The organism is Pseudomonas sp. B392_1p (genome assembly GCF_052245235.1).
GTDB classification, from domain to species: domain Bacteria; phylum Pseudomonadota; class Gammaproteobacteria; order Pseudomonadales; family Pseudomonadaceae; genus Serpens; species Serpens gallinarum.
The window spans coordinates 1-86,141 of sequence record NZ_JBQPXM010000016.1 but is presented as its reverse complement, the minus strand read 5'-3'; the positions used below and the strand labels follow the sequence as shown (position 1 = coordinate 86,141).

Genomic DNA, 86,141 nt, shown 5'->3' with positions numbered 1-86,141 from the left:
CCAAGGCGCTACGCCTGCCGGTGCTGGCGCGCATTGCCGGCTACGCCAGTGCGGGGGTTGACCCGGCGATCATGGGCGTCGGCCCGGTGGACGCCACCCGCCGCGCGCTGTTCAAGGCCGGCTGGGACCTGGAGCAACTCGACCTGATCGAGGCCAACGAAGCCTTTGCTGCCCAGGCGCTGTCGGTGGGCCGTGAACTGCGCTGGGACGCCGCCAAGGTCAACGTCAACGGCGGCGCGATTGCCCTCGGCCACCCGATCGGCGCCTCCGGCTGTCGGATTCTGGTCACCCTGCTGCATGAACTGATTCGCCGCGACGCCAGCAAGGGGCTGGCCACGCTGTGCATTGGCGGCGGTCAGGGCGTGGCGCTGGCTATCGAGCGCTGAAGGCTTTGGTAGGGTGGACAACGTTTCCCCCATTGTTCACCGTGCAGGCTTGTGGTGGATGAAATGACGCCCACCCTATAAGCTCCAGCGCATGGCTGGGCAACCGGAAGACTCATGCAGGGTGAACAGCGCGTTGTCTGTCCGCTGCAGCGGGCCTTTGTGGATAAAAAAACATTCCAATAACAAGAGAAACAACAATGCGAATCTTGACCACACTTCTCGGCAACAGCCAGAAACTCGACGGCGGCGCCATGTTCGGCAATGCGCCGAAAGCCCTGTGGCAACGTTGGATGCAGCCGGACGACGAGAACCGTATCGACCTCGGTTGTCGCACCCTGCTGGTCCAGGAAGATGGCCGTAACATTCTGGTGGAAACCGGCATCGGCGCGTTCTTCTCGCCACAAATGAAGGACCGGTTCGGCGTACAGGAACAACGCCACGTGCTGCTCGACAACCTGCAATCCGTGGGTCTGGGCCACGCCGATATCGACGTGGTGGTTCTCACCCACCTGCACTTCGACCATGCCGGCGGCTTGCTCGCGGCCTGGCAAGACGACCAGCCCGCCAAGCTGCTGTTCCCCAAGGCCCGTTTCATCGTCGGCGAGTGCCAGTGGCAACGCGCCTGCAATCCGCATTCTCGCGACCGCGCCTCGTATATCCCCGAGCTGATTGATCTTATGGAAACCAGCGGCCGGCTGGAGCTGGTCCCGGCGGGCGCCAGCAGTTCGCCGACTCTCGGCACCGGCTGGCGCTTTCATTGGAGCGATGGTCACACCCCCGGCCTGATGCTGCCGGAAGTAGCCATGCCCGACGGCCCTGTACTGTTCCCCAGCGACCTGATTCCCGGTGCGCCCTGGGTGCACTTGCCGATCACCATGGGCTATGACCGTTTCCCGGAAGGCCTGATTGAAGAAAAGGAAGCCCTGCTTGCCGATCTGTTGGCCCGCAATGGTCGCCTGGTATTCACCCATGATCCGCGGACCGCCTGTGGTCGCGTGGTGCGCGATGCCAAGGGCCGCTATGGGCTGGCAGAAACCAGCACCAACCTGCTGCGGTTGACGGCGTAAGCCGCTTTCTACGCGCAATCTCGATACGGCGGCTGCATCCTTGCGGTCCGCCTGCTCACCTGCCCTACGCTTGACACCCCAACGCATGCTTGCCGAGCATTGCCGTTTTTTTAATGCGGGAGAGTCTTGTGAGCCTGGAGTCAGTACGCACCTTCTTTGCCGAGAAGGCGCCGGATATCGCCATCATCGAACTGGATACCAGCACCGCCACCGTAGCGCTGGCAGCCGAGGCCCATGGGGTGGAGCCGGGGCAGATCGCCAAAACCCTGGCCTTGCGCGCCGGCGAGCGCAACCTGCTGATCGTCGCGCGGGGCGATGCGCGGATCGACAACAAGAAGATCAAGGCAGCGTTTGGCGGCAAGGCGCGGATGCTCGACGCCGAAACCGTACTGACGCTGACCAGCCACCCGGTCGGCGGTGTGTGCCCGTTCGGCCTGGCCACCGACCTGCCGGTATATTGCGACATCTCCCTGCGCGCCTATGACGAAGTCGTGCCGGCCGCCGGCGATGTTCACAGTGCGGTACGTATCACCCCGCAACGCATGGCCGAACTGACCTGCGCCGAGTGGGTGGACGTATGCCAGGACATTGCGGTCGAAGCCTGCTCCTGAGCGGCCGCCGCTAAAAGCCGCCGGTCACGCCTAGGCCGATGCCTAGCACACGCGCCAGGGCAAAGGGCAACAGCACGGTGTCCAGCAGCGCACTGGCCGGCAGATCCAGAGCCGGGTATTTCGGCGCCTTGGCACCGAAACGGTCGAGCGGACAGCAGCCACCGTTGAGGCTGTACCAGTCCAGGCGCAGGCCGGAATAAACAATCGGCGCGCCGGGTTTGGCGGCATCCAGGGTGCGCACGCTGGCGCAACCCGAGATCAATACCAGCGCCAGCAAGATCGAACCCAGCCGCGCGCTGCGTCGTTTCACTGATACCTCCGCTAATTGCCCGTCCTAGTCGTCGCTGACGAGATGGTGTTCGCCCCAGCGCGGCAGCATGTCCTGGGGAATATTCAGGCAGTTGAGAATGCGCGCGACGACGAAATCGACCAGGTCATCCAGCGTCTGCGGCTGATGATAAAAACCCGGCGAGGCCGGCAGTATGGTCACGCCCAGGTTGGACAGCTTGAGCATATTCTCAAGATGGATACTGGAGTACGGCGCCTCGCGCGGCACCAGGATCAGCTGACGACGCTCCTTGAGGGCGACGTCGGCGGCCCGCTCGATCAGGTTGTTGCAGGCGCCGCCGGCAATCGCCGACAGCGTACCGGTGGAACAGGGCACCACCACCATCGCGCTCGGCGCGCCGGAGCCGGAGGCCACCGGCGCCATCCAGTCTTCCCGGCCATAAACACGAATTTGCCCCGGCGCGGCGCCGGTGTACTCGGTCAGAAACGCCTGCATGGCCTGCGGCTTGGCCGGCAGCACCACGTCGGTCTCGGTGGCCAGCACCAATTGCGCGGCCTTGGAGATCAGGAAGTGCACTTCGCGTTCTTCCTGCACCAGGCAGTCCAGCAGGCGCAGGCCATATTGCGCGCCGGAGGCGCCGGTCATGGCCAGGGTAATGCGTTGCGGGCCGGTCATGTTCACTTCCTCGTTATGGTTGCGGCGGGCTACGCCAGTGAACGGGGTTCAGCAGCCGTAGGGTGGAAAACCGCGAAGCGTTTTCCACCCTGACGACCACACGCGTGGCAATGCCTTCGGACTACGCCAGCGCTTCCGCCAGCTTGCCATGCAGGCCGCCAAAGCCGCCGTTGCTCATGATCACCACCTGGGTGCCCGGCGCCACCTGGGATTGCACCCGCGCGATGATCGCGTCCAGCGAGTCGCAGACCACCGCCGGCACCGGACAGGCCGCCGCAGTGGCGGCCAGGTCCCAGCCGAGGTTCGGCGGCGCGTACCAGATCACCTGGTCGGCTTGCGCCACAGACTCCGGCAGGCCGTCGCGGTGGGCGCCCAGCTTCATCGAGTTGGAGCGCGGCTCGATCACCGCGACGATGGAAGCCTCGCCAACATGCTTGCGCAGGCCGTCGAGGGTGGTGGCGATGGCGGTCGGGTGGTGGGCGAAGTCGTCATAGATCGTCACGCCATTCACCTCGGCGACCTTCTCCATGCGCCGCTTGACGTTCTTGAACGCGCTCAGCGCCTCGGCGCCCAGCTGCCCCACCACGCCGACATGCCGCGCCGCCGCCAGAGCGGCCAGAGCATTGGCTACGTTGTGGCGACCGGTCAGCTCCCACTCCACCGTGCCCTGAACGGCGCCACCAAACAGCACCTCGAAACGCGAGCCATCCTCGGCCAGCAGGCGTGCCTGCCAGTCGCCGCCTTCGCCAGTGGTCTGCACCGGCGTCCAGCAGCCCATGCCCAGCACGTGCTCGATGGCCTGTTCGGTGGTGGGGTGAATGATCAGCCCGTCACCCGGAATGGTGCGCACCAGATGATGAAACTGCCGCTCGATGGCCGCCAAATCCGGGAAGATGTCGGCGTGGTCGAACTCCAGGTTATTCAGGATGGCGGTGCGTGGGCGGTAGTGAACGAACTTGCTGCGCTTGTCGAAGAAGGCGCTGTCGTACTCGTCGGCCTCGACCACGAAGAACGGCGTGTCGCCCAGGCGCGCGGAAATGCCGAAGTTGTGCGGCACGCCACCAATTAGGAAGCCCGGCGCCATTCCGGCGTGCTCCAGAATCCACGCCAGCATGCTGCTGGTGGTGGTCTTGCCGTGAGTGCCTGCGGCGGCCAACACCCAGCGGCCCTGCAGCACATGGTCGGCCAGCCACTGTGGGCCGCTGACGTAGGGTAGCCCCTGGTTCAGCACATATTCCACCGCCGGATTGCCGCGCGACAGCGCGTTGCCAATCACCACCAGGTCCGGTGCCGGCTGCAGGTGCTCGGGCAGATAGCCCTGCTGCAGCTCAATGCCCTGGGCTTCGAGCTGGGTACTCATCGGTGGATAAACGTTGGCATCAGAACCTGTGACGCGGTGGCCAAGCTCCTTGGCCAGCACTGCCAGCGAGCCCATGAAGGTGCCGCAGATGCCGAGGATATGAATATGCATGAAGAGGTCTCGAACCCGGGAAAACAATGGGCGGCAGGTTAGCACAGCCGCCCCCGACAATCGTCTTACTCCGGCGGCAGGTCCAGACGCCTGGACTAGGCTTTCAGCACCGTCTTTTTCCGACCGCTGCACACACAGGAGAGCCCGCTCATGCGTTATGCACATCCCGGCACCGAAGGCGCCATCATCAGTTTCAAATCCCGCTACGGCAACTACATTGGTGGCGAGTTCGTCGCCCCGGTGAACGGCCAGTACTTCACCAACACCTCGCCGGTCAACGGCCAACCGATCGCCGAGTTCCCCCGCTCCGACGCCGCCGACATCGACAAGGCGTTGGACGCCGCCCATGCCGCTGCCGACGCTTGGGGCAAGACCAGCGCCCAGGCCCGCGCCTTGGTGCTGTTGAAGATTGCCGACCGCATCGAGCAGAACCTGGAGCTGCTCGCTGTCACCGAAACCTGGGACAACGGCAAGGCCGTTCGAGAAACGCTCAATGCCGACATTCCCCTGGCCGCCGACCACTTCCGTTACTTCGCCGGCTGCATCCGCGCTCAGGAAGGCAGCGCCGCGGAGATCGACCAGCACACCGCCGCCTACCACTTCCACGAACCGCTGGGGGTGGTCGGGCAAATCATTCCGTGGAACTTCCCGATCCTCATGGCCTGCTGGAAGCTCGCCCCGGCGCTGGCGGCCGGCAACTGTGTGGTGCTCAAGCCCGCCGAACAAACACCGCTGGGCATCACCGTGCTGATGGAGCTGATCGGCGACCTGCTGCCGCCGGGCGTACTGAACATCGTGCAGGGCTTCGGCAAGGAGGCCGGCGAGGCGCTGGCCAGCAGCAAGCGCATCGCCAAGATCGCCTTCACCGGCTCGACCCCGGTCGGCTCGCACATCATGAAAATGGCCGCCGAAAACATCATTCCCAGCACCGTCGAACTGGGCGGCAAGAGTCCAAACATCTACTTCGAAGACATCATGCCGGCTGAGCCGGCCTTCATCGATAAAGCCGCCGAAGGTCTGGTGCTGGGCTTCTTCAACCAGGGCGAGGTGTGCACCTGTCCGTCGCGGGCACTGGTGCAGGAGTCCATCTATGCGCCCTTTATGGAGGCGGTGATGAACAAGGTCGCGCAGATCAAGCGCGGCGACCCGCTGGACACCGACACCATGGTCGGCGCCCAGGCCAGCCAGCAGCAGTTCGACAAGATCGTCTCTTACCTGAAGATCGCCCGCGACGAAGGTGCTGAGGTGCTCACCGGCGGTGAGGTGGAAAAACTCGAAGGCAGCCTGGCCACCGGCTATTACATCCAGCCGACCCTGCTCAAGGGTCATAACCGAATGCGCGTGTTCCAGGAAGAAATCTTCGGCCCGGTGATTGGCGTAACCACCTTCAAGGACGAAGCCGAAGCGCTGGCGATTGCCAACGACACCGAGTTCGGCTTGGGCGCGGGCGTGTGGACCCGCGACATCAACCGCGCCTACCGCATGGGCCGTGGCATCAAGGCCGGGCGGGTATGGACCAACTGCTACCACCTGTACCCGGCCCACGCGGCGTTCGGCGGTTACAAGAAATCAGGCGTTGGCCGCGAGACCCACAAGATGATCCTCGACCACTATCAGCAGACCAAGAACCTGTTAATCAGCTACGACATCAATCCGCTGGGCTTTTTCTAAGCCGCGCCTTACCTGTGGGGTCGGGTTTATCCCGGCTGACGAGGCGGGGACGGCTCAACTCCGCTGGCCGGTGTAAAACCGGCTCCACAGGGTTAGGAGCCCTGTTCCACTATGGGGTTCGTCATGGCCACCTCAACCGCTGTTCATCTCGCCGCCCTGCATGAGCAGGGTTTTGCCCTGCTTCCCGGCGTGTTGAGCAGCGTGCAAATCACCGAAGTGCGTACCGCCATCGACTGCCTGAAACCCATACATTGGGATTACCTGGGCCTGGTCGATGATCACTTCAAATGCGTGTTCAACCGTGATCCATTCTGGCTACCCTATCTCGACCTGCCCGGCATAATCGAGCTGGCCGAGGCAGCGTTGGACGAGGAGTGTCACGTGATCGGCCAGACTGCCTGGCGCAGCCATCCGGGTTTTGTGGGCGCCGAGCTGCATGTGGATTACCTGGTCATGGAACTGCCTGAAAGCCTGTTGATCGATGCGGCTTTTGAATTGCCGATACAGATCTGCACCGCAATGATCTACCTCGACGACATCGACGAAGACCTGTGCCCGACCTGGGTGATTCCCGGCAGCCACCGCGCCGGTCGCAGACCCCGGCCAGGCGAAAGCCACTGGCATGGCCGACAGGCCAAACCGGTGCTGTGCCAGGCGGGCGACGTGCTGATGCTGCGCAGCGAGCTGTGGCACGCCGGCAGCCCAAATCGCAGCGAACGCACGCGCTATCTGCTGCAGGTGCATTACGGACGGCGCATGGTGGCCCAGAAGTTTTCGCCCTATCTGACGTGGCAGTTCAATTCGGCGGTGCTGGCCGCCGCTACGCCACGCCAGCGACGCCTGCTCGGCGAGCACGCGCCGGCCGAATACGACTGATCAAGACACATAGACGGCCTTGGCTTACCGAGCAGGGAATGTTGCCGACTTTTTCGCCACAAACAAAAAACCCGCCGAGGCGGGTTCTTTTCTGGCCATCAATGACATCCTGTCAGCCAACATCCTGTCGGCGTTCATCCTTGAAATGGCCCGTCATCCTTGACCCTGAGCGCGTCCTGCGCTGCAGTTGCTGTGTATATTGCCCAAGCCAGCCCTGCCACAACAGAGCCAATCACAGCAGCCCGTGTAAGCCTTTTGCCATAGTGCGACGCGGTTGCTGACCTGCCAGGCTGCGGTTAGCGAAACAGGGGGCCGGAACGGGTGTTGTTACCCTTGGCGAGTCGATCGTAGAGCACCACATTGACGGTGGCGGCGAGGTTCATGCAGCCGTTGGTGGGGATATAGATGACATCCTCGCACCAGTCGCGGATCTGCTGGTTCAGCGAGCCGTCTTCCGGCCCGAAGATATACAGGGCGCGGTCCGGATGGGTGTAGTCCGGCAATGAACGAGCGCCATCGACCAGCTCCACCGCGACGGGCGTGCAACCCAGCGGCAGGATTTTGCGCAAGTCGTCGATATTGATCAGCGGAATGTCCTGATGGACCTTCTTGGTATCGGTGATGAAGTCGCGTGCCCGGTCATAGCGGGTGCCGGTATAAAACACCGAGCTGACGTCGTAGCAGCCAGCCGCTCGCATGATCGAGCCGACATTCTCCGGCGACTTGGGATTGCTCAGACCGATGCAGCTGTATCTCTTGTTGGCCACGGAAAAGCTCGCAAAGACGCCGATTATACTGGCCAGGCGGCTAGCAAGCGAACAACTGCGCGCGTGGCCATGCCATGCGCAGGCACGCAGGCATGGCCGTTGCGTTAAGCCGACTCCCTTACTCTTCGTCCATCCCCACGGCTATCCAATCGCCATTTTCATCCTCGACCACCTCGATCAGGTCGGCGAACTGCTGTTCACGCGATTTGAACTTCCCTTGGTCGAGGGTACGCTCTTGCCAGGTGGGCATTTCTTCCAGCCACTTTTCTTCTGCCTGGATAGCACCGGACACAGGATGTTTCAGGTATCGGGCCATGACGCTTCTCCTGACGGAACTTGAGGAACAAATTACGTTCAGAGAACGCTGCTCCTAACTGAATATAGCCACACAGGCACGCTGCGGACCCGCCATTTCTCGCCCTGCCGAGTGGGTGGCCGCACACCTAAGTAGTAGTAGAAACACATTTTCCAGCGCTGCAGTTGCTGGGCGAAGCTTGTTAGACTACGGCCAATTGCCATGCAGCCTGCCCCTGTCGGGCCTACCTTTTCTTTTCATGTGAAGCCGTCATGTTCAAGTCTCCTGCCGTATCTTCTTCTATTTTCCCTCTTGCCAGCCGTGGCCTGCCGCGCCACACGCTAGGTGCTGCCCTGCTTGGCGCTTTGCTAGCTTTCGGTAGCGGCCAAGCCCAGGCGGCCACCACTGATCGCTGGGTCAGCGACAACCTGAACACCTATGTGCGCAGCGGCCCAACCGACGGCTATCGCATCGTCGGAACCCTCAAGTCCGGGCAAAAAGTGGAGCTGCTCAACTCCCAGGGCGATTACAGCCAGGTACGTGCCGAGTCCAGCTCTGCCGTCTGGATCCACAACCGTGACCTGCAGGACACACCCAGCCAGTTTGAGCGCATGCCCGAACTGGAACAGCAGGTGGCCGAACTCAGCGCGCAGCTCAACACCATTGAAGACAGCTGGAAAACTCGCGTGCAGGGCATGCAGGAAACCCTGGATTCTCGCAAGGCGCTGATCGATGAACTGGAAGCGCGCCGCAAGACGCTGGATGCCGAACTCACCCAGGCGCAATCCGAGCTGCGCTCGACCCAGGCTCGCCTGGGTGACGAAAACAAGGACGAGCTGATGCGTTACATGGTGTATGGCGGGAGCATTGCTGGTGCCGGTCTGCTGCTCGGCCTGATCCTGCCGAGCCTGACCCGGAGCCGCAAGCGCAACGATGGCTGGGTCTGAGTGCCCGACCACTGCGCCGCAGACCGGCCTTTATCCACATTGGCAGCAGCTGGGAGCCTCGCCGTGCGGTTCACGTGCGATGATTCGGCGTTCGCTCAATGAAGGAACTCACGACAGACATGTTCGAGATCAAGCAGGTGGACCCCGAAGCCTATCGGCGCGAAACCCGGCGCAGCACGCTCATCGTCGTGCTGATCTTCGCAGTGCTCGCCATGGGGCTGGCGAGCCTTTTCGTGAAACTGTTCGGCGAACCCGGTGGCGATAACTTCCGCTGGAACCTGGGCGGCGTGATTGCCGGCCTGCTTCTGGCTGTTCTGCTGGTGCGATTGAAGTTATGGTACCAGCCTTGGATGGCCTCGGCGGCGTACGGCTGGCAACTCAAGCGCAGCCTGATGAGCGTCACCAACGTCATGCACCAAGTGACTACAGGCGTAGCGGCGGGTGATCCCAGCGCAATGAAACTGCTGCGCTTTTATCATCTGGGCCTGATGCAGATGCACCAACTGGATGGCAATTCCAGCTCGCTGAACCAGATGCGGCAGGACGTCGAAGAGCATCAGGAACGCATGCGCGCCCAGCAGTTGGACACCGATCAGACGCGCCTGGACCCCAGTTGGTTTGCAGCTTTGAAGAATGTCAGCCCGTAAACGCTGCGGTGTCAGCCCCGTGCACGCTTTGCGTGGCAAGGCGCCCTGTGTCCATGCCCACGCTCGCTGCCGGCTGTGCTGAAGAACGCGATTGTTCCAAACCAATGGACCAAAACGTCTGGCGCGACAAACCCACCGCCATCGCCGGCACTACGCCGGGCGCTCGGCATTGGGCGCTACCGTACTTGCGGCGAAGCCTAGATTCAATCAAGCCTGTCCTCATCAATGCCGAAGGTGAACTGAGCAAAACCTGACACTCGAGCATGCAGGCCGACCTAGACCGTTTCGTCGGCCTGCTGGAAAGCTGCAACCGCGCTAACCCCAAGCAGCTTCAGTTCCCAAGACCCGCTTAGGCGGGTCTTCTTCTGTCTGGATGACAGCTAAAGACAGTCATCATCGGCTTCGCAGAGCCGCCACATCGAAGAATACTTCTTTAAATTCAAATGCTTATACAACTAAAATGAGCGATGGCGTTTTTCCGACCAAGTGTTGCTACAGATCAGTCTTTGCAGGCCGATATACACTTACCCGTAATATCGTTTGGCCATAGACTGATTCTAGTTCCACGGAAATGGATCAATACAATGCGCAGCGTCTTGCTCATTATTTTCCTCTGCATGTCCCTGCACGGCTGCAGTGACGAAGCAGACCCCTTGCGCATCGGCAGTAACCGCTGGCTCGGTTATGCCCCGCTGTATATCGCCGACGACCTGAGATGGCTTGCGCCATCGGGATTCCGCCTGCTCGAATATCCAAATACCGGGGGTGTGCTGCGTGCCTTTCGCAATGGCTTGCTGGACGTGGCCCTTCTGACCCTCGACGAAACCCTGCGCCTGCAAGCCAACGGCTACGACCTGGAAATCCTCCTGGTGACCAATATTTCATCCGGCGCCGACGTGCTCTATGCCCTGCCGCCCGTAGAAGGACTGGACGATCTGCAAGGCCGGCGTATCGGTGTCGAAGACAGCGCGCTGGGCGCCTTCTTCCTCGCACGCTTGCTGGATCAAGCGGGACTCAAGCTCGGCGATGTCGATATCTTCAGCCTGGCGGTCCATCAACACCTGGACGCCATGCGCACCCAACAGGTGGACGCCGTCGTTACCTTTGCTTCCCAAGGCCCGGAGCTGGCCGCGCTGGGCGCTCTCCCCCTGATTGACAGCCGCACCTTTCCCAACGAAATCATCGATGTGATTGTGGCGGATCGCCAACGCGTGTCGCCTGAAGCTCGCCGTCGCCTGCAAGCGCTCTGGTATGAAAGTCTGCAATTCTGGTCACAGAGACCGGAATACGCGGATCGCGTCCTGCACAGACGCCTGGCGCTGAGCCCCGCCGAGCTGGAGACCACCCGCACCGGCCTGCTCATGGGTGACCCTTCACTCAACCGGCAGTTGCGTGAAAGCGGTCAGCTGCTGACCAGCCTCAGATGGGCACATGATTACCAATTGGATCGCAACTTGTTGCCCCGCGCCGTGAATTACGCAAACCTGCTGAGCCACTGTGAGGGCCATCCATGCTGACTCGCCTGTCATTGCGCACCTCGCTGCCGTTACTGCTCGCCATGTTCGCGCTGCTGTTTATCTTGCTGTTGACCAGCATGCATCTGCCTCGGCAGGCCAAGGCCTCCAAGGACAGCCTGCACAGCTACACCCAGCAAATCCTGATCCTCATGCAAAGCAGCCTGAGCGACCATTTGCGCCAGCGGCGCTCACAGGAACTGCAAGTCACCCTCGCTGACTTGGCCAGCCTGCAAGGCGTCCTTTGGGCCATGGTGATCGACCAGCATCAGCACATAGCCGCCGCGACGCGCCTGGGGCTGCACCCCGGACGTCTTACCTTGCCCGACGGCCATAAGCTCGAAGAAATGCTTGCCGGGGATCGCCCCCGCTGGCTGGACTTGGGCAACCACCGCTATCTGGTCAGCTATCCGCTGATCGCGACGCTGGACCAAGACAAGTTGCGGCAATACAGCCTGCTGGTCAGCCTCGACTATCAGCAAAGCACGCGCCGTAACACCTCGAATGACTGGCTTTATCTAGGGCAGATCCTGGTTCTCTTGCTGTTGCTGGGCCTGTTCCTCAATTTTCTTTATGCGCGACTGGTGACCCGCCGCCTGGCCAGAATCGGCGAGGCCGTACAACGCTTCGCCGCGGGGGACCCGCAGGCCAAGGCCGAGGTTGGCGGTGAGGATGAAATTGGCCAGCTGGCCTTTAATTTCAACCGCATGATCGAGCAACTGACCCAGAATCAGGCCGCCCTGCGCGACAGTGAACAACTGCTGCGCAACGTCGTCGGCGCAGCACCGGTGGCCATGCTGATCGTCAACGCGCAGGGTCGCATTGAAGACGCCAACCCCGCTGCAGGACGCCTGTTCAACCGACGCCGGCGCGACATGCTGGATACCACGCCGGATCGCCTGCTGGGCAGCAGCGAGCCTTGGCCACGCATGCAAGCTCAGCTGCAGACACCGCTGGAATTCGATGCACGCAGCAATAATCACAGCTTTATGCTGGAAGGCACCTGCACGCCGTTTGAGCGCGCCGGACAGCGTTGCCATTTGTTGCTGCTACGCGACATCAGTGACCGCAAGCGCGCTGAACAGCGCCTGCGCTTCCTGGCCAACTTCGACCAATTGACCAATGTCGCCAGCCGCAACCATTTGCTCATCCAGCTTGACGAGGCCCTCGCCAAGGGCCAGCCGCTGGCCCTACTGTTCATCAACCTGGACCACTTCAAACGCATCAACGACAGCCTCGGCCACGACATCGGCGACACGCTGCTGCGCACCGTGGCCGACCGGTTGCGCCCATTCGCGGCTAGCGGTGATCTGCTTGCCCGTCTGGGGAGCGACGAGTTCCTACTGCTACTTGATCATGATGATCTCGACGCGGCCATGACCTTGGGCGGCCGCATCCTGGACGCCTTCAAGACACCGTTCCAGGCGCGTCAGTACCAGCTGTACATCAGCCCCAGCATCGGCATTACCCACCACCGCGGCAGCGGTGGCAGTGCCAGCGAATTGCTCAAGCAGGCGGATCTGGCATTGATGCGCGCCAAAGGCGCCGGGCGCAACCGGCTGGCCTGTTTCGACAGCCAACTGGCCGCCGAAGCCGAAGAGCGCCAGCGCCTGGAAGGAGAATTGCGCCTGGCCCTGGAGCGCGGCGAGTTCGAACTGTTCTACCAGCCGCAAGTGGACACCGACAACCAGGCCCAGGTCATGGAGGCGCTGCTGCGCTGGCGCTCGCCCAGTCGGGGCCTGGTCTCGCCGGCGGTTTTTATCCCGGTACTGGAAGACACCCGGCTGATTCTCGAAGCATCCCGCTGGGTATTTCGCCAGGCCTGTCGCCAAGCCCTGAGCTGGAGGCGCCAGGGTTACAACTGGCGCATCGCGATCAACCTGTCGCCGCTGGATTTTCACCAGCCCGACCTGGCCGATACACTGATCGGCATTCTCGACGAGGAAGGCACGCCCGCCGAGCTGCTCGAACTGGAGCTCACCGAAAGCGCCCTGCTGGAAGCCGACGATATGGTTCAGGAGACGCTCAGGCGCCTCAAAGACGCCGGTCTGCCCTTGTTCCTCGATGACTTCGGCACCGGCTACGCCTCGCTGACCTATCTGCAACAGTTCCGCTTCGACGGCATAAAGATCGATCGCCAGTTTGTCGCCGAACTCCCGGACAATCCGCGCTCCGTGGCCCTGGTGCGCGGTATTCTGACCATGGCTGTGCAACTGGGCCTGGAAGTGGTGGCCGAAGGTGTGGAAAACGAGCGCCAGGCCGCTTTCCTGCGCCTCAACGGCTGCCATCGCCTGCAGGGCTTCCACTTCGCCCGTCCTCAACGGGCCGCCGACTGTGTTCGGCTGGCTGTCCATGCCTGAGCCAAGCCCGCGCCTCACGCCATCAGTGGCGCCTGAGCCGAAGCGACAGGCTGTCGCCAGACGGCCCGTGCCGCCACGCTTTGTGGCAATCTGAAGCGCCTCGGAGTTTGCTGCCCCCGCACCGCTCTGCTAGTGTCGCGCCCGTTTTATCGCCTGAGAGTCCATCGCCATGGCCCGCAAAAAAGCCCCCTTAGATTTCGAGCAGTCTCTTGCTGACTTGCAGCAACTGGTCGAGCGCCTGGAAAGTGGCGAACTGTCACTGGAAGACTCCTTGAGTGCGTTCGAGCAAGGCATCCGCCTGACCCGGGATTGCCAGTCGGCCCTGGGCCAAGCCGAGCAGAAGGTGCAGGTGCTCCTTGAGCGTGACGGCGAAACTCAGAGCGTGCCCTTCGATGCGGATGAAGACGCATGATCGCGTATCAGAAAACCTGTCAGCACCGCGTCGACACTGCCCTGGAAGTGCTTTTCACGCCTCCGCGTCCCGAGCTCGAACGGCTTTATCAAGCGATGCGCTACAGCGTGATGAATGGCGGCAAGCGTGTGCGGCCCTTGTTGGTGTATGCCACCTGCGAAGCCCTGGGCGGTAACCTGGAACAGGCCGATGGCGCGGCTTGTGCTGTCGAATTGATTCATGCCTATTCACTGGTGCATGACGATTTGCCGGCCATGGACGACGATGACCTGCGCCGTGGCCAGCCCACCACCCACAAGGCATTCGATGAGGCCTGCGCAATCCTGGCCGGCGATGCCTTGCAAAGCCTGGCGTTCGAGGCGCTCAGCGATACCCGTGGCAATCCTGCAGACCCCGCCTTGCGCCTGGACATGCTCCGCCATCTGGCCCGCGCTGCCGGTTCCGCCGGCATGGTCGGCGGCCAGGCCATCGATCTCGGCTCAGTGGGCCGTCAGCTCGACCAGGCCGCGCTGGAAGTCATGCACCGCCACAAGACCGGCGCCCTTATCAGCGTCAGCGTGCTGTTAGGCGCCTTGGCCAGCGGTCGCGCCACGTCCGCCGCCTTGACTGCCTTGCAGCAGTATGCCGAAGCCATCGGCCTGGCCTTCCAGGTGCAGGACGACATTCTCGACGTGGAAAGCGACACCGCCACGCTGGGCAAGACCCAGGGCAAGGACCAGGCCCATGACAAGCCCACCTACCCCGCCCTGCTCGGTCTGGACGGTGCCAAAGTCTACGCACGCCAACTGCACGACCAGGCCCAGACAGCGCTCACTGGCTTCGACCTGGCGGCTGAGCCGCTGCGTCAATTGGCTCGCTTTATCGTCGAAAGACGCAGCTAAGCAGTTAGGCCTAATCCGCAACAAGAACGGCGCCGTGTGATGGGAATGCCAGCGGTGTCGCCAACAGGCGCAACTCAGATCGCCAGCGTTTCCAGATACGCGGCCAGCGCGTCGATATCCTGCGAGGACAGTTGCGCCGCGATCGGACGCATCACCGAACTGGCCCGGCGCGGGTCGCCGTCGTGGAAACGGGTCAGCGCCCGGCGAATGTACTCCCCCGGCTGCCCCGCCAGACGGGGCATGGTTTCCCGGCCTTCGGCCTGAGCACCGTGACAGCCGGTGCAAGTCTTCTGGAACAAGGTCTCGCCGTGCTGGCGCAACGCAGGCTCCGGGCTGGCGGTAGTTGGCAGCACCTGTTGCTGGCTGAAATACACGGCGATATTCACCTGTTCTTCCCGGCTTAGGGTCTGCGCCAACTTGCTCATGACGAAATCGGTCCGCTCGCCGTTGGCAAAGGTTTCAAAGGCCTTGAACAGATAAACCGGGCTTTGACCGGCCAGATTGGGAATGTGGTCGCGCTTGCTGTTGCCGTTCTCGCCATGGCAATAGCTGCAAAAACGCACGCGCTCCTGGGCTTCCGCATAGGCTTGCTGGCGAAGCTGTTCATCGGCCATCAGCTGATTGAAGCGGGCCATGGCCGCATCGCTCGACCAGGCAAACGTGGCAAAGCAGCTGAGTAAGGTAAACATCAGTAGTCGCATGTGAATCTTCCTGAACTGCGAGGTGATGGGCAGTGAGTCAATTTCCGGCCGCGACTATAGAATCAAACCTGTGCATTGACCCGACGCAAATCAATGAACCCACGCGCGCCCGTGGTGGCCTGTGCTGCAAGCGGCGAGAAACGTGACAGACACCCCATGGCAGCCGGCGTGGCAAGCCAGCCAAGGCGCACGCACAACGGGTGAAGAGGCGCACCCGCCCGCTGGTCGCGTAAAACCTTATATAATCTCCGGTTTTTAGCACTATCGAATATGAGGGTTCATTTATGAGCACGTTGCCGCCCTGCCCCAAATGCAGTTCCGAATACACTTACGAAGACGGCCCGCTGCTGATCTGCCCGGAATGCGCCCATGAGTGGTCCCCCACGGAAGCCGCCGAGGCTGACGAAGGGGACAAGGTGATCAAGGATTCGGTCGGCAACGTCCTACAGGACGGCGACACGGTCACCGTCATCAAGGACCTCAAGGTCAAAGGCTCCTCATCGGTGGTCAAGGTGGGCACCAAGGTCAAGGGCATCCGCCTGTGCGAGGGCGACCACGACATCGATTGCAAGATCGATGGCATTGGCGCGATGAAACTCAAGTCTGAGTTTGTCAGAAAAGTCCTCTGAGCGACCCGGCAACCGAGCGGATGAAACCTGCTTGCGCCGCTCGGTCAACCGCTCTGCGACAACGTGAAGCCACCTAAAAACATATCGACCTAACTACTCATTTAGGCGTATGTCCTTTGTTTTTGTAAGTCTATAGAATGCACTGCGTCGTCCTGTCGCAGAGCGTTTTTTAAATGCTGTATAACGCTACCAACAGCGAGCCCGAGGTTCCCCCCCTAGCCGTGCCCTCCGTTTGCAGCGTCTATCAATATTGCGAGATAGAGCGCTCCAATCAGCTCGGCGAGACCGCCCTTGCCATAGAAACGGCCCTCGCCATCAGCTACAACGGCATCAACCACAGCGTCATGATGGTCACCCCGCATGCTCTTGAAGATTTCCTCATGGGCTTCAGCTTGGGAACGGGAGTCATCGATAAAGTTGATGATATGTTCGACCTGCACATCAGTCAGGCGGCTGATGCCTGGTATGCCGAGGTGCAGATTTCCAGTCGCGCGTTCTGGAATCTCAAGCAACAGCGCCGACAGCTGACAGGCACCAGCGGTTGTGGTTTGTGCGGAGTCGCCGCCCTCGAGCAGGCCTTGCCCCGCCTCGAACCCCTGCCGGCCAGCCCACTGCCCCCCCTTGCTCATCTGCGCAACCTGCGCCCTCGGATCGCCGAGGCACAGGTGCTGGCGCGCCAAAGTGGCGCCCTGCATGCCGCGTTGTTTGTCGATGATCAAGGCGCGATTCGGGTATGCCGCGAAGATATCGGCCGCCACAACGCCCTGGACAAACTGATTGGCGCACTCAACCGCGAACGCATCGACAGCCACAGCGGTTTTGCCGTGGTGACCAGCCGGTGCGGCCTAGAGTTGTTGCACAAGGCGGTGCGTGCCGGCATCGGCACACTGGTCAGCCTCTCGGCCCCGACCTCGCTGACCGTGTCCTGGGCGCGCGAGCATCGCCTCAATCTGATTCATCTGCCTCATCAGAGCGAACCCCGGGTATATAGCCCGGCGCCCGCCCTGCCGTAACACCCCAAAAAGAGAAAAATTAACCCAAGGCCTGAACAGCCCGGCCCACAACGCCGGCGTTACGTTCACCCAAGCGCCAGACCCGGCGCCTGACGAGGAGATCACCCATGGAACTCGGCAGAAGGCAGTTCTTCAAGCTTTGTACTGTCGGAGTCGCCACCGCGACCGCCACCACCCTCGGCTTCGCCCCCAGCGTCGCCCAGGCCACCCAGCCGCGTCAGTACAAGCTGCTGCGTGCCAAGGAAACCCGCAATAACTGCACCTACTGCTCGGTGGGCTGCGGGATCCTGATGTACAGCCTGGGCGACGGCGCCAAGAACGCCAAGGAGAGCATTTTCCACATCGAGGGCGATCCGGATCACCCGGTCAGCCGTGGCTCGCTGTGCCCGAAGGGTGCCGGTCTGATCGACTACATCCACAGCGACCAACGCCTGAAGTATCCCGAAGTGCGCGAAGCGGGCAGCAATGAATGGAAGCGCATTTCCTGGGACGAGGCGCTCGAGCGCATCGCCCGCCTTATGAAAGATGACCGCGACGCTAACTTCATCGAGAAGAACGACAAGGGCCAGGTGGTCAACCGCTGGACCACCACCGGCTTCCTCGGCTCGTCGGCGGCCAGCAACGAGACCGGCATCCTGGACGTCAAGTTCGCCCGCAGCCTGGGCATGGTGCACCTGGAGAACCAGGCGCGCCTCTGCCACGGTCCGTCGGTGGCCGGTCTGGCGCCGTCGTTCGGGCGTGGCGCGATGACCAACAACTGGGTCGACATCAAGAACGCCAACGTCATCCTGGTCATGGGCGGCAACCCGGCCGAGGCCCACCCGGTGGGTTTCAAGTGGGCCGTGGAAGCCAAGACCCGCAACAACGCCTACATGATGGTGGTGGACCCGCGCTTCAACCGCACCGCCGCGGTCGCCGACTTCTATTCGCCGATCCGCGCCGGCGCCGACTCGGCCTTCCTGCTCGGTGTCGCCCACTACCTGCTGAGCAATGACAAGATCCAGCATGCGTACGTCAAGGCCTACACCAACGCGCCGTTGATTGTGCGCGAGGACTACGGCTTCGAGGACGGGCTGTTCAGCGGCTACGACGCCGAGACGCGCAGCTACGATCGCTCTTCCTGGGCCTATGAACTGGGCGCCGACGGCTACGCCCTGCGCGACGACACGCTGCAGCATCCGCGCTGTGTCTTCAACCTGCTCAAGAAGCACGTCGAGCGCTACACGCCCGAGATGGTCAGCAGCATCTGCGGCACGCCCAAGGAAGATTTCCTCCACGTCTGCGAAAAGCTGGCCGCCACCAGCGTCCCGGACAAGACGACGACCATCCTCTACGCGCTGGGCTGGACCCAGCACGTCGGCGGCTCGCAGATGATCCGTGCCTCGGCCATCGTGCAACTGCTGCTGGGCAACATCGGCATGCCCGGCGGCGGCATCAACGCCCTGCGCGGTCATTCCAACGTCCAGGGCTTCACCGACCTCGGCGTGTTGACCACGATGCTGCCCGGCTACCTGACGCTGCCCCATGAGAATCAGCAAAGCCTGCGCGATTACCTGGAACAGCGCACCCCGAAGACCCTGGTGGACAAGCAGGTGAACTTCTGGAAGAACACGCCCAAGTTCATGGTCAGCTTCCTCAAGGGCATGTGGGGTGTGAACGCCACCGCCGAGAACCAATGGGGTTACCACTGGCTGCCGAAGTGGGATCGCAGCTATGACGTGATGGCCTTCGTCGAGCAGATGACCAAGGGCAAGGCCAACGGCTATATCGTCCAGGGCTTCAACCTGATCGCCGCCGCCGCCTCCTCGGGCAAGGTGCGTGAAGGCCTGGCCAAGCTGAAATATCTGGTGGTGATCGATCCGCTGCAGACCGAAACCTCGTCGTTCTGGCAGAACCATGGCGAATTCAACGACACGAATCCGGCCGAGATTCAGACCACCGTGTTCCGCCTGCCCTCGTCCTGCTTCGCCGAGGAGAATGGCTCGATCGCCAACTCCGGCCGCTGGCTGCAATGGCATTGGGCGGGCCAGACGCCCCCCCACGAATCCTGGCACGACGGCAAAACTCTCGGCACGCTGCTGATGAAGTTGCGTGAACTCTATGCCCGGGAAGGCGGGGTCTGTCCCGAGCCGCTGATGAACGTTGACTGGAACTACCGCGATCCGAAGGACCCGCAACCGGAAGAAGTCGCCAAGCAGCTCAACGGCTATGCGCTGGCGGACCTGCTGGACGACAAGGGCAACCTGATCGCCAGAAAGGGCGAACTGCTGTCCAGCTTCGCCCACATGCGCGACGATGGCTCGACCAGCGGCCTGTGCTGGATCTTCACCGGTCAGTGGACGGAAGCCGGCAACATGATGGCCCGCCGCGACAACACCGACACCGGCCTGGGCAACACCCCGGGCTGGGGCTTCGCTTGGCCGGCCAACCGCCGCCTGCTCTACAACCGCGCCTCGGCCGATCCGTCCGGCAAACCCTGGGATCCGAAGCGCAAATTCCTGCACTGGGACGGCGCCCAGTGGGTCGGCGCCGATGTGCCCGACTACCCGCTGACGTCGGCGCCGAACAGCGGCGTCAGTCCGTTCATCATGCTTCAGGACGGCGTCGGCCACCTATTCTCCCTTGGTGCGATGACCGACGGTCCGTTCCCCGAGCACTACGAACCGCAGGAGAGTCCGATCGAGGCCAACCCGCTGCACAGCGGCAGCGGCAAGAGCCCGGTGGCGCGCATCTTCGAGGACGACAAACCGAGCTTCGGTTCCCGCGAAGAGTTCCCCTTCGTGGCGACCACCTACTCGATCACCGAAATGTTCCGCCACTGGACCAAGCACTCGCACCTGAACGCCGTGGTCCAGCCCGAGCAGTTTGTCGAGATCAGCGAGAAGCTGGCCGCCGCCAAGGGCATCAAGGGCGGCGACGTGGTCAAGGTATCGAGCAAACGCGGCTTCATCCGCGGCAAGGCAGTGGTCACCAAGCGGGTAATGACGCTGCAGGTGGCCGGTCAGGAGGTGGAACAGGTCGGTATTCCCTGCCACTGGGGCTTCGAGGGAAGCACCCGCAAGGGCTTCCTGGCCAACACCCTGAGTCCGCGTATCGGCGATGCCAACACTCATACCCCCGAATACAAGGCCTTCCTCGTCAACGTGGAAAAGGTGTAACGGAGCCCGCTCATGTCCATGCAATCTCAAGACATCATCAAACGCTCCGCCACCAGCGGGCTGACGCCCACGCCCAGCGCGCGTGACAAGAAAGCCGAAGTGGCCAAGCTGATCGACGTGACCACCTGCATCGGCTGCAAGGCCTGCCAGGTGGCCTGCTCGGAGTGGAACGACATCCGCGACGAGGTCGGCCACAACGTCGGCATGTACGACAACCCGATCGACCTGACCGCCGACTCCTGGACCGTTATGCGCTTCGACGAGTACCAGAACGACGAGACCGGTCGCCTGGAGTGGCTGATTCGCAAGGACGGCTGCATGCATTGCGCCGATCCGGGCTGCCTGACCGCCTGCCCGCAGCCGGGCGCCATCGTGCAGTACGCCAACGGCATCGTCGACTTCCAGTCCGAGCACTGCATCGGCTGCGGCTACTGCATCGCCGGCTGCCCGTTCGACGTGCCGCGCATCAGCCAGAAGGACAACAAGGCCTACAAGTGCACCCTGTGCTCGGACCGCGTCGCGGTCGGCCAGGAGCCGGCCTGCGTGAAGACTTGCCCGACCGGGGCGATCCGCTTCGGCAGCAAGGACGACATGCTGCATTACGGCGCGGAACGCGTTGAGGAACTCAAGGGCCGCGGCTTCGCAGGCGCAGGGATCTATGACCCGCAAGGCGTGGGCGGCACCCATGTGATGTATGTGTTGCAGCACGCCGACAAACCTCAGCTGTACCGCAAGCTGCCGACCGATCCGCGCATCAGCACGGCGATTCGTGGCTGGAAGGGCTGGATGAAACCGGTGGCCGCAGCGGCCTTCTTCGCCACCCTGGCTGGCACCCTGTTCCACTACGTGGGCGTGGGACCGCAGACCGTGGATGAAGACAATCACGCAGACACTGACGGAAATGCCGGCAACGTAGAGGAGAACCAGGCATGAGCACGCGCAACACTGTCCAGCGTACCCCCTATGCGGTGCGCATTTGTCACTGGCTGATGGTCATCTGTTTCTTCCTGGTGGCGATGTCCGGGCTGTCCTGGTTCTTCCCCTCGTTGAACTGGCTGAACAACCTCCTCGGCGGCCCACAACTGGCACGGATTCTTCATCCCTTCCTGGGCGTGGCGATCTTCGTGTTCCTGGCGTTCATGTGCATTCGCCTGGCCAGGTACAACCTGCCGGAAGCCAGCGACAAGGCGTGGTTCGCCAACGTCGGTTCGGTGATGAAGGGTGAACACAACGATGCGATCGACACCGGCAAGTACAACGCCGGCCAGAAAGTGCTGTTCTGGAGCATTATGGGGTTGATCAGCGTACTGCTGCTCAGCGGCGTGATCATCTGGCGCCCTTACTTCGCCCCGCTGTTCGGTATTCCCATCATCCGCATCGGCCTGCTTCTGCATGCGCTGGCCGGCGTGCTGCTGATGTTGCTGATCATCGGTCACATTTACCTGGCCTTCTGGGTCAAGGGTACGATCAGCAGCATGAGCACCGGCCGCGTCTCGCGTGCCTGGGCACGCAGCCATCATCCGCGTTGGTATCGCTCGATTCAACAGGACGCCCCATGAGCAGCATCAAGCTCACCGCGTTAGAGCCCAGCGGCGGCGTCGAGCATGTCGACCCGCTGCTGTTGCCCACCCTGGCGCAGCACTATTCACGGCGCGCCGAACGGCTGCGCCAACTGGCGGATGGCCATCCGATGGCCGATTACCTGCGCTTTGCCGCCAGCGTCGCCGACGCGCAGCAGCTGGCCCTGGATCAGCTGCCGCTGCCCGCCACGGCCAATGCCCAGCTGGATCTGGTGTCCGGCGAGGCGCCGTTGCATTACGCCAGCCTGCCGCGCGATACGTACTGGCGCGCGGTGCTGGGTCACCTCATCAAGCACCTGCAGCCAGAGGCTTCGGCCCAGGTGCGCGGGGTACTCGTCGAACTGCGCGACTGCACCATGGAACAATTGGAAGCCTGGGCCGACGCCCTACTGGCCGGCGACTTCGCCAGCGTCGGCAGCGCACGCGCACTGTTTCTATGGAGCGCCTTGTCGCTGTACTGGACCCAGTTGGCTGCCAACCTCGCGCTGCGCGCCACTGCCGAACTGGGTGAGAAGCGTCAGCTCTGCCCGGTGTGCGCCAGCACGCCGAGCACCAGTGTGATCCTCGGCAATGGCCTGCGTTATCTGCACTGCGGCCTGTGCGAAAGCCGTTGGCACATGGTGCGACTCAAATGCAGCAATTGCGAGGAAACGGGCAAGCTCGACTATTGGTCGCTAGAGAGCAAGGATGCGGCCCTTAAAGCGGAAAGTTGCGGGGATTGCGACAGCTACCTCAAAATCGTCCACTTCAGTCGCGACCGTGATCTGGACGTCTTCGCCGACGACTTGGCCACGCTGGCGCTGGACGCGGAAATGGAGCGCGAGGGTTTTGCCCGCAGCGGGCTGAATCCTTTTCTGTTTCCCGGCTAACCTTGTCAGCAGGAGCGACTGTGAAAAGTCGCTCCTTGGCCAAGACGACCTCCGTCAACGTTTTAATTGTGAGACTGCCATGACCAGCGCCCTGCACGACGGCTTCGGTCGCACCATCGATTACCTGCGTCTGTCGGTGACCGACCGCTGTGACTTTCGCTGTGTGTACTGCATGGCCGAGGACATGACCTTCTTGCCGCGCCAGCAGGTTCTCAGTCTCGAAGAGCTGTACCGCCTGGCCCAGCTTTTCGTCGGCCAAGGTGTGAAAAAAATCCGCATCACCGGTGGTGAGCCTCTGGTGCGCAAGGGCATCGTCGAACTCTGCAAGCACATTGCGGCCCTTCCAGGGCTGCGCGAACTGGTCATGACCAGCAACGGCTCGCAGTTGCCCAAGCTGGCACGACCGCTGGCCGAAGCCGGGGTCAAACGCATCAATATCAGTCTGGACACGCTCGATCCAACACGCTTCCACGCGATCACCCGCACCGGCCAGTTGGCTCAGGTGTTGAACGGTATCGAAGCAGCGCGCGAGGCAGGCTTTCAGCGCATCAAACTGAACACGGTTGTGATGAAAGGCCGCAACGCCGATGAAGTGCTCGATTTGGTCGACTTCGCCGTGACACGCAGGCTGGACATTACTTTCATCGAGGAGATGCCACTGGGCGACGTCGGTCGCGACCGTGGCGAAAGCTACTGCTCCAGCGATGAAGTGCGCGCGCAGATCGCCGCTCGCTACCGCCTGCTCGATTCCACTGAACAAAGCGGTGGTCCCGCCCGCTACGTGCGCCTCGAGGATCATCCCGACAGTCGCATCGGCTTCATCTCCCCCCACAGCCACAATTTCTGCGCCACCTGCAACCGCGTGCGACTGACCGTTGAGGGACGCCTGCTGCTGTGCCTGGGCCATGAACACTCACTGGACCTGCGCGACCTGGTACGGCGTCATCCCACTGATGACCAGCCGATCCTCGCCGCTCTCGACCAGGCTCTGTTGCGCAAACCGCAGCACCATGACTTCAGTGTCGGCGGCGACATACAGGTGCTGCGCTTCATGAATGCCAGCGGCGGGTAGCGCAGCCTCAGGGCGGTACCGCACAACACCCTCTGGTAACCGCAAGCTCACACGCGCTACTCCGCAAACAGATCCGGCCCGAATACTTCATAGTGGATTCGCGATTCGGGAATGCCCAGATTCTGCAACGCATCGTGCTGCATGCGCATAAAGGGAATCGGCCCACAAATATAATAATCGGCGTCGGGTAGCAGAAGCTTGTCCTTGATCAGTTTAACGTCGACCAACCCAGGATAATCATAATCCTCGCCCGCTATGTCCTCGGGCAACGGCTCGTTGTAGAACACAAACAGTGAGAGGTTGGGATGCTCCCGGGCCGCCATGCGCAGCCGGTTGCGCATGGCCTGCACTGTGCTGTTGCGGGCGCCGTGCACGAACACCACCTGCCGCTGTCCACCCTGCAGGGCTTGCTTGAGCATGCTGATCATAGGTGTCAGTCCGACGCCTCCACTGATCAACACAATAGGCGTGGCGGCCTGCACGTCGATATGGAAATTACCATAGGGCGCCGCCAACTGAACCTCATCGCCCACGTTGATATGCTCATGCAGCAGGCAGGACACATAACCAGCACGCTGCGTATCGAGGCCGCTTTCGCGCTTCACGGAAATGCGATAACTGCGCCCATTAGGCATGTCAGACAGGCTGTATTGACGGATTTGCTGCAGGTTCAGTTGAGGGACGTGCAGAGCCAGACTGGTGTATTGACCCGGGGCGAAATCCATCACCGGTCCACCATCGGCCGGCTCGAGCACGAACGAGGTGATGATGTCGCTTTCCGGGTTTTTCTCACGCACCACGAAGGTGCGCCAGCCTGTCCAGCCGCCCGGTTTTGCTTCAGATTGCTCGCGCAGGCGGTCCTCCATGCCGATAAGAATCTCCGCCAGGCTGTTATAGGCTTGCGCCCAGGCATCGATGATCGCGGGGCTGGCTTCTTCGCCCAAAATATCCTTGAGAGCGCCGAGCAGATGCTCACCGACTATCGGATACTGATCGGGCTTTACACCCAGGCTGGCATGTTTATGGGCGATGTTTTCCAGTACCGCCGCCAGGCTTTCGGGATTTTCGATATTCGCTGCATAGGCATACACAGCCCGCGCCAGGGCCTCTTGCTGCTGCCCTCTGTCCTGATGGGCCATGTTGAAGACGTTCTTCAGTTCGGGATGAGCCTCGAACAGGCGCTGATAAAAGCGTCGGACAATGGTGTAGCCATGCTCGGCCAATACGGGAGCGGTGGATTTGACGATGTCTTTGGTCTGCTGACTCAGCATGAAGGCTCTCCTTGAGAAGCTGCACGCCCAACGTGCTTCGCTCTTCTAAGGAAAGTGCGGATAGGCAGTTTTGACCAAGATGATCCGACAGGGGGACGAAGATCGCCCACGAATACTGCGGTCTCAACGATGCGGCAATCCGGCTGCCCGCCTTAAAATTTAGGGCTTCTCATTGAAGGTATCGCCTACCTCTTCGCCATTGGCGTCGAGAACCTTGGTTGACGGAAACTTATTCGAGGCAATTCGCACAGCCAGAACCGAAAGCGACAGGAGAAAAATGCCGCCACACAAGTACAGCAGGCCAATATCTGGAACTCGATGATGAGACACATCACCAATCAAATACCGCGTCAACGCGGTAATGGCTATATAGAGCAAAAAGCGTATCGGCAAGTGGTTGGTTTTGAAATAGATGCCCACCATGGCGCCTAATTCAAGGTAGATAAAAAGCAGCAAGATATCGTCAATGCTGGCATGTCCCTTATTAACCATGCCCATGAATGCAACGACTGACGCCCAAACGGTCGCCGCGCCAATCACAAACAAACCGAGATAATGGAAGCTTTCAACGACCAGATTCCCCAGTGAATTTGCCAGGTCATGCATGCGTTTACGGCTGAACTCTGCCCACTTCATTACTTACTTCTACCTTAATAATTTCGGCTACGTTTGTTGCCGGGCATGCCTTTGTAGGCTTGCTTACCCAGCGATTCATCAGCCCAGGCACGGGGTTGCAGCCCCAACCAGGCCGCTTGGGTCACAGGCGTTCAAATAAAGCACGCCGCGTGCCTGCCCGGGTGAGAAGACGCTGCTACCGATTGACGCAGCGGCTGATCTTCCAAAGCTGGCCACTCGCCCCTATACTGTACAAACAAACAGTATCCAATCAACTTGAACAGAATGAAGGCAACGGGGTGATGAATGGCCGTCGAAGTGGTATACCGCAGCAGTCGCGATCTGGAGCGCTTGTTCATGGATAAGGCCGAAGCTGATCGTTACGACAAGATGCTCGAACTGGCCGAGGCGCTTTCCGAAGCGCTGCATAAGGCCGTGCCCTCCATCAGCGAGGAACAACTGGAAGAAATTGGCATCTTCATGGCCAAGAATCGTGACCTGTTCGCCAAGGCCTTCAGGGGCCCGGTGGATGTGCTCAGTGAGCTGAACTTCGACAAGGGCTAGCCCACCCCCGCTACGCATACGGAGCGATGCCGCCTCGGTGGGGCGGCATCGTTCGTTGCGGGCCGTCGGGCGGGGCCGACTACTCCGGCACATGACCTTGCGACAGGTGAGGCGCCACCCTACTCTACTTGGCGTTTTCTCTGCGTCAGGCTTCCAGCGTCTCTACCAGCGCTTTCAGAAACCGCGCCGCCTCGCCTCCGGTTACCACACGATGATCGAAGGTCAGCGATAACGGCAGGATCGGGTGGATCTCCACCCTGCCCTCCACCGCCACCGGTTGCTGGCGAATCCCGCCGGCCCCCAGAATCGCCACTTGCGGCGGTACCACTATCGGATTGGCATATCGGCCGAACAAGGTGCCGAAATTCGACAATGTGAAGGTGGCGCCCATCATTTCCTGGGGCGGAATCGAGCGTGCCTGCACATCGGCGCGCAGTCGCGCCATGCCCGCTTTCAGATCTTCCGCTTCGCGCGCACCGACGTTGCGCAGCACTGGCACAAACAAGCCGTCCGGCGTATCGACGGCAATCCCCAAGTCGAGCGTGTCGTTGTGCTTCAAGGTCAGGCTTTGCCCGTCGAACCAGGCATTGAGTCCCGGCTCTACGGTAATTGCTCTGGCAATCGCCTGGCTCAGGCGAATCAAGGGATCGCGCGCTTCGGGCCAGCGATGCAGGTCGGCATCGCCATAGATCGTTACCGGCACCACTTCGGCATGAGCACGGGCCATGTTCAGCGCCATGCTGCGCCGTACCCCGCGCAGCTTCTCGCCGCCGAAGCCGGCAGGCGCGCTGCTGGCGGCGGCCTGTACATCGGCGCGGGTAATCAATCCGTCCGGCCCGCTGCCTTTTACCTCATCCAGGTTGATGCGCAGCTGCCGGGCCAGTTGCCGTACCGCCGGTGTGGCGCGCGGCGCCAAATGCTCACGGGTCGACGGCGCGGCACCGACAAAAAAACTGTCCGCCTGCGCCGCGTTACCGCCTTCCAGGCGCCCGACCACAGTCCCGGCATCGTCCTCGCCTTCGTAGGCCAGCAACGGCTCGCCGACATGCAGGATATCGCCAGCGGCGCCGAAGGTTTTCACCACCACGCCGTCATAGGGCGCAGGAATATCGACGATGGCCTTGGCGGTTTCCACCGAAACCAGCAACTGATCGGCCTTGACCGTATCGCCAGTTTTGACATGCCACTCGACAATTTCCGCTTCCTGCAAGCCTTCGCCGAGATCAGGCAGTTTGAAGTGCTTCATTGTTGTTCTCCGTTGCACATGGAGAGCCCTGTTCCAGGCCCTCCACAGGATCTGTTCAAGCGTATTCCAGCACTGTCTCGCAGGCCGCCAGGATGTCCTCGACGCCGGGGATATACAGCTGCTCCAGTCGGTACAACGGTGGCGGGATGTCCGGGGCCGTGACGCGCTGGATCGGCGCCTGCAGATCCAACCAGGCACGCTCATACAGGCTCGCGGCGATTTCCGCGCCCACTGCGCAACTTTTCGGCGCTTCATGGATGATCACGCAGCGCCCCGTCTTGCGCACCGATGCTTCCAGGGTGTCCAGATCCAGCGGCTTGACGCAGGCCACATCGATTACCTCCGCCTCGACCCCACGTTCGGCCAGCCGCGTGGCGGCCTGCAGGGTCTCGTGCACGCTGGCGCCCCAGCTGATCAGCGTTAAGTCATGGCCTTCGCGCAAGGTGAAACAGCTGTCCAGCGGTAGGCGCCGGCCATCGTCGGGCAATGCCTGCGGGTTCATTCGATACAACCGCGTGGGCTCGAGGAAAATCACCGGATCAGGGTCGTCGATGGCCGCTAACAACAGGCCATACGCCCGCGCCGGCGAGGACGGAATGACCACACGCACACCGGGAATCTGCGCGAACATCGCCTCGGTGCTTTCGCTGTGATGCTCCGGTGCCCGAATCCCCGCACCCATGGGCGTACGCAGCACCATGGGGCAGCTCAGCCGGCCACGGGTGCGGTTACGCAGCCGCGCGGCATGGGACACCAAGTGATCCATGGCCGCATAGATAAAGCCCATGAACTGGATTTCCACCACCGGCTTGAGACCCTGGGCCGCCATTCCGACTGCCAGGCCGCCCAGTGCGGTTTCCGCCAGCGGTGTGTCGATCACCCGCTTCAGGCCGAATTGTTCGCGCAACCCCAAGGTCGCGCGAAACACCCCGCCGTTGACACCGACATCCTCGCCGAGCACCACGACGTTGTCGTCTTCCTGCATGGCCCGGTGCAGAGCCAGGTTGACCGCCTCGACCAGGCTGAGTTTTTTCTCATTCATGGCCCTGCCCTCCGGTTGCCTGGCGTCGTGCGACGCGCTCGCGCAGCATCTCGCGCTGCTCGGCCAGCACAGCCGGCCAACGCGCGTAGAGATAGTCGAGAATCGCCTCGGGCGCTTGCTCGCCGGCTTTCTCGAAACGCTCCACCGCTTGCTGCACCTGGGCCTGGCAGGTGGCGATCAGGTCTTGCTCGCGGGCCTCGTCCCAATTGCCGCGCGCGGCGAGAAAGGCCTGCAGGCGCTTGACCGGCTCGCGCTGCCAGGCCTGCTTGACCTCTTCGGCTGGCCGGTAGCGGGTCGCGTCATCGGCAGTGGTGTGATCGCCGAGACGATAGCTGAGGCATTCCACCAGCGTCGGTCCCTTGCCTTGACGGGCACGATCCAGGGCCGCCTGCAAGCGTGCATGCACGGCCAGAATGTCATTGCCGTCGACCTGTTCGCCGGTGAAACCGGCGCCGATGGCTTTTTGCGCCAGGGTTGGCGCGCCGCACTGGATGCTGCGCGGCACCGAGATCGCCCATTGGTTGTTATTGACCACAAACACCACGGGCAACTGCCAGGCGCCGGCAACGTTGAGTGCTTCGAGGAAATCCCCCTTGCTGGTGGCGCCATCGCCGCAGGTGGTCACCGCCACCCGCGCCTGGCCGCGCATCTTGAACGCGCTGGCCACGCCACAGGCATGCAGCGCCTGGGTAGCAATGGGTACGCACAGCGGAAAATCCTCCTTGGCGGCCGGATCGACGAAGTCGCTGCCGCGTTCGTCGCCGCCCCAATACAGCAGGATTTCCTCCATGCGTACCCCGCGCATCAGCTGCACGGCGGTGTCGCGGTAATAGGGCACCAGGATGTCTTCGGCGTGCATCAGGGCGCCGAGGGCCACACCAATGGCTTCCTGGCCGAGCGTCGGCGCGTAGGTGCCGATGCGCCCGGTGCGCTGCAGGGCCACGGCTTTCTGATCGAAAAGGCGGGTCAACACCATTTGCCGGTAAAGCCGCTCCAGCAATTCGGCGTCTTCGGCACAAGCCGGAAGCTCCGCACAAGGTTGACCGTCTGGGTCAAGATAACGGGTATACGCAATAGCGGGGTCGTGCATGCCAATCTCCAGAGCACCTTGTGGGTGCGTTTGCGGGTGCGGCTTGTGGCCGCGGGCCCAGTGGAAAAAGCTTGTATCAACCGTAGAGCAAATGTTCGGCCAGTGCATCGGCCACTCGTGCCGGCGAGCGCTTGTCGGCCTGAGCATGAGCATAGATCTCGGTCAGGCGTACGCCGATCCGCGAGAGGTGCGCCGTGATCGCCGGCAACGTCTCGCCGCGATGTTGCAGTGCAACATAGATCAGCCCGCCCGAGTTGATCACATAATCCGGCGCATAGAGAATGCCGCGCGCCTCCAGCTCGTCGGCGACATGCGCTTGTGCCAGCTGGTTGTTAGCCGCGCCGGCCACTGCAGCGCAGCGCAGGCGCGCGACGCTCTGGCTGTCCAACACCCCGCCCAACCCGCAGGGCGCGAGGATGTCGCAGGGTGTGCTGAGCAACGCATCACTGGCCACCGGATGGGCACCGAATTGCTCCACCGCCAGCTGCACGCGACCACTGTCCAGATCGCTGACCAGTACTTCGGCGCCCGCGGCCGCCAATTGCTCTGCCAATGCGTACCCGACATGACCGAGCCCCTGCACCGCCACGCGCAGGCTTTCCAGATCGTCGCTGCCCAGACGGGCCAGCGCAGTGGCGCGAATACCATTGAATACGCCCATCGCGGTGTGTGGCGAGGGATCACCGCCCGCGCTGGTGCTGGTCACATGTTGGGTGTGCTGGGCGACGCAGTCCATGTCGGCGCTCGACGTACCGCTGTCCACCGCGGTGATGTAACGGCCAGCCAACGACTCGATCATGCGCCCGAAAGCCTCGAACAGCGCCGCGCGGTTGGCGATATGTCCCGGCCGGATGATCACCGCCTTGCCACCGCCCTGGGGCAAGCCGGCCAGGGCGGCCTTGTAGCTCATGCCCTGAGCCAGGCGAATCGCATCGAGAATGGCACTTTCAGGGTCCGCATACGGTAAAAAACGGCAACCGCCCAATGCCGCACCGAGTGTGGTGTTGTGAATGGCGATGATTGCTTGCAGCCCGGTGGGCGGGTCCTGGGCCAGGTGTAAAGCTTCGAGCCGGGCGGCTTCCATTGCGGCGAACATGACATGATCTCCGTCTCTACATTTCTCGCAGTATAGGCTCGCGACTGGACGAAACTCCGCCTGCCGACTACAAGAAAAAGGTCACCAGGAGGCACGACGAATGGATCTTCGCGAAGCCTGCCTCGCCTGCCTGCGGCGAGGCCCCACAGCCATGTTCGAGGCCGCGCTTTGGATTGCCGCCGAACATGATCCGCTCTTGCGTCCCCGCCAGGTTCTGGCCGAACTGGAGCACCTGCGTCATCGCGTGGCCGTCAATCTACCCAGCCTTCCGCCTCGTGAGCTGGCCCAGCCGTTGCTGCGCCAGCTGTGCGCGCTGGATTTCCAGGAAGATGAAGACATTCCGCTCTCACCCCACGCGGCGCTTATCCATCAGGTCCTGCGCCGCCGGCGCGGCCAGCCACTGAGCCTGGCCTTGCTCGCCCTGGAAATCGCCCGCCGCCTGGACATTCCACTGCACGGCGTCAACTTTCCGGGACGCGTTCTACTGCGCGTACCCGGCGCCGATCACCTGCTCGACCCCTGTACTGGCCGACGCCTGTATGCCGGCGATTGCCGAGAGCTGTTGCGCCGCCAGTTTGGCAAGGCCATCCCCTTGCACGCCGACCATCTGCGCCCCTGCGATGCCCACACGCTGCTGCAACGTTTGTCGCGCAACCTGCGCGAACTGCATTTGCTGAACAATGCCCCGCTGGCTGCGCTCAAGGATGCCGAGCGCGTGCTGCTGCTCGGCCCACCCAGCCTCGCCGATCACTTGGCGCGCGCCGACATCTACCAACTGCTCGATTGTCCCGAAGGTGCGCGCTACGACCTGCAACATGCTCTGTTGCTGTGCGATGACCCAGGCGAACACTTGCGGTTGAACATGCGTCTGCGCCAGATAAAGAGCGTTTCGGCGGTGCACTGAAGCGCGAGTTGGGCTTGGCCCGGAGTCCACCCGCTACGGCACACTCTTTTTGCCTGCGCTAAGATGGCAGTCCGATTCGTTCAGGCGCTGCCAGCCATGTCCCCATCCATGATCATTGCAAGGTCGCAGCCATGCTGATTGGCGTGCTGCTCGCCATCACCTGGCTGGTTCTGCTGGTTCGCTATCCAGCCCGGGCGTTACCGGTCTCTGCAGTTGCCTTGCTGAGTCTCGGCCTGGTGGCGGCCTGGGTGCTGTGGCAGGAACACCGCGAGGAACAACGTCTAGCACACCTTGAGCTGCGCCTCGAATACGCTCCCGGCCACTGCCCGAGCCATCGACCGCTGCACCTGGTGCTCACCAATGGCAGCGACAGGCCGCTGCAATCCCTGCGCTGGCAAATTGCAGCCTATCGTCCGGACAGTGATTTGAACCTTGCACAAAACCGTGGCGAAACACCGCGCTATCACGCCGCCGACCACTTGCAGCCCGGCGCCAGCTGGGAAGACTGCCTGCCCGTGCCGCCGCTGCGCCCGGGTTATCGTCCCGAAAGTCTGGATTTTCAGGCGCAACGCTTACGCGGCCAGTTCGCCGACTAGGGCCGACCAAGACCAATACCGCGCGCCATTGGCGCATAAGGCCGCGGATCGACGATCGGCTCACGGCCCAGCATCAAATCGGCCAGCAAGCGACAGGACGCCGGCGCCAGCACCAGACCGTTGCGAAAATGTCCGCAGTTCAGCCACAACCCTGGATGGCTCTCCAGCTCACCAATATAGGGAATGCCATCCGGCGACCCCGGCCTGAGCCCCGCCCAATGGCCTACCGCTTCCGCCTTGGCCAGCGCCGGCAGTAATTCGGCAGCTGAAGCTCTAAGGCTGGCCAGCGCTTCCTCGGTGGTGGACTTGTCGAAGCCCGTGTATTCCAGCGTGCTGCCCACCAGTACATGTCCGTCGCGACGCGGAATCGCATAGCGCCCCTTGGCCAGCACCATGCTCGGCAGAAAATCCTCGGCACACTTGAAGAGAATCATCTGCCCCCGCACCGGCTCTACCGGCAGCTCAAGACCAAGGGTTTTCAGCAACTCGCCACTCCAGGCGCCGGCGGCCACGACTACCCGCTCGGCATGCAGCTCGCCCAGAACGGTCTGCACACCAACCACACGCCCGTGATTGCGGATAAAGCCTTGCACCGAACAATGCTCGTGAATTTCCACGTTGGGCAATCGCAGCAAAGCGGCACGCAACGACTTCATCAAACGCGGATTGCGCACATTGGCCACCTCAGCCATGTACAGCGCACGCTGGTAACCATTCGCCAATGCCGGCACCGCCGCTTGCACGTCTACCACCGGCACCTGCACCAACGGCCGTCCGTGACGCGCGGCCCACGCTAACGCCTCGGCCTCATCATCCAGGTCCAACCAATACAGCCCGGTGACCTGCACTTGTGGATCCACCCCAGTCTCGGCCAGCAACTGCTCGCCCAGTTGGGGATAGAAGTCCTGCGACCAATGCGCCAAAGCTGACACCGCCTCAGCGTAGCGCCAGGGGTACAACGGCGAAACGATCCCGCCACCGGCCCAGGACGCCTCCCGACCCAACGCCTGGCGCTCCAGCAACACCACCTCAACACCCGCCCGCGCCAATTGGTAAGCGCAGAGCAAGCCGATGATGCCGCCGCCGATGATTAGTGTTCGCTGTGCCACAGTTCGCCCCTCTATAGGCAGGATTACCACGCGATTGCTTGACTCCCAAACGGTCTGGACTAAGAAGGATGGGCGACCAGGAGGATCGCCATGATACGCGGACTGGTAAAAGGACTTGCACATGAACTTTCATCCACAGCGGGCGTTTACGCTCGTGGAGTTGATGATCACGCTGGCGCTGCTGGCCATTCTCGCCAGCGTTGCCGTTCCGGCTTTCGCAGAGCTTATTGCGCGCAATCGGCAATTGGCGCTGCAAGATGAAATGCTCGCTGCGTTGAATTACACCCGGGCGCAGGCTGTTCTCAGCAACTCAGTCGTCGAACTATGCGCCTCAGGCAACGGGACCAGCTGCCAAACCGACTGGAGCCAGGGCTGGATCATCCGACAGGCATCCGATGGCAAAGTCCTTCGCTTCAGCCAGCAAGCGTCCGGCAGCAGCTTGCGCTGGCGCGGGTTTAGGCAACACGTCGATTTCGCCGGCAACGGCATCGGTTTTGCGAGCAATGGGTCCTTCTTTGAATGCGATCAACAGAAGCTCGCCTGGCTGATTGTACTCAACCGCCAGGGAAGGGCGCGCATTGGTAATGCTGCGGATAAACATGAGCGGCTTCATTTATGCGGGGCTCAAGACGAAGTAACAGACGACGACATCGAAACGGTCGAAAGTTAAGCAGCTCACAACTTTACAAACCCGACGACCGGATGTCCCCCGTTTCGCCCCGGTCGTCTTCGCAAACACGACATACTCCAGGCCTGCTCGCATGATCTCAACGTCAACACCCTGGAGCTCATCATGTCACGTCGTTCTGGCATGCACGGATTCACCCTGATCGAATTAATGATCACGCTGGCCTTGTTAGCCATTGTGGCGAATATCGCCTTGCCCAACTTCGCCACGTTGATTCGCGACAATCAGCTTCAGGGGAAGGCCGAGGAGTTGGTGGCTTTCTTGCAATATGCCCGCAGCACAGCCGTCGCAAATCGACAAACCATTTTGATTGAGCCGGGTGCTAACAACGCCGCTTGGGTGGCCTCAATCAAAGTTCAACAGCCGGCCAATGCTGAAGCCGAGGGTGAAGATGAAGACTCACCACCCGAACCTTTGCCGAATATTCCCTTACGCCATTTCATTCCCGACTCAAGCCAGGCTGCCGTTCTATCCTCCCGAGCCAGTTTCGAATACGCACCCAACGGCACCGCCTCAGCCACGGCCCGTATCACCCTGTGCCGTGCTTCGGATGCTGCTTCGGGCTACCTGATCAACGTGGGCGCCAGCGGTGCAACCCGGCTTCTTCCCCGTGGCAAAGACATCAACGGCACCTTGGCGAGCTGCACTCCATGAAAAAACCTTTCCACAAATCCCATGGCTTCAGTTTGATTGAAGTGCTCGTCACGCTATTGCTGGTCAGCATAGGCATCATCGGCCTGGTCGCCATGCAGGCTCGCGCCATCCAGTACACCCAGGACTCCGTGCAGCGTAACCACGCGGCCATGCTGGCCAGTGACCTGTTTGAACTGATCAAGGCCAACCCCACCCAGATCGATACATACAGCTTTTCCAGCCTGCCAGCCGCTGCCAGCTCAGCGACTGAATGTATTGGCCTCGCCAATACCGCTGCCAGCAAACAACTTGAATGCTGGTCTCGTGACGTCCGTGCCCTCTTACCCGGCGCAGCCGATCTCGTAAATAACTTCCACACCTGTCTTTCTAAAACGCCTGGTTCATGCAATGCAGGCTCGGTCCTGGAGATCCAGCTCGCCTGGCGAGCCCAAGGAGAAGGCTGCCTGGACGATACCGTCGTAGCGGAGGAAACACCCAGTGCAGATGACGAGAGCACAAGTGAAGAAAGTAGTGACGATGAAAGCGGAGAGGGTAGCGAAGACGAGGAGTCGGCGGACGAAAACGCACCGCCAGGCGATACATCAATTTGTCACTACCGCATTCGCGCTGAAGTGTAAGGAACACTCGTCATGAACAAGCAAAGCGGATTGTCCATGGTCGAACTGCTGGTCGCTTTGGCCATTAGCAGTTTCCTGATCCTCGGCATTACTCAGATTTATCTCGACAACAAACGCAACTATCTCTTTCAGCAAGGCCAATCCAGCAATATCGAGAATGGCCGCTACACCCTGCTGATCCTCGATCAGGAGCTGGCTAAAGCCGGTTATCGACGCGAGCCCGATAGCCTTGCCGAATTTGTTTTTCCTGCTCAAGACACTGAAAGCTGCGCATTCAACCCCGGGCAGGTCGTCAAATTTCTTAGCGCCACCAGCTTCTGTATCCGCTACGAACCCGCCTTCAATGGCACCAGGGATTGCGAGGGGAACAACGTCGTAGACATTCCAGATAGCCCATACACCAGGTATTCAGGCGTTCCCATTGTTGCCAAATTCGAGTTCGACGCCAGTTCGGGCGAACTTCGCTGCAACAACGCAGCGATTGCCGACGGCCTTGCCGATTTACGCTTCGAATTTGGCGTGAATACCACGAACGAAAAAACCGTCGCTACTTACAAAGGCACCCCGGCCAGCGGGGACGAAATTCGCTCTGTTCGATATTTCGCTCTGGCAGCCAGTGCAGCCCAACTGAGCGATAACCGAGACAGCCCTGCTTTCAAACATTGGGCCGCCAAATATCCGGCTGCTAGCGAGGCGGCAGATGAATCGCCTGACTCGGAAGAAACTCCAGGAGGATCACAAGTCGATATCGAAGCGCCGGACAGAAAGCTCTATTCCCTCGTCGGCAGCACTACAAGCATGAGGAATCGTCTGCCATGAATATCAACCTCCTCCCCACATTTCCACCGACGCAGCGGGGCGCCAGCTTATTGATCGCCCTGGTGTTCCTGCTGATTCTTACCGTGCTGGCCATTTCCAGCATGCGTGAAGTCGCCCTAGAGGCACGCATTACCGGCAACGTCGCCGAGCAGAAAAAACTCGTAAGTTCAGCCGAATCGGGCCTGCGCGACGGCGAGCGCCGCGCAACCCTGCGCGGCCCACAAGAGCCGACCAGCGACTGCGCAGAGATCGCCACCAAGAAGCTCTGCCTGCTGACTCGCCAACCCAGCTACGCCCAAGACTTCACTGACCATCAAGTGTATTCACCAAACGATGACACAACCTTGGAGCGTGATACTCGCTGGTATGCGCAGATCGCTCCCTCTGGCGAAAACCAGGGCGAAAGCGAAAACCCGGAGTACGGCAATATGATGCTGGGCATTGGCATCTTCCGATATGAAATTAACAGCCAGTCGAAAAGCACCACCCTAGATGCAGCGTTGCGCTCAACCGTGGCACTGAACTCCAAAGGCCGGATTGAAAGCGAATAACAACTCGACCCCTACCCTGCTAATAATAACGTCCTCATGGAGTCCCTATGAGCACCCTGAGCTTTTATAAAAAAGCATGCATGAGCCTGCTCGGCTGTGCCTTTTTTTTAAGTGGAACTCAATCCGCCGTAGCCGCTGCGCTGAACATTAGCAATATCCCATTGATACTTAGCGAGACAGTGGCGCCTAACCTAATTCTGACTTTGGACGACTCGGGTAGCATGCGAGCGTCCTATGTACCTGACAGCATCGAGAGCGATCGCACCTCGCGCCGAATCAAATCATCAACCTACAACTCGATGTATTACAACCCCGAAATTACATACCTGATACCCGTAAAATTCGACTCAAACGGAAATGAAAGCGGCGCATATAGCACCTCATTTAGCGAGGCTTATTACAATGGATTCAACCCCAGCCTTGGCGGATTGAACCTTAACAACAACTACAAAGTCTCATGGTGGTATAAACCTACTGTCGCGCACGGCACTAACTTTGATGCCAACGTCCCTGATTACAGCTATCGTCAGTTTGCTGAAAACCCGGCACAGGACTTTAAATTTCTTGTAACCCTAAGCCTTACCGGAACCCAGAGCACCTCAATAAAAAACGAAAACTTCGGATCAATTACAGTTAGAAGATCGAACACTGGCTGCACCGCCAGCTCATCATTATATTCCAATATACAATGCAGCCGAAGCAACTCCAACTACACTATATCTTTGGAGAAATCCGGAGTACCTGCTTATTACTATGTCTATGATCCGACACTGGATTCATGCTCCCAGAGCATCAGCAGTGACAACTGCTACCGAAAAGTAGATGTCACTGGTGACGCCCAAAAACAAAATTTCGCCATCTGGTATTCCTTTTATCGAAACCGGGCACTAGCGACCCTATCCGCTGCTCGCCTAGCATTCTCGGATCTGTCACCCAGTGCCCGCCTGACGTGGCAAAGTCTGAACGCGTGTACATCCCTAAACGGCACGAGTGCTGGCTGCGGTGGAGATAACCGATTTCGCGAATTCACTGCATCACAGCGAGGACGGCTGTTTTCTTGGTTCGACACGCTGAACTTCAATAGCGGAACACCGCTTCGCGGCGCGCTAGATCGCGCCGGGAAGTTTCTAACGACTGAAACCGCCTGGCATAAGTACCCTAACGATACCAGCCAGAACAACGTAACCGGCAATATTTATGCTTGCCGACCTAGCTATCACATCAGCATGACCGATGGCATCTGGAACGGTGACACTGTTACTTCGGGAAGAACAACAACAGACTCTGATGCAGTAAGAGGCAACGCTGACAATACGACCCAAACTTTACCGGACGGCAGTACCTATACGGTGGCTGCCCCCTTTAAAGATGGTACGGCCAATACCCTGGCTGACCTCGCCTTCAAATACTGGGCAACCGATGCCAAGCCTGGGTTGGACAACAAGCTCAAGCCCTTTATTCCCTTCGCCAATACCAATCGAGAGACCCAGTACTGGGACCCTCGAAACAATCCCGCCACATGGCAAAATCTAGTCAATTTCACCATGGGGCTTGGCCTAACTCGCGCCCTAAATAATCCAAGCCTGCCCTGGGCAGGAAATACCTTCAGCGGGACAGGTTATGAAAACCTAAAAACTGGTACGCCTTGGCCGCCAGCCGCTGCTGACAGTGATAACAATGTCTATGACCTCTGGCACGCAGCAATTAACTCCCGTGGCGAGTTTTTCAGCGTGGACAGCCCGGATACCATGGTTGAGGCATTCCAAGACATCCTCAAGAGAATCTCCGCGCGCACCACTGCTGCTGCACGTCCAGCCGTTTCCGCTTCTTTCGTTTCCGACTCGGACGGCAGCGCCCTGCAAAGCAATGTCTATGCGACTGAGTTTTCCAGTGAAGACTGGAGCGGCCAGATCACCAAGACCTCCATCGATGGCAGCGGTACCCAAACCGTTGCCTGGGATGCCAAGGCGAATAACCAAAGCGCGCTAAGCAATGTGAAAATGAAATCTGCCACTGACACCAGCTCAGGCCTCCAGGACTTCACATGGAACAACCTGACTGAAGTTCAGCAGGCTATGTTTAACAAAAACCCAGAAGAATTGACTCATCCTGTCGACGCTCGCGGAGTGGAAAGGCTCGCCTACATCAAGGGCTCCCGCGGTAACGAAGGCAGCGCCGAGACACACTTTCGTCAGCGCAGCACAGTCATCGGCGACATTATCAACTCCAGCCCGGTGATCGTCGGTACACCCAGCTATCTCGCCTATCTGGCAGACAAGATTGAAAACCCCGCCACCGCTGAATCCCCCAACGGCCGCGACAGCTATAGAAGCTATTCGACCTTCCGCGCAGAACATCGCAAGCGTACTGCAGCGACGCCGGTGGACGAAGGGCGTCAAGAAATGATCTATGTCGGCGCCAATGACGGCATGTTGCATGGCATCAATGCCAACACGGGCAACATCCAGTTTTCCTTCGTGCCCAGCGCGGTCATGCCAGACCTTTATCGACTGACCGGAAAAAACTACAAGGGAGGCGAGCATCGCTTCTTCGTAGATGGCACGCCCGTGGTTCGCGATGTGTATTTTGACGATACCCTCGGCTGGCGCACCGTCCTGGTTGGCACCCTGCGCGCAGGTGGCAAGGCGTTGTTTGCTCTGGATGTCACCGACCCGGCGAATATCAAGCTGCTCTGGGAATTCGACGCCACTGAAGCAGGCGGCGATGTGGATCTGGGCTACACCTTTGCCCAACCAGAGATTGCTCGCCTGCATACCGGGAAATGGGCGGTGCTGATGGGCAACGGTTATAACAGCACGAATGACAAGGCCGCGCTGATGATCATCGATATTCAGACCGGTGCACTGCTGAAGAAGCTGGTGGTACCCGAGATCACGCAGGGCTCCGGGGCCAGTGCTACGACCCTACCTAATGGGCTATCCAGCGTCCGTGCCGCCGACAATAACAGCGACGGCCTGGCCGACTACGCCTATGCGGGCGACCTACAGGGCAACCTGTGGCGCTTTGACCTGGTCAAGTCCGTTAGCTCGACACCCGAGAATCCCATCAGCGATCCTTTCTCACGAACCGTACAGACCAACGTTACAACCGACCACTTCACCATTGCCTACGGTGGGAAACCTCTCTTCACCGCGCGAGATTCGGGTGGAACGGACGCCAATCCCAGCGCACGCCAAGCCATCACCATTCAACCGTCGCTGGTCCGTCATCCAACTCGCCTGGGTTACCTGGTGCTCTTCGGTACCGGCAAGTATTTCGAAACCAGTGATGCGAATGTGGATACCAGTCGGGTGATGACGCTGTACGGCATATGGGATCGCAAGACCAAAGCGCAGGACACCACTGAAAGTACCGCCACTGCGGAAAAACGCAGCACCTTGGCTACCCAGCGATTCACCAATCAGCATGACGGTGCAACCGTGGGCGTAGAAGGTAACCAGGCGGTCAACGATATTCGCATTCTCAGCCAGGAGCCGATCAGTTGGTATAACGCCCCGGCTGCAGGTGAAACCTTGGACTACGAAGATGACAGCAACGTTGCCAAATGGGGCTGGGCGCTTGATCTCAAAGTCGGCAATACGCAGCTGGGCGAGATGATCGTCAACAACATGTCCGCGAGCGGCGGGACGTTGTTCTACAGCAGCCTGACACCCAACATTGATCCGTGCGCGGATGGAGCGGACACCTGGTTCTATGCCGTGGACGCCTATACCGGCGGACGCACCAAGTACAACGTCCTCGACCTCAGCAAAGACGGCATCGTCAACGCAACCGATGCCTTTAGCTCGAACGTTGTGTCCGGCGTGCGTTTCCCGGCCCTCGGAGGCTTCAACCTGGCTCCAGGTAATAAAGTGTTCGGTAGCGACGGCGCCAATAACCCCGCCACGGTAGGCGACGACCCGAACTCTAACGGACGCCAGAGCTGGCACATCATCCCCGAGGAATTCAAATGATTGACCAACGCACATCCGCCGGCTTTACCCTGATCGAAGTCATGATCGTGGTCGCGATCATCGGCATCCTTGCGGCCATTGCCTACCCCAGCTACGACGAGCACATAAAGCGCGGCAACCGCACCGAGGGGCAGGCCTTGCTTAGCGAGGCCGCTGCACGCCAAGAGCGATTTTTCGCCCAAAACAACCGCTACATCACCACTGCAGCGGATATTGGAAAGCTGCAATTGCCGAGAACGAGCGGTACGACCGTCACTTCGAGCACAGGCAAATACACACTCAATGTCGGGGCAGTCAACGGCGACGGCGGTTATACGCTGACCGCCACTCAGCAGTTCTCAGATACCGCCTGCGGCAACCTGACCCTGACAGCCTTGGGCACCAAAGGCCGCTCGGGGAGCGGCAAAACCATTCAGGATTGTTGGCGTTGAACCACCCTTAAAAAAAGAAGCCCGGGTTAAACCCGGGCTTCTTTTTTTCATAACAACAAAACGCTAATTACAAATTCTTCACCCGCAACTCCTTAGGCATCGAAAACGTAATGTTCTCCGGCCGTCCGATCAGCTCTTCTGCGCCGGTGGCACCCCAGGCGTGCAGTTGTTCGATCACACCACGCACCAAAACTTCCGGGGCGGAGGCGCCAGCAGTGATGCCGACCTTGGTGACGTTGTCGAACCACTCTCGCTGGAGGTCTTCGGCGCCGTCGATCAGGTAAGCCGGGGTACCGATGCGTTCGGCCAGTTCGCGCAGGCGGTTGGAGTTGGAGCTGTTCGGGCTGCCGACCACCAGCACCAGGTCGCTTTCCACGGCCAGTTGCTTGACGGCGTCTTGGCGGTTCTGGGTGGCGTAGCAGATATCGTCCTTACGCGGCCCGCCGACGTTGGGGAAGCGTTGGCGCAGGGCGTCGATAACCTTGCTGGTGTCGTCCATCGACAACGTGGTCTGGGTCACGAAGGCCAATGAGTCAGGATTACGCACCTGCAACCTGGCCACGTCGTCCTCGTTTTCCACCAGATAAATGCTGCCGCCCTTGCTGTCGTCGTACTGGCCCATGGTGCCTTCGACTTCCGGGTGGCCTGCATGGCCGATCAACACGCACTCACGGCCTTCACGGCTGTAGCGCACCACTTCCATGTGCACCTTGGTGACCAGCGGGCAGGTGGCGTCAAACACCTTCAGACCGCGCCGCTCGGCTTCCTGGCAGACCGCCTTGGACACGCCGTGGGCGCTGAAGATGACGATGAAGTCATCCGGCACCTGATCCAGCTCTTCGACAAACACCGCACCGCGGGCGCGCAAGTCCTCGACCACGAACTTGTTGTGCACGACTTCATGGCGCACATAAATGGGCGGACCGAATACTTCCAGAGCGCGGTTGACGATCTCGATGGCGCGATCGACGCCGGCGCAGAAGCCTCGGGGGTTGGCGAGTTTGATTTGCATGGGCTCTCTCGGCACGCGGTTTAACCAGAAGTGAAGTCTACTGCGGGACTGTCTGTCCTGCGTGATGGGTATCGCTGCGCTCAACCCATTCGGCGGTTGCGACCTGTGTCAGGCCGCCTTCACGTCAAGTATTTCCACGTCGAAGGTCAGCGTCTTGCCGGCCAGCGGGTGGTTGAAATCAATGGTCACCTGATGGTCGTCGAAGGTGCTGACCACGCCGGGCAGTTCGGCTTTGGCAGCATCCTGGAAGATCACCATCAGGCCTTCGGCGAGCTCCATGCCCGCAAACTGGCTGCGCGGCATCACCTGCAGGTTCTGCGGGTTGGACGGGCCAAAGCCGCGCTCCGGCTCGATGCGCAAGCTGCGCTTGTCACCGGCCTTGAGACCTTGCAGGGCCAATTCGAAGCCGGGCAGCAGGTTACCGTCGCCGAATTTAAAGGTGGCCGGCTTTTTGTCGAAGGTGCTGTCCACTACATCGCCGCTTTCCAGCTTGATGGCGAAGTGCAGGGTGACTTCCTTGTCCGGGCCGATACGTACGTCAGTCATGGGAGTCTCCGGACTGCTTGGAATTGAACATGTCCAGCGCCAGCATGATGGCGCCAACGGTAATGGCACTGTCGGCCAGGTTGAAGGCTGGGAAATACCAGCGGTTCTGCCAGTGAACGAGGATGAAGTCGATCACGTGGCCGAACAGGATACGGTCCAGCAGGTTGCCCAACGCACCGCCCAGCACCAGGGCCAGCGCGACCGCCAGCCAGGTTTCGTTGGGTTTCAGGCGTTTGAGCCAGATCACCAGCACGATGCTGACCACAATGGCGATCAGCGCGAACAGCCAGCGCTGCCAGCCGGATTCACCGGCCAGGAAGCTGAAGGCTGCACCGGTGTTGTAGGCCAGCGTCCAGCTGAAGTAATCGGGAATGATCACGATTTGTTGGTACAGGTTCAGGCTGCCTTCGAAGTAGTACTTGGTCGCCTGATCGAGGACGAACACCAGTGCACTGAGCCACAACCAGGTCAGCTTGCCGAAGCGCGCGGTCATCGGTCGTCCTCTACCAGCACACCAACAGCCGGCAGGCCGAAGCCTCGCAGGGGCAGGATCGACGGCTTATGCATAGTGTCGGGTCTCGCCAGCGCCTTCGATATTTTCCACGCAGCGGTCGCACAGCTCCGGATGCTCGGCATGGTTGCCGACGTCCTCGCGGTGGTGCCAGCAGCGCGCACACTTGGCGTGGGCCGACTTAACGATCTTCAGCTCCAGGCCCGGCACCTCGGTCGCCACGGCATCGGCCGGGGCATCCGCCAGCGGCGCCAGCGAGGCGGTAGAGGTAATCAGGGCGAAACGCAGTTCGTTGCCCAGCTTGCCCAGCGCCGCTTGCAGAGACTCCTCGCCATACAGGGTCACTTCGGCCTGCAGGCTACCGCCGATGGCCTTGGCCGCGCGCATGCCTTCCAGTTCCTTGTTGACTGCGCCTTTGACCGCCTGGATCTGTTCCCAATAGGCGCGGTCCAGGGCAAAGCCTTCCGGCAGCAATGGCAGTTGGTCGTACCACGTGTTGAGCATCACCGACTCGTTGCGCTCGCCCGGCAGGAACTGCCAGATCTCGTCGGCGGTGAAGGCCAGGATCGGCGCAATCCAGCGCACCAGCGCCTCGGCGATGTGGAACAGCGCCGTCTGACAGGAGCGACGCGCGATGCTGTCGGCCTGAGTGGTGTACTGGCGGTCCTTGATGATGTCCAGGTAGAAGCCGCCCAGCTCCTGCACGCAGAAGTTGTGTACCTTGTGGTAGACGTTCCAGAAGCGGTACTCATCGTAGGCTTCGGTGATTTCAGTCTGCAGGCGCGCCGCGGCGTCCAAGGCCCAGCGATCCAGGTCGAGCATCTGCTCGACCGGCAGCAGGTCCTTGGACGGGTCGAAACCGTTCAGGTTGGAAAGCAGGAAGCGCGTGGTATTACGGATGCGCCGGTAGGCATCGGCGGTGCGCTGCAGGATGACCTTGGAGACGGCCATCTCGCCCGAATAATCCGTCGACGATACCCACAGGCGCAGGATGTCGGCGCCCAGGCTGTCGTTGACTTCCTGCGGGGCCACCACGTTGCCCATCGACTTGGACATCTTGCGGCCGTTCTCATCCACCACGAAGCCGTGGGTCAGCAGACCACGGTACGGCGCGTGGCCATCAATGGCGCAGGCGGTCAGCAAGGAGGAATGGAACCAGCCACGGTGCTGGTCGGAGCCTTCCAGGTACAAGTCGGCGCGTGGGCCTTCTTCGTGGCCCATGGGGTGCGAGCCGCGCATCACGTGCCAGTGGGTGGTGCCGGAGTCGAACCACACGTCGAGGGTGTCGTTGATCTTCTCATACTGCTCGGCTTCGTCTCCCAGCAGCTCGGTGGGCTCCAGTTTGAACCAGGCTTCGATACCTTCCTGCTCGACGCGCTGGGCGACCTGCTCCATCAGCTCGACGGTGCGCGGGTGCAACTCGCCGCTTTCCTTGTGCAGGAAGAACGGGATCGGCACGCCCCAGTTGCGTTGGCGCGAGATGCACCAGTCCGGACGGCCGGCGATCATGCCGTGCAGGCGCGCCTGGCCCCAAGCCGGGACGAACTGGGTGTTTTCGATGGCGTCCAGGGCGCGGGCGCGCAGGGAGCTGCCATCAGCCACAACCTTATCCATGCCGACGAACCACTGCGCGGTGGCGCGGTAGATCAGCGGGGTCTTGTGGCGCCAACAGTGCATGTAGCTGTGGCTGATGCTCTCATGTTTGAGCAGCGCGCCGACTTCACGCAGCTTCTCGACAATGGCCGGGTTGGCCTTCCAGATGAACTGGCCGCCGAAGAACGGCAGGTCCGCAACGTAGACGCCGTTGCTCTGCACCGGACTGAGAATGTCGTCGTTCTCCATGCCGTAGTGCTTGCAGGTGCGGAAGTCGTCCTCACCATAGGCTGGGGACGAGTGAACGATGCCGGTACCGGCGCCGGTCTCCACGTACTCGGCCAGGTAGACCGGCGAGAAACGCTCGTAGAACGGGTGGCGGAAGCGGATATTTTCCAGCGCGCGGCCTTCGCAACGGGCAATGATTTCGCCCTGCAGGCCATAGCGTTGCAGGCTGGACTCGACCAGCTCTTCGGCCAGCACCAGCAACGTGTCGCCGGTATCGACCAGCGCGTAGATGAAGTCAGGGTGAACGTTCAGCGCCTGGTTGGCCGGAATGGTCCAGGGCGTGGTGGTCCAGATGACAATGCTGGCCGGCTTGGCCAGGTGCGCCTGACCAAAAGCAGCGGCCAACTGATCGGCATCTTCTACGGCGAAGGCGACGTCGATGGCGTCGGACTTCTTGTCCTGGTATTCGACTTCCGCCTCGGCCAGCGCCGAACCGCAATCAAAACACCAGTTCACCGGCTTGAGGCCCTTGAACACGAAACCGCCTTCGACCATTTTCGCCAGGGCGCGGATTTCACCGGCCTCGTTGGAGAATTCCATGGTCTTGTACGGGTTGTCCCAGTCGCCCAGCACGCCGAGGCGCACGAAGTCGGCCTTCTGCCCTTCGATCTGCTGGGTCGCGTAATCGCGGCAACGCTCGCGGGTCTGGTCGGCCGGCTGATTCTTGCCGAAGGTGGTCTCGACCTTGTGCTCGATCGGCAGACCATGGCAGTCCCAGCCCGGCACGTAGGGCGCATCGAAGCCGGCCAGGGTGCGCGAGCGCACGATCATGTCCTTGATGACCTTGTTCACCGCATGGCCGATGTGAATGCTGCCGTTGGCATACGGCGGGCCATCGTGAAGAATGAACTGCGGACGCCCTTTACCCTGCTCGCGCAGCTTCTGATAGAGGTCCATGCTCTGCCAGCGTGCCAGGGTTTCCGGCTCGCGCTGCGGCAGGCCGGCCTTCATCGGAAACGCCGTTTCCGGCAGGTTCAGGGTCGCTTTGTAGTCGGTCATCGTCATTCAGGCTCGTTAGGGATGCGGTTGACCCAGCCAATAGGCTCGGGCGGCGGCGATATCGGCGTCGATCGCCATTTTCAAATCTTCCAGCGAGGAAAAGCGCAGCTCCTCGCGCAACTTATGGTGAAAGGCCACGCTGATGCGCTGGCCATACAGGTCGCCAGCGTAATCAAGCAGATGGACTTCCAGATGGGCGCGGCCATCGCCCTGCACGGTGGGGCGCATGCCAATGTTGGCCACCCCCGGCACGCGCTGCCCCTGGATCAGCGCACTGACCAGGTACACGCCCTGCAGCGGTATGCGGCTGCGCTTGAGCTGCACATTGGCGGTTGGTGCGCCCAATTGGCGACCGAGCTTCTGGCCATGCATGACCCGCCCGGCGATGCTGTACGGCCGGCCCAGCAACCGTTCGGCCAAAGCGAAATCGCCGCTGGCCAGCGCTTCGCGCACGCGGGTACTACTGATGCGTTCGCCATCCAGCTCGATGGTCTCGGCGGACTCGACGCTGAAGCCATCGCGCTGCCCCGCCCGCTGCAGGAAGGCGAAGTCGCCGGCGCGGTCGCAGCCGAAGCGAAAATCGTCGCCCACTTCCAGGTGCTTGACGCCAAGCCCGTCGACCAGCACCTGCTGGACGAAATCGCTGGCACTGAGCTCACGCAGGCGCCGGTTGAAGGCCAGGCACAGCACCCGGTCCACACCTTCGGCGGCCAGCAGCTCGAGCTTGTCGCGCAAGCGCGCCAAGCGTGCCGGCGCCTTGTCCGGGGTGAAGAACTCGCGCGGCTGTGGCTCGAAGATCACCACGCAGGTGGGCAGGCACAGCTCAGCCGCGCGCTCGCGCAGCCGCTTCAGGATTGCCTGATGGCCACGGTGCACACCGTCGAAATTGCCAATAGTGGCGACACAGCCCCGATGCTGGGGCCGCAGATTGTGTAGGCCTCGAACCAGCTGCATAGCGGACGTCTTGATTGAAAAGTGGCCGATTATACGCACAGCGGCGGATGGCGGGTAGGCCACGGGATAGCGGCAAGGCACACACGTCAAACGACACTTGGCAGCGAGGCGGCCAGCCTACCCCTGTAAATGCAGACAGCGCCGTCAAATCGCCCGGCGCGCGAAGTCCCGCACACGAAAGCCCAGCACCGCCAGCATGCCGAAATAGGCCATCACCCCAGCGCCCACCAACACCCCCAAACGGGCGAAGCGCAACAGCATGCCGCCCTGCTCCCACGCCGGCATGACCTGCATCACACCGACCAGCACGGCGACCATGGCCAGCACCGCCACGACCAGCTTGGCGAGGAAGCGCCCCCAGCCGGGCTGCGGCTGGAACAGATTATGAGCGCGCAGTTTCCAGTACAGCAGGCCGGCATTCAGGCAGGCCGCCAGTCCAATGGCCAGGGCCAGGCCGGCATGGGCCAGCGGGATGACGAACACGAACAGCACGTTCATCACCTGGGTCATAGCCAAGGTAAACATGGCGATGCGCACCGGCGTTCTGATGTTCTGCCGGGCATAGAAACCGGGGGCCAGCACCTTGATCAGGATCAGCCCCAGCAAGCCGACCGAATACGCCATCAAGGCCCGCTGGGTCATCTGCGCATCGTGGGCGCTGAACTGGCCGTACTGGAACAACGACACGGTGAGTGGCTCGGCCAGCAGCGCCAGCGCCAAGGCACAGGGCAGTACCAACAGGAAGCACAGGCGCAATCCCCAATCCAGCAGACGGGAATATTCCTCGGGATTCTGGCTGGCGACGCTTTTCGACAGTGAAGGCAGCAGAATCGTCCCCAGCGCGACGCCTAGTACCCCGGAAGGCAGCTCCATCAGGCGATCGGCGTAATACATCCAGGACACCGAGCCAGCCACTAGGAAGGAGGCGAAAACGGTGTTAATGATCAGCGAAATCTGCGCCACGGAGACGCCGAGGATGGCCGGCCCCATCAGCTTCATCACCCGCCACACACCGCTGTCGCGCAGGTTCAGTCGCGGCAGCACCAGCATGCCGATTTTTTTCAAATGCGGCAGTTGATAGAGCAACTGCGCCAGGCCGCCCGCCAATACCGCCCAGCCCAGTACCATGATCGGCGGATCGAAGTACGGGGTCAGGAACAAGGCGAAACCGATCATGCACAAATTGAGCAGGGTCGGCACGAAGGCCGGCACGGCAAAACGGTTCCAGGTATTGAGGATCGCCCCGGCCAGAGACGACAGGGAAATCAGCAGGATGTAGGGAAAGGTGATCCGTAACAGGTCGCTGGTCAGCTCGAAGCGGTCGGCCTCATCGGCAAAACCCGGCGCGGTGACCCAGACGATCCAAGGCGCGGCCAGTACACCCAGCAAGCTGACCACCGCCAGCACCAGGGTGAGCATCCCCGAGACATAGGCCACGAAGGTACGTGCGGCTTCCTCACCCTGCTGTTGCTTGTACTCGGCGAGAATCGGCACGAAAGCTTGGGAAAAGGCCCCTTCAGCGAAAATACGGCGCAGCAGGTTGGGCAGCTTGAAGGCCACAAAAAAGGCATCGGAAGCCACCCCGGCACCAAAGATGCGCGCAATGATGGTGTCGCGCACAAAACCCAACACGCGGGAGATCATGGTGATCGAGCTGACCGCTGCCAGGGATTTGAGTAGATTCATGAAAAATTGCGATCCGGACTGCACAAGCGGCCAGCGGCCTGTTATCGTGCCGGCCTTGGCCCTTAGGGTTGGAAAGCCGCCGAGTTTAGCGGCAAACCCGGGCCTTGGGATAACTTCCCTGCATCGCTTTTGACACCCGTCCTCCCATCGGCCGCTGCCGTGGGTGTGCTTGACAAGCAGACAACCCGACGGCATCATTCGCGGCCTTATTTATTTGCATCCCCCAGTTTTCGAGGAGTTCGACGGTGGCCAACAGCCCTTCCGCCAAAAAACGCGCCAAACAGGCTGAGAAGCGTCGCAGCCACAATGCCAGCCTGCGTTCGATGGTGCGTACCTACATCAAGAACGTGGTCAAGGCTCTCGAGGCCAAGGACCTGGAAAAAGCCCAAGCAGCCTACACTGCTGCCGTACCGGTCATCGACCGCATGGCCGACAAGGGCATCATCCACAAGAACAAGGCCGCTCGTCACAAGAGCCGCCTGAACGGTCACATCAAGGCACTGGCTCAGCCCGCCGCCTAAGTGATACGTTCCACAAAAAACCGGCCAATGGCCGGTTTTTTGTTGTCTGCAAAAAAAGGTAGCGCCAGGGCGAATCAGAACGCATCGATTACCCACCATCAGCCTTACCACGCCCTAATCGGGATCGCCGTCACCGCATTCTGCGGACTGCCCTCGATAATCCGATCGCTGTAAACCAAGTACACCAGCGTGTTGCGCTTCTTATCTAAAAACCGCACCACCTGCATGGTCTTGAACACCAAGGACGTGCGCTCTTTGAACACTTCTTCGCCATCCTTGAGCTCACCCTTCAAGCGGATCTCGCCCACTTGCCGGCAGGCGATGGAGGCCTCGGCGCGATCCTCCGCCAACCCCAACCCACCACTGACGCCACCGGTCTTGGCCCGCGACAGGTAGCAGGTCACGCCCTCCACCTTGGGGTCGTCGAACGCCTCGACCACAATCCGGTCATTTGGGCCGAACCACTTGAACACCGTGGAGACCTCGCCAATCTCTTCAGCCAGCGCCAAGGGCGCAGCCAGCATGAGCAGGAACAGTGCACGCGCGCGCATCGGCAGGGCCCTCAAACCACAATCATGTTGTCACGATGGATCAATTCCGGGCCGTCGACATAGCCCAGCAGTTTCTCAATATCGTCGGTAGGATGGCCGCAAATCTTTTGCGTCTCCACCGCACTGTAGTTGGCCAGCCCGCGCGCGACCTCTTCACCTTCAGGAGAGACGCACACCACCATCTCGCCGCGACGAAAGCTGCCAGCTACCGCCTTTACGCCCACCGGCAACAGACTTCTATGGCCTTCGCGCAGAGCCTTCACCGCCCCAGCATCCAGCACCAGCGTGCCGCGCATCTGCAGATGCCCAGCCAGCCATTGCTTGCGAGCGGCGCGGCGACTTTGCTCTGGGGACAGCAATGTGCCCAGGCGCTCGCCCACCTTGAGTCGATCTAGCACGCGCTCGATGCGCCCACCAATGATCACCGTATAGGCACCGGAACGCGCGGCCAGACGCGCCGCACGCAGCTTGGTCTGCATACCGCCGCGCCCCAACGCACCCGCACTGCCACCCGCCACGGCGTCCAGCGCCGGATCATCGGCACGTGCTTCGTAGATCAACTGGGCATTGGGGTTGTTACGCGGATCGGCGTCGAACATGCCGTCACGATCAGTGAGAATCACCAGCAGATCGGCTTCCACCAGGTTGGCTACCAACGCCGCCAGGGTGTCGTTGTCACCGAAACGAATCTCATCGGTCACAACGGTGTCGTTTTCATTGATCACCGGGATTACGTTCAGGCTCACCAGGGTGCGCAAGGTGCTCCGGGCATTCAGGTAACGCTTGCGGTCGGACAGGTCATCGTGAGTCACCAGCACTTGCGCAGTTTGCAGGCCATGCTCGGCGAAGCTGCTTTCCCACGCCCGCACCAGACGCATCTGACCAATGGCGGCAGCCGCCTGCAGTTCATGCATGGCTTTAGGACGCTCCTGCCAGCCAAGGCGATCCATACCCGCCGCCACCGCGCCGGAGGACACCAGCACCAGCTCCACACCCGCCTCGCGCAGCGCGACCATTTGCGCCACCCAGATATCCATGGCAGCGCGGTCCAATCCCTTGCCATCCGCGGTCAGCAAGGCGCTACCGATTTTCACTACCCAGCGCCGCGCGCCTGTCACCTTGTTCCGCATAGTCATCCAGCCCTGAGCCGAGAAGCGCCCTGCAGGCGCACGTCTTGTTTTAATTCGTTGCCATCACTCAGCACGACGCCGCTGAAAAGCGGCGCCGTGGCAAACGTCACTCCCTGACGTAAATGATTTCCGGACCGTCTTCATCGTCCTCGTAATCATCAAAATCGTCATCACTGACATCATCGACACTTCTAAGGCCGGCGCGACGCAAGGCACGCTGGTCATCCAGCTCCTGCAAGCGCGCCCGCGCCTCGTCCTCGATGCGCTGATCCAACTCCGCGAGCGCCTCGCCATAGGTCGGCTCTTCGGCAATGCGCAGGGCACGCTCATCCAAGTAACGCATGACGTCCTGGCTGAGCTCCTCGGTGCCTTCACGCTCCATCGCCGAGATGACGTACACCGGCCCTTTCCAGTCCAGGCGCTCGATCACGCGGCGCTTGCACTCCTCGCGCTCCTCCTCAAGCATCTGGTCGGCCTTGTTCAGGATCAGCCAACGGTCGCGCTCCAGCAGGGCCGGGCTGAACTTGCCCAACTCGTTGAGGATGACTTCCGCCGCATCCGCCGGATCGCTTTCATCCAACGGCGCCATGTCCACCAGATGCAGCAGCAGACGGGTCCGCGCCAGGTGCTTGAGGAAGCGTATACCCAGCCCGGCGCCTTCGGCCGCGCCCTCGATGAGCCCGGGGATGTCGGCAACCACAAAGCTCTTGTAGCGAGCGATGCTGACCACACCCAGGTTTGGGATCAAGGTAGTAAAAGGATAATCGGCCACCTTCGGCTTGGCCGCGGACACCGAGCGGATGAACGTGCTCTTGCCGGCATTGGGCAAGCCCAGCAGACCAACATCGGCCAGCACCTTTAATTCCAGCTTGAGGTCGCGCGCTTCACCCGGCTTGCCCGGCGTTGTCTGTCGCGGCGCGCGATTGGTACTGGATTTGAAGCGGGTGTTGCCCAGACCATGCCAGCCGCCTTGAGCGACCAGTAGGCGCTGCCCAGCCTTGATCAGATCACCGATGACCTCCTGGGTCCCAGCATCGATCACGGTGGTACCAATCGGCACCGGCAGGATCAGGTCTTCGCCCTTGGCCCCGGTGCAGTCGGCGCTGCCACCCTTGGCGCCATTTTGGGCATTGAAACGACGGGTGTAGCGGTAGTCCACCAGGGTGTTGAAGTTATCCACAGCCTCGATGTACACGGAGCCGCCGTCGCCACCGTCACCACCGTTGGGACCGCCCTTCTCGATGAACTTTTCGCGACGAAAGCTCATCATGCCATTACCGCCGTCACCGGCTTTTACAGAAATCGATACTTCATCGACGAATTTCATGAACGCCTCCCGCCCTGGGGCGGGCAGTTGAAACAAGAGAATCAGCCTGGGCTGGATACGCCTAGGATACAGAAACAAAAAAGCCCCGTCGCATGGACAGGGCTTTTTCAGCAGTGTCGCGCTTAGGCGGCGACAACGCTCACGTAGCGACGACCGAAGGCGCCCTTGACTTCGAACTTGACCACGCCGTCCACTTTCGCGAACAGGGTGTGATCCTTGCCGATGCCAACGCCGTAACCGGCGTGGAACTGGGTGCCGCGCTGACGCACGATGATGTTGCCGGCCTTGATGACCTGACCGCCGTACAGCTTCACGCCAAGGCGTTTACTTTCTGAGTCGCGACCGTTGCGGGTAGAACCGCCAGCTTTTTTGTGTGCCATGAGTCAAATCCTCCTAAAGGGATTAAGCCTGGATGCCAGTGATCTTGATTTCAGTGAACCACTGACGGTGGCCCTGACGCTTCATGTGGTGCTTGCGGCGGCGGAATTTGATGATGGTCACTTTGTCGTGACGACCTTGGGAAACCACCTCGGCAACGACCTTGGCGCCGTCAACAACCGGTGCGCCGATTTTTACGTCGTCGCCATTGCCAACCAGCAGAACGCGATCGAACGTGATGGATTCGCCAGCGGCGACTTCCAGCTTCTCGACCTTGAGGAATTCACCTTGGGCGACCTTGTATTGCTTGCCACCGGTAACAATTACAGCGTACATGGAAATATCTCCGTTAATCCTGCTCACCCAGCGCTTTATAAAAGGAAGAAGTGGCTGGCATGGCTGCTTGGGGTCGAAGGGTCGCCCAAGCAATTGCGTAAGGCAGGGAAATGCCCAGTAAAGTTCAGGGTGCGCGATTGTACGCAAGCCGCCCAGGCCGCGCAAGCGCCACGGTGTCTCGCCTTGACAGTGCCAAACCCGCCCCCTAGCATGCCGCGCATTCCCGAGGAGTGATAGACACCGTGCAATCCCAAGCTTTTTACCGTGTGGTGGCGGATGATTTTACCGCCGTTGACGAGATCATTCGCAAGCGACTCACTTCGCACGTCCCCCTGGTAGAAAAGATCGGCGACTACATCATCTCCGCCGGCGGCAAGCGTCTACGTCCCTTGCTGGTTCTGCTCGGCGGCAAAGCCGTCGGCTACTCCGACGACAATCTGCGCCTGCTGGCCGCCATCATTGAATTCCTGCACACCTCGACCCTGCTGCATGACGATGTCGTCGACAAGTCCGACATGCGCCGCGGCCGTTCCACGGCCAACGCACGCTGGGGTAACGCACCGAGCGTACTGGTGGGCGATTTCCTCTATGCCCGCTCCTTCGAAATGATGGTCGAACTGGCCTCGATGCCGGTGATGAACATCATTTCCCAGGCCACCCGGGTGATTGCCGAAGGCGAAGTGCTGCAGCTCTCGAAAATTCGCGACGCCAGCACCACTGAAGAAACCTATATGGAAGTGATCCGCGGCAAGACCGCGATGCTCTTCGAAGCCTCTACCCACAGCGCGGCGGCTCTGGCCGAAGCGCCAGCCGAGCACTGTGAAGCGCTACGCCAGTTCGGCGATGCGCTGGGTATCGCTTTCCAGTTGGTCGATGACCTGCTGGATTACAAGGGCGACGCGGACACGCTGGGCAAGAACGTCGGCGACGACCTGGCCGAAGGCAAACCAACCCTGCCGCTGATCTACACCATGCGCGAAGGCACCGCCGAGCAGGCCGCCTTGGTGCGCCAGGCTATTCAGAAAGGCGGCATCGAGGATCTGGAACGCATCCGGGACGCCGTGGACGCCTCAGGGGCACTGGAGTACACCGCGCAACTGGCACGCGATTATGCCGAACGCGCCATCGCCTGCCTGGATGCACTGCCTGAATCCGAATACCGCGACGCGCTGATCGAACTGAGTCGCGCCTCGGTTGCGCGCACGTTCTAAGCACAGCACTGGCTAACCGCAGGCTGACCGATTAGCAGCCTGCACCCAGTACCTCGCCAACGCCGTGCCAGCCAAGGCATGCGGCTCAATCGCTTCGATAGACCTTATCAAATGTCCGTCCCGCTGGGTTTCTTGGATGCTGTGTGTTTTCCACAGCAACCAAGGGAATCAGCCCGTGAAAAAGCTTCTTACTCTGTTCAAAAAAGCCAGCATCAATACCCCTCACAACGAAGCCATCGAGCAGCACCCCAACTTCTGGATGCATTGATCGATCAAAAATCCGGGAGCGCCCTTACCTGCACTGTCGGGTGGCTCAAGCGCCGATTACACCACCATCCTCACGGCTGATAACCACCACCGATGAACGGGGCCGACCTCCAGCCTGGCGATCAGGAAAGGTCGAGCCGCCCGCCTCGCCCGGATGCTGGATACCGACGAACATCGTTCGGTGATCCGGTGCGAAGGCCACACCGGTGACTTCGCAACCCACCGGGCCGACCATGAAACGGCGAATCTCGCCAGTAACCGGATCGGCGCAGAGCATCTGGTTGTTGCCCATGCCGGCATAGTCGCCGCTGTTGCTGTACTTGCCATCGGTCTGCACCCAGAGCCGGCCGCCGGCGTCGAAACACACCCCATCCGGGCTGTTGAACATATTCTCGGCATTGATGCTGGGCGAGCCGGCATTGGCCGTACCCGCATGCACCACGGGGTTGCCGGCAATGATGAAAAGATCCCAGCCGAACGTGTCGGCGGCGGCATCGTCACCGGCCTCGCGCCAGCGCAGAATCTGTCCATACAGGTTATTGGCACGCGGATTCGGACCGCCCACTGGCTGGCCGTTGTCACCACGCCTGCTGTTGTTGGTCAGGGCGCAATACACCTGACCATCCTGCGGGCTGACAGTGATCCATTCCGGTCGATCCATCCGTGTGGCGCCCAACTGGCTGGCCGCCGCGCGGGCGTGGATCAGCACCGCGGCCTGATCGGCAAAGCCATTCGCGGCGGTCAGGCCGTTTTCGCCGTGCACCAGCGCCAGCCATTGGCCGCGCCCTCTGGGAGCGTCTGGATTGCCGTCGCCGTCATCGAAGCGCGCCACATAGAGCGTGCCGTGATCGAGCAGGTCACGGTTGGCCTTGAGGTTGTCGCGATCCAGACGGTCGCGGCTGATGAACTTGTAGATGAACTCGCCACGCTCGTCGTCGCCCATGTACACCACCACACGGCCATCGCGGCTGGTGGTCAACGCCGCATTCTCGTGCTTGAAGCGCCCCAGCGCGGTGCGCTTGATTGGCATTGATTGCGGGTCGAAGGGATCGATTTCGACGATCCAGCCATGCCGGTTCAGTTCGTTGGGGTTCGTGGCCAGGTCGAAGCGGGCATCGAATTTGTGCCAGTCGTTATCGGCACCGGCATGACTGACGCTGTAGCGCTTCTGTGCGGCGCTCAGCACCAGCGCCGGATCACTACTGCCGAACACATCGGTGAAGTTTTCCTCGCACGTCAGGTAAGTGCCCCAGGGCGTCTGGCCATTGGCGCAATTCTGGAATGTACCGAGCACCCGGCGACCGGTTGGGTCTGCGGCGGTGCGCAGCTCGGCATGGCCGGCCGCCGGACCGCTGACAGCCATCGGCGTGTTGGCATGGATGCGCCGGTTATAAGGCGAATCCGGCACAAACCGCCACTGGCCTTCACGATGCCGCACTTCGATCACCGTCACGCCTTCGGCCGCCTGCGCCTTGCGCACCTCCTCAGTCGACAACGGCAAGTCACCCCCATGGGCCAGCAGGTAGCGGTAATTGACGTACTCGTTGTTAATCGCCATCAGCCCACGGTCTGCATCGTCGGCGAATGAAAAAAAGCTCATGCCGTCATTGTTATCGCCGAACTGCAACGCCTGCTCCTCCGCCGTGTTGCCGCCGTCATGGCGGAACGCCGGACCTTGGTCACTGAGCGGCTGACCCCAACTGATCAATATCTTGGCGACGTAACCCGGCGGCAGGCTGATGTCGTCCGCAGTGGACGCGGCGATAGAGCCAAAACCAAGCAGCGTGCTGCTGCCAGGTTTTAGCCCTTCGGCCAGCGCCGTGCGCGCGAACGGAACGCCGCCCAGAAACAGCGCGGCGCCGGCCAGCGCACCCGCGCCGATAAAGCGGCGGCGAGTCAGCCCGGCCAGATGTTCCAGATCAGTGGGGTGTTCGGCATGCATGGCGGAGCTCCTTGAGGTGATGGCCGACGCTAACCAGTACTGATGACGGCAAGGTGACAAACAGCCCAAAACCAGATGCAACGCAAAAATACCAATTAATGCTTGCAAAGACGCTAATAGGAATTATTCTCATGTGACATTCATAGGAGGATCCCGACATGACTTATCTGATCGACGCCTGGCTGGACCGTCCCCAACCCTATCTGCACATTGTTGATTGCCGCACCGGGGCTGTCTGTGCCCGCTTCGATGCCAGCGACTTGGAGGAATTGCGCGAACAAGGCGAACTCGACCCTACCGTGCTCAATTCCAGCGAACCCGCCGTGCTCAAGGAGCTGATCCGTACCCTCTTCCTGTTCTGCTATGCCCGTGCGCTGCGCCCGGGCCACGGGGGGCTGCTGACGTGAGGCGGGCTGTCTCGCTGAATGGTCAACCATGGGTGGCCATCCGCGAGCCGGTGAACACACACAACAGCTCTCCCTATGGCTAAAATGCCGGTTTTTCACCGGCTCGCTCTTACATGTCGCACGTGCTCTCTCCCGTTGTGGTCATTGGCGGCGGTCCCGCTGGTCTGATGGCCGCCGAAATCCTCAGCCAGGCCGGCCTGCCGGTCGAACTGTTCGACGCCATGCCCTCGCTGGGCCGCAAGTTTCTGCTGGCCGGCGTCGGCGGCATGAATATCACCCACTCAGAGCCGCAGCCAGCCTTCCTGTCCCGCTATCGCGAAGCGCAGCCAGCACTGCAACCTGCTATAGAAGCCTTCGACGCCGACACCCTGCGCGCCTGGATTCACGATCTGGGTATCGACACCTTTGTCGGCAGTTCGGGCCGCGTGTTCCCCACCGACATGAAGGCCGCGCCGCTGCTGCGCGCCTGGCTCAAGCGCCTGCGCGCGGCAGGCGTGATCCTGCACACCCGCAGCCGCTGGCTGGGCTGGGATGAGGCAGGATGTTTGCGCATCGCCACGCCGAGCGGCGAGCGGCGTCTCGAATCCCGTGCCGTCGTGCTGGCCCTGGGCGGCGGCAGCTGGGCGCGCCTTGGCTCGGACGGTGCCTGGGTGCCTTTGTTGCAGCAACAGGGTGTTGCCATCGCCCCGCTCACACCCAGCAACTGCGGTTTTGAAGTGGATGCCTGGAGCGCGCTGCTGCGCGACAAGTTCGCCGGCGCACCCTTGAAAAACGTGACCCTGACACAGCCCGGCCAAGCACCCCGCCTGGGGGAATTCGTCCTCACCGCCACCGGTATTGAAGGCAGCCTGGTGTATGCCCTGTCCGCCGACATCCGCCGCCAGATCGAGCAGCAAGGTGAAGCCGTCGTGACACTTGACCTGCTTCCCGCGCAGTCGGCCGAAAAAATTGCCAGCGCACTGGCCAAGCCGCGCGGCAGCCAGTCCATGGCCAAGCACCTGCACCGCCAGCTGCGCCTGGACGGCGTCAAGGCGGGGTTGCTGCGTGAACTGGCCAACCCGGATGCATTCGCCGATCCCACTGCGCTGGCGACTGCCATCAAGGCGCTGCCGATCCGGCTGGTGCGCACACGCCCTCTGGACGAAGCCATCAGCAGTGCCGGCGGCGTGCCCTTCGCCGCACTGGATGACAACCTGATGCTGCGCCAGCTGCCCGGCGTGTTTTGTGCCGGTGAGATGCTCGACTGGGAAGCTCCCACCGGCGGCTACCTGCTCACCGCCTGCTTCGCCACCGGCCGCGCGGCGGCGCAGGGCATGCTGCGCTGGTTGACCGCTCAGGATCGCCTCGGCAATCCGCAGAAATAACCCGATGTGCTGAGCCGCGTCAGCACATCGCCAGTTTGTGTGCCCGTCGGCGTGAGCGCGCCTAGCCGGGGCCAGACCAGCCACATAAACTGCTGACCTGTCACACAAACGATGCGATGCTTGGCCTTTTGATGCCAGGCAGGCACAACAAGAACAACACCCGTCGCCTTTAGGAGATTATCGATGCTGCAGTTCGCCAGGAAGAAATGGCTGCCTCTCGCTGCCCTGACCCTGACCATGGCCGCCCCCTTGGCCAGCGTCGCCGCCGAGCAGAAATCCGTGGCGGTTACCGCCATCGTCGAACACCCCGCACTCGACGCGGTGCGTGACGGGGTGCGCGATGCCCTGGCCCAGGCCGGTTACGAAAGCGGTAAAAACCTGAAGTGGCAGTACCAGAGTGCCCAGGGCAACACCGGCACCGCCGCGCAGATCGCTCGCAAGTTCATTGGCGATCAACCGGACGTCATCGTCGCCATCGGCACGCCCTCCGCCCAGGCCGTGGTGGCCGGCAGCAAGCGGATACCCTTGGCGTTCTCCGCCGTCACCGACCCGGTCGAGGCGCAACTGGTGAAAAGCTGGGAAGCCTCCGGCACCAACGTGACCGGCGTCTCCGACCTGCTGGCCCTGGACAAGCAGATGGAACTGGTCAAGCAGATCGTCCCCGACGCCACCCGCATCGGCATGGTTTACAACCCTGGCGAGGCCAACTCGGTGGTGGTGGTTAAGCAACTAAAGGAACTGCTGCCCAGCCTCGGCATGACCCTGGTCGAAGCCGCCGCACCGCGCTCGGTGGATGTCGGCTCGGCCGCCCGCAGCCTGGTTGGCAAGGTCGATGCCATCTACACCAACACCGACAACAACGTGGTCTCGGCCTACGAGTCGCTGGTCAAGGTCGGCAATGATGCGCGCATCCCGCTGATCGCCTCGGACACCGACAGCGTCAAGCGCGGCGCCATTGCCGCCATCGGCGTCAATTACCGCGACCTCGGCGTGCAAACCGGCCGCATCGTGGTGCGTATCCTCGAAGGCGAAAAGCCTGGCGACATCGCCCCCGAGACCAGCCAGAACCTGCAGCTGTTCGTCAATCAATCCGCCGCGCAGAAACAAGGCGTGACGCTGTCCCAGGCGCTGCTCGACGCCGCCGCCGAAGTCATCCAGTAACCCGTCCGCCTGCGGACGCCCTGTAGCGTCCGCAGCGTTCCATTATCCGATTGGTTTATCCATGTCCCTGTTTTCCTTGTTCGGTGCCCTGGAGATCGGCCTGATCTTCAGCCTCGTGGCCCTTGGGGTGTTTATTTCCTTTCGCCTGCTGCGCTTTCCCGACCTGACCGTCGACGGCAGCTTTCCGCTGGGTGGCGCCGTCTGCGCCGTACTCATCGCCAACGGCATGGACCCCTTCAGCGCCACGCTGATCGCCACCGCCGCCGGCGCCCTAGCCGGGGTGATGACCGCCGTGCTCAATGTGCACCTGAAGATCATGGACCTGCTGGCCAGCATCCTGATGATGATCGCCCTCTACTCGATCAATCTGCGCATCATGGGTCGGCCGAACATTCCGCTGATCACCGAGCCGACCCTGTTCACCCTGCTCCAGCCCGAATGGCTGATTGATTACATCGCCCGCCCGGCGCTGCTGGTGCTGATCGTGATCGCCGCCAAGCTGGCGCTGGACGCATACTTCGCCACCCGCCAGGGCCTGGCGATCCGCGCCACCGGCTCCAACCCGCGCATGGCCCGCGCCCAGGGCGTCAACACCGGCGCCATGGTGATTCTCGGCATGGCCATTTCCAACGCACTGGTGGCACTGGCCGGCTCGCTGTTCGCCCAGACCCAGGGCGGCGCCGATATTTCCATGGGCATCGGCACCATCGTCATCGGCCTGGCCGCGGTGATCGTCGGCGAAAGCATCCTGCCGTCGCGCCGTCTGATCCTCACCACCCTGGCGGTCATCCTCGGCGCCATCGTCTACCGCTTCTTCATCGCGCTGGCCTTGAACAGCGATTTCATCGGCCTGCAGGCCCAGGACCTGAACCTGATCACCGCCGTGCTGGTCACCGTCGCCCTGGTGATCCCGCTGCTGAAAAAACGCCTGACCCGTCGCAAGGGAGTCTGAAGATGCTCAGCGCCAAGAACCTGACCCTTACCTTCAACCCCGGCACCCCCATCGAGACCCGCGCGCTACGTGGTCTGTCGCTGGAGATCCCCACCGGCCAGTTCGTCACCGTGATCGGCTCCAACGGTGCCGGTAAATCCACGTTTCTCAATGCCATCTCTGGCGATCAGCCGGTGGACGGCGGGCAGATCTGCATCGATGAACTGGATGTCACCCGCATGCCGGTGTGGGAACGCGCCAACCGCGTCGCGCGGGTGTTCCAGGACCCCATGGCAGGAACCTGTGAGGACCTGACCATCGAAGAAAACCTCGCCCTGGCGCAACTGCGCGGCAGCCGTCGCGGCCTCGGCCGGGCGGTCAAGGCCTCGATGCGCGACGGTTTTCGCGAGCGTCTGGCGACACTCGGCCTGGGCCTGGAAAACCGCCTGTCCGACCGCATCGGCTTACTCTCCGGCGGCCAGCGCCAGGCGGTCAGCCTGCTGATGGCCGCCCTGCAACCGTCGCGTATTCTGCTGCTCGATGAACACACCGCCGCCCTCGATCCCCGCACCGCGGATTTCGTCCTGCAGCTCACCGCGCGCATCGTGGCGGAAAACCAGCTGACCACCATGATGGTCACACACAGCATGCGCCAGGCGCTGGATGTCGGCGATCGCACGGTGATGCTGCACCAGGGCCAGGTGGTGCTCGATGTATCCGGGGACGAGCGTCGCGGCATGGACGTGCCCGACCTGCTGGCGATGTTCGAGAAAGTGCGCGGCGAAAAACTCAGCGACGACGCCTTGTTGCTGGGCTGATCAGCACGCTTATGCGGCCTCGGTGGACAAAAACGCTATCTTTGTCCACCCGCCACGCCACTCCTCACCCGCCCTATCACCGGACACGGAAACTCCATGGAAGTCAGCAAAACCAAAACCAGTTTCTACCGCCGCCTGTACGTGGCCTGGCTGATCGACAGCGGCACGGCCAGCAACGTGCCAGCGCTGATGACAGCCACCGGCATGCCCCGACGCACCGCCCAGGACACCCTGGAAGCCCTGACCGAACTGGACATCGACTGCGTATTCGTCCAACAGGAGGGCGAGCGCAACAATGCCGGGCACTATGTCATCCGCGACTGGGGGCCCATCGACCCGCGCTGGATCGCCGCCCATCTTCAACAATTCAAGACGGTCCTCGGCTACCCCTGATACCCACGTCGCCACGAAAGGCATGCAGTCAATTCTGTGAACTTGACTCTAATCAAACGAGAATGATTAGCGATTAACTAACATCGGCTCCAAACAGGTCTGCCAACGACCTCTGCCTGGGAGCCGCCTTTCATGACGTTCCAATCTTCGCGCCTGGCGCTGGCCTGTCTGGGCCTGATCAGCCTGCCAGCCATCGCCGAGTCGCTCACTCTCGACACCACCGTGGTCACCGCTCGCGGTTATGCCAGCGACAGCCTCGACACCCCGCAAGCGGTTGAAGTACTGCAACCGCCGCCGGCCAGCAGCGAGCCGCTCGGCAGCCTGCTGCGCGGCGAGCCCGGCTTGGCAGTGCAGAGCGATGGCGCCTGGGGACAGAATCCAGTCCTGCGCGGCCTGAAAAAGGAAAGCGTGGTACTGCTGGTCGACGGCGTGCGGGTCAATTCCGCCCAGCCTCAAGGTGCCCTGGCCTCGTTCACCGACCTGGGCCTGGTGGAGCGGGTCGAAGTGCTCAAGGGACCGAGTTCGGTGCTTTACGGCAGCGGCGCCATGGGCGGTGTGGTCAACGTCCTGACGCCCGAGGCACGTTTCAGCGCACAGCGCCAGCAGGGCGGCAGGTTCGGTCTCAGTGCCGGCACGGTGGACAACGCCTTGAGCGGCGCACTGCTGCTCAACGATTCCGGGCCGAGCCATGGCCTGCTGGTGGGTGCCGCCGGCAGCGACGTCGGCGACTACGAAAGCCCCGACGGCGACGAGAACAACACCGGCTACCGCTCCAACAGCCTGCTGTTCAAGTACCAGCAGAAGATCGCAGACGATTACGTACTGCGCTTCAATGCCCAACGCCATGACGACCGCGACGTCTGGTATCCCGCCTCGCGCAAGTCCGCGCCGCCGGCCCAAGCCCCGTTGTTGGGCGAGATCACCATGCACTCGCCGGAACAGAGCCGCGAGCTTTATAGCCTCAGCCTGGACGCGCCGCTCGGCGCCGGCACCTTGTCCAGCGAGATCTACCGCCAGGAGGTGTTCCGTCAGATTCGCGCCTACTCCTCGCGCCAGCAGCGCAACTATGTGGAGAACGATGTCAGCTTCGTCACCCACGGCCTGCGCAGTACCTGGCTTGCGCCGCTGGGCGACAACCACCAGCTGACGCTGGGCGTCGAGGGGTGGGAAATGACCGCCGACCCCGAGCGCTATATGTCGCCCACCGGGGTGCGCATGCTCAACAACCCGTTCGAGGACGGCGAGATGACCTCAGCCGGCCTGTTTGTGCAGGATGAATTCAGCCTCGGCCTAACCCAGTTCACCGCCGGTCTGCGCTACGACCGGGTCGAAGGCGACGCCGCGCAGAAAGGCAGCGGTCCCGCCGCGCAAACCACCGACCTCAAGAGCAGCGACAATAACCTGTCCTGGTCGCTGGGCGTGGTACAGCCGCTGACCGCCGCCCTCAACGCCTACGCCAACTTCGGCCAGGCCTATCGCTCACCGGACATGCGCGAGCGCTTCGAAGACGCCGCTCGAGGCGACGGCTACTACCACATCGGCAACCCGCAACTGGATCCGGAGCGATCCACCAGCCTGGAAATTGGCCTCAAGGGCCGCGACGGCCGCCTCGGCTACCAATTGGCGGCGTTCCATACCCGTATCGACGGCTACATCGCCGGCCGGGTGGTCACCGGCCAGATGCAACAGGGCCTGCCGGTCAAGCGCACCGAGAACGTCGACGAAGTGGCGATTTACGGCCTGGAAGGCAACCTCGACCTGCCGTTGGGCGCCTTCATGCTGGATGCCGGCTTCACCTGGCTGCGCGGCGAGAACAAGCAGTACGACGAACCCCTGTACCAGATGCCAGCCCATGAACTGCGTCTGGGCATCGGACAACCGGCCGAACGCGGCCTGTCCTGGCACACCGGCCTGCGCGCGGTGACCGAGCAGGACCGTATCGCCCGTCAGTTCTCCGGAGGCAGCGAAGACACCACGTCCGGTTATGTCGTGGTCGATGCCCGGTTGGGCTACGGCGTTGGCAGTCTCGGCGTGCTCGACACGGCCCGTCTCGACCTGCGTCTGAACAACCTGCTGAACAAGCGCTACCACGAACACCTTGCTGACGGGATCAGCGGCCAGGAACTGGCGATGCCAGGGCGCGGCGCCGTACTGGCCCTGAGCGGGAGCTTTTGATGAAACGCACCCTGAGCCTGCTGTGCGCCGCCCTGCTGCTGATCGGCGGCCCAGCGCTGGCAGACAAACCGGCCCGGCTGCTGCTGGCCGGACCGCTGTCGGCGGTGTCCAACCCGCTGATCCACATGGTCGAATCCGGCGCGCTCAACGACCTGGCCGACACCGTCGAGTTCGTCAGCTGGCGCGATCCGGACCAGCTACGCCTGATGGCACTCAATGGCCAGGCCGACGTGTTGGCCATGCCGGTCAACGTCGCCGCCAACCTGTACAACCGAGGCGCTCCGGTAGGCCTCCTGAATGTCTCTACTTGGGGCCTGCTGTGGATGGTGTCCCGCGAGCCGGAACTGCTCCGGATCGAGGATTTTCGTGGCAAGGAAATCGCCATGCCGTTTCGGGGCGACATGCCCGATGTGCTGTTCGGCCTGCTCGCCGAACGCGCCGGGTTGAACGTTCGCCAGGACCTGAAGCTGCGCTACGTCGCCAGCCCGATGGACGCCATGCAACTGCTGCTGATGCGCCGCGTCGACCACGCCCTGCTGGCCGAACCGGCCGTGTCCATGGCCCTGCGCAAGAGCGGCTCCTTCCCGCTCAGCGTGGTCGCTCCCGACCTGCACCGCAGCCTGGATATCCAGCAGGCCTGGGGCCTCAGCTTCCAGCGCGCACCCCGCATTGCCCAGGCGGGCATCGCGCTGGTGGGCGCGTCACGCAACGATTCCGAACTGGCCCGCCGCATCGCCAGCGCCTATGCCCAATCGCTGGCCTGGTGTCAGGCCCACGCTGAAAACTGCGGTCGGATGGTGGTCAAGCACCTGCCGGCATTGCTGCCCGAGGCGGTGGCCGACGCCATGGCGGTCAGCCAGATGCAGGCGGTTCCAGCGACCGAGGCGCGTGCGGAGGTGGAGTTTGTCTTCGAGCAGTTGCTGGCGAAAAATCCCGCGCTGCTCGGCGGCAAGCTGCCGGATGACGGTTTCTATCTGGATACGGACGCCCTGCCATGAAACTGCTGCGTATTGTGCTGCGCGGCTGGCCGGCCTACCTGTGGAGCGGCTGGGGCGCGGTCGCCAGCCTGTTGCTGCTGTTCGCGGCCTGGCAACTGGCCGCCGAGCATTACGGCTCGCTGGTGCTCGCCCAGCCGCTGGAAGCGTTCGCCGCCCTTGGTCGTTTCTGGCAAGACGGCAGCGCCGTGCAAGAGCTGGCTATCACCGGCCGCCGCGCCCTGAGTGGTCTGCTGCTGGCGCTCTTGGTCGGCAGCGCGCTGGGGCTGGCAGCCGGCGTGTCGATGACCGCCTCGATGATGTCGCGGCCGCTGGTCACTGTGCTACTTGGCATGCCGCCGATCGCCTGGCTGGTACTGGCCATGCTCTGGTTCGGCGCCAGCGACGGCACGCCGATCTTTACCGTGTTCGTCGCCGCCTTTCCGGTGGTGTCCATCGGCGCCCTGCAGGGCACCCGCACCCTGGATGGCCATCTGCGCGAGATGGCCCGCACCCTGCACCTGCCGCCGCGCATGATGCTGCTCGATCTGTACCTGCCCCACGTCTTTTCCTACCTGTTCCCGGCGTGGATCTCGGCGCTGGGCATGTCCTGGAAGATCGTCATCATGGCCGAGCTGCTGGCCAGCCAGGACGGCGTCGGCGCCGCCCTGGCAGTCACCCGCTCGCACCTGGACAGCGCCGGCACCCTGGCCTGGATCAGCGCCGTGGTCGGTCTGTTGCTGGCCCTCGAATACTTGCTGCTGGAGCCGCTCAAGCGCGAAGTCGAGCGCTGGCGGGAGAATCCCCGATGAACACACCCCGGCTTACGGTCAGCCATTTGGAGCACAGTTTTGTGCGCACCCAAGTGCTGGCGGACATTTCCTTCAGCCTCGAGGCCGGCGAGGTCTGCGCCCTGGTCGGCCCCTCCGGCTGCGGCAAGTCCACCCTGCTGCACCTGTGCAACGGCCTGCTCGACCTGCAGGACGGCGACATCGCCAGCGACTTCACCAACCCTGCCACCCTGTTTCAGCAACCGCGCCTGCTGCCCTGGAAAACCGCCCTGGACAACATCGCCCTGAGTCTCAAAGCGCGGGGCGTGCCCCATGCGCAGCGCCACGCACAGGCCGTCGAACTGGCCCTGCGCCTGGGCCTGACGCGCGAAGATCTGGACAAATTCCCGCGCCAGCTCTCCGGCGGCATGCAGAGCCGCGTGGCCCTGGCCCGTGCGTTGCTGCCGCAGCCTGATCTGCTGTTGCTCGACGAGCCCTTCTCGGCGCTGGACATCGGCCTGAAAACCGAACTCTATGCCCTGCTCCAGGCGTTGCAGGCCGAACGCGGCATCGCCGTGCTGATGATCACCCACGACCTGATGGAAGCCGTGCGCCTGTCCGACCGCATCCTGTTGATGGCCGCCGAACCGGGTCGCATCGTTGGCCGCTTCGCCCTGCACCAGGCACGCGCGCACCGCGACGACGCCTGGGTCTACCAGACCACTGCCCAGCTGCTGCAACAACCGGTGGTGCGCGAAAGCTTCGGCCTGCCGACGCCGCGCGCGCACGCCGAAACCCGCCCCGGCACGCGCCTTTCAGCCCTGACCGAGGACAACACGGATGCGCCCAAACGGAGCCCGAGCCGATGCTGAAACTCGCCATCCCCGCCCGCTGGCAAGGCGCCCCCTGGCTGCTCTGCGCCTTTCGCCCGTTCTTTCTCGCCACCCTGGTCAGCGCCGTCTTATTACTGACGCTCTGGCTGGGCTATCTCAAAGGCCTCTGGCCGCTGCCGGCCGTGGCAGGCGGTCCGTTGGTCTGGCATGCCCATGAACTGCTGTTTGGCTTTGGCCTCGCTGCGGTGGCCGGCTTTGTGTTCACTGCCGTGCCGGAGTTCACCCGCACGCCGGCAGTCGCGCGGCCGCTGTACTTCTGGGTACTGGTGTTGTGGTTGCTGGCCCGCGCCAGCTTCTGGCTAAGCGGCATGATCGGCCCCTGGCCGGCGGCGCTGTGCAATATCGGCCTGGCCGTGGCCTTGCCGAGCCTCTTGGCGTCCCGACTGTTCAGCGATCCGAGCCGTCGCCAATGGGCCTTCGCCGCCGGGCTGTTGAGCCTGGCCCTTATTTGCCTGGGCTTTTACGCCGACCTGCTGCGCGGCCTCGACCCGATGCGCTGGCTGCATGCCGGTATCGGCGCCCTGGTGGCCCTGGTGCTGATTGCCCTGAGCCGCATCTCCATGCGCATGGTCAACGACAGCCTGGAGGACTGGCAACTGCGACGACCGCACGACGAGGCCATCGTCTATCGCGCCCTGCCGCCGCGCCGTAACCTGGCGATCTTCTGCATCGCGCTGTACACCCTGGCCGAGTTTTTTCTGCCGGGCGCACAGGTCGGCGGGTGGCTGGCGCTGGCCTGCACCGCCGCGCTGTTCAACGTGCTCAACGACTGGCACGTCGGCCGCGCGCTGTTCAATCGCTGGGTGTTATCACTGTATCTGGTCTATTGGCTGATGGCGCTGGGCTACGCGGCGCTCGGTGTGTCACTGCTGTGGCAGACGTTGCCGCTGAGTACCGGGCGGCATCTGCTGACCATTGGCGGTCTTGGACTGTCGATTTTCGCCGTGATCGCCATCGCCGGGCGCACCCACAGCGGCGAGGCGCTTGACCCACGCCCCTGGGTGCCGATCAGCGCCGTGCTGCTGGTGCTCGGCGCGCTGCTGCGCCTGGGCGCCAGCCTGCCGGGCTGGCCCTACCTGGCGCTGCTGGGCGCCAGCGGCCTGGCCTGGATCGTTGCCTTTGCCTTGGCGCTACGCTACCTCGGCGTGGTGTTCGTCAGCCCGCGCCGCGATGGCGGCACAGGCTGCGAGGAACCCCTGGACGCCGGCCATGAATCAACGGCGGCACCGCGTTGCGGCTAACAGACCGTTGAAAAACGTAGGCGAGGCAGGCAAGACAAGGCAAAAACAGGCGAGGAAGCGGACCGGGCTCGCGTTCGAGTTTAGGCGTTCTAAATGAGCATGACTCACTTCGTTCGCCCTTCGGGCCGCGCTAAAGCGCGTTAGCCGCAAGCGGCTTGCCGAGCCTGTTTTTAACGCAGTATTGCCAACGCAGGAAGTTTTTCAACGGCCTGCTAAGCGGGTAGACCTCAGGCCCGCGCGCCCAACTTGCCGACTACGCCACGCAGGGTTTCTTGAATATCGGCGGGCAATAGCACGGTTTTGGCGTTGCTGCTCTGGCTGAGTTTCTCCAGCGAGGCGATGTACTTTTCGCCGAGCAGGTACATCATCGGCCCGCTTTCACTGCCAATCGCACTGCTCACGCGGCGGATCGCCTCGGCCGAGGCTTCGGCCAGCATCACCTGCGCATCGGCATCGCGCCTGGCCGATTCCAGTCGCGCTTCAGCTTCCAGAATCGCCGCCTGCTTGGCGCCTTCAGCACGGGTCACGGTGGCCTTGCGCTCACGCTCGGCAGCCGCCTGCAGTTCCATGGCGCGCTGCATGGATTCCGACGGCTTGATGTCCTGGATTTCCACCGACTTGACCGTCAGACCCCAGTCCACTGCTTCGTCGGCAATGCTTTCGCGCAGACGCGCCTTGATGCGGTCACGGGACGACAGCGCCTCGTCCAGCTCCATCTCGCCGACGATGGAGCGCAGCGTGGTCATGATCAGGTTGCGGATCGCCTCGGAGAAATCGGTGATGCCGTACACCGCCTTGACCGGGTCGGTGACCTTGATGAAGGCAATCGCGTTGGTCAGGATCACCGCGTTGTCGCGGGTGATGACTTCCTGCTCCTGCACATCGAGGATGATGTCCTTGGTCACCAGTTTGTAAGCCACCCGGTCCAGGTACGGAATCAGGATGTTCAACCCAGGACGCAAGGTGCTGTGATATTTGCCCAGTCGTTCGACGACCCACTCTTCGCCTTGTGCCACCAGGCGCACGCCCTTGGCGACGGTAACGACGATAAACACCAGAACCACTATCGCAATGATCAAGCCCGCATTCATGTAGCTACCCCTTGAAAGGAAAATGAGCTGCCCGGGCCACGCGCCTGGGGCAATGCCAGCGCCTTTGTTAGGCCTTGGCGACTTTCACGTAACTGCCTTCGACGGAAACCAGCCGCACGCGCTCACCGGCGGCGATGGTTTCTTCGGCCACACAGGCCCACTCTTCGGCGCCCAGGATCGGCCGCTGAAAACGCACCTTGCCGCGCTGGAAGGGCTCCACCTTGCCGACCAGCAGGCCGACCTCGCCGATCACTTCGCCTGCGGCGGTGCCGACCAGCGTCTTGTGCCGCTTCGGATTGAACACCTGGAACCACAAGGCAACCATGGCCAGCGACGCCACGCCCCACAGCGCCAGCTGTGTCGTCAGCGACGCATCGCCGACCACCAGCATGACCCCGGCCACCAGCAACGCGCCGAGGCCGAACCAGATTACGAAGAACGCGGGAATCGCCAACTCCAGCAAGATCAGCAAGATGCCGCCGACCGCCCAGTACCACCATTCGATTGTCATCGCGTCTCTCTTTGAAATTAAACGCCGAGGTTGCTTCCGCCAGCGTAACAGCGCTGCGCATGGCGAAAGGCCATAACCTCACAAGGCCAGAACGTTGACGTCATTGCAAGGCTGCCCCTCAAGCATGCAGGTTTTCAGCCACTGCCCCGCTTACAGCGGAAACACCCAGGGCACCATGACCACCGACACCAGCATAACCAGCCCGGTAAAGGGCACACCCACGCGCACGAAGTCACTGAAGCGGTAACGGCCCGGGCCGAGCACCAGGGTGTTCACTGGCGAGGAAATCGGCGTCATGAACGCCGCCGAAGCAGCTAATGCCACAATCATCGCGAAGGGATAGGGCGAAACGCCGAGTTGCTGGGCCACCGACAGCGCCACTGGCGCCATCAGCACCGCCGTGGCGGTATTGGAGATGAACAGGCCGATCACCGCCGTGAGCAGGAACAGACTGGCTAACAGCGCGCGAGGGCCGGCATCGCCGAGCACACCCACCAGCGCCTCGACCGCCAGGGCAATCCCGCCGGTCTTCTGCAAGGCCAAGGCAAAAGGCAGCATGCCGACAATCAGCATCAGGCTCGGCCAGTGGATGGCCTTGTAGGCACTGTCAATGTCGATGCAGCGGAACGCGCCCATCAGCAGGCAGGCCAGCAAGGCGGCAATCGCGTTGGGCACCAGGCCGCTGACCATCAGCGCGATCATCACGGCGACACTAAGCAGTGCATAGGGCGCCTTGCGCGCCGCCGGGGCGACTTCGTCGACTTCCACCGGCAGGCTGAGGACCAGAAAGTCATGGCTCAGGCCCTGCAAACGTTCGATGTTCTTCCAGTCGCCGGCTACCAGCAGGGTGTCGCCGGGCTTGAGCTTCTCATCCACCAGCAGACCCGCCAGCGCCTCGCGGTTGCGCCGCAGGCCCACCACGTTGAGCTTGTGCTGGCTGCGAAAGCCCAACTCCTGAATGGTCTTGCCGGGCAGTTGCGACTCCGGCGGCAGGGCCACTTCGGCCAGGCCCAGTTCGTGGGCATGGTCGGCGTAATAGGATGTTTTCAGCTGCAGCGGCGTCAGGCCCAGCTCGTCATAGGCGCCCAGTAGACCGATGGCCGGGCTGGCCAGATCGACCAGCAGAATGTCGCCGCTTTGCAGACTGGTGTTGCCGGTGGCCATCAACAGCAGATTGCGAAACTTGCCGTGGCGCTCCACCGCAATCACGTTGATGCCGTACTGCGTGCGCAATTCCAGTTCATCCAGCGTACGGTCGGCCAGCGGGGAATGGGGCAGCACGCGCAAGCGGCGCTCGCGCTCGAACAGGCGATAGTCGCCGGCCAGGTCGGCCAGGGTATGCCGCGAACGCCCCGAAGTCTGCTGCGTGTCCCTGGGGTTAAGCCAGCGACGCGCCACCAGCATGTAGCCGATGCCCAGCAGCAGAATCGCCAGGCCGATGGGGGTGAAGGCGAAAAAGCCAAACCCCTCCAGACCGGCGCGGCGCAATTCGCTGTGCACCACCAGATTAGGCGGCGTAGCCACCAGGGTCAGCATGCCGCTGATCAAGCCGGCGAAGGCCAGCGGCATCATCAGCCGGCTGGCTGGCACACGCAGGCGCACGGCAATGCCCAGCACCACCGGAATGAAGATCGCCACCACACCGGTGGAGCTCATCACCGAGCCGAGGGTGGCCACTGCCAGCATCAGCAGAATCAGCAGTCGTGTTTCGCTGCTGCCGGCCGTCTTCACCAGCCAGTCGCCCAGGCGGTAGGCAATGCCGGTGCGCACCAGGCCATCGCCAATCACAAACAGCGCGGCAATCAGCACCACACTGGGGTCGCTGAATCCAGCCAAGGCTTCGGGAACCGTGAGGATGCCGGTCAGCGGCAAGGCCACCATGGCCAACAGGGCGACCACGTCCATGCGCGGCCTGTTGCGCACGAACAGCACGACGCAGATGCCCAGCAGGAGAAGAACCAGCAGCAAATCGGTATTCATAGGATCACAACGAGAAGAAGGGATATCGGCCAGGAAAAATGCCGCCCTACCATACCTGGCTATTCAGGTTTGAAAAGCCATAAACCGGGGAGCGTGATGAAAAAATGCCAGCACCCCAGCGCAGCTGATAACGCGTCGCCAGTGGCCCCCCAGCGCGCATCTTGGGCGGCGACTTGTGGGACAATTCCGCTCCCGCGTTTTTGCCCCGATGACCATCATGTCCAGTACTTCCCGCTTGACCCCGCCCAAGGCCGCGCTGCACCCGCGCAACCGCCATCAGGGCCGTTATGACTTTCCGGCACTGATCAAAAATTGTCCGGAACTGGCACAATTCGTCATCCTCAATCCGTACGGCAAGCAGAGCATCGACTTCGCCAACCCCGAGGCCGTGCGGGTCTTCAACCGCGCCCTGCTGGGCCACCTCTACGGCATTCGCCACTGGGACATTCCGCCGGGTTATCTGTGCCCACCGGTTCCGGGGCGCGCCGATTATGTGCACGGCCTGGCCGACGTGCTGGCCGCCGACAACGAGGGGCAAATTCCCCGTGGCCGCCGTATTCGCGTGCTGGATATCGGCACAGGCGCCAACTGCATCTATCCGCTGCTGGGCCAGCACGATTACGGCTGGCACTTCACCGGTACCGACATTGATGCCACCGCGCTGCGCTCGGCGGCCACCATCATCAAGGCGAACCGCCTCGACCAGGCCATCGCCCTGCGCCAGCAAGCAGATCCCCGGCATATCTTTCAGGGCCTGATACAAGCTGACGAGCGCTTCGACCTGACGCTGTGCAACCCGCCCTTCCACGCCTCGGAAGAAGAAGCCAGCCGGGGCAGTCAACGCAAGTGGCGCAACCTGGGCAAGCTTGATCCCAAGCGCAAACTGCCGGTGCTGAATTTCGGAGGCCAGGCGGCCGAACTGTATTGCCACGGTGGCGAAGCGGCATTTATTGCACGCCTGGCGAGTGAAAGCGCCCTGTGTGCTGGCCAGGTCTGCTGGTTCAGCAGCCTGGTGTCCAAAGCTGCCAACCTGCCAACGCTACAGCGCCAACTCAAACAACTCGGCGCGTGCGAGGTAAATACCATCGCCATGGCCCAGGGCCAGAAACAGAGCCGTTTCGTAGCCTGGACCTTTCTTGGGGAGGAACAGCGCCTGGCCTGGCGTCGCGAACGCTGGCAAAACGCGGGTGCATGACAGGCAGCGGGGCTAGGTAACGGCCTTGCCGTGGGAATCAGGAAAAGTGCATGCCGACATAGGGCTGCAGCAACAAGACAGTGTGGTACGCAGCGCCCATGAACAGAACCAGCAGGCATAGATAAGCAGCATGCATCAGAACGCTGCGCGCAAAACGCCCCGTCCACCAGCGGTTGAACACCATGAGCAACCAGGCCAACGGCATAGTCGACAGGGCAATGATCACCCCTGTGGAGGTTTGCGGCTGCGTTACCAGCAAGGTCACAACGCTCAGCATGATGATTGCGTACAACCTGTGGCGACGCGCACGCCAGGGGCTGTGCAACGGGACCGGCTTCATGTCTCGCTCCTGATTGTTTTTTGACATCAAGCCGGTGGATAGCAAGAAATCTGCCACTGATGGCATAACATCATCACTGGCCGTTGCTGATCCTGCATTTAAAAACCTGCTTAGCGGATGAACGTTTTGCTGACGTCGCGAAATTGCTCGGTTCCGGCACGCTCTAGCCATTCAAAGGCAACCATTTCCCGAGAAACGATCACTGCACCGGCCTGGCGCATACGCTCCAGAGCCAGCGCCTTGTTGGCGGGCAGGCGCGACGCCACGGCCTCCGAGACTATGAACACCTGACGTCCTCGAGCGAGTAGCTCCAGCACGGTTTGCAACACACACACATGCGCCTCGGCACCGCAGACCACGAATTGCTGGCGCTCACCGCCCGGCTGGGCAAGCAGCGCGTCATCCGTGGCGGAAAATCTCATTTTTTCGACGGTGACCGCGCCGTCAAGATGCGCCCGCAGCGCAGCCACTGTTGACCCCAACCCTTTCGGGTATTGCTCGGTCACCAGAACAGGCACCTCAAGACGTTTGGCCACTTGCGCCAGCCAGGCACTGTTCTCCACCAGCGCTTCGGCGTCGTGCAAGGCCGGGCACAGGCGTTCCTGGATATCGATGACCAACAGGGTGGACGTGGCAGCGCGCATCAACATGAAAAAAACTCCCAGAACCGAACGTCGAAGAGAACCAAGCCAGACTCGGCACAGCGATCGAAGAAGACCAAAGGCTGGCACGAAGAACAAGCCCCAGGAAAGCCCGATTGACAAGCCAACTGAGACACAAGTCAAGCCTTGGACCTCCTGATGGCACAAAGCCTTCCAGAGCGGCATTCGACTGCTTTACCGTATCCCAACGACAGAAGGGCGTCTTGCAGACAGGTTCAGGAAGGACCACCTACCATGAGCAGTACCATTCTCCCCCCCGGTGCTAAAAAGCCAAACACCGCCCTAGCCGAACGCGGAATCCAGCCCCGCTTCGGCGAACTGGCGCAGGATTGTCGACAACGGATCATGAATAGGTTGGCCGAGCGACTGGGCACAGTCTTCACGCTGGTCGACCGCACCCTGGTAACGCACGCGGAGAAGGCTGGGAACAACAAACTCCAGTCCCTATTTTTCGACAGCATGCGCGACATCCGCCATCAGCGGGCCTCGATTGAACGCGTTTACCATCAGCAGATTGCCAACCGTTTTACTCAATTCCTCGAAGGACCGACGCCACTTGCCTCCACGGTTACCAGGGCTGAATCACTGAGCTTGATCGAGCACGAGGATTACGAGGAAACCCTGCTGGTGACCAACATGGCCAGCCGAGTCAAGGCACGTTGCCCTCAGGCCCTGTTCGCGCTCACTCAGCGCCTGGCGCTACTCAATCGAGGGCAGCGACTACCTGATCTGGACAACCCGTTCGCCCCGCAGGTCATTGCCCAGGCCTTTCGTCACGCCCTGGCGCCCAGCGCATTCAGCCTGCGTATCAAAACCATTTTGTACACCCTGTTCGAGCAACAGGTCATGGACGACCTGGATGCGCTCTACGATGACCTCAACTCTTGCCTGATCGCAGCTGGCGTACTGCCTAATCTGAAATTCAGCGTCCAGAACCCGGACGAACCGCTTAACCCAGCCAAACAGGCCTCGACGCATTCAGCCGCCGGCAACGGTGGAGGCAGCACCCCGCATACCGGAAAATCCCGCCGGGATTCGTCCACGGAGCCGACCGCAGCGCCTGCCGAAGATCCAGCGGCCTGGTTTCTCGGCCTGAGCGAACTGCTCGATACCCACCGCCAACAAGCACCCGAGGCGCCGCTGTTAGGCGGCCGAAGCATCGTCAGCTTCGCGCCACGCACCGCAACCAGTACCTATTCAGCCGGCGAGTTGCAGGCGGCGCTGGATCGCCTGCAAGAGCAGTCCGCCGCAAACCTGGCGCAACGGCTGGGCCAACCGCAGCCGGTTGAGTCGTTCAAGGTCGACCTGTATAACCAGTTGGAGATTCGCAGCCAGCTACCCGGCCAGCAAAAACTCGCGAGCGAGGAAGCCGATGTCGTCGATCTGGTGGGCATGCTGTTCGACTTCATCCTCAAGGATCAAAACCTGCCAGATAGCTGCAAGATCGCGTTATCGCACCTGCATACGCCTTATCTGAGAATCGCCTTGCAGGACAAAGCACTCTTCACCCTGCCCCAACATCCCGCGCGCATACTGCTTAACAGCCTCGCCCAGGCGGGTGTGCTCTACGGAGACGAGGAGGATGACAGCGGTCTGCTGAGCAAGATCCATTGGGTTGTGGAGCAGGTGCTGCGCAACTACCGCGGAGAGCAGCGACTGCTGAAAGATCTGCTCGACGAGTTCACGACCTTTGTCACCGCCCTTCGGCACAGGATCGAACTGCACGAGCGGCGGGCCGTAGAGGCAGCCAAAGGCCGCGACCGCTTGACCACCGCCCGTAACCTGGCACTGGACGTCATTGCCCGGGCGCAGCAGAACCGTGAACTGCCCGCCATGATTCGCGGTTTCTTCGAACAGACTTGGCTCGATGTCTTGGTGTTCGTGCTGCTTCGTCACGAAGCCTCCAGTGAGCAATGGCAGCGTGTCTGCACCACCACCGAGCAACTGGCCTGGAGCTGCACCGCGCTCACCGATGCCGAGCAGGAAAAGCTGCGCGGCCTGCACCTTGCGTTGCTGGAGGACGTTCGCCAGGGAATGCTCTGGCTCGGCGGCCTGCATGACGACAGCATTCGCCAGCGACTACGCGACATCGTCGCCTGTCAGCTGGCGGCACAACACGGCCAGCCCAGCGTATCGGCCCCAACGGCAACAGGCAGCGTCCCCACCCTGGGCATCAATCGCTTGGACATCGAGCTTGGCGAGGAGGCCGAACTGTTACGCACGCCCCCGCCCAAGGTGCTGTCGCCGCGCATCCAAGCCCTGGTCGAGCAGCTGAAACACCTGGAGTTCGGCACCCGATTCGAGTTCATCCAGGGCGAGGAGCGCCGCCGGCTCAAGCTCTCCTGGTTCAGCCCGACCAGTCACAACTACATGTTCGTCGACCACAGCGGACTGCGAGTGGCGGTCAAGCCGATCGACGTGCTAGCCGAGGAAATCGACCAGGGCCAGGCGCGCATCCTACCCCCCAGGGTCACCGCTCCGCTGGTCGACCGAGCGCTGGCCGCTATCGTCCGTGTACTGCATCGTTTCTCCGGCCGCCTGCCGGATTCCGCTCAAGGAACCGACACTCCATGAACGAACGTCGTCGTCATGATCGCTACAGCGCCACACCGCATCTGGAAGTGTTCGAGCGGCATTCCGGGATCCGCCTGGGCAGCCTGGCCGACTTATCGCTAGAGGGTTTCATGCTGTTCTGTGAGCAGTCTCAGCCCGCCGATACGGTCGTTGAATGCCGTCTGCTGCTGCCGCAACCACTGGATGGAATCGACGAAATCCATTTGGCTGCCGATTGCCTGTGGAGCAGGCCGGGCGCGGAAGGCCAGAGCAGCTGGGCCGGTTATCAGATCCTCGACATATCGGAAGCACACAGCGCCGTGCTGCAAAAACTGATGGTCGATTAGCCGGGCCTTCAGAAAAGCTCTGTAGCAAAGAAAAACGCCATGTACCGCAGCGACGGACATGGCGTTTCGGTGAACACAGTGCCGGGAACAGCCAGCGCCCCCGACCCGCTGTACCCATTCAGGCGAAGACGATATCGTCGCCCTCCACCTTGGCATGCACCACCGCGCCGGGCGCGAACTGACCGGAGAGAATCTGCTGGGCCAGGGGGTTTTCGATCCAGCGCTGAATGGCGCGCTTGAGCGGCCGCGCGCCATAGACCGGGTCGTAACCCACTGCCACCAGCTTGTCCAACGCCTCGTCGCTGATCTCCAGGCTCAGCTCGCGTTCGGCTAGACGCTGGCGCAGGCGGCCCAGTTGGATCTGGGCAATGCCGGCGATCTGCTCACGGGCCAGCGGGTCAAAGACCACCACCTCGTCGATACGGTTGATGAACTCGGGCCGGAAATGGTGACTGACCGCATCCAGCACCGCCGCACGCTGGGCATCCGGGTCGCCGACCAGTTCCTGAATCTGCGTGGAGCCCAGGTTGGACGTCATCACAATGACCGTGTTCTTGAAGTCCACCGTGCGGCCGTGACTGTCGGTCAGGCGACCGTCTTCGAGAACCTGCAGCAGCACGTTGAACACATCCGGGTGAGCTTTTTCGACCTCGTCGAGCAGCACCACTGAGTAGGGTTTGCGCCGCACGGCCTCGGTCAGATAGCCGCCTTCCTCGAAGCCGACATAGCCGGGCGGCGCACCGATCAGCCGCGCCACAGAGTGCTTCTCCATGAACTCGGACATGTCGATACGAATCATCGCCTCCTCGGTGTCGAAGAGGAACTCGGCCAGCGCCTTGCACAGTTCGGTCTTGCCTACACCGGTCGGGCCGAGGAACAGGAAGGAGCCGCTCGGCCGGTTCGGATCGGCCAGCCCGGCCCGCGAGCGGCGCACCGCGTTGGACACCGACACTACGGCCTCATGCTGACCAATCACCCGCTGGTGCAGCAGGTCTTCCATCTTCAGCAGCTTCTCGCGTTCGCCTTCGAGCATCTTGGACACCGGGATACCCGTCCACTTGGAAACCACTTCGGCAATCTCTTCGTCGGTGACCTTGTTGCGCAGCAGTTGCTTCTCCGTCTTGCCATGCTGCTCGGCCATCTGCAGGCTGCGCTCCAGGTCAGGGATGGCCTGGTACTGGATACGCGCCATGGTTTCCAGATCACCCTTGCGCCGCGCGGCTTCCATTTCCTGACGCGCCTGCTCGATCTTCTGCTGGATCTGCGCGGTACCCTGCACCTCGGCTTTTTCGGATTTCCAGATCTCTTCCAGATCGGCGTATTCGCGCTGCAAGAGCTGGATCTCTTCCTCGAGTTTTTCCAGGCGCTTCTTGGTGGCCTCGTCGTCTTCTTTCTTCAGCGCCTCGCGCTCGATCTTCAGCTGGATCAGACGGCGGTCCAGGCGGTCGAGTTCTTCTGGCTTAGAGTCGATCTCCATGCGAATGCGGCTGCCCGCCTCGTCGATCAGGTCGATGGCCTTGTCCGGCAACTGGCGGTCGGTGATGTAGCGGTGCGAAAGTTTGGCGGCGGCGATGATCGCGCCGTCGGTGATGGTCACGCCGTGGTGCACTTCGTAGCGCTCTTTCAGGCCGCGCAGGATGGCAATGGTGTCTTCCTCGCTCGGCTCGTCAACCAGCACCTTCTGGAAGCGCCGTTCCAGAGCGGCATCCTTCTCGACGTACTGACGGTATTCATCCAGCGTGGTGGCGCCTACGCAATGCAGTTCGCCCCGAGCCAGGGCCGGCTTGAGCATATTGCCGGCATCCATGGAGCCTTCGGCCTTGCCGGCACCGACCATGGTGTGCAGCTCGTCGATAAACAGGATCACCCGCCCTTCCTGCTTGCCCAGTTCGTTGAGCACGGCCTTCAGGCGTTCCTCGAATTCGCCGCGGAACTTGGCGCCGGCGATCAGCGCGCCCATGTCCAGGGACAGCAGGCGTTTGTCCTTGAGACCATCGGGCACCTCACCGTTGATGATGCGTTGGGCCAGTCCCTCGACAATGGCGGTCTTGCCCACGCCGGGTTCGCCAATCAGCACCGGGTTGTTTTTGGTGCGGCGTTGCAAAACCTGGATGGTGCGACGGATCTCGTCGTCACGGCCGATGACCGGATCCAGCTTGCCCTCTTCGGCCAGCTTGGTCATGTCCACGGTGTACTTGTCCAAGGCCTGGCGAGCTTCTTCGGCATTCGGGTCATTGACCGCCGCGCCGCCACGCAGGTTGGCGATGGCGTTTTCCAGCGCCTTCTTGGTGACGCCCTGGCCGAGCAGCAGTTTGCCCAGCTTGGTGTTTTCATCCAGTGCAGCAAGCAGCACCAGTTCGCTGGAGATGTACTGGTCGCCCTTCTGCTGCGCCAGGCGGTCGGCCTGGTTGAGCAGGCGCGCCAGGTCCTGGGACATGTTCATGTCGCCGGTCGGGTTTTGCAGCTTGGGCAATTGGTCCAGTGCCTGGGTCAACGCTTGACGCAGGCTGTTGACATCGAAACCAACCTGCATCAGCAACGGTTTGATCGAGCCGCCTTGTTGCTCCAGCAGCGCCTGCATCAGGTGCAGCGGCTCAATGGAGGGATGATCAAAACCGACTGCGATGGATTGCGCGTCGGACAGGGCGAGCTGCAACTTGCTGGTTAAACGATCGATACGCATGGAAAGTCATCCTCATGATGAAGGCAGGCAGGCGCGCTGAATCGCGCCTGTAGGCATGGCCTGCAAGATGCTTCTTAGATGAGGCTGATTGTTGAAGATTCAAGGCGGCGAGCCTTGATGCAAGTCAACGGCGAGGTAGAGGATTAACGTGGCCGGCGGCGCAACCGACTATTGCGCGAGCCAGATCAGCGACGCGAAACGCCCGGTCTGTGCGGAGCGCCGGTAGGAATAAAAGCGCGGGTCATTGTAGGTGCACAGTCCGCCACCATAAACGGCGGTGACGCCTTGCGCCGCCAGACGCAGGCGCGCCAGTTGATAAAGGTCGGCCAGATATTTACCGGCGTTGGCACTGGGCTGGAACGCCTCAGTGGCCAGCGGGTGATCAATCAGAAACGCCTCGCGCACCTCCGGCCCGACCTCGAAGGCGTCGGGACCAATCGCCGGCCCCAGCCACACGAGCACATCCTCGGCCGGCACGTTCAGGGCTTCCAAGGTAGCTTCCAGCATGCCGCCGGCCAACCCGCGCCAACCGGCATGGGCCGCCGCCACGCGGGTGCCGGCGCGGTCACAGAACAGCACCGGCAGGCAATCGGCGGTGAGAATCGTGCACGCCACATTGGGCGTCGCGCTCCAACTGGCATCCGCTTTATGCACTCGTTCCGGTTCGGCCTCGACCACGTCAATGCCATGCACCTGGTTGAGCCAGGCTGGCTGACACTGCAGCGCAGAGCACAAACGGCGACGGTTCTCGGCGACCGCAGCCGCATCATCCGCCACATGATCGCCGAGATTGAAGCTGTCGTAGGGCGGCTGGCTAACGCCACCACTGCGGGTGGTGACACAGGCGCGGACGGTGTCCGGCGCCGGCCAGTCGGGCAGCAGCCAGTCGCGGTTCATCAGACGAAGGATTCGTGGTCCTGGCGCAGCAGGGTCAGCAACCAGACAAGATCGTCCGGCAGCGGCGATTCCCATTTCATGCGCTTCTTGGTCACCGGGTGCTCCAGCTCCAGAAAACGCGCATGCAGCGCTTGACGCGGAAAATGCTTGAGGGTCTCGACCAGCGTCGGGCTGGCCGCCGGAGGAATACGGAAGCGACCGCTGTACACCGGATCGCCCACCAGCGGAAAACCGACATGGGACATATGCACACGGATCTGGTGCGTGCGCCCGGTTTCCAGCTTGACCCGCGTGTGGGTGTGCGAGCGGAACCGCTCCAGCACCCGGTAATGACTGACCGCCGGCTTGCCACCCTCGATCACCGCCATGCGCTGGCGCTGGCTGGAGCTGCGGCCGATGGGTGCATTGACCGTGGCGCCAGAGGTGATCACCCCGATCACGATGGCCTCGTAGATACGGGTGACGCTGCGCTTTTGCAGCTGATCGACCAGATCGGTGTGGGCTTCCAGGGTCTTGGCCACCACCATCAGACCAGTGGTGTCCTTGTCCAGACGATGGACGATGCCGCAACGCGGTACCTGATCGATACCCGGCACATGGTGCAGCAGGGCGTTAAGCAAGGTTCCGTCGGCATGCCCCGCCGCCGGGTGAACCACCAGCCCAGAAGGCTTGTCGATCACCAGCAACTGGTCGTCTTCATAGACGATGTTCAGGGCGATATCCTGCGCCACCCATTCACCCTGGACTTCCTGTTCGGCATCCAGATCCAGCACCGACCCGCCATGCACGGTGTCGCGCGGGCGCAGTACGGCGCCGTCGACCGTCAGACGACCATCCTTGATCCAACCGGATAGACGCGAACGTGAATGATCGGCGAACAGCTGCGCAGCAACCTGATCGAGACGTTGCCCGCCCAGTTCACTGGGAACTTCGGCGCGCAGTTGGATGGCTTGTTTAGTAGTCGGGGACATGCTCGGCAACGGCGAGGCGCGGCCTTTGGTTTCGGCGGCGCGCTTGTGATTAAATACGACTCTTTGTCCCGGTACACCGGGGCGCTCACTATATCAGGACGGCTCGGAGCACGACAGCCGGCCGTCACAGGGACGCTAGCTGCCATGCATGTGAAACACCTGTTGCTGATTGCCACCCTGGCCCTTGCCGCTTGCGCTTCCAACGAGCCAAGCGATGAGAATCTGAGCGAGGCCGATCTGTATCGGCAAGCGCAATCCGCTCTGGACGGCAAGAGCTATACCAACGCCGTCACCAAACTCAAGGCACTGGAGTCGCGCTATCCCTTTGGCCGCTACGCCGAGCAAGCGCAGCTGGAGTTGATCTACGCCTACTACAAGAATGGAGAGCCGGAAGCGGCCAAGTCGGCTGCTGAACGTTTCATCCGCCTGCATCCGCAGCACCCCAGCGTCGACTATGCGTATTACCTGAAAGGACTGGCAGCTTTCGATCAGGATCGCGGCCTGATGGCGCGCTTCCTGCCGCTGGAGATGAGCAAGCGCGATCCGGGCGCCGCACGTGACTCCTACAACGAATTCGCGCGCCTGACCAATCGCTACCCCAACAGCCGCTACGCACCCGATGCCAAGCAGCGCATGATCTACCTGCGCAATGTGCTGGCCGCCTATGAAGTGCATGTGGGCAACTATTACCTCAAGCGTAACGCCTATGTTTCGGCGGCCAACCGGGGCCGCTACGTGGTGGAGAACTTCCAGGAAACCCCTGCGGTTGGCGACGGTCTGGCCTTGATGGTCGAAGCCTATCAACGCCTGCGCCTGAATGACCTGGCCGACACCAGCCTGGCTGCGCTAAAGCTCAACTACCCGCAACATCCAAGCCTGGTGGACGGCGAGTTCGTCCCGCGCGAGAAAGGCGACGATGAACGCTCCTGGCTGGCCAAGGCGACCCTCGGCCTGATCGAAACCGATGCACCGCTGCCGCCGGGTGAAACCCGTGCCAGCCAGGATGTGCAGCGCCAGTTTCAAGATGCCGAAGAAGCGCTGCCCGAGGAGCTCAAGGTCGACGAGCCGGCCAAGCGCTCATGGTGGAGTCGCTTGACCTTCGGACTCTTCGACTGAGATAAACCCAAAGGGGGAGCCACGGCTCTCCCTTTTTTTATCTGCCCTGTTTTGCCTGGCTTATAGAAGGAACTGTGCATGAGCACTCCCGTCGCCCTGATTACAGGTTGTTCCGGCGGCATCGGCCGCGCCCTTGCCGAGACCTTTCGTGCCGCCGGTTACGAGGTCTGGGCCTGCGCCCGCAAGGCCGAAGACCTGGCCGAACTGCAGATGGCCGGTTTTACCGCCGCAGCTTTGGATGTCAACGATGCACAGGCCACAGAAAATCTGGTCGCCCGCCTCCAACGGGAAGCAGGACGCCTCGATGTGTTGGTCAACAATGCCGGTTACGGTGCCATGGGGCCGTTGTTGGATGGCGGCGTCGACACCTTGCGTGCCCAGTTCGAAACCAATGTCTTCGCGGTGATCGGGCTGACCCGTGCGTGCTTTCCACTGCTGCGCCAGAGTCGTGGCCTCGTGGTGAATATTGGTAGCGTCTCAGGCGTGCTGATCACGCCTTTCGCCGGTGCCTACTGCGCTTCCAAGGCCGCGGTGCATGCGCTGTCTGACGCCCTGCGTCTGGAATTGTCACCCTTTGGTATCGACGTGCTGGAAGTCCAACCTGGCGCCATCGCTTCAAGCTTTGGCGCTACGGCCAGCCGAGGGGCCGAAGCCTTGATCGCCAGCCACTCGCCCTGGTGGCCATTGCGCGATGGGATTCGAGCACGTGCCGGAGCATCTCAGGATCAGCCGACCCCAGCCAGCGACTTTGCTCGCGGCGTCGTCAAGGCCATCAAAGCCCCTCGCCGTCCCCGCCTGCTCCGCCTGGGCAATGGCAGTCGCGCCTTGCCGCTGATGGCTACGCTGTTGCCCAAGGGGCTGCTGGAGTTTGTGTTACGCCGCCGTTTTGGCTTGAATCGGCAGCTGTAAGCGAACTGAATCAATCCGGGCGCTCCCTTTGGGGTTGCCCGGATAATCAAGCAAGACTGGTGCAGCCATCCAGGTTCCATCCCAAGGCACAATCAGCACGCCCACCTGCACGCCAACGGCCTCCCTGTGAGACAATTTGCCGTTCCGCAATCAGTCGTGCCATCCCCATCACCATGTTGCGCGCTTCTTTCCCCCTCCCTATTGACGGCCTGCGCTGATGGTCGACATCCGCAAGGTTCAGCAACGCGACTGGCTCGACGCCTTCGAGTCAGCCTACGTATCACGTGGCCGAACCTATGCCGCCGCTGGCTTCTCACGTCTCGTGGAAATCGATGGGCAGGTTCTTAAAGCCAGCTGCCAAGGCTCCAATGACCGGCAGTATCGGCAATCCATCCGTTTGCAGCCACGGCCCACGCGTTGGGAAGTCCATGGTCTGTGCAGTTGCCCTGTTGGGTACAACTGCAAACATGTGGTTGCCGCATTGCTGCTGCTGGAACAGCAGTACCGACAGGGTCAGTCACCCACGCTTCGGCGCTCGGCCCCCCAACAAGTCATCCGTGACGATATTCAGCCTCGCCCCCTGCTGTATCTCAACAGCCATACCCGCGTGCACTTCGATGCCCGTAAGGGGCGCATGACTGAGCAGACCCAGCACCGCGCAGCGCTGGCCTTCGACTATGACGGTCAGCTCATTCACGGCAAGGCTTCGGGTGACCTGCTGCGTTTTATCGCCCCGGATAAACAGCTGCGCATCCGCCGCCACAGCGAAGCGGAAGCGCTGTACCGGCAACGCCTGACGGAACTGGGATTCAGCACCGCCTTGCGGGTCAGCGAGGCACTGTCGGAGAAAGTTGGCGAGCCGCTGCAACTGCCCAACGATGCCAGCTGGATGCAGTTTGTCCGCACCGACGTACCGCAGCTGCAGCGCGAGAACTGGCAGATTCATATTCTTCCGGATTTTCATTTCAATCTGGCAAACGTAGACGGCTGGTACGCGCAGCTCGAGGAAACAACTGACCACCAGTGGTTCGACCTGGAAATGGGCATTGAAGTGGAAGGCCAGCGCATCAGCCTACTGCCGATTCTGCTCCAGGCAATCCGCGCCACGCCCTGGCTGCTCGATGCTCAAGCTCTGAACCGCAGCGACGCGGACGCCTTTTTTCTCGCCGCACTGCCAGGCGAGGGTAGCCGCCGCGTGGCCCTGCCGTTTTCCCGGCTGAAGCCGCTGCTCAGCACACTCGGTGAGCTGTACTTCAACGATCAGCCTGCCGACTTGCAACGCTTGCGCCTGGCCAGCCCCGATGTCGCTCGCTTGCACACCCTGGAAAATAGCGTCGAGCTGCGCTGGCAAGGTGGAGAACGCCTTCGTGAACAGGCGCGTCGACTGCATGAACAGACCGAGCACAGCATTCAACCACCGCTCGGCTTGCAGGCCCAATTGCGCCCTTATCAATTGCAAGGGCTGGCCTGGATGCAATCCCTGGATGAATTGGGCATGGGCGGCATACTGGCCGATGACATGGGGCTGGGCAAAACACTGCAGACGCTAGCGCTGATCCTGTCCAAAAAAGTCGCGTGCCGCCTCCAGGCACCCGCCTTGATCATCATGCCCACCAGCTTGATTGCCAATTGGCTGGATGAAGCCGCTCGCTTCACACCTCAACTGCGCGTTCTGGCCCTGCATGGGCCGAAGCGAAAACAGCACTTCGCCAACCTGGGCCAATACGACCTACTGCTCAGCACTTACGCGCTGATACCGCGCGACTTTGCGGCTCTGGCTCAACAACCGCTGGAGTTGCTTATTCTCGACGAAGCGCAGAACATCAAGAACCCGCGCAGCAAGGCCGCTCAGGCTCTGGGCAAGCTGACCGCTCGACAACGCCTGTGCCTTACGGGTACGCCTCTGGAAAACCACCTGGGCGAGCTCTGGTCGTTATTCAACGTGCTCATGCCAGGCTGGCTAGGTAACGAACAGGCCTTTAATCGCCACTATCGCGTGCCCATCGAAAAGCACGGCGACGCCGAACGCATGGCGTTGCTGCGCGCGCGCATACGACCGTTCATGTTGCGGCGTACCAAGGAACAGGTAGCACGAGAACTACCACCGAAGACCGAAATCATCCACTGGGTGGATCTGACCCAGAGTCAGCGTGGTCGCTATGAAACCTTGCGTCTGGCCATGGATCGCAAGGTGCGGGAAGAGATCGAGCGTCAGGGCTTGGCCCGCAGTCAACTGGTGATTCTGGAAGCGCTTCTGCGCCTACGCCAAGTCTGCTGTGACTTGCGTCTTCTGGACGGAGCAAATAGCGGAAAACCGGAACACTCGGGCAAGCTCGTCGCCCTGATGAGCATGCTGGAAGAACTGTTTGCCGAAGGGCGTCGGGTTCTGCTGTTTTCCCAGTTCACCGGCATGCTGGCCTTGATCGAAACCGAACTGCAGCGACGAGGCATTCCCTATGCTCTGCTGACTGGCAGCACCCGCGACCGTGGCACGCCGGTGCGCGAGTTTCAGGCTGGCAAGCTGCCGATCTTCCTGATCAGCCTCAAAGCTGGCGGGGTTGGGCTAAACCTTACCGCAGCCGATACGGTGATTCACTTCGACCCTTGGTGGAATCCTGCCGCAGAAGCCCAAGCGAGCGATCGCGCTTACCGGATCGGTCAGACCAAGCCGGTATTCGTCTACAAATTGATTGCCCGTGGCAGCGTTGAAGAAAAAATCCAGCAGTTGCAGCAACAGAAAGCTCAACTCGCAGAAAGCATTCTGGCGGGCGATCAGCCTGACGTGAGGATGTCGCCAGAGGACCTCGACGCACTGCTGGGCCCTCTGGCCGTCAGCTAAGCCCTCAGGCCTTCAAGATCTCGTTTTCAACGACATACCAAATCTTGCTGCGCATGTCGTTGAGTACGGTCAGCCGGGCCTCTTCGTCCGCAGCGCCCTGCATGTCCTGCCCCAGGCCGCTGACCAGATAAATGATGGCGTCTATTGCCTTGCTGGTGTGCTCATCAAGTTCGCGTCCGGCTAACTCCAGCTTGTCGGACAGGTCGTGCCAGATGCTCTGACGGACTTCGGTAAACACCTGATCCACGGCAGTTTGCTCGATCTCTTCGGCGTTCAGCGACGGGTGAGATACCAAATAAACCACCTGCTCCATGACCGCATTGATCAAAGCATTATCCTGTTGCACACCCATCGTAGAACTACCTTAGAAAAAGAACTCATCAAGTTAGCGGCCGTAAAGACTAATAATTGAACTTAAATTTTCCGCGCACACAGACAAAACCCCAACCCGCGTGCGCGGATTGGGGTTTTGGGTTTAGGCGCTTGACGATGACCTACTCTCACATGGGG

80 protein-coding genes and 1 pseudogene are annotated in these 86,141 nt (G+C 61.7%); 47 read left to right on the top strand and 34 right to left on the bottom strand.

Annotated elements, in window-relative coordinates:
* The 3 genes and pseudogenes from ACTV8E_RS19180 to ACTV8E_RS19170 all read left to right on the top strand — a co-directional run.
* Window positions 1-386, top strand: a pseudogene (locus tag ACTV8E_RS19180) (acetyl-CoA C-acetyltransferase); the annotation flags it as partial.
* A 197-nt stretch (window positions 387-583) separates the two neighbouring features.
* A complete protein-coding gene (locus tag ACTV8E_RS19175; RefSeq protein WP_443200507.1) occupies window positions 584-1,453 on the top strand; it encodes an MBL fold metallo-hydrolase in 870 nt (289 codons plus the stop codon).
* Between the two features lie 128 nt (window positions 1,454-1,581).
* Complete coding sequence (locus tag ACTV8E_RS19170; protein ID WP_443200506.1) at window positions 1,582-2,064, top strand: YbaK/EbsC family protein; 483 nt, start codon at window positions 1,582-1,584, stop codon at window positions 2,062-2,064.
* Between the two features lie 10 nt (window positions 2,065-2,074).
* On the opposite strand, the gene ACTV8E_RS19165 is transcribed toward ACTV8E_RS19170, so the two are convergent.
* The 3 genes from ACTV8E_RS19165 to mpl all read right to left on the bottom strand — a co-directional run bounded on the left by ACTV8E_RS19165 (window position 2,075) and on the right by mpl (window position 4,499).
* Entirely contained in the window at window positions 2,075-2,374 is a 300-nt protein-coding gene (locus ACTV8E_RS19165; protein WP_443200505.1) for a YceK/YidQ family lipoprotein, read from the bottom strand.
* Window positions 2,375-2,398: 24 nt separating this feature from the next.
* Window positions 2,399-3,028: a flavin prenyltransferase UbiX gene (gene ubiX / locus ACTV8E_RS19160; RefSeq protein WP_443200504.1), complete on the bottom strand. Its 630-nt coding sequence runs from the start codon at window positions 3,026-3,028 to the stop codon at window positions 2,399-2,401.
* Window positions 3,029-3,149: 121 nt separating this feature from the next.
* Complete coding sequence (mpl, locus tag ACTV8E_RS19155; RefSeq protein WP_443200503.1) at window positions 3,150-4,499, bottom strand: UDP-N-acetylmuramate:L-alanyl-gamma-D-glutamyl-meso-diaminopimelate ligase; 1,350 nt, start codon at window positions 4,497-4,499, stop codon at window positions 3,150-3,152.
* A 150-nt stretch (window positions 4,500-4,649) separates the two neighbouring features.
* Here mpl and exaC point away from each other — a divergent pair, with 150 nt between their 5' ends.
* The gene (gene exaC / locus ACTV8E_RS19150) at window positions 4,650-6,170 is read left to right on the top strand and encodes an acetaldehyde dehydrogenase ExaC (protein WP_443200502.1); all 1,521 of its coding nucleotides are present in this window, start codon (window positions 4,650-4,652) and stop codon (window positions 6,168-6,170) included.
* 123 nt (window positions 6,171-6,293) lie between these two features.
* Window positions 6,294-7,046, top strand: coding sequence for a phytanoyl-CoA dioxygenase family protein (locus tag ACTV8E_RS19145; protein ID WP_443200501.1), 753 nt, complete (start codon window positions 6,294-6,296; stop codon window positions 7,044-7,046).
* Between the two features lie 296 nt (window positions 7,047-7,342).
* On the opposite strand, the gene ACTV8E_RS19140 is transcribed toward ACTV8E_RS19145, so the two are convergent.
* Together ACTV8E_RS19140 and ACTV8E_RS19135 are read right to left on the bottom strand one after the other, a co-directional pair.
* Window positions 7,343-7,813: an RNA methyltransferase gene (locus ACTV8E_RS19140; RefSeq protein WP_251836508.1), complete on the bottom strand. Its 471-nt coding sequence runs from the start codon at window positions 7,811-7,813 to the stop codon at window positions 7,343-7,345.
* A 118-nt stretch (window positions 7,814-7,931) separates the two neighbouring features.
* Window positions 7,932-8,129, bottom strand: coding sequence for a hypothetical protein (locus ACTV8E_RS19135; protein ID WP_273536001.1), 198 nt, complete (start codon window positions 8,127-8,129; stop codon window positions 7,932-7,934).
* A gap of 251 nt (window positions 8,130-8,380) precedes the next feature.
* Between ACTV8E_RS19135 and ACTV8E_RS19130 the strand changes: the two genes are divergently transcribed.
* The 6 genes from ACTV8E_RS19130 to ispA all read left to right on the top strand — a co-directional run bounded on the left by ACTV8E_RS19130 (window position 8,381) and on the right by ispA (window position 14,869).
* Complete coding sequence (locus tag ACTV8E_RS19130) at window positions 8,381-9,055, top strand: TIGR04211 family SH3 domain-containing protein (protein WP_443200500.1); 675 nt, start codon at window positions 8,381-8,383, stop codon at window positions 9,053-9,055.
* Window positions 9,056-9,174: 119 nt separating this feature from the next.
* Window positions 9,175-9,702 (top strand): DUF3087 domain-containing protein, encoded by a 528-nt coding sequence (locus ACTV8E_RS19125; protein WP_443200508.1) that lies wholly within the window; start codon window positions 9,175-9,177, stop codon window positions 9,700-9,702.
* A gap of 584 nt (window positions 9,703-10,286) precedes the next feature.
* Complete coding sequence (locus ACTV8E_RS19120; protein WP_443200499.1) at window positions 10,287-11,219, top strand: ABC transporter substrate-binding protein; 933 nt, start codon at window positions 10,287-10,289, stop codon at window positions 11,217-11,219.
* Entirely contained in the window at window positions 11,213-13,576 is a 2,364-nt protein-coding gene (locus tag ACTV8E_RS19115) for a putative bifunctional diguanylate cyclase/phosphodiesterase (protein WP_443200498.1), read from the top strand. The genes ACTV8E_RS19120 and ACTV8E_RS19115 overlap by 7 nt, the downstream gene beginning before the upstream one ends.
* A 169-nt stretch (window positions 13,577-13,745) precedes the next feature.
* Window positions 13,746-13,988: an exodeoxyribonuclease VII small subunit gene (locus tag ACTV8E_RS19110; RefSeq protein WP_251836501.1), complete on the top strand. Its 243-nt coding sequence runs from the start codon at window positions 13,746-13,748 to the stop codon at window positions 13,986-13,988.
* Window positions 13,985-14,869, top strand: a complete 885-nt coding sequence (ispA, locus tag ACTV8E_RS19105) for a (2E,6E)-farnesyl diphosphate synthase (RefSeq protein WP_273536006.1) — start codon at window positions 13,985-13,987, stop codon at window positions 14,867-14,869. The genes ACTV8E_RS19110 and ispA overlap by 4 nt, the downstream gene beginning before the upstream one ends.
* 74 nt (window positions 14,870-14,943) lie before the next feature.
* On the opposite strand, the gene ACTV8E_RS19100 is transcribed toward ispA, so the two are convergent.
* Entirely contained in the window at window positions 14,944-15,570 is a 627-nt protein-coding gene (locus ACTV8E_RS19100) for a c-type cytochrome (RefSeq protein ID WP_273536007.1), read from the bottom strand.
* Between the two features lie 284 nt (window positions 15,571-15,854).
* Between ACTV8E_RS19100 and ACTV8E_RS19095 the strand changes: the two genes are divergently transcribed.
* From ACTV8E_RS19095 to moaA, 7 genes are all read left to right on the top strand, one after another.
* Window positions 15,855-16,199 (top strand): zinc ribbon domain-containing protein YjdM, encoded by a 345-nt coding sequence (locus ACTV8E_RS19095; protein ID WP_251836498.1) that lies wholly within the window; start codon window positions 15,855-15,857, stop codon window positions 16,197-16,199.
* A gap of 173 nt (window positions 16,200-16,372) precedes the next feature.
* On the top strand, window positions 16,373-17,212 hold the full coding sequence (gene fdhD, locus ACTV8E_RS19090; protein WP_251836497.1) for a formate dehydrogenase accessory sulfurtransferase FdhD: 840 nt from the start codon (window positions 16,373-16,375) through the stop codon (window positions 17,210-17,212).
* 107 nt (window positions 17,213-17,319) lie between these two features.
* Window positions 17,320-20,370, top strand: a complete 3,051-nt coding sequence (gene fdnG, locus ACTV8E_RS19085; RefSeq protein ID WP_251836496.1) for a formate dehydrogenase-N subunit alpha — start codon at window positions 17,320-17,322, stop codon at window positions 20,368-20,370.
* Between the two features lie 18 nt (window positions 20,371-20,388).
* Window positions 20,389-21,303: a formate dehydrogenase subunit beta gene (gene fdxH / locus ACTV8E_RS19080; RefSeq protein WP_273536091.1), complete on the top strand. Its 915-nt coding sequence runs from the start codon at window positions 20,389-20,391 to the stop codon at window positions 21,301-21,303.
* On the top strand, window positions 21,300-21,929 hold the full coding sequence (locus tag ACTV8E_RS19075) for a formate dehydrogenase subunit gamma (protein WP_251836494.1): 630 nt from the start codon (window positions 21,300-21,302) through the stop codon (window positions 21,927-21,929). The genes fdxH and ACTV8E_RS19075 overlap by 4 nt, the downstream gene beginning before the upstream one ends.
* Window positions 21,926-22,819, top strand: a complete 894-nt coding sequence (fdhE, locus tag ACTV8E_RS19070; protein WP_251836493.1) for a formate dehydrogenase accessory protein FdhE — start codon at window positions 21,926-21,928, stop codon at window positions 22,817-22,819. Before ACTV8E_RS19075 ends, fdhE begins: the two co-directional genes overlap by 4 nt.
* A 79-nt stretch (window positions 22,820-22,898) precedes the next feature.
* Entirely contained in the window at window positions 22,899-23,891 is a 993-nt protein-coding gene (moaA, locus tag ACTV8E_RS19065) for a GTP 3',8-cyclase MoaA (RefSeq protein ID WP_273536013.1), read from the top strand.
* A gap of 56 nt (window positions 23,892-23,947) precedes the next feature.
* Here moaA and hmpA read toward each other — a convergent pair whose 3' ends face one another.
* Together hmpA and ACTV8E_RS19055 are read right to left on the bottom strand one after the other, a co-directional pair.
* On the bottom strand, window positions 23,948-25,162 hold the full coding sequence (gene hmpA / locus ACTV8E_RS19060; protein ID WP_443200497.1) for an NO-inducible flavohemoprotein: 1,215 nt from the start codon (window positions 25,160-25,162) through the stop codon (window positions 23,948-23,950).
* A 159-nt stretch (window positions 25,163-25,321) separates the two neighbouring features.
* Window positions 25,322-25,798 (bottom strand): phosphate-starvation-inducible protein PsiE, encoded by a 477-nt coding sequence (locus ACTV8E_RS19055; protein WP_251836490.1) that lies wholly within the window; start codon window positions 25,796-25,798, stop codon window positions 25,322-25,324.
* 285 nt (window positions 25,799-26,083) lie between these two features.
* On the opposite strand from ACTV8E_RS19055, the gene ACTV8E_RS19050 reads away from it, so the two are divergent.
* Window positions 26,084-26,341, top strand: coding sequence for a YebG family protein (locus ACTV8E_RS19050; protein ID WP_251836489.1), 258 nt, complete (start codon window positions 26,084-26,086; stop codon window positions 26,339-26,341).
* Window positions 26,342-26,486: 145 nt separating this feature from the next.
* Here ACTV8E_RS19050 and ACTV8E_RS19045 read toward each other — a convergent pair whose 3' ends face one another.
* From ACTV8E_RS19045 to ACTV8E_RS19030, 4 genes are all read right to left on the bottom strand, one after another.
* Window positions 26,487-27,587, bottom strand: a complete 1,101-nt coding sequence (locus ACTV8E_RS19045) for a dihydrolipoamide acetyltransferase family protein (RefSeq protein WP_251836488.1) — start codon at window positions 27,585-27,587, stop codon at window positions 26,487-26,489.
* 55 nt (window positions 27,588-27,642) lie between these two features.
* On the bottom strand, window positions 27,643-28,629 hold the full coding sequence (locus tag ACTV8E_RS19040) for an alpha-ketoacid dehydrogenase subunit beta (RefSeq protein WP_251836487.1): 987 nt from the start codon (window positions 28,627-28,629) through the stop codon (window positions 27,643-27,645).
* Window positions 28,622-29,719: a pyruvate dehydrogenase (acetyl-transferring) E1 component subunit alpha gene (gene pdhA / locus ACTV8E_RS19035; protein ID WP_443200496.1), complete on the bottom strand. Its 1,098-nt coding sequence runs from the start codon at window positions 29,717-29,719 to the stop codon at window positions 28,622-28,624. Before pdhA ends, ACTV8E_RS19040 begins: the two co-directional genes overlap by 8 nt.
* A gap of 76 nt (window positions 29,720-29,795) precedes the next feature.
* Window positions 29,796-30,815 carry a Leu/Phe/Val dehydrogenase gene (locus ACTV8E_RS19030; protein ID WP_251836485.1) on the bottom strand — a complete coding sequence of 340 codons (1,020 nt, stop codon included), beginning with the start codon at window positions 30,813-30,815 and terminating at the stop codon, window positions 29,796-29,798.
* A gap of 100 nt (window positions 30,816-30,915) precedes the next feature.
* On the opposite strand from ACTV8E_RS19030, the gene ACTV8E_RS19025 reads away from it, so the two are divergent.
* Window positions 30,916-31,719 carry a SirB1 family protein gene (locus ACTV8E_RS19025; protein WP_443200495.1) on the top strand — a complete coding sequence of 268 codons (804 nt, stop codon included), beginning with the start codon at window positions 30,916-30,918 and terminating at the stop codon, window positions 31,717-31,719.
* A gap of 131 nt (window positions 31,720-31,850) precedes the next feature.
* The gene (locus tag ACTV8E_RS19020; RefSeq protein WP_273536022.1) at window positions 31,851-32,315 is read left to right on the top strand and encodes a multidrug transporter; all 465 of its coding nucleotides are present in this window, start codon (window positions 31,851-31,853) and stop codon (window positions 32,313-32,315) included.
* Here ACTV8E_RS19020 and thiO read toward each other — a convergent pair.
* Entirely contained in the window at window positions 32,312-33,424 is a 1,113-nt protein-coding gene (thiO, locus tag ACTV8E_RS19015; RefSeq protein ID WP_273536024.1) for a glycine oxidase ThiO, read from the bottom strand. The genes ACTV8E_RS19020 and thiO overlap by 4 nt on opposite strands.
* Window positions 33,425-33,545: 121 nt before the next feature.
* On the opposite strand from thiO, the gene ACTV8E_RS19010 reads away from it, so the two are divergent.
* From ACTV8E_RS19010 to ACTV8E_RS18980, 7 genes are all read left to right on the top strand, one after another.
* The gene (locus ACTV8E_RS19010) at window positions 33,546-34,094 is read left to right on the top strand and encodes a GspH/FimT family pseudopilin (RefSeq protein ID WP_273536026.1); all 549 of its coding nucleotides are present in this window, start codon (window positions 33,546-33,548) and stop codon (window positions 34,092-34,094) included.
* A gap of 123 nt (window positions 34,095-34,217) precedes the next feature.
* Entirely contained in the window at window positions 34,218-34,766 is a 549-nt protein-coding gene (locus ACTV8E_RS19005; protein ID WP_443200494.1) for a GspH/FimT family pseudopilin, read from the top strand.
* A complete protein-coding gene (pilV, locus tag ACTV8E_RS19000) occupies window positions 34,763-35,383 on the top strand; it encodes a type IV pilus modification protein PilV (RefSeq protein ID WP_443200493.1) in 621 nt (206 codons plus the stop codon). Before ACTV8E_RS19005 ends, pilV begins: the two co-directional genes overlap by 4 nt.
* Before the next feature lie 12 nt (window positions 35,384-35,395).
* Complete coding sequence (locus ACTV8E_RS18995) at window positions 35,396-36,202, top strand: PilW family protein (RefSeq protein ID WP_273536028.1); 807 nt, start codon at window positions 35,396-35,398, stop codon at window positions 36,200-36,202.
* Window positions 36,199-36,753 carry a pilus assembly PilX family protein gene (locus tag ACTV8E_RS18990; protein ID WP_273536030.1) on the top strand — a complete coding sequence of 185 codons (555 nt, stop codon included), beginning with the start codon at window positions 36,199-36,201 and terminating at the stop codon, window positions 36,751-36,753. The genes ACTV8E_RS18995 and ACTV8E_RS18990 overlap by 4 nt, the downstream gene beginning before the upstream one ends.
* Window positions 36,754-36,800: 47 nt before the next feature.
* On the top strand, window positions 36,801-40,727 hold the full coding sequence (locus tag ACTV8E_RS18985; RefSeq protein ID WP_443200492.1) for a pilus assembly protein: 3,927 nt from the start codon (window positions 36,801-36,803) through the stop codon (window positions 40,725-40,727).
* The gene (locus ACTV8E_RS18980) at window positions 40,724-41,158 is read left to right on the top strand and encodes a type IV pilin protein (protein ID WP_273536033.1); all 435 of its coding nucleotides are present in this window, start codon (window positions 40,724-40,726) and stop codon (window positions 41,156-41,158) included. The genes ACTV8E_RS18985 and ACTV8E_RS18980 overlap by 4 nt, the downstream gene beginning before the upstream one ends.
* Window positions 41,159-41,225: 67 nt before the next feature.
* Here ACTV8E_RS18980 and ispH read toward each other — a convergent pair whose 3' ends face one another.
* From ispH to murJ, 6 genes are all read right to left on the bottom strand, one after another.
* Window positions 41,226-42,170, bottom strand: coding sequence for a 4-hydroxy-3-methylbut-2-enyl diphosphate reductase (gene ispH, locus ACTV8E_RS18975; protein ID WP_273536036.1), 945 nt, complete (start codon window positions 42,168-42,170; stop codon window positions 41,226-41,228).
* A gap of 108 nt (window positions 42,171-42,278) precedes the next feature.
* Window positions 42,279-42,716, bottom strand: coding sequence for an FKBP-type peptidyl-prolyl cis-trans isomerase (locus ACTV8E_RS18970; protein WP_273536037.1), 438 nt, complete (start codon window positions 42,714-42,716; stop codon window positions 42,279-42,281).
* Window positions 42,709-43,209, bottom strand: coding sequence for a signal peptidase II (lspA, locus tag ACTV8E_RS18965; RefSeq protein ID WP_251836472.1), 501 nt, complete (start codon window positions 43,207-43,209; stop codon window positions 42,709-42,711). Before lspA ends, ACTV8E_RS18970 begins: the two co-directional genes overlap by 8 nt.
* 66 nt (window positions 43,210-43,275) lie before the next feature.
* Window positions 43,276-46,107, bottom strand: a complete 2,832-nt coding sequence (gene ileS, locus ACTV8E_RS18960) for an isoleucine--tRNA ligase (protein ID WP_443200491.1) — start codon at window positions 46,105-46,107, stop codon at window positions 43,276-43,278.
* 15 nt (window positions 46,108-46,122) lie between these two features.
* Window positions 46,123-47,061: a bifunctional riboflavin kinase/FAD synthetase gene (gene ribF / locus ACTV8E_RS18955; protein ID WP_443200490.1), complete on the bottom strand. Its 939-nt coding sequence runs from the start codon at window positions 47,059-47,061 to the stop codon at window positions 46,123-46,125.
* 144 nt (window positions 47,062-47,205) lie between these two features.
* On the bottom strand, window positions 47,206-48,747 hold the full coding sequence (gene murJ / locus ACTV8E_RS18950) for a murein biosynthesis integral membrane protein MurJ (protein WP_443200489.1): 1,542 nt from the start codon (window positions 48,745-48,747) through the stop codon (window positions 47,206-47,208).
* A 245-nt stretch (window positions 48,748-48,992) separates the two neighbouring features.
* Between murJ and rpsT the strand changes: the two genes are divergently transcribed.
* On the top strand, window positions 48,993-49,268 hold the full coding sequence (rpsT, locus tag ACTV8E_RS18945; RefSeq protein ID WP_251836468.1) for a 30S ribosomal protein S20: 276 nt from the start codon (window positions 48,993-48,995) through the stop codon (window positions 49,266-49,268).
* Between the two features lie 104 nt (window positions 49,269-49,372).
* On the opposite strand, the gene ACTV8E_RS18940 is transcribed toward rpsT, so the two are convergent.
* The 5 genes from ACTV8E_RS18940 to rplU form a co-directional block, all read right to left on the bottom strand.
* Window positions 49,373-49,819 (bottom strand): CreA family protein, encoded by a 447-nt coding sequence (locus ACTV8E_RS18940; RefSeq protein ID WP_273536046.1) that lies wholly within the window; start codon window positions 49,817-49,819, stop codon window positions 49,373-49,375.
* An 11-nt stretch (window positions 49,820-49,830) separates the two neighbouring features.
* Entirely contained in the window at window positions 49,831-50,949 is a 1,119-nt protein-coding gene (gene proB / locus ACTV8E_RS18935; RefSeq protein WP_273536047.1) for a glutamate 5-kinase, read from the bottom strand.
* A 106-nt stretch (window positions 50,950-51,055) separates the two neighbouring features.
* On the bottom strand, window positions 51,056-52,276 hold the full coding sequence (gene cgtA / locus ACTV8E_RS18930) for an Obg family GTPase CgtA (RefSeq protein WP_443200488.1): 1,221 nt from the start codon (window positions 52,274-52,276) through the stop codon (window positions 51,056-51,058).
* A gap of 122 nt (window positions 52,277-52,398) precedes the next feature.
* A complete protein-coding gene (gene rpmA / locus ACTV8E_RS18925) occupies window positions 52,399-52,656 on the bottom strand; it encodes a 50S ribosomal protein L27 (RefSeq protein WP_251836464.1) in 258 nt (85 codons plus the stop codon).
* Between the two features lie 22 nt (window positions 52,657-52,678).
* Window positions 52,679-52,990 carry a 50S ribosomal protein L21 gene (gene rplU, locus ACTV8E_RS18920; protein ID WP_251836463.1) on the bottom strand — a complete coding sequence of 104 codons (312 nt, stop codon included), beginning with the start codon at window positions 52,988-52,990 and terminating at the stop codon, window positions 52,679-52,681.
* 242 nt (window positions 52,991-53,232) lie between these two features.
* Between rplU and ACTV8E_RS18915 the strand changes: the two genes are divergently transcribed.
* A complete protein-coding gene (locus tag ACTV8E_RS18915) occupies window positions 53,233-54,201 on the top strand; it encodes a polyprenyl synthetase family protein (RefSeq protein WP_443200487.1) in 969 nt (322 codons plus the stop codon).
* 313 nt (window positions 54,202-54,514) lie between these two features.
* Here ACTV8E_RS18915 and ACTV8E_RS18910 read toward each other — a convergent pair whose 3' ends face one another.
* Window positions 54,515-56,410 (bottom strand): PhoX family protein, encoded by a 1,896-nt coding sequence (locus ACTV8E_RS18910; RefSeq protein ID WP_443200486.1) that lies wholly within the window; start codon window positions 56,408-56,410, stop codon window positions 54,515-54,517.
* A gap of 158 nt (window positions 56,411-56,568) precedes the next feature.
* Here ACTV8E_RS18910 and ACTV8E_RS18905 point away from each other — a divergent pair, with 158 nt between their 5' ends.
* From ACTV8E_RS18905 to ACTV8E_RS18855, 11 genes are all read left to right on the top strand, one after another.
* Window positions 56,569-56,817 carry a hypothetical protein gene (locus ACTV8E_RS18905; protein ID WP_273536055.1) on the top strand — a complete coding sequence of 83 codons (249 nt, stop codon included), beginning with the start codon at window positions 56,569-56,571 and terminating at the stop codon, window positions 56,815-56,817.
* Window positions 56,818-56,930: 113 nt separating this feature from the next.
* The gene (locus ACTV8E_RS18900; RefSeq protein WP_443200485.1) at window positions 56,931-58,181 is read left to right on the top strand and encodes a TIGR03862 family flavoprotein; all 1,251 of its coding nucleotides are present in this window, start codon (window positions 56,931-56,933) and stop codon (window positions 58,179-58,181) included.
* Window positions 58,182-58,364: 183 nt separating this feature from the next.
* The gene (locus ACTV8E_RS18895) at window positions 58,365-59,342 is read left to right on the top strand and encodes an ABC transporter substrate-binding protein (RefSeq protein ID WP_443200484.1); all 978 of its coding nucleotides are present in this window, start codon (window positions 58,365-58,367) and stop codon (window positions 59,340-59,342) included.
* A gap of 61 nt (window positions 59,343-59,403) precedes the next feature.
* Window positions 59,404-60,294 carry an ABC transporter permease gene (locus tag ACTV8E_RS18890; protein ID WP_443200483.1) on the top strand — a complete coding sequence of 297 codons (891 nt, stop codon included), beginning with the start codon at window positions 59,404-59,406 and terminating at the stop codon, window positions 60,292-60,294.
* Between the two features lie 2 nt (window positions 60,295-60,296).
* Window positions 60,297-61,091 carry an ABC transporter ATP-binding protein gene (locus ACTV8E_RS18885; protein WP_443200482.1) on the top strand — a complete coding sequence of 265 codons (795 nt, stop codon included), beginning with the start codon at window positions 60,297-60,299 and terminating at the stop codon, window positions 61,089-61,091.
* 96 nt (window positions 61,092-61,187) lie between these two features.
* Window positions 61,188-61,484 (top strand): winged helix-turn-helix domain-containing protein, encoded by a 297-nt coding sequence (locus ACTV8E_RS18880; RefSeq protein ID WP_251836455.1) that lies wholly within the window; start codon window positions 61,188-61,190, stop codon window positions 61,482-61,484.
* Window positions 61,485-61,616: 132 nt separating this feature from the next.
* The gene (locus ACTV8E_RS18875; protein WP_443200481.1) at window positions 61,617-63,659 is read left to right on the top strand and encodes a TonB-dependent receptor plug domain-containing protein; all 2,043 of its coding nucleotides are present in this window, start codon (window positions 61,617-61,619) and stop codon (window positions 63,657-63,659) included.
* Entirely contained in the window at window positions 63,659-64,657 is a 999-nt protein-coding gene (locus ACTV8E_RS18870) for an ABC transporter substrate-binding protein (RefSeq protein WP_443200480.1), read from the top strand. Before ACTV8E_RS18875 ends, ACTV8E_RS18870 begins: the two co-directional genes overlap by 1 nt.
* Window positions 64,654-65,445 (top strand): ABC transporter permease, encoded by a 792-nt coding sequence (locus tag ACTV8E_RS18865; RefSeq protein ID WP_443200479.1) that lies wholly within the window; start codon window positions 64,654-64,656, stop codon window positions 65,443-65,445. The genes ACTV8E_RS18870 and ACTV8E_RS18865 overlap by 4 nt, the downstream gene beginning before the upstream one ends.
* Complete coding sequence (locus ACTV8E_RS18860; protein ID WP_443200478.1) at window positions 65,442-66,275, top strand: ABC transporter ATP-binding protein; 834 nt, start codon at window positions 65,442-65,444, stop codon at window positions 66,273-66,275. Before ACTV8E_RS18865 ends, ACTV8E_RS18860 begins: the two co-directional genes overlap by 4 nt.
* Window positions 66,269-67,537, top strand: coding sequence for an NnrS family protein (locus tag ACTV8E_RS18855; protein ID WP_443200477.1), 1,269 nt, complete (start codon window positions 66,269-66,271; stop codon window positions 67,535-67,537). The genes ACTV8E_RS18860 and ACTV8E_RS18855 overlap by 7 nt, the downstream gene beginning before the upstream one ends.
* A gap of 227 nt (window positions 67,538-67,764) precedes the next feature.
* Here the strand turns inward: ACTV8E_RS18855 and ACTV8E_RS18850 are convergent, their stop codons facing one another.
* The 3 genes from ACTV8E_RS18850 to ACTV8E_RS18840 all read right to left on the bottom strand — a co-directional run bounded on the left by ACTV8E_RS18850 (window position 67,765) and on the right by ACTV8E_RS18840 (window position 71,119).
* Window positions 67,765-68,628, bottom strand: a complete 864-nt coding sequence (locus tag ACTV8E_RS18850) for an SPFH domain-containing protein (RefSeq protein WP_443200476.1) — start codon at window positions 68,626-68,628, stop codon at window positions 67,765-67,767.
* A 67-nt stretch (window positions 68,629-68,695) separates the two neighbouring features.
* Window positions 68,696-69,139, bottom strand: coding sequence for an NfeD family protein (locus ACTV8E_RS18845; RefSeq protein ID WP_251836448.1), 444 nt, complete (start codon window positions 69,137-69,139; stop codon window positions 68,696-68,698).
* A 150-nt stretch (window positions 69,140-69,289) separates the two neighbouring features.
* The gene (locus tag ACTV8E_RS18840; protein WP_251836447.1) at window positions 69,290-71,119 is read right to left on the bottom strand and encodes an SLC13 family permease; all 1,830 of its coding nucleotides are present in this window, start codon (window positions 71,117-71,119) and stop codon (window positions 69,290-69,292) included.
* 217 nt (window positions 71,120-71,336) lie between these two features.
* Here ACTV8E_RS18840 and rlmF point away from each other — a divergent pair, with 217 nt between their 5' ends.
* Window positions 71,337-72,314 carry a 23S rRNA (adenine(1618)-N(6))-methyltransferase RlmF gene (gene rlmF, locus ACTV8E_RS18835; protein ID WP_433962696.1) on the top strand — a complete coding sequence of 326 codons (978 nt, stop codon included), beginning with the start codon at window positions 71,337-71,339 and terminating at the stop codon, window positions 72,312-72,314.
* A gap of 37 nt (window positions 72,315-72,351) precedes the next feature.
* On the opposite strand, the gene ACTV8E_RS18830 is transcribed toward rlmF, so the two are convergent.
* On the bottom strand, window positions 72,352-72,654 hold the full coding sequence (locus ACTV8E_RS18830; protein WP_251836445.1) for a hypothetical protein: 303 nt from the start codon (window positions 72,652-72,654) through the stop codon (window positions 72,352-72,354).
* A 110-nt stretch (window positions 72,655-72,764) separates the two neighbouring features.
* Window positions 72,765-73,304, bottom strand: coding sequence for a hydrolase (locus ACTV8E_RS18825; RefSeq protein WP_251836444.1), 540 nt, complete (start codon window positions 73,302-73,304; stop codon window positions 72,765-72,767).
* 246 nt (window positions 73,305-73,550) lie between these two features.
* On the opposite strand from ACTV8E_RS18825, the gene ACTV8E_RS18820 reads away from it, so the two are divergent.
* Window positions 73,551-75,890 (top strand): DUF1631 domain-containing protein, encoded by a 2,340-nt coding sequence (locus ACTV8E_RS18820; RefSeq protein WP_443200475.1) that lies wholly within the window; start codon window positions 73,551-73,553, stop codon window positions 75,888-75,890.
* Complete coding sequence (locus ACTV8E_RS18815) at window positions 75,887-76,216, top strand: PilZ domain-containing protein (RefSeq protein ID WP_251836442.1); 330 nt, start codon at window positions 75,887-75,889, stop codon at window positions 76,214-76,216. Before ACTV8E_RS18820 ends, ACTV8E_RS18815 begins: the two co-directional genes overlap by 4 nt.
* Window positions 76,217-76,334: 118 nt before the next feature.
* Here ACTV8E_RS18815 and clpB read toward each other — a convergent pair whose 3' ends face one another.
* The 3 genes from clpB to rluD form a co-directional block, all read right to left on the bottom strand.
* Complete coding sequence (gene clpB / locus ACTV8E_RS18810) at window positions 76,335-78,899, bottom strand: ATP-dependent chaperone ClpB (protein ID WP_251836441.1); 2,565 nt, start codon at window positions 78,897-78,899, stop codon at window positions 76,335-76,337.
* A 168-nt stretch (window positions 78,900-79,067) separates the two neighbouring features.
* Entirely contained in the window at window positions 79,068-79,796 is a 729-nt protein-coding gene (gene pgeF / locus ACTV8E_RS18805) for a peptidoglycan editing factor PgeF (RefSeq protein ID WP_251836440.1), read from the bottom strand.
* On the bottom strand, window positions 79,796-80,767 hold the full coding sequence (gene rluD, locus ACTV8E_RS18800; RefSeq protein ID WP_251836439.1) for a 23S rRNA pseudouridine(1911/1915/1917) synthase RluD: 972 nt from the start codon (window positions 80,765-80,767) through the stop codon (window positions 79,796-79,798). Before rluD ends, pgeF begins: the two co-directional genes overlap by 1 nt.
* Before the next feature lie 144 nt (window positions 80,768-80,911).
* On the opposite strand from rluD, the gene ACTV8E_RS18795 reads away from it, so the two are divergent.
* The 3 genes from ACTV8E_RS18795 (at window position 80,912) to ACTV8E_RS18785 (ending at window position 85,631) form a co-directional block, all read left to right on the top strand.
* The gene (locus ACTV8E_RS18795; RefSeq protein ID WP_251836438.1) at window positions 80,912-81,883 is read left to right on the top strand and encodes an outer membrane protein assembly factor BamD; all 972 of its coding nucleotides are present in this window, start codon (window positions 80,912-80,914) and stop codon (window positions 81,881-81,883) included.
* A 78-nt stretch (window positions 81,884-81,961) separates the two neighbouring features.
* Window positions 81,962-82,792 carry an SDR family oxidoreductase gene (locus ACTV8E_RS18790; protein ID WP_251836437.1) on the top strand — a complete coding sequence of 277 codons (831 nt, stop codon included), beginning with the start codon at window positions 81,962-81,964 and terminating at the stop codon, window positions 82,790-82,792.
* Between the two features lie 217 nt (window positions 82,793-83,009).
* The gene (locus tag ACTV8E_RS18785; RefSeq protein WP_443200474.1) at window positions 83,010-85,631 is read left to right on the top strand and encodes an SNF2-related protein; all 2,622 of its coding nucleotides are present in this window, start codon (window positions 83,010-83,012) and stop codon (window positions 85,629-85,631) included.
* Between the two features lie 4 nt (window positions 85,632-85,635).
* On the opposite strand, the gene ACTV8E_RS18780 is transcribed toward ACTV8E_RS18785, so the two are convergent.
* Window positions 85,636-85,983: a hypothetical protein gene (locus ACTV8E_RS18780; RefSeq protein WP_251836436.1), complete on the bottom strand. Its 348-nt coding sequence runs from the start codon at window positions 85,981-85,983 to the stop codon at window positions 85,636-85,638.
* Window positions 85,984-86,141: the final 158 nt, after the last annotated feature.

Excerpts from the sequence above, each read along its gene's own strand:
- murJ (WP_443200489.1), bottom strand. The coding sequence starts at position 48,747 with ATGAATCTACTCAAATCCCTGGCAGCGGTCAGCTCGATCACCATGATC.
- ACTV8E_RS18875 (WP_443200481.1), top strand. The coding sequence starts at position 61,617 with ATGACGTTCCAATCTTCGCGCCTGGCGCTGGCCTGTCTGGGCCTGATC.
- exaC (WP_443200502.1), top strand. The coding sequence starts at position 4,650 with ATGCGTTATGCACATCCCGGCACCGAAGGCGCCATCATCAGTTTCAAA.
- ACTV8E_RS18905 (WP_273536055.1), top strand. The coding sequence starts at position 56,569 with ATGACTTATCTGATCGACGCCTGGCTGGACCGTCCCCAACCCTATCTG.
- ACTV8E_RS19130 (WP_443200500.1), top strand. The coding sequence starts at position 8,381 with ATGTTCAAGTCTCCTGCCGTATCTTCTTCTATTTTCCCTCTTGCCAGC.
- rpmA (WP_251836464.1), bottom strand. The coding sequence starts at position 52,656 with ATGGCACACAAAAAAGCTGGCGGTTCTACCCGCAACGGTCGCGACTCA.
- ACTV8E_RS19050 (WP_251836489.1), top strand. The coding sequence starts at position 26,084 with ATGGCCGTCGAAGTGGTATACCGCAGCAGTCGCGATCTGGAGCGCTTG.
- ACTV8E_RS18985 (WP_443200492.1), top strand. The coding sequence starts at position 36,801 with ATGAGCACCCTGAGCTTTTATAAAAAAGCATGCATGAGCCTGCTCGGC.
- ACTV8E_RS19175 (WP_443200507.1), top strand. The coding sequence starts at position 584 with ATGCGAATCTTGACCACACTTCTCGGCAACAGCCAGAAACTCGACGGC.
- ACTV8E_RS18890 (WP_443200483.1), top strand. The coding sequence starts at position 59,404 with ATGTCCCTGTTTTCCTTGTTCGGTGCCCTGGAGATCGGCCTGATCTTC.
- ACTV8E_RS18940 (WP_273536046.1), bottom strand. The coding sequence starts at position 49,819 with ATGCGCGCGCGTGCACTGTTCCTGCTCATGCTGGCTGCGCCCTTGGCG.
- ACTV8E_RS18815 (WP_251836442.1), top strand. The coding sequence starts at position 75,887 with ATGAACGAACGTCGTCGTCATGATCGCTACAGCGCCACACCGCATCTG.
- fdhD (WP_251836497.1), top strand. The coding sequence starts at position 16,373 with ATGCTGTATAACGCTACCAACAGCGAGCCCGAGGTTCCCCCCCTAGCC.
- ACTV8E_RS18845 (WP_251836448.1), bottom strand. The coding sequence starts at position 69,139 with ATGACAATCGAATGGTGGTACTGGGCGGTCGGCGGCATCTTGCTGATC.
- ACTV8E_RS19095 (WP_251836498.1), top strand. The coding sequence starts at position 15,855 with ATGAGCACGTTGCCGCCCTGCCCCAAATGCAGTTCCGAATACACTTAC.
- ACTV8E_RS18825 (WP_251836444.1), bottom strand. The coding sequence starts at position 73,304 with ATGTTGATGCGCGCTGCCACGTCCACCCTGTTGGTCATCGATATCCAG.
- pilV (WP_443200493.1), top strand. The coding sequence starts at position 34,763 with ATGAAAAAACCTTTCCACAAATCCCATGGCTTCAGTTTGATTGAAGTG.
- ACTV8E_RS19100 (WP_273536007.1), bottom strand. The coding sequence starts at position 15,570 with ATGCGACTACTGATGTTTACCTTACTCAGCTGCTTTGCCACGTTTGCC.
- rplU (WP_251836463.1), bottom strand. The coding sequence starts at position 52,990 with ATGTACGCTGTAATTGTTACCGGTGGCAAGCAATACAAGGTCGCCCAA.
- ACTV8E_RS18785 (WP_443200474.1), top strand. The coding sequence starts at position 83,010 with ATGGTCGACATCCGCAAGGTTCAGCAACGCGACTGGCTCGACGCCTTC.
- ACTV8E_RS18870 (WP_443200480.1), top strand. The coding sequence starts at position 63,659 with ATGAAACGCACCCTGAGCCTGCTGTGCGCCGCCCTGCTGCTGATCGGC.
- ACTV8E_RS19005 (WP_443200494.1), top strand. The coding sequence starts at position 34,218 with ATGTCACGTCGTTCTGGCATGCACGGATTCACCCTGATCGAATTAATG.
- ACTV8E_RS19135 (WP_273536001.1), bottom strand. The coding sequence starts at position 8,129 with ATGGCCCGATACCTGAAACATCCTGTGTCCGGTGCTATCCAGGCAGAA.
- ACTV8E_RS19115 (WP_443200498.1), top strand. The coding sequence starts at position 11,213 with ATGCTGACTCGCCTGTCATTGCGCACCTCGCTGCCGTTACTGCTCGCC.
- ribF (WP_443200490.1), bottom strand. The coding sequence starts at position 47,061 with ATGCAGCTGGTTCGAGGCCTACACAATCTGCGGCCCCAGCATCGGGGC.
- ACTV8E_RS19030 (WP_251836485.1), bottom strand. The coding sequence starts at position 30,815 with ATGTTCGCCGCAATGGAAGCCGCCCGGCTCGAAGCTTTACACCTGGCC.
- ubiX (WP_443200504.1), bottom strand. The coding sequence starts at position 3,028 with ATGACCGGCCCGCAACGCATTACCCTGGCCATGACCGGCGCCTCCGGC.
- fdnG (WP_251836496.1), top strand. The coding sequence starts at position 17,320 with ATGGAACTCGGCAGAAGGCAGTTCTTCAAGCTTTGTACTGTCGGAGTC.
- ACTV8E_RS19040 (WP_251836487.1), bottom strand. The coding sequence starts at position 28,629 with ATGAATGAGAAAAAACTCAGCCTGGTCGAGGCGGTCAACCTGGCTCTG.
- ileS (WP_443200491.1), bottom strand. The coding sequence starts at position 46,107 with ATGACCGACTACAAAGCGACCCTGAACCTGCCGGAAACGGCGTTTCCG.
- rluD (WP_251836439.1), bottom strand. The coding sequence starts at position 80,767 with ATGTCCCCGACTACTAAACAAGCCATCCAACTGCGCGCCGAAGTTCCC.
- ACTV8E_RS19055 (WP_251836490.1), bottom strand. The coding sequence starts at position 25,798 with ATGAAGTGGGCAGAGTTCAGCCGTAAACGCATGCATGACCTGGCAAAT.
- pdhA (WP_443200496.1), bottom strand. The coding sequence starts at position 29,719 with ATGCACGACCCCGCTATTGCGTATACCCGTTATCTTGACCCAGACGGT.
- ACTV8E_RS18910 (WP_443200486.1), bottom strand. The coding sequence starts at position 56,410 with ATGCATGCCGAACACCCCACTGATCTGGAACATCTGGCCGGGCTGACT.
- ACTV8E_RS18970 (WP_273536037.1), bottom strand. The coding sequence starts at position 42,716 with ATGACTGACGTACGTATCGGCCCGGACAAGGAAGTCACCCTGCACTTC.
- ACTV8E_RS19045 (WP_251836488.1), bottom strand. The coding sequence starts at position 27,587 with ATGAAGCACTTCAAACTGCCTGATCTCGGCGAAGGCTTGCAGGAAGCG.
- ispA (WP_273536006.1), top strand. The coding sequence starts at position 13,985 with ATGATCGCGTATCAGAAAACCTGTCAGCACCGCGTCGACACTGCCCTG.
- ACTV8E_RS18900 (WP_443200485.1), top strand. The coding sequence starts at position 56,931 with ATGTCGCACGTGCTCTCTCCCGTTGTGGTCATTGGCGGCGGTCCCGCT.
- ACTV8E_RS19120 (WP_443200499.1), top strand. The coding sequence starts at position 10,287 with ATGCGCAGCGTCTTGCTCATTATTTTCCTCTGCATGTCCCTGCACGGC.
- mpl (WP_443200503.1), bottom strand. The coding sequence starts at position 4,499 with ATGCATATTCATATCCTCGGCATCTGCGGCACCTTCATGGGCTCGCTG.
- pgeF (WP_251836440.1), bottom strand. The coding sequence starts at position 79,796 with ATGAACCGCGACTGGCTGCTGCCCGACTGGCCGGCGCCGGACACCGTC.
- ACTV8E_RS19110 (WP_251836501.1), top strand. The coding sequence starts at position 13,746 with ATGGCCCGCAAAAAAGCCCCCTTAGATTTCGAGCAGTCTCTTGCTGAC.
- ACTV8E_RS18840 (WP_251836447.1), bottom strand. The coding sequence starts at position 71,119 with ATGAATACCGATTTGCTGCTGGTTCTTCTCCTGCTGGGCATCTGCGTC.
- moaA (WP_273536013.1), top strand. The coding sequence starts at position 22,899 with ATGACCAGCGCCCTGCACGACGGCTTCGGTCGCACCATCGATTACCTG.
- hmpA (WP_443200497.1), bottom strand. The coding sequence starts at position 25,162 with ATGCTGAGTCAGCAGACCAAAGACATCGTCAAATCCACCGCTCCCGTA.
- ACTV8E_RS18885 (WP_443200482.1), top strand. The coding sequence starts at position 60,297 with ATGCTCAGCGCCAAGAACCTGACCCTTACCTTCAACCCCGGCACCCCC.
- ACTV8E_RS19125 (WP_443200508.1), top strand. The coding sequence starts at position 9,175 with ATGTTCGAGATCAAGCAGGTGGACCCCGAAGCCTATCGGCGCGAAACC.
- ACTV8E_RS18895 (WP_443200484.1), top strand. The coding sequence starts at position 58,365 with ATGCTGCAGTTCGCCAGGAAGAAATGGCTGCCTCTCGCTGCCCTGACC.
- ACTV8E_RS18850 (WP_443200476.1), bottom strand. The coding sequence starts at position 68,628 with ATGAATGCGGGCTTGATCATTGCGATAGTGGTTCTGGTGTTTATCGTC.
- ACTV8E_RS18780 (WP_251836436.1), bottom strand. The coding sequence starts at position 85,983 with ATGGGTGTGCAACAGGATAATGCTTTGATCAATGCGGTCATGGAGCAG.
- ACTV8E_RS18865 (WP_443200479.1), top strand. The coding sequence starts at position 64,654 with ATGAAACTGCTGCGTATTGTGCTGCGCGGCTGGCCGGCCTACCTGTGG.
- ACTV8E_RS18880 (WP_251836455.1), top strand. The coding sequence starts at position 61,188 with ATGGAAGTCAGCAAAACCAAAACCAGTTTCTACCGCCGCCTGTACGTG.
- cgtA (WP_443200488.1), bottom strand. The coding sequence starts at position 52,276 with ATGAAATTCGTCGATGAAGTATCGATTTCTGTAAAAGCCGGTGACGGC.
- ACTV8E_RS19010 (WP_273536026.1), top strand. The coding sequence starts at position 33,546 with ATGAACTTTCATCCACAGCGGGCGTTTACGCTCGTGGAGTTGATGATC.
- ACTV8E_RS18820 (WP_443200475.1), top strand. The coding sequence starts at position 73,551 with ATGAGCAGTACCATTCTCCCCCCCGGTGCTAAAAAGCCAAACACCGCC.
- clpB (WP_251836441.1), bottom strand. The coding sequence starts at position 78,899 with ATGCGTATCGATCGTTTAACCAGCAAGTTGCAGCTCGCCCTGTCCGAC.
- ACTV8E_RS19020 (WP_273536022.1), top strand. The coding sequence starts at position 31,851 with ATGCTGATTGGCGTGCTGCTCGCCATCACCTGGCTGGTTCTGCTGGTT.
- ACTV8E_RS18995 (WP_273536028.1), top strand. The coding sequence starts at position 35,396 with ATGAACAAGCAAAGCGGATTGTCCATGGTCGAACTGCTGGTCGCTTTG.
- ACTV8E_RS18795 (WP_251836438.1), top strand. The coding sequence starts at position 80,912 with ATGCATGTGAAACACCTGTTGCTGATTGCCACCCTGGCCCTTGCCGCT.
- fdhE (WP_251836493.1), top strand. The coding sequence starts at position 21,926 with ATGAGCAGCATCAAGCTCACCGCGTTAGAGCCCAGCGGCGGCGTCGAG.
- ACTV8E_RS18855 (WP_443200477.1), top strand. The coding sequence starts at position 66,269 with ATGCTGAAACTCGCCATCCCCGCCCGCTGGCAAGGCGCCCCCTGGCTG.
- ACTV8E_RS19025 (WP_443200495.1), top strand. The coding sequence starts at position 30,916 with ATGGATCTTCGCGAAGCCTGCCTCGCCTGCCTGCGGCGAGGCCCCACA.
- rlmF (WP_433962696.1), top strand. The coding sequence starts at position 71,337 with ATGTCCAGTACTTCCCGCTTGACCCCGCCCAAGGCCGCGCTGCACCCG.
- lspA (WP_251836472.1), bottom strand. The coding sequence starts at position 43,209 with ATGACCGCGCGCTTCGGCAAGCTGACCTGGTTGTGGCTCAGTGCACTG.
- fdxH (WP_273536091.1), top strand. The coding sequence starts at position 20,389 with ATGCAATCTCAAGACATCATCAAACGCTCCGCCACCAGCGGGCTGACG.
- ACTV8E_RS18790 (WP_251836437.1), top strand. The coding sequence starts at position 81,962 with ATGAGCACTCCCGTCGCCCTGATTACAGGTTGTTCCGGCGGCATCGGC.
- ACTV8E_RS18830 (WP_251836445.1), bottom strand. The coding sequence starts at position 72,654 with ATGAAGCCGGTCCCGTTGCACAGCCCCTGGCGTGCGCGTCGCCACAGG.
- ACTV8E_RS18990 (WP_273536030.1), top strand. The coding sequence starts at position 36,199 with ATGAATATCAACCTCCTCCCCACATTTCCACCGACGCAGCGGGGCGCC.
- proB (WP_273536047.1), bottom strand. The coding sequence starts at position 50,949 with ATGCGGAACAAGGTGACAGGCGCGCGGCGCTGGGTAGTGAAAATCGGT.
- ACTV8E_RS19145 (WP_443200501.1), top strand. The coding sequence starts at position 6,294 with ATGGCCACCTCAACCGCTGTTCATCTCGCCGCCCTGCATGAGCAGGGT.
- ACTV8E_RS19075 (WP_251836494.1), top strand. The coding sequence starts at position 21,300 with ATGAGCACGCGCAACACTGTCCAGCGTACCCCCTATGCGGTGCGCATT.
- ACTV8E_RS18980 (WP_273536033.1), top strand. The coding sequence starts at position 40,724 with ATGATTGACCAACGCACATCCGCCGGCTTTACCCTGATCGAAGTCATG.
- ispH (WP_273536036.1), bottom strand. The coding sequence starts at position 42,170 with ATGCAAATCAAACTCGCCAACCCCCGAGGCTTCTGCGCCGGCGTCGAT.
- ACTV8E_RS18860 (WP_443200478.1), top strand. The coding sequence starts at position 65,442 with ATGAACACACCCCGGCTTACGGTCAGCCATTTGGAGCACAGTTTTGTG.